At 62.6% G+C, this 110,190-nt stretch carries 115 protein-coding genes, 1 tRNA gene and 4 pseudogenes (2 of these 120 running past the window's edge); 60 read left to right on the forward strand and 60 right to left on the reverse strand.

Going from position 1 to position 110,190, the window contains the following annotated elements:
- The 7 genes from flgK to rfbA all read left to right on the forward strand — a co-directional run.
- Positions 1–1,191 carry the 3' portion of a flagellar hook-associated protein FlgK gene (gene flgK, locus JHX87_RS13240; RefSeq protein WP_271884191.1) on the forward strand. It extends 267 nt beyond the left edge of the window, so the window shows 1,191 of its 1,458 coding nt (coding positions 268–1,458); the start codon falls outside the window, past its left edge; the stop codon is at positions 1,189–1,191.
- Positions 1,192–2,208, forward strand: coding sequence for a flagellin (locus JHX87_RS13245; RefSeq protein WP_271884192.1), 1,017 nt, complete (start codon positions 1,192–1,194; stop codon positions 2,206–2,208).
- Positions 2,205–3,305, forward strand: a complete 1,101-nt coding sequence (locus JHX87_RS13250) for a flagellar basal body P-ring protein FlgI (RefSeq protein WP_377776074.1) — start codon at positions 2,205–2,207, stop codon at positions 3,303–3,305. Before JHX87_RS13245 ends, JHX87_RS13250 begins: the two co-directional genes overlap by 4 nt.
- A gap of 298 nt (positions 3,306–3,603) precedes the next feature.
- Positions 3,604–4,161 (forward strand): dTDP-4-dehydrorhamnose 3,5-epimerase, encoded by a 558-nt coding sequence (rfbC, locus tag JHX87_RS13255; RefSeq protein WP_271884193.1) that lies wholly within the window; start codon positions 3,604–3,606, stop codon positions 4,159–4,161.
- On the forward strand, positions 4,161–5,195 hold the full coding sequence (gene rfbB / locus JHX87_RS13260) for a dTDP-glucose 4,6-dehydratase (RefSeq protein WP_271884194.1): 1,035 nt from the start codon (positions 4,161–4,163) through the stop codon (positions 5,193–5,195). Before rfbC ends, rfbB begins: the two co-directional genes overlap by 1 nt.
- A complete protein-coding gene (rfbD, locus tag JHX87_RS13265) occupies positions 5,195–6,052 on the forward strand; it encodes a dTDP-4-dehydrorhamnose reductase (RefSeq protein ID WP_271884195.1) in 858 nt (285 codons plus the stop codon). Before rfbB ends, rfbD begins: the two co-directional genes overlap by 1 nt.
- Complete coding sequence (gene rfbA / locus JHX87_RS13270; protein ID WP_271884196.1) at positions 6,049–6,933, forward strand: glucose-1-phosphate thymidylyltransferase RfbA; 885 nt, start codon at positions 6,049–6,051, stop codon at positions 6,931–6,933. The genes rfbD and rfbA overlap by 4 nt, the downstream gene beginning before the upstream one ends.
- Here rfbA and JHX87_RS13275 read toward each other — a convergent pair.
- The 10 genes from JHX87_RS13275 to JHX87_RS13320 form a co-directional block, all read right to left on the reverse strand.
- Positions 6,930–7,898, reverse strand: a complete 969-nt coding sequence (locus tag JHX87_RS13275; RefSeq protein ID WP_271884197.1) for a glycosyltransferase — start codon at positions 7,896–7,898, stop codon at positions 6,930–6,932. The genes rfbA and JHX87_RS13275 overlap by 4 nt on opposite strands.
- 69 nt (positions 7,899–7,967) lie before the next feature.
- Positions 7,968–8,501 carry a hypothetical protein gene (locus JHX87_RS13280; RefSeq protein ID WP_271884198.1) on the reverse strand — a complete coding sequence of 178 codons (534 nt, stop codon included), beginning with the start codon at positions 8,499–8,501 and terminating at the stop codon, positions 7,968–7,970.
- Positions 8,502–8,509: 8 nt separating this feature from the next.
- Positions 8,510–9,238 carry a flagellar basal body L-ring protein FlgH gene (gene flgH, locus JHX87_RS13285; protein ID WP_271884301.1) on the reverse strand — a complete coding sequence of 243 codons (729 nt, stop codon included), beginning with the start codon at positions 9,236–9,238 and terminating at the stop codon, positions 8,510–8,512.
- Between the two features lie 25 nt (positions 9,239–9,263).
- Positions 9,264–9,680: a flagellar basal body P-ring formation chaperone FlgA gene (gene flgA, locus JHX87_RS13290; RefSeq protein WP_271884199.1), complete on the reverse strand. Its 417-nt coding sequence runs from the start codon at positions 9,678–9,680 to the stop codon at positions 9,264–9,266.
- On the reverse strand, positions 9,680–10,465 hold the full coding sequence (gene flgG, locus JHX87_RS13295; RefSeq protein ID WP_271884200.1) for a flagellar basal-body rod protein FlgG: 786 nt from the start codon (positions 10,463–10,465) through the stop codon (positions 9,680–9,682). The genes flgA and flgG overlap by 1 nt, the downstream gene beginning before the upstream one ends.
- Positions 10,466–10,476: 11 nt before the next feature.
- Positions 10,477–11,193, reverse strand: a complete 717-nt coding sequence (locus JHX87_RS13300) for a flagellar hook-basal body complex protein (RefSeq protein ID WP_271884201.1) — start codon at positions 11,191–11,193, stop codon at positions 10,477–10,479.
- A 3-nt stretch (positions 11,194–11,196) separates the two neighbouring features.
- The gene (locus JHX87_RS13305) at positions 11,197–11,463 is read right to left on the reverse strand and encodes a flagellar biosynthetic protein FliQ (RefSeq protein WP_271884202.1); all 267 of its coding nucleotides are present in this window, start codon (positions 11,461–11,463) and stop codon (positions 11,197–11,199) included.
- 9 nt (positions 11,464–11,472) lie between these two features.
- Positions 11,473–11,757, reverse strand: coding sequence for a flagellar hook-basal body complex protein FliE (gene fliE / locus JHX87_RS13310; RefSeq protein ID WP_271884203.1), 285 nt, complete (start codon positions 11,755–11,757; stop codon positions 11,473–11,475).
- A 10-nt stretch (positions 11,758–11,767) separates the two neighbouring features.
- Positions 11,768–12,160, reverse strand: a complete 393-nt coding sequence (gene flgC / locus JHX87_RS13315; RefSeq protein WP_271884204.1) for a flagellar basal body rod protein FlgC — start codon at positions 12,158–12,160, stop codon at positions 11,768–11,770.
- A 9-nt stretch (positions 12,161–12,169) separates the two neighbouring features.
- Positions 12,170–12,559 (reverse strand): FlgB family protein, encoded by a 390-nt coding sequence (locus tag JHX87_RS13320; protein ID WP_271884205.1) that lies wholly within the window; start codon positions 12,557–12,559, stop codon positions 12,170–12,172.
- Positions 12,560–12,655: 96 nt separating this feature from the next.
- On the opposite strand from JHX87_RS13320, the gene JHX87_RS13325 reads away from it, so the two are divergent.
- Both JHX87_RS13325 and JHX87_RS13330 read left to right on the forward strand, forming a co-directional pair.
- Positions 12,656–13,993 (forward strand): FliI/YscN family ATPase, encoded by a 1,338-nt coding sequence (locus JHX87_RS13325; RefSeq protein ID WP_271884206.1) that lies wholly within the window; start codon positions 12,656–12,658, stop codon positions 13,991–13,993.
- 328 nt (positions 13,994–14,321) lie between these two features.
- Complete coding sequence (locus JHX87_RS13330; protein WP_271884207.1) at positions 14,322–14,837, forward strand: Crp/Fnr family transcriptional regulator; 516 nt, start codon at positions 14,322–14,324, stop codon at positions 14,835–14,837.
- Between the two features lie 9 nt (positions 14,838–14,846).
- On the opposite strand, the gene JHX87_RS13335 is transcribed toward JHX87_RS13330, so the two are convergent.
- From JHX87_RS13335 to JHX87_RS13345, 3 genes are all read right to left on the reverse strand, one after another.
- Positions 14,847–15,650, reverse strand: a complete 804-nt coding sequence (locus JHX87_RS13335) for an extensin-like domain-containing protein (RefSeq protein WP_271884208.1) — start codon at positions 15,648–15,650, stop codon at positions 14,847–14,849.
- On the reverse strand, positions 15,647–16,948 hold the full coding sequence (locus JHX87_RS13340; RefSeq protein ID WP_271884209.1) for a L,D-transpeptidase family protein: 1,302 nt from the start codon (positions 16,946–16,948) through the stop codon (positions 15,647–15,649). Before JHX87_RS13340 ends, JHX87_RS13335 begins: the two co-directional genes overlap by 4 nt.
- A 205-nt stretch (positions 16,949–17,153) precedes the next feature.
- A complete protein-coding gene (locus tag JHX87_RS13345) occupies positions 17,154–17,840 on the reverse strand; it encodes a GntR family transcriptional regulator (RefSeq protein ID WP_271884210.1) in 687 nt (228 codons plus the stop codon).
- A 277-nt stretch (positions 17,841–18,117) separates the two neighbouring features.
- Between JHX87_RS13345 and JHX87_RS13350 the strand changes: the two genes are divergently transcribed.
- The 7 genes from JHX87_RS13350 to JHX87_RS13380 all read left to right on the forward strand — a co-directional run bounded on the left by JHX87_RS13350 (position 18,118) and on the right by JHX87_RS13380 (position 25,354).
- Positions 18,118–19,326 (forward strand): MFS transporter, encoded by a 1,209-nt coding sequence (locus JHX87_RS13350; protein ID WP_271884211.1) that lies wholly within the window; start codon positions 18,118–18,120, stop codon positions 19,324–19,326.
- On the forward strand, positions 19,323–21,050 hold the full coding sequence (locus tag JHX87_RS13355) for a glycosyl transferase family 90 (RefSeq protein ID WP_271884212.1): 1,728 nt from the start codon (positions 19,323–19,325) through the stop codon (positions 21,048–21,050). The genes JHX87_RS13350 and JHX87_RS13355 overlap by 4 nt, the downstream gene beginning before the upstream one ends.
- 22 nt (positions 21,051–21,072) lie before the next feature.
- Positions 21,073–21,552, forward strand: a complete 480-nt coding sequence (locus JHX87_RS13360) for an ureidoglycolate lyase (protein ID WP_271884213.1) — start codon at positions 21,073–21,075, stop codon at positions 21,550–21,552.
- Positions 21,549–22,172: a ribonuclease HII gene (locus JHX87_RS13365; RefSeq protein ID WP_271884214.1), complete on the forward strand. Its 624-nt coding sequence runs from the start codon at positions 21,549–21,551 to the stop codon at positions 22,170–22,172. Before JHX87_RS13360 ends, JHX87_RS13365 begins: the two co-directional genes overlap by 4 nt.
- Positions 22,173–22,274: 102 nt before the next feature.
- Positions 22,275–23,405 (forward strand): site-specific DNA-methyltransferase, encoded by a 1,131-nt coding sequence (locus JHX87_RS13370; protein ID WP_271884215.1) that lies wholly within the window; start codon positions 22,275–22,277, stop codon positions 23,403–23,405.
- Positions 23,406–23,531: 126 nt separating this feature from the next.
- Positions 23,532–24,572, forward strand: coding sequence for a GSCFA domain-containing protein (locus tag JHX87_RS13375; protein ID WP_271884216.1), 1,041 nt, complete (start codon positions 23,532–23,534; stop codon positions 24,570–24,572).
- Entirely contained in the window at positions 24,569–25,354 is a 786-nt protein-coding gene (locus JHX87_RS13380; protein WP_271884217.1) for a hypothetical protein, read from the forward strand. Before JHX87_RS13375 ends, JHX87_RS13380 begins: the two co-directional genes overlap by 4 nt.
- Here JHX87_RS13380 and JHX87_RS13385 read toward each other — a convergent pair.
- Both JHX87_RS13385 and mutY read right to left on the reverse strand, forming a co-directional pair.
- Positions 25,349–26,497 carry an alkane 1-monooxygenase gene (locus JHX87_RS13385; RefSeq protein ID WP_271884218.1) on the reverse strand — a complete coding sequence of 383 codons (1,149 nt, stop codon included), beginning with the start codon at positions 26,495–26,497 and terminating at the stop codon, positions 25,349–25,351. The two genes, JHX87_RS13380 and JHX87_RS13385, sit on opposite strands and share 6 nt — an antisense overlap.
- A gap of 9 nt (positions 26,498–26,506) precedes the next feature.
- On the reverse strand, positions 26,507–27,535 hold the full coding sequence (gene mutY / locus JHX87_RS13390) for an A/G-specific adenine glycosylase (protein WP_271884219.1): 1,029 nt from the start codon (positions 27,533–27,535) through the stop codon (positions 26,507–26,509).
- A gap of 85 nt (positions 27,536–27,620) precedes the next feature.
- Between mutY and JHX87_RS13395 the strand changes: the two genes are divergently transcribed.
- From JHX87_RS13395 to mscL, 4 genes are all read left to right on the forward strand, one after another.
- On the forward strand, positions 27,621–28,172 hold the full coding sequence (locus JHX87_RS13395) for a DUF721 domain-containing protein (protein ID WP_271884220.1): 552 nt from the start codon (positions 27,621–27,623) through the stop codon (positions 28,170–28,172).
- The gene (locus JHX87_RS13400; RefSeq protein WP_271884221.1) at positions 28,166–28,795 is read left to right on the forward strand and encodes a DsbA family protein; all 630 of its coding nucleotides are present in this window, start codon (positions 28,166–28,168) and stop codon (positions 28,793–28,795) included. The genes JHX87_RS13395 and JHX87_RS13400 overlap by 7 nt, the downstream gene beginning before the upstream one ends.
- Positions 28,792–29,901 (forward strand): CaiB/BaiF CoA transferase family protein, encoded by a 1,110-nt coding sequence (locus JHX87_RS13405; protein WP_271884222.1) that lies wholly within the window; start codon positions 28,792–28,794, stop codon positions 29,899–29,901. Before JHX87_RS13400 ends, JHX87_RS13405 begins: the two co-directional genes overlap by 4 nt.
- 167 nt (positions 29,902–30,068) lie before the next feature.
- Positions 30,069–30,503, forward strand: coding sequence for a large conductance mechanosensitive channel protein MscL (mscL, locus tag JHX87_RS13410; RefSeq protein ID WP_271884223.1), 435 nt, complete (start codon positions 30,069–30,071; stop codon positions 30,501–30,503).
- Between the two features lie 70 nt (positions 30,504–30,573).
- On the opposite strand, the gene ald is transcribed toward mscL, so the two are convergent.
- Entirely contained in the window at positions 30,574–31,692 is a 1,119-nt protein-coding gene (gene ald / locus JHX87_RS13415) for an alanine dehydrogenase (RefSeq protein WP_271884224.1), read from the reverse strand.
- A 144-nt stretch (positions 31,693–31,836) separates the two neighbouring features.
- On the opposite strand from ald, the gene JHX87_RS13420 reads away from it, so the two are divergent.
- Positions 31,837–32,298 carry an Lrp/AsnC family transcriptional regulator gene (locus JHX87_RS13420; protein WP_271884225.1) on the forward strand — a complete coding sequence of 154 codons (462 nt, stop codon included), beginning with the start codon at positions 31,837–31,839 and terminating at the stop codon, positions 32,296–32,298.
- A gap of 95 nt (positions 32,299–32,393) precedes the next feature.
- On the opposite strand, the gene rpsU is transcribed toward JHX87_RS13420, so the two are convergent.
- Positions 32,394–32,600: a 30S ribosomal protein S21 gene (gene rpsU / locus JHX87_RS13425; RefSeq protein WP_022705914.1), complete on the reverse strand. Its 207-nt coding sequence runs from the start codon at positions 32,598–32,600 to the stop codon at positions 32,394–32,396.
- A 94-nt stretch (positions 32,601–32,694) separates the two neighbouring features.
- Here rpsU and JHX87_RS13430 point away from each other — a divergent pair, with 94 nt between their 5' ends.
- Both JHX87_RS13430 and JHX87_RS13435 read left to right on the forward strand, forming a co-directional pair.
- Positions 32,695–33,354: a COQ9 family protein gene (locus tag JHX87_RS13430; RefSeq protein WP_271884226.1), complete on the forward strand. Its 660-nt coding sequence runs from the start codon at positions 32,695–32,697 to the stop codon at positions 33,352–33,354.
- A gap of 9 nt (positions 33,355–33,363) precedes the next feature.
- On the forward strand, positions 33,364–34,353 hold the full coding sequence (locus JHX87_RS13435; protein WP_271884227.1) for an NAD(P)H-quinone oxidoreductase: 990 nt from the start codon (positions 33,364–33,366) through the stop codon (positions 34,351–34,353).
- A 233-nt stretch (positions 34,354–34,586) separates the two neighbouring features.
- Here JHX87_RS13435 and JHX87_RS13440 read toward each other — a convergent pair whose 3' ends face one another.
- A complete protein-coding gene (locus JHX87_RS13440) occupies positions 34,587–35,222 on the reverse strand; it encodes a ribonuclease T2 family protein (RefSeq protein ID WP_271884228.1) in 636 nt (211 codons plus the stop codon).
- 185 nt (positions 35,223–35,407) lie between these two features.
- On the opposite strand from JHX87_RS13440, the gene JHX87_RS13445 reads away from it, so the two are divergent.
- Positions 35,408–36,166: a DUF1013 domain-containing protein gene (locus JHX87_RS13445; RefSeq protein ID WP_271884229.1), complete on the forward strand. Its 759-nt coding sequence runs from the start codon at positions 35,408–35,410 to the stop codon at positions 36,164–36,166.
- Positions 36,166–36,558, forward strand: coding sequence for a hypothetical protein (locus JHX87_RS13450; RefSeq protein WP_271884230.1), 393 nt, complete (start codon positions 36,166–36,168; stop codon positions 36,556–36,558). The genes JHX87_RS13445 and JHX87_RS13450 overlap by 1 nt, the downstream gene beginning before the upstream one ends.
- Positions 36,559–36,609: 51 nt before the next feature.
- On the opposite strand, the gene JHX87_RS13455 is transcribed toward JHX87_RS13450, so the two are convergent.
- From JHX87_RS13455 to JHX87_RS13465, 3 genes are all read right to left on the reverse strand, one after another.
- The gene (locus JHX87_RS13455) at positions 36,610–36,864 is read right to left on the reverse strand and encodes a GlsB/YeaQ/YmgE family stress response membrane protein (protein WP_271884231.1); all 255 of its coding nucleotides are present in this window, start codon (positions 36,862–36,864) and stop codon (positions 36,610–36,612) included.
- Positions 36,865–36,978: 114 nt separating this feature from the next.
- Positions 36,979–38,451, reverse strand: a complete 1,473-nt coding sequence (locus tag JHX87_RS13460; protein ID WP_271884232.1) for an NAD-dependent succinate-semialdehyde dehydrogenase — start codon at positions 38,449–38,451, stop codon at positions 36,979–36,981.
- 196 nt (positions 38,452–38,647) lie between these two features.
- The gene (locus JHX87_RS13465) at positions 38,648–39,637 is read right to left on the reverse strand and encodes a P1 family peptidase (protein ID WP_271884233.1); all 990 of its coding nucleotides are present in this window, start codon (positions 39,635–39,637) and stop codon (positions 38,648–38,650) included.
- Between the two features lie 97 nt (positions 39,638–39,734).
- Here JHX87_RS13465 and JHX87_RS13470 point away from each other — a divergent pair, with 97 nt between their 5' ends.
- Entirely contained in the window at positions 39,735–40,196 is a 462-nt protein-coding gene (locus tag JHX87_RS13470; protein ID WP_271884234.1) for a low molecular weight protein-tyrosine-phosphatase, read from the forward strand.
- 8 nt (positions 40,197–40,204) lie between these two features.
- On the opposite strand, the gene JHX87_RS13475 is transcribed toward JHX87_RS13470, so the two are convergent.
- Positions 40,205–40,651: an ion channel gene (locus tag JHX87_RS13475; RefSeq protein WP_271884235.1), complete on the reverse strand. Its 447-nt coding sequence runs from the start codon at positions 40,649–40,651 to the stop codon at positions 40,205–40,207.
- A gap of 115 nt (positions 40,652–40,766) precedes the next feature.
- On the opposite strand from JHX87_RS13475, the gene smpB reads away from it, so the two are divergent.
- From smpB to JHX87_RS13500, 5 genes and pseudogenes are all read left to right on the forward strand, one after another.
- The gene (gene smpB / locus JHX87_RS13480; protein ID WP_271884236.1) at positions 40,767–41,240 is read left to right on the forward strand and encodes an SsrA-binding protein SmpB; all 474 of its coding nucleotides are present in this window, start codon (positions 40,767–40,769) and stop codon (positions 41,238–41,240) included.
- 142 nt (positions 41,241–41,382) lie between these two features.
- The gene (gene sseA / locus JHX87_RS13485; RefSeq protein WP_271884237.1) at positions 41,383–42,237 is read left to right on the forward strand and encodes a 3-mercaptopyruvate sulfurtransferase; all 855 of its coding nucleotides are present in this window, start codon (positions 41,383–41,385) and stop codon (positions 42,235–42,237) included.
- Between the two features lie 3 nt (positions 42,238–42,240).
- Positions 42,241–43,422, forward strand: a complete 1,182-nt coding sequence (locus JHX87_RS13490; RefSeq protein ID WP_271884238.1) for an amino acid aminotransferase — start codon at positions 42,241–42,243, stop codon at positions 43,420–43,422.
- 452 nt (positions 43,423–43,874) lie between these two features.
- Positions 43,875–44,825 (forward strand): annotated as a pseudogene (locus JHX87_RS13495) (sulfatase-like hydrolase/transferase); the annotation flags it as partial.
- 204 nt (positions 44,826–45,029) lie between these two features.
- Positions 45,030–45,317, forward strand: a complete 288-nt coding sequence (locus JHX87_RS13500) for a hypothetical protein (RefSeq protein ID WP_272833937.1) — start codon at positions 45,030–45,032, stop codon at positions 45,315–45,317.
- A gap of 143 nt (positions 45,318–45,460) precedes the next feature.
- Here JHX87_RS13500 and JHX87_RS13505 read toward each other — a convergent pair whose 3' ends face one another.
- The 3 genes from JHX87_RS13505 to ubiA all read right to left on the reverse strand — a co-directional run bounded on the left by JHX87_RS13505 (position 45,461) and on the right by ubiA (position 49,063).
- Positions 45,461–45,790, reverse strand: a complete 330-nt coding sequence (locus JHX87_RS13505; protein ID WP_271884239.1) for a hypothetical protein — start codon at positions 45,788–45,790, stop codon at positions 45,461–45,463.
- A 10-nt stretch (positions 45,791–45,800) separates the two neighbouring features.
- On the reverse strand, positions 45,801–48,062 hold the full coding sequence (locus JHX87_RS13510) for an OmpA family protein (RefSeq protein ID WP_271884240.1): 2,262 nt from the start codon (positions 48,060–48,062) through the stop codon (positions 45,801–45,803).
- 62 nt (positions 48,063–48,124) lie between these two features.
- Positions 48,125–49,063, reverse strand: a complete 939-nt coding sequence (ubiA, locus tag JHX87_RS13515; RefSeq protein WP_271884241.1) for a 4-hydroxybenzoate octaprenyltransferase — start codon at positions 49,061–49,063, stop codon at positions 48,125–48,127.
- Between the two features lie 13 nt (positions 49,064–49,076).
- Here ubiA and JHX87_RS13520 point away from each other — a divergent pair, with 13 nt between their 5' ends.
- Together JHX87_RS13520 and JHX87_RS13525 are read left to right on the forward strand one after the other, a co-directional pair.
- Positions 49,077–49,796 (forward strand): 16S rRNA (uracil(1498)-N(3))-methyltransferase, encoded by a 720-nt coding sequence (locus tag JHX87_RS13520; RefSeq protein WP_271884242.1) that lies wholly within the window; start codon positions 49,077–49,079, stop codon positions 49,794–49,796.
- A gap of 272 nt (positions 49,797–50,068) precedes the next feature.
- Complete coding sequence (locus JHX87_RS13525; protein WP_271884243.1) at positions 50,069–50,263, forward strand: DUF1127 domain-containing protein; 195 nt, start codon at positions 50,069–50,071, stop codon at positions 50,261–50,263.
- Between the two features lie 54 nt (positions 50,264–50,317).
- Here JHX87_RS13525 and JHX87_RS13530 read toward each other — a convergent pair whose 3' ends face one another.
- The 6 genes from JHX87_RS13530 to fsa form a co-directional block, all read right to left on the reverse strand.
- Entirely contained in the window at positions 50,318–51,229 is a 912-nt protein-coding gene (locus JHX87_RS13530) for a DMT family transporter (RefSeq protein WP_271884244.1), read from the reverse strand.
- Positions 51,230–51,277: 48 nt separating this feature from the next.
- Complete coding sequence (locus JHX87_RS13535; RefSeq protein WP_271884245.1) at positions 51,278–52,156, reverse strand: 50S ribosomal protein L11 methyltransferase; 879 nt, start codon at positions 52,154–52,156, stop codon at positions 51,278–51,280.
- Entirely contained in the window at positions 52,156–52,731 is a 576-nt protein-coding gene (gene msrA, locus JHX87_RS13540) for a peptide-methionine (S)-S-oxide reductase MsrA (RefSeq protein ID WP_271884246.1), read from the reverse strand. The genes JHX87_RS13535 and msrA overlap by 1 nt, the downstream gene beginning before the upstream one ends.
- Before the next feature lie 78 nt (positions 52,732–52,809).
- The gene (locus tag JHX87_RS13545; RefSeq protein ID WP_271884303.1) at positions 52,810–53,709 is read right to left on the reverse strand and encodes a tyrosine recombinase XerC; all 900 of its coding nucleotides are present in this window, start codon (positions 53,707–53,709) and stop codon (positions 52,810–52,812) included.
- A 32-nt stretch (positions 53,710–53,741) separates the two neighbouring features.
- Positions 53,742–54,443, reverse strand: a complete 702-nt coding sequence (locus JHX87_RS13550) for a DUF484 family protein (RefSeq protein ID WP_271884247.1) — start codon at positions 54,441–54,443, stop codon at positions 53,742–53,744.
- A 3-nt stretch (positions 54,444–54,446) separates the two neighbouring features.
- Entirely contained in the window at positions 54,447–55,100 is a 654-nt protein-coding gene (fsa, locus tag JHX87_RS13555; RefSeq protein ID WP_271884248.1) for a fructose-6-phosphate aldolase, read from the reverse strand.
- A gap of 174 nt (positions 55,101–55,274) precedes the next feature.
- Here fsa and JHX87_RS13560 point away from each other — a divergent pair, with 174 nt between their 5' ends.
- Together JHX87_RS13560 and JHX87_RS13565 are read left to right on the forward strand one after the other, a co-directional pair.
- Positions 55,275–57,482, forward strand: a complete 2,208-nt coding sequence (locus JHX87_RS13560) for a primosomal protein N' (protein ID WP_271884249.1) — start codon at positions 55,275–55,277, stop codon at positions 57,480–57,482.
- Positions 57,483–57,537: 55 nt separating this feature from the next.
- The gene (locus tag JHX87_RS13565; protein ID WP_271884250.1) at positions 57,538–58,101 is read left to right on the forward strand and encodes a hypothetical protein; all 564 of its coding nucleotides are present in this window, start codon (positions 57,538–57,540) and stop codon (positions 58,099–58,101) included.
- 11 nt (positions 58,102–58,112) lie between these two features.
- On the opposite strand, the gene JHX87_RS13570 is transcribed toward JHX87_RS13565, so the two are convergent.
- The 3 genes from JHX87_RS13570 to JHX87_RS13580 form a co-directional block, all read right to left on the reverse strand.
- Positions 58,113–59,042 carry a lytic transglycosylase domain-containing protein gene (locus JHX87_RS13570; RefSeq protein WP_271884251.1) on the reverse strand — a complete coding sequence of 310 codons (930 nt, stop codon included), beginning with the start codon at positions 59,040–59,042 and terminating at the stop codon, positions 58,113–58,115.
- A 25-nt stretch (positions 59,043–59,067) separates the two neighbouring features.
- Positions 59,068–59,772, reverse strand: a complete 705-nt coding sequence (locus tag JHX87_RS13575; protein ID WP_271884252.1) for a hypothetical protein — start codon at positions 59,770–59,772, stop codon at positions 59,068–59,070.
- 125 nt (positions 59,773–59,897) lie between these two features.
- Positions 59,898–60,704, reverse strand: a complete 807-nt coding sequence (locus tag JHX87_RS13580; RefSeq protein ID WP_377776073.1) for a L,D-transpeptidase — start codon at positions 60,702–60,704, stop codon at positions 59,898–59,900.
- A gap of 377 nt (positions 60,705–61,081) precedes the next feature.
- Between JHX87_RS13580 and JHX87_RS13585 the strand changes: the two genes are divergently transcribed.
- Positions 61,082–62,722, forward strand: coding sequence for an MFS transporter (locus JHX87_RS13585; RefSeq protein WP_271884253.1), 1,641 nt, complete (start codon positions 61,082–61,084; stop codon positions 62,720–62,722).
- On the opposite strand, the gene JHX87_RS13590 is transcribed toward JHX87_RS13585, so the two are convergent.
- Genes JHX87_RS13590 through JHX87_RS13600 form a run of 3 tightly spaced genes read right to left on the reverse strand, consistent with a single transcriptional unit; the run spans position 62,719 to position 66,049 of the window.
- Entirely contained in the window at positions 62,719–64,299 is a 1,581-nt protein-coding gene (locus JHX87_RS13590) for an ABC transporter ATP-binding protein (RefSeq protein ID WP_271884254.1), read from the reverse strand. The two genes, JHX87_RS13585 and JHX87_RS13590, sit on opposite strands and share 4 nt — an antisense overlap.
- Positions 64,296–65,096, reverse strand: coding sequence for an ABC transporter permease (locus JHX87_RS13595; RefSeq protein ID WP_377776072.1), 801 nt, complete (start codon positions 65,094–65,096; stop codon positions 64,296–64,298). Before JHX87_RS13595 ends, JHX87_RS13590 begins: the two co-directional genes overlap by 4 nt.
- Positions 65,097–65,107: 11 nt before the next feature.
- Entirely contained in the window at positions 65,108–66,049 is a 942-nt protein-coding gene (locus tag JHX87_RS13600) for an ABC transporter permease (RefSeq protein WP_271884256.1), read from the reverse strand.
- Positions 66,050–66,140: 91 nt separating this feature from the next.
- On the opposite strand from JHX87_RS13600, the gene JHX87_RS13605 reads away from it, so the two are divergent.
- On the forward strand, positions 66,141–66,881 hold the full coding sequence (locus JHX87_RS13605) for an SDR family oxidoreductase (RefSeq protein ID WP_271884257.1): 741 nt from the start codon (positions 66,141–66,143) through the stop codon (positions 66,879–66,881).
- A 141-nt stretch (positions 66,882–67,022) separates the two neighbouring features.
- Positions 67,023–68,300, forward strand: coding sequence for a calcium-binding protein (locus tag JHX87_RS13610; protein ID WP_271884258.1), 1,278 nt, complete (start codon positions 67,023–67,025; stop codon positions 68,298–68,300).
- A gap of 16 nt (positions 68,301–68,316) precedes the next feature.
- On the opposite strand, the gene JHX87_RS13615 is transcribed toward JHX87_RS13610, so the two are convergent.
- Entirely contained in the window at positions 68,317–69,975 is a 1,659-nt protein-coding gene (locus JHX87_RS13615; protein ID WP_271884259.1) for an NAD+ synthase, read from the reverse strand.
- Positions 69,976–70,097: 122 nt separating this feature from the next.
- On the opposite strand from JHX87_RS13615, the gene JHX87_RS13620 reads away from it, so the two are divergent.
- Together JHX87_RS13620 and JHX87_RS13625 are read left to right on the forward strand one after the other, a co-directional pair.
- Positions 70,098–71,585, forward strand: a complete 1,488-nt coding sequence (locus JHX87_RS13620; RefSeq protein ID WP_271884260.1) for a 2-isopropylmalate synthase — start codon at positions 70,098–70,100, stop codon at positions 71,583–71,585.
- A 99-nt stretch (positions 71,586–71,684) separates the two neighbouring features.
- On the forward strand, positions 71,685–72,287 hold the full coding sequence (locus JHX87_RS13625) for a VPLPA-CTERM sorting domain-containing protein (protein ID WP_272833699.1): 603 nt from the start codon (positions 71,685–71,687) through the stop codon (positions 72,285–72,287).
- Between the two features lie 131 nt (positions 72,288–72,418).
- Here the strand turns inward: JHX87_RS13625 and JHX87_RS13630 are convergent, their stop codons facing one another.
- Positions 72,419–73,027, reverse strand: coding sequence for a LysE family translocator (locus JHX87_RS13630; protein WP_271884262.1), 609 nt, complete (start codon positions 73,025–73,027; stop codon positions 72,419–72,421).
- 124 nt (positions 73,028–73,151) lie between these two features.
- Here JHX87_RS13630 and JHX87_RS13635 point away from each other — a divergent pair, with 124 nt between their 5' ends.
- Positions 73,152–73,859, forward strand: a complete 708-nt coding sequence (locus JHX87_RS13635) for an ImuA family protein (RefSeq protein WP_271884263.1) — start codon at positions 73,152–73,154, stop codon at positions 73,857–73,859.
- A 169-nt stretch (positions 73,860–74,028) separates the two neighbouring features.
- Here the strand turns inward: JHX87_RS13635 and JHX87_RS13640 are convergent, their stop codons facing one another.
- Genes JHX87_RS13640 through exbB form a run of 3 tightly spaced genes read right to left on the reverse strand, consistent with a single transcriptional unit; the run spans position 74,029 to position 76,307 of the window.
- On the reverse strand, positions 74,029–74,856 hold the full coding sequence (locus JHX87_RS13640; protein WP_271884264.1) for an energy transducer TonB: 828 nt from the start codon (positions 74,854–74,856) through the stop codon (positions 74,029–74,031).
- Positions 74,853–75,335: a TonB system transport protein ExbD gene (gene exbD, locus JHX87_RS13645; RefSeq protein WP_271884265.1), complete on the reverse strand. Its 483-nt coding sequence runs from the start codon at positions 75,333–75,335 to the stop codon at positions 74,853–74,855. Before exbD ends, JHX87_RS13640 begins: the two co-directional genes overlap by 4 nt.
- Before the next feature lie 3 nt (positions 75,336–75,338).
- The gene (gene exbB, locus JHX87_RS13650) at positions 75,339–76,307 is read right to left on the reverse strand and encodes a tonB-system energizer ExbB (RefSeq protein ID WP_271884266.1); all 969 of its coding nucleotides are present in this window, start codon (positions 76,305–76,307) and stop codon (positions 75,339–75,341) included.
- Positions 76,308–76,505: 198 nt separating this feature from the next.
- On the opposite strand from exbB, the gene mobA reads away from it, so the two are divergent.
- From mobA to JHX87_RS13665, 3 genes are all read left to right on the forward strand, one after another.
- Positions 76,506–77,120: a molybdenum cofactor guanylyltransferase MobA gene (mobA, locus tag JHX87_RS13655; RefSeq protein ID WP_271884267.1), complete on the forward strand. Its 615-nt coding sequence runs from the start codon at positions 76,506–76,508 to the stop codon at positions 77,118–77,120.
- Positions 77,121–77,497: 377 nt separating this feature from the next.
- The gene (gene cobA / locus JHX87_RS13660) at positions 77,498–78,250 is read left to right on the forward strand and encodes a uroporphyrinogen-III C-methyltransferase (protein WP_271884268.1); all 753 of its coding nucleotides are present in this window, start codon (positions 77,498–77,500) and stop codon (positions 78,248–78,250) included.
- A 121-nt stretch (positions 78,251–78,371) separates the two neighbouring features.
- Positions 78,372–81,965: a calcium-binding protein gene (locus JHX87_RS13665; protein ID WP_271884269.1), complete on the forward strand. Its 3,594-nt coding sequence runs from the start codon at positions 78,372–78,374 to the stop codon at positions 81,963–81,965.
- Here JHX87_RS13665 and queG read toward each other — a convergent pair.
- The 3 genes from queG to mtgA all read right to left on the reverse strand — a co-directional run bounded on the left by queG (position 81,962) and on the right by mtgA (position 84,540).
- Complete coding sequence (gene queG, locus JHX87_RS13670) at positions 81,962–82,984, reverse strand: tRNA epoxyqueuosine(34) reductase QueG (protein ID WP_271884270.1); 1,023 nt, start codon at positions 82,982–82,984, stop codon at positions 81,962–81,964. The genes JHX87_RS13665 and queG overlap by 4 nt on opposite strands.
- A 64-nt stretch (positions 82,985–83,048) precedes the next feature.
- Positions 83,049–83,735, reverse strand: a complete 687-nt coding sequence (fzlA, locus tag JHX87_RS13675; protein WP_271884271.1) for an FtsZ-binding protein FzlA — start codon at positions 83,733–83,735, stop codon at positions 83,049–83,051.
- A gap of 61 nt (positions 83,736–83,796) precedes the next feature.
- Positions 83,797–84,540, reverse strand: a complete 744-nt coding sequence (gene mtgA / locus JHX87_RS13680; RefSeq protein WP_377776071.1) for a monofunctional biosynthetic peptidoglycan transglycosylase — start codon at positions 84,538–84,540, stop codon at positions 83,797–83,799.
- A 186-nt stretch (positions 84,541–84,726) separates the two neighbouring features.
- On the opposite strand from mtgA, the gene JHX87_RS13685 reads away from it, so the two are divergent.
- On the forward strand, positions 84,727–85,335 hold the full coding sequence (locus tag JHX87_RS13685) for a VPLPA-CTERM sorting domain-containing protein (protein ID WP_271884273.1): 609 nt from the start codon (positions 84,727–84,729) through the stop codon (positions 85,333–85,335).
- Between the two features lie 48 nt (positions 85,336–85,383).
- On the opposite strand, the gene JHX87_RS13690 is transcribed toward JHX87_RS13685, so the two are convergent.
- Positions 85,384–85,920: a DUF1269 domain-containing protein gene (locus tag JHX87_RS13690; RefSeq protein ID WP_271884274.1), complete on the reverse strand. Its 537-nt coding sequence runs from the start codon at positions 85,918–85,920 to the stop codon at positions 85,384–85,386.
- Between the two features lie 161 nt (positions 85,921–86,081).
- On the opposite strand from JHX87_RS13690, the gene JHX87_RS13695 reads away from it, so the two are divergent.
- From JHX87_RS13695 to JHX87_RS13705, 3 genes are all read left to right on the forward strand, one after another.
- Positions 86,082–86,387 carry a hypothetical protein gene (locus JHX87_RS13695; RefSeq protein ID WP_271884275.1) on the forward strand — a complete coding sequence of 102 codons (306 nt, stop codon included), beginning with the start codon at positions 86,082–86,084 and terminating at the stop codon, positions 86,385–86,387.
- Between the two features lie 84 nt (positions 86,388–86,471).
- Positions 86,472–86,918, forward strand: coding sequence for a DoxX family protein (locus tag JHX87_RS13700; protein WP_271884276.1), 447 nt, complete (start codon positions 86,472–86,474; stop codon positions 86,916–86,918).
- Between the two features lie 19 nt (positions 86,919–86,937).
- Positions 86,938–87,759, forward strand: coding sequence for a VPLPA-CTERM sorting domain-containing protein (locus tag JHX87_RS13705; RefSeq protein ID WP_271884277.1), 822 nt, complete (start codon positions 86,938–86,940; stop codon positions 87,757–87,759).
- A 70-nt stretch (positions 87,760–87,829) separates the two neighbouring features.
- On the opposite strand, the gene gltB is transcribed toward JHX87_RS13705, so the two are convergent.
- The 6 genes from gltB to JHX87_RS13735 all read right to left on the reverse strand — a co-directional run bounded on the left by gltB (position 87,830) and on the right by JHX87_RS13735 (position 96,841).
- Positions 87,830–92,377: a glutamate synthase large subunit gene (gene gltB, locus JHX87_RS13710; RefSeq protein ID WP_271884278.1), complete on the reverse strand. Its 4,548-nt coding sequence runs from the start codon at positions 92,375–92,377 to the stop codon at positions 87,830–87,832.
- A 10-nt stretch (positions 92,378–92,387) separates the two neighbouring features.
- Positions 92,388–92,654 (reverse strand): DUF1272 domain-containing protein, encoded by a 267-nt coding sequence (locus JHX87_RS13715; protein ID WP_334220881.1) that lies wholly within the window; start codon positions 92,652–92,654, stop codon positions 92,388–92,390.
- The gene (locus tag JHX87_RS13720; RefSeq protein ID WP_271884279.1) at positions 92,641–93,405 is read right to left on the reverse strand and encodes a hypothetical protein; all 765 of its coding nucleotides are present in this window, start codon (positions 93,403–93,405) and stop codon (positions 92,641–92,643) included. Before JHX87_RS13720 ends, JHX87_RS13715 begins: the two co-directional genes overlap by 14 nt.
- Positions 93,406–93,417: 12 nt before the next feature.
- On the reverse strand, positions 93,418–94,902 hold the full coding sequence (locus JHX87_RS13725) for an NAD(P)-dependent oxidoreductase (protein WP_271884280.1): 1,485 nt from the start codon (positions 94,900–94,902) through the stop codon (positions 93,418–93,420).
- Between the two features lie 151 nt (positions 94,903–95,053).
- Positions 95,054–95,857 carry an undecaprenyl-diphosphate phosphatase gene (locus JHX87_RS13730; RefSeq protein WP_271884281.1) on the reverse strand — a complete coding sequence of 268 codons (804 nt, stop codon included), beginning with the start codon at positions 95,855–95,857 and terminating at the stop codon, positions 95,054–95,056.
- On the reverse strand, positions 95,858–96,841 hold the full coding sequence (locus JHX87_RS13735; protein WP_271884282.1) for a complex I NDUFA9 subunit family protein: 984 nt from the start codon (positions 96,839–96,841) through the stop codon (positions 95,858–95,860). It abuts the gene before it with no gap.
- A 251-nt stretch (positions 96,842–97,092) separates the two neighbouring features.
- Here JHX87_RS13735 and JHX87_RS13740 point away from each other — a divergent pair.
- The 10 genes and pseudogenes from JHX87_RS13740 to JHX87_RS13785 all read left to right on the forward strand — a co-directional run bounded on the left by JHX87_RS13740 (position 97,093) and on the right by JHX87_RS13785 (position 103,512).
- Positions 97,093–97,177, forward strand: a tRNA-Leu gene (locus tag JHX87_RS13740).
- Positions 97,178–97,378: 201 nt separating this feature from the next.
- Entirely contained in the window at positions 97,379–97,993 is a 615-nt protein-coding gene (locus JHX87_RS13745) for a ribonuclease D (RefSeq protein WP_271884283.1), read from the forward strand.
- A 9-nt stretch (positions 97,994–98,002) separates the two neighbouring features.
- Positions 98,003–98,947 (forward strand): KpsF/GutQ family sugar-phosphate isomerase, encoded by a 945-nt coding sequence (locus JHX87_RS13750; protein WP_271884284.1) that lies wholly within the window; start codon positions 98,003–98,005, stop codon positions 98,945–98,947.
- A 3-nt stretch (positions 98,948–98,950) separates the two neighbouring features.
- Positions 98,951–99,529: a hypothetical protein gene (locus JHX87_RS13755; protein WP_271884285.1), complete on the forward strand. Its 579-nt coding sequence runs from the start codon at positions 98,951–98,953 to the stop codon at positions 99,527–99,529.
- A gap of 35 nt (positions 99,530–99,564) precedes the next feature.
- Positions 99,565–100,041 (forward strand): lipopolysaccharide transport periplasmic protein LptA, encoded by a 477-nt coding sequence (gene lptA / locus JHX87_RS13760; RefSeq protein WP_271884286.1) that lies wholly within the window; start codon positions 99,565–99,567, stop codon positions 100,039–100,041.
- Entirely contained in the window at positions 100,041–100,781 is a 741-nt protein-coding gene (lptB, locus tag JHX87_RS13765) for an LPS export ABC transporter ATP-binding protein (protein ID WP_271884287.1), read from the forward strand. Before lptA ends, lptB begins: the two co-directional genes overlap by 1 nt.
- 180 nt (positions 100,782–100,961) lie before the next feature.
- Positions 100,962–101,546 carry a ribosome hibernation-promoting factor, HPF/YfiA family gene (gene hpf, locus JHX87_RS13770; RefSeq protein WP_271884288.1) on the forward strand — a complete coding sequence of 195 codons (585 nt, stop codon included), beginning with the start codon at positions 100,962–100,964 and terminating at the stop codon, positions 101,544–101,546.
- Positions 101,547–101,620: 74 nt separating this feature from the next.
- Positions 101,621–102,085, forward strand: a complete 465-nt coding sequence (gene ptsN / locus JHX87_RS13775; protein WP_271884289.1) for a PTS IIA-like nitrogen regulatory protein PtsN — start codon at positions 101,621–101,623, stop codon at positions 102,083–102,085.
- A gap of 63 nt (positions 102,086–102,148) precedes the next feature.
- Positions 102,149–102,334 (forward strand): hypothetical protein, encoded by a 186-nt coding sequence (locus JHX87_RS13780; RefSeq protein ID WP_271884290.1) that lies wholly within the window; start codon positions 102,149–102,151, stop codon positions 102,332–102,334.
- A gap of 214 nt (positions 102,335–102,548) precedes the next feature.
- Positions 102,549–103,512, forward strand: a pseudogene (locus JHX87_RS13785) (IS630 family transposase).
- A gap of 7 nt (positions 103,513–103,519) precedes the next feature.
- Here the strand turns inward: JHX87_RS13785 and JHX87_RS13790 are convergent.
- Both JHX87_RS13790 and JHX87_RS18530 read right to left on the reverse strand, forming a co-directional pair.
- A pseudogene (locus JHX87_RS13790) lies at positions 103,520–103,687 on the reverse strand (acyl-CoA transferase); the annotation flags it as partial.
- 110 nt (positions 103,688–103,797) lie between these two features.
- Positions 103,798–104,133: an HNH endonuclease family protein gene (locus JHX87_RS18530; RefSeq protein ID WP_377776079.1), complete on the reverse strand. Its 336-nt coding sequence runs from the start codon at positions 104,131–104,133 to the stop codon at positions 103,798–103,800.
- Positions 104,134–104,169: 36 nt separating this feature from the next.
- On the opposite strand from JHX87_RS18530, the gene JHX87_RS13795 reads away from it, so the two are divergent.
- A protein-coding gene (locus tag JHX87_RS13795; RefSeq protein ID WP_140849566.1) for an IS3 family transposase occupies positions 104,170–105,359 on the forward strand; the annotation gives its coding sequence in 2 pieces (ribosomal slippage) (positions 104,170–104,422 and positions 104,422–105,359; 1,191 coding nt in all).
- A gap of 4 nt (positions 105,360–105,363) precedes the next feature.
- On the opposite strand, the gene JHX87_RS13800 is transcribed toward JHX87_RS13795, so the two are convergent.
- From JHX87_RS13800 to JHX87_RS13825, 6 genes and pseudogenes are all read right to left on the reverse strand, one after another.
- A complete protein-coding gene (locus JHX87_RS13800; protein WP_334220974.1) occupies positions 105,364–106,443 on the reverse strand; it encodes a GmrSD restriction endonuclease domain-containing protein in 1,080 nt (359 codons plus the stop codon).
- Positions 106,443–106,796: a DUF262 domain-containing protein gene (locus tag JHX87_RS13805; RefSeq protein WP_271886976.1), complete on the reverse strand. Its 354-nt coding sequence runs from the start codon at positions 106,794–106,796 to the stop codon at positions 106,443–106,445. Before JHX87_RS13805 ends, JHX87_RS13800 begins: the two co-directional genes overlap by 1 nt.
- Positions 106,797–106,942: 146 nt before the next feature.
- Positions 106,943–107,575 carry a DUF6441 family protein gene (locus JHX87_RS13810; protein ID WP_271886975.1) on the reverse strand — a complete coding sequence of 211 codons (633 nt, stop codon included), beginning with the start codon at positions 107,573–107,575 and terminating at the stop codon, positions 106,943–106,945.
- Entirely contained in the window at positions 107,572–107,886 is a 315-nt protein-coding gene (locus JHX87_RS13815) for a head-tail joining protein (RefSeq protein ID WP_271886974.1), read from the reverse strand. The genes JHX87_RS13810 and JHX87_RS13815 overlap by 4 nt, the downstream gene beginning before the upstream one ends.
- 6 nt (positions 107,887–107,892) lie before the next feature.
- Positions 107,893–108,273 (reverse strand): annotated as a pseudogene (locus tag JHX87_RS13820) (major capsid protein); the annotation flags it as partial.
- 54 nt (positions 108,274–108,327) lie between these two features.
- Positions 108,328–109,260 carry an IS5 family transposase gene (locus JHX87_RS13825; RefSeq protein WP_271886989.1) on the reverse strand — a complete coding sequence of 311 codons (933 nt, stop codon included), beginning with the start codon at positions 109,258–109,260 and terminating at the stop codon, positions 108,328–108,330.
- 141 nt (positions 109,261–109,401) lie between these two features.
- On the opposite strand from JHX87_RS13825, the gene JHX87_RS13830 reads away from it, so the two are divergent.
- Positions 109,402–110,190 carry the 5' portion of an IS256 family transposase gene (locus tag JHX87_RS13830; RefSeq protein WP_272833666.1) on the forward strand. The gene runs 426 nt beyond the window's last position, so only the first 789 of its 1,215 coding nucleotides appear in the window; the start codon lies at positions 109,402–109,404; the stop codon falls past the right edge of the window.

Raw genomic sequence — 110,190 nt, forward strand, 5'->3', positions numbered from 1 at the left:
AGCCGTATGGAAGAGGCGATCGGGATAGCGGGCGATCCTGGCAGCCTTGGCGCTGCGCTGACGGGCTTCGAGACGGCTTTGCAATCTGCTGCCAGCCGACCGGATGATGAGGTCCGCCTGGCGCAGGCAGTGGACGCCGCCGACCAGCTTGCCAGAGTTTTGAATTCTGCATCGACCGAGGTGCAGAAAAGCAGAAGTGCTGCTGATCAGGCGATTTCCCGCGATGTTGCAGCGCTGAATGTGGGGTTGGAGCGGGTTGCCTATCTCAACCGGCGAATCGCGGTGATCGAAGCCGAGGGGCGGGACAGCTCGTCCCTGGTTGATCAGCGGCAAAGACTGGTCGATGACATCGCAAAGATCGTCCCGGTTCAGGAAGTTGCACGGGAAGGCGGCAAGATCGCCTTGTTTACCAAAAGCGGTGCAGTTCTCTTGGATGGCAGCAGACCTGCCGAGATATCTTTCACTGCGGCACATGAAATCTCCGCGGATCGGACCGTCGGTTCTGGTGCGTTGTCACGGATTCAATTCGATGGAGCAGAGCTGACCGAAAGTCAGATGAGGCTTTTTTCCGGCGGCTCGTTGGAGGCGAATTTCACGATCCGAGATGAGCTGGCACCGAAGCTGCAAAATGATCTGGATGCACTCTCATTCGATCTGCATCAACGTTTGACTGACAGTACGGTCGACCCAACACTGACCGCGACCTCAACCGGGCTTTTCACGGATGCGGGCAACCGCGCCGATGCCACAAGCATCGTTGGCCTGGCGGGTCGTGTCAAGGTTAACGCGGCCGTGCGCCCCGGCGACGGCGGCCAGCTGTGGCGGATGCGCGCAGGTACTCACGCCGCTGCACCGGGCGTTACAGGTGACAATTCGCTTCTTCGGGCGATGACGGCCGCGCTGAACAAGCCATCCGGTGCACTTGCCGGAAGTGATTTCGAGGGGGTGGCAAGTCTCTCAGGGCGCTTTGCACTGGTTGAATCCCGCGTCTCGACCATCCGCGTCAACGCCGAGGCAGAGACCGCCATCCGCAACGGCCAGGCAGATACGATCTCATCCCGCTTCATGGGGGATGGCGTGGATAGCGATGCCGAGATGCAGAAACTGCTGCAATACGAACAGGCCTATGCGGCGAATGCGCGCGTTATTCAGGCCGTAAACGACATGATGGATCAGTTGCTGAGGATTTAAATGACAGTTCACTCTATCGGCGATCAGGCCCGTTCCTTCGCGCTGCAAGCAGCGTCCAATCGTATCAAGACAAACCTGTCGGTGCTGACATCCGAGCTGTCCAGCGGTGAAGTTCAGGATCTGGGTGCTCGGCTTCAGGGCAACACTCAGGGTATTGCGGACATCACCTCACGGCTGGCGATGTTGTCGCAATTGCAGCGAAACGCGACCGAAGCCGCTGCGCAAGCCCAGGGCATGACGGATGTGCTCGATTCGGTGCGCAGCCTGACCGGTACGATCAGCCTCAACCTTTTCATTGAGACCTCGACCACCCTTGAACCGGTGATCAAGGTGCGGGCTGCTGAGTCGGCTGGCGCTCTGGAAGCGGTCGTGAATCGGCTGAACGGCGCTGTCGCGCAGCGTCATTTGTTTGCGGGGGCGAACAGTGACACGGCTCCGCTGATCTCTGCAACGGATATTCTGGACCAGTTGGAGATCTTCACCGCGGGCCTCAGCAACGCAAGCGATATCAGTGCCGCCGTGGCCGCTTGGTTTGATGCGGCGCCGGGCGGCGGTGGGTTCCTCGATACGGCCTATGCGGGGTCCACCAATCAGATCCAGACTTTGCAGGTCGGCGAGAATGTCAGTGTTGCCCTGTCGACAACTGCTGCCACGCCAGCTATTCGTGAACAGTTGAAGGGCCTCGCTACCGCGGCCCTGGTCGATCGGGGACTGCTGGCAGGACAGCCGCAGGAGCAACGGGCATTATTGCACGGCGGTGGCAAGCTGTTGCTGGATGCGAGCTCTGCTCTCGCGCAGGAGATGGCGCAGATAGGTTACATCCAGCAGCGGATCGAGCTCGCGCAGACCGAGGGTAGCGCAGCAAGCGCAACGCTGGAAATCATGCGAAATGAGATTCGCGGCGCCGATCCCTACGCCACGTCGGTCGCCATCAGCGAAGCGGAAACCCATCTTGACGCGCTATATGCCGTCACCGCCCGGCTGTCGAAGCTGCGTCTTGTGGATTATCTGAGATGATCAGGTTTTGGACCCTCGTTTTCGCGATCCTGCTGCCGATTCAGGCCATGGCCGCCCCTGTTCGTTTGAAAGATCTTGCCGATTTCGATGGTGTGCGCGGCAATGATCTTGTGGGCTATGGTTTGGTCGTGGGTCTTGACGGAACGGGTGACAGTCTGCGCAACGCCCCGTTTACCGAGGAAATGCTGGCCGGATTGCTGGAACGTCTGGGTGTGAACGTCACGGATGACGCGCTACGTTCGAAAAATGTTGCAGCGGTCGTGGTGACGGCGACATTGCCGCCCTTCGCAAGATCGGGCAGTCGGATCGACGTCAGTGTGTCGACGATCGGTGACGCCAAAAGCCTTTTGGGCGGCACCTTGGTGATGACGCCGCTGAAGGCTGCGGATGGGAATATTTACGCTGTCGCCCAAGGGTCGATCATCGCAGGCGGTGTCGCGGTTGAGGGCGAGGCGGCCCGGGTCGTCCAAGGCGTGCCAACGGCCGGCGCCATCCCGGTCGGCGCGCGGGTAGAGCGCGAGGTCGAGTTCGACTTTGCTGCGGTGCAGAATATCAGGATCGCGCTGCGAAATGCCGACTTCACGACGGCAACACGGGTCGAAGATGCGATCAACCGGGATTTCAACCGCCGCCTGGCCGTGGCGCAGGACAGCGGCACGATTGTTGTCGAATTCCGCCAACTGGGCGACGTTAACCCTGCGCGCGTGCTAGGCCGTATCGAAAACCTTCTCATCGAACCAGAGGATCGCGCGAAGGTGGTGATCGACCATAAGGCGGGCACCATTGTGATGGGTGAACAGGTGCGGATTTCACGTGTCGCTGTATCGCAAGGATCGCTGACGCTGCGTGTCAGTGAGGCGCCGCTGGTTTCTCAGCCCAATCCGTTTTCGGCCGGCGAGACGGTCACCGTGCCTCGCACGATGGCGGAGGTCAGAGAAGAACCTGGCATAGGCTTTGCAGAAGTGTCGAGTGAAACCTCGTTAAGCGATCTTGTGGAAGGACTGAATGCGCTTGGCGTCAGGCCGCGGGACATGATTGATATCCTGAAATCCATCCACGCAGCGGGCGCGCTTCATGCTGATCTCATTATCGAATAGCCGAATCGGCGATCCCGGCCGCTCGTGCCGCGAGGCTGATCCTTAAGTTAAGAGGCAACCGCTGTACTGCCGATGCCGCAAGACGCTGCCGTTTGGCGATGTGAGATGGTTAATCCCCTGACCGCTGCTGCAGGGCCTGGCGGTAGAGCGGCGCGTTCTCAGCGATCTTCGCTGGACGCACGTTGAACGAATTGCGTCCTGTGGCGATGTGGCGGGCGGAGATAAGTGATATAGGGTGCGTGACATGATCGGGCGGATCACTTAGAAAACGCCCAGACAGGCTTATTTGGTGTCATGTATGAAGATAGAAGCGCTGAAGCTTCCAGGGGTTCTGTTGCTGACCCCGGCGCGCCACGGCGATGCGCGCGGCTTCTTTTCGGAAAGCTGGAACAGGAAAACCCTGCGCGAGACTGGTGTCGACCTGCCGGAATTCGTGCAAGACAACCACTCTCTCTCGCATAAGGCGGGCACCCTTCGCGGTTTGCATTACCAGGCACCGCCTTTCGCGCAGGGCAAGCTTGTTCGCTGTGGCAGGGGGGCTCTGTTTGACGTTGCCGTTGATGCGCGCCGAGGCAGTCCGACCTATGGGGAATGGGTCGGCGTCGAGCTGTCTTACGAGAATGGGCAGCAACTTTGGGTGCCGCCCGGGTTCCTGCACGGCTTCGTGACCAAAGAGCCGGATACCGAAATCATCTACAAATGCACCGCCCATTATGACCGCGTCAGCGACGGTGGCGTGCTGTGGAACAGCCTTGGCATTGACTGGGGTCTGGACGATCCTGTTCTGTCCGAGAAAGATGAAAAACTGCCCGAATTCGAAAATTGGGCCTCACCCTTTGAGTTCGGAGCGTTTTGATGAAAATTCTGGTGACAGGTGGTGCGGGCTTTATCGGCTCGGCAGTCGTCCGGCTTGCAATCCAGCGCGGGCATTACGTCGTCAATCTTGATGCTTTGACCTATTCGGCCAATCTGGCGAATATCGCCGAGGTTGCGGACAGCCCGAATTACAGTTTCGTGCAAGCGGACATCCGGGACCGCGATGCGCTGGATGCGATCTTTGACGAATATCAGCCCGACGCGGTGATGCATTTGGCAGCAGAAAGCCATGTGGATCGCTCGATCGACGGGCCAGCAGCCTTTATCGAAACCAATGTGATCGGCACTTTCAACCTTCTGGAGGCTGCGCGCGCCTATTGGCAGAAGAACGCAAAGCCCGATTTCCGCTTTCATCACATTTCGACGGATGAGGTTTTCGGCAGCCTCGGGGAAGATGGGCAGTTTACCGAAACCACGCCCTACGATCCGCGCAGCCCTTATTCCGCCAGCAAGGCGGGGTCAGACCATCTGGTCCGCGCCTGGCACGAAACCTATGGGTTGCCGGTCGTTCTGACCAACTGTTCCAACAATTACGGGCCGTATCATTTCCCGGAAAAGCTGGTGCCGGTTGTCATTCTGCGCGCTCTGGCCGGAGAATCCATCCCGGTCTATGGCGATGGCGGCAATATCCGCGACTGGCTCTACGTCGAAGATCACGCCGATGCCCTGCTGCTGGTGCTGGAAAAAGGCGAAAACGGGCGCAGCTACAATATCGGCGGCGAGAATGAGGCACGGAATATCGATCTCGTGCGGACGATTTGCACCCATATGGATGAGATGCATCCCGAAGGGGCGCCTCATGACCGTCTGATCACCTTCGTGACCGACCGGCCGGGCCATGACCGTCGCTATGCCATCGACCCAGAGCGGATCCGCGATGAATTGGGCTGGCGTCCATCCGTCACTGTCGAGGAAGGTCTTCGGCGCACCGTCGAATGGTATCTGAACAATCGCGACTGGTGGCAGCCGCTTCTGAGCCGCGATGGCGTCGGCAAACGCCTGGGACAGGGCTGATGTCGCGATTCCTGGTCTTCGGGCGCTCTGGTCAGGTCGCCCGCGAGTTGGCGACCCTGCTGCCCGATGCCGATTTTATGGGCCGAGAGCAGATCGATCTGGTGCAGACCGACCGGATCGCCGCCGCGATCGAAGAGCTGCGTCCCGCGGCGATCATCAACGCCGCCGCCTATACGGCCGTCGACAAGGCCGAAACCGAGCAGGATCAGGCCCGGCTGCTGAACAGTGACGCGCCTGCGCGGATGGCGCGTACGGCGGCCCGCCTTGACATCCCGTTTCTGCATATTTCGACAGATTACGTCTTTGACGGCTCGGGCGATCAGCCTTGGCAAGAGGGTGACGCGACCGGCCCCTTGGGTATCTATGGAAAAACCAAGCTGGCCGGAGAGCGCGAAATTGCGGCTCAGGATGGTCGGTGGGCGGTGATGCGAACCTCTTGGGTGTTTTCGCGTCACGGCAACAATTTCGTCAAGACGATGCTGCGATTGGGCCGCGAACGCGACGCGCTGAACATCGTCGCGGATCAGGTTGGCGGGCCCACCGCTGCCGCAGATATCGCCAGGACGCTGGTCCAGATGGCCAATGACATGGTGGCGGGCGGAGAGGTCCGGGGCCTCTACCACTATTCGGGCGCATCGGCGGTCAGCTGGGCGGATTTCGCGCGAGAGATCTTTGCGCAGGCGCAGATCGACTGCGAGGTGCGTGATATCGCGACGGCGGATTATCCAACGCCCGCACGCCGACCGGGAAATTCCCGGCTGGATTGTTCGCGGCTTCAGAAAGACCTGGGCGTCCGACAGCCTGATTGGCGCGAAGGACTGCGCAATGTGCTAGTGGAATGGGACAAGATAATATGACGCAACGCAAGGGCATCGTTCTGGCCGGTGGTTCGGGGACACGGCTTTATCCCATCACGATGGGCGTTTCAAAGCAGCTTCTGCCGCTGTATGACAAGCCGATGATCTATTATCCGATCAGCGTTCTGATGCTGGCCGGTATCCGCGAGATCGCGATCATCACCACGCCTGAGGATCAGCAGCAATTTCAGCGGCTTCTGGGCGATGGCGCGCAATGGGGCCTGTCATTCGAATATATCGTGCAGCCGTCGCCGGACGGTCTGGCGCAGGCCTATCTGCTGGCCGAGGATTTCCTCGCCGGTGCGCCCTCGGCCATGGTGCTGGGTGACAATATCTTCTTCGGTCACGGTCTGCCGCTTTTGCTGCAATCGGCGGATCAGCGCGATAAGGGCGGAACGGTGTTTGGCTATCACGTCTCGGATCCGGAACGCTATGGCGTCGTGGATTTCGATCAGGACGGGCGCGCGCGTTCGATCATCGAAAAACCACAGAACCCCCCGTCAAGCTTTGCGGTGACGGGGCTGTATTTTCTGGATGGCAGCGCACCGCGCCGCGCGGCCGAGGTGCAGCCTTCGGAGCGTGGAGAGCTGGAGATCACGACACTTCTGGAAAGCTATCTGGCCGATGGCAGCCTGACGGTAGAGAAGATGGGTCGTGGCTTCGCCTGGCTGGATACCGGGACGCATGCCAGCCTGCTGGATGCCGGCAATTTCGTGCGCACGCTGGCCAACCGTCAGGGTCTGCAGACCGGCTGTCCGGAGGAGATTGCCTTCGAGGCGGGCTGGATCTCGGTCGAAGAGATGCAGGCGCGGGCGAAGATGTTCGCGAAGAATGCCTATGGGAAATATCTTGCGGGCGTGCTGAAAGAGCATGGCCATTAAAGCCTGCCAAGGACCGCCGCACTCAGCAGCGCGGCGGTGCCCACGGTCGTCTGGCGATAGAGGCCCAGCCTCCTGAACGACATCGCTGTCGCCGGTCCGCTGCGATCCAGCGCATCCGAGAAGCGGTCGAAGATCTCGCGATTTTCGGCAGTGAGAAGCTGGGTGACAGGCCGAAATGCGGCCCGGTTTGCAAGCAACCAGCCCCCGTACTCCCCGGCAAAAAGCCTGCCCAGCCGACGCGCCATCGCAAGGGGTGTGTCGTTTCGGCCCATCTCTGCACGTGAATGCTGGCGATAAAGCAGCGCGGGTTCCGCATCATGCAGCATCGTCGCACCGCATCCCGAGGTCAGCTGATAGGCCCACCAATCATGCGATTCGATGTCAGCTGCTTGTGCGGCGGCGACAGCCTGCTTCAGAAGGTCCGCCGCCGCACCATTGAAAACAGAGGTATTACCGGCCATGCAGGCTTGGACCAATGCGTTCCGAAAGGCCAGGGGGCGGGTAAAATGGCGGGTCTCGGTGATTGGCGACAGGTTTTCATCCGCGACCACCGTCCGGGCGGCATAATGCGCTGGGCCTGATACGCGCGATAGCGCGGCAGCGGCCCTTGCCAGCTTGTGGGGCAGCCATTCGTCATCCTGATCGGCAAAGGCCAGCATCGCGCCCTGCGGTGCCTGCTCGATCAGATGCAGAAAATTCTGTGTCGCACCCCGGCCGGGTCCTCGGATCTGCCGCACCTGACCTTCAGGTCGGCTTGCAGCGAACTCCGAGATCAGCCTGACACTGTCATCCGTCGAAACGTCATCCGACACGATCAGGCGCCAATTGCCATAGGATTGCCGCGCGATGCTGTCCAACTGCGTCTCGATAAATCGCCCGCCATTATAGCTGGCCAGCAGGATCACGATTTCGCCCCGATCGGCGCCGGGCGAAATCTCAAGTTCAAATGCGGTGGTGATCGACAAGGCAGTGTCCTTCAGAAGGTCGACCCCTTCTGCCCTGCCTGCCTTTGCGATTCAATTGATCAGATGAGATCAGCCCTGCTGCCGCGCGATGTCTTCGATCAGCACAGCGGACACCGGCAGTTCGGTCGAACTGAGCACCGCTTCCAGCAGATCCTTGCGCAACGGGCCGAGCGTCGATTCCGCGGTGAAATTCCCGTCGAAGCCACCGCTATTGGCGCGAATGAGAAGCTGGCGCAGCAGGGCATCGCGCAGGCGATGCTCCTGCTCTTTCATCTTCTCAAGATAATCCTGCTCGGTTTCGATCGACAGGGTCAGGATCATCACCGCGCCCATGTCACCATTGCGCATCATCGGGACGAAGAACTGATTGGGAAAGCTGAACCAGGCGACCTCGCCGGATTTTTCCTCGCCTTCCTTGTGAGAGCCTTTCTTTTCGTGGCTGCCCTCGGAGGACGCTACCTCTGACTTCGAGGCCCCGTGTTCTGGGCTTGCCTCTGCGTTTGCCTCTTCCATCTTGTCGTCGGGCCGCAGGATGTCCCCCGCCGCAACCCCGCCAATCAGCGCCAGCAGGGGAAGGGCGAGGGTCAGGATTTTCTTGATCATGGGCGACCTCAATAGGGCAGGAGGATGTCGGCGATCTGCTGGCCATAGCGCGGCTGCTGTACATCCGTGATTTGACCGCGCCCACCATAGGAGATCCGTGCGCCGGCGATCCGGTCATAGGCAATCTCATTATTGCGGTCGATATCGCCAGGGCGGACAAAGCCGCTGACGGTCAATTCGCGCAGTTCGAAATTCACGCGGACCTCTTGTGTGCCCGAAATCTGCAAGGTGCCGTTGGGAAGCATGTCGATCACTGTCGCCGCGACCCTGAGCGTCAGCTTGTCACGACGAGAGATATTGCCGCTGCCCTTGTAGTTCGAGGATGACGAGGCGTCGGCCAGATCATCAAAGCTGGCGCCTTCGGGCAGTTTCGGCGACAGACGCTGCGGAATGCCGACCATATTCGGCATGCTGAGCTTGTCATTGGCCGAGCGCGACCGCCCCGAACTGTTGCTGATCTCTGCCTTGTCGTCGATCTGGATCACAACGGTCAGGATATCGCCCCGCGTCGAGGCGCGCCGGTCGCTGATCAGCGAGGATGTGGTGGCCCCGGCCCAAAGGGATGCGGCGGCCTCTGGGCGGCCGGAATCGACGGGAATTTCCAGCGGCGGGTTGGTCATGGCGACAAATTCCGCAGTTTGGCGGGGCGAGGTCAGCTTTGGCGGCTGGCCGATATTCTGGGCGCGCCCGCAAGCGGCAAGTGCCAGCGCAAGGCAGAGCAGATAGGTCGGTTTCATCATGGGTCTTCCTTGGCTTGATAGGTCAGTTCAGCGCCAGCAGGCTGCCATCTGCCTGGACGGTCACGCTGATGGTCGAGCGGGATTCGAGGTTCATCACGCGGATCACATCGCCCGCCGCACCATCCGAAAGCGTTCGCGCCTCGGCCACGATCCGCAGCGGGCCACGTTGGAACGTGACCTGGGCGATTTGATTGCGCGCGATCAGTTTGGGAGCCTGCAGAAGGCTGGCCTGAATGGGCCGACCTTCATAGATGGTGATGCGGGTTTGCAGGCCGATCGCCTCTGACGGATCCGAGAGGCCGCGGCGGTCGTTGGCCGTGAGCTGCAGATCGGCGGCGGTGACGACGGTTCCCGCAGGCAGGGTGCGCGCGGCGGCCAGGATCTCTGCGGTGGCCAGCGACGGCGACAGCAGGGCCAGTGTCAGGATAAGCCCGCGCATCAGCGGATCTGCGTGGTTGCGCCAAGCATCTGATCGGCGGCAGTGATGACTTTGGCATTCAGCTCATATCCGCGCTGGGCCTTGATCAGTTCAGTGATTTCCCGGACGGCGTCGACCGAACTTTCCTCAAGATAGCCCTGCCGCAGGGTTCCCAGGCCCTCTTGCCCGGGCGTGAAGACCTGCGGATTTCCCGAAGCCGGCGTCTCAAGGAACAGGTTCGAGCCGATCGCCTCCAGCCCCTTTTCGTTCGTGAAGCCCGCCAGCGTAAGCTGGCCAAGGTTTTCGGGTTCGACCTGATCGGTGAAATAGGCATAGACCTCGCCCGCGGCGTTGATCGCGATCGAACGGGCATCGTCCGGGATGGTAATGCCCGGCACCACCGCGTAACCGTCAGAGGTGACGATCTGCCCGTCAGGCGCCCGTTTCAGCCCCCCGTCGCGGGTATAGGCCGAGACGCCGGAAGGCATCGTGACCTCGAAATAGCCATAACCGTCGATGGCCAGATCCAGATCCGCGCCAGTCTGGGTCAAAGCGCCCTGTTGCAGGTTGACGCTGACGGCTGTCGGGCGGACGCCCAGGCCAAGCTGCACACCAGCCGGAATGACCGTGCCATCGGCCGAGGTCACGGTGCCGGGCCGCGTCGCCTGCTGATAATGCAGATCGGCAAATTCGGCGCGGCGGGTGTTATAGCCCGTGGTCGACATATTGGCGAGGTTGTTCGAGATGACCTCGACCCGGGTCTGCTGGGCGCTCATTCCGGTGGCGGCGATTTGAAGGGCTCTCATGCCGGATCCTTTCAGCGGGTCATATTGTTGATGGCGGCGCGGATGCGCTGATCTTCGCGGTCGAGGAAGGATTGACCCAGCTCATAGGCGCGCTGAACCTCGATCATCCGAGAGATCTCGAAAACCGTATCTACATTGGATTCCTCAAGAAAACCTTGACGGACCCGTGGATTTTCCAAAGGCTCCGGCGTTCCATCCAGCGAAAAACTGGTGCCGCCCTGGTGCAAAAGCTGAGCGCCCTCGGGCGGGGCAAAGACGCCGATGCGGCCGAAGGTGATGCCATTGGCCGAGAGGGTGCCATCCTGGCTGACGGCGACATTGCTGGCCCCGGCCGGGATGATGATCGGGGCCTGCCCTTCGTCCAGCAGGCGATAGCCATCGGCGGTCATCAGATCGCCCTCGGGGCCGGACACAAAGGCGCCGGCGCGGGTCAGCTGATTGCCCTCGGGCGTCTCGACCAGAAAGAAGCCTTCGCCTTCGATGGCAAGGTCGTAGCGGCCGTTCGTCTGGGTCAGGACGCCCTGATCCAGATCGACCAGCCGCCCGCGGGCATCGGCCATCGACAGCGTGCCCCCCTGACGATCAAGCGCCGAAAGATGCTCTGCAAAGATCACCCCTTCGCGCCGAAAGCCGGTCGTATTCGCGTTGGCGATGTTATTCGCGACGACGCGCATTTCCTTCATCAGACCCGATTGCCGGGTCAGCGTGGCATAGATGGCATTTTCCATAATTCAGCTTCCAGCGATCAGGGGGATGATCTGGCCAAGGTAAAAATCGGACAGCGCGGTGGTCATGAAGCTCATCGTGACCCAGAAGACCGCCAGCATCAGGCCGACCTTGGGCACGAATGTCAGCGTCATTTCCTGCACCGAGGTCAGCGCCTGAAACAGGCCGATCAGCACGCCCGCGACCAGCGCGACACCCAGCAGGGGGGCCGACATGCGGACAGAGACCAGCAGCGCCTGCCGCAGCATGTCATAGAGGACGGTGTCATTCATGCGCCGACCTCAGACCGGCATCCGCAGGATTTCCTGATAGGCCTCGACCACCTTGTCGCGGATGGCGACGACGGTCTCCATCGCCAGTTCGGCTTCGGCGATGGTCTGGACCAGTTGATGGGTTTCCACCTTGCCGGTCATGGCGCCGGTGGCGACGCTGTCGACCTGGGACATCTGCTGCGCGAAGCCCGAGGCGGCGTCCGAGACCTTGTCGACAACCCCTTCCGAGCTGCCCGGGGCAACGGCGTTACGGGCGGTGCTGTAGGCGTTGGCGGCGTTGATTGCGGTAAACATGGCGGTCCTTTCAGCGACGCAGAAGTTCAAGAAGCGACGACCCCATCTGGCGGGTCTGTTCGAACATTTTCAGATTGGCCTCATAGCTGCGGCCGGCCTCTCGGGAATCGGCGATCTCGATGACCAGATCGACATTCGAGCCCTGGTAATAGCCCTGCTCATCCGCCATCGGATGCGAGGGATCGAAGATCTGCGGCAGCTCTCCCTGATCCAGCCGGACGCGTGAGGCCGTCACCTCGCCCGTCGCGCGGCCAAAGCGGACGGCCTCTTCAAAGCTGACCAGCTTGCGCCGATAGCCGGGCGTATCGGAATTGGCGATGTTTTCGGCCGTATGTCGCAGCCGTTCGCTTTGTGCGCGCATGCCAGAGGCGGAAAGTTGCAGAGGAGAGATGCGATCTGTCATGGTGACTCCTTAGACGCGCCGACCGATGCTGGTGCGCATCAGGTTCATGGCCGAGCGATAGATGCCCAGCGACAGGTCGAAGGATCGCTTCAACTCGGCCGCTTTCAGCATCTCTTCCTCGATCGAGACGGAATTGCCGTTCGGGGAAATGCCGTCCTGCTGCGACAGCACGCGGGCGGCGCCGGGCGACCAGTCGGGGGCTTCGATATGGCGGGAATTCGTGGCGCGCATCGGCTGTAACGGCGCCGAGCGATAGCTTTCCTCGAAGGATTGCAGATCCTGCGCCTTGTATCCGGGCGTATCCGCATTGGCGATATTGCGTGCGACGACGGTTTGTCGCTGTGCGACATGCTGACCCATGGCGCGGGCCATTTGCATCATTTCAATGTTTTGAAACATGAGGTTCTCCTCATTGGCGATAACCGGGTTTTAACTTCAATTGGTTTAGAAAGCGTTTCATGGGCCGGGATTGATGCCCGACAGAAGCGAGGCGAAATGGATAAACTTGAATCAATTGCCCAGCGGATGCGCCATTTGCGCGTCGCGCGATATTTCGGGCGCGTGCATTCCATGCGCGCGGGTCTTATTCGCGTCGAAGGGCTGAATTTACACGCCTCTGTCGGGGATCGCGTAAATATCGCCCTGCAAAACGGTCAGGTCGCGGGTGAGATCGTCGGCCTTGCACCGCGCCATGCCGATATCCTGCCCGAAGGGAATGCCGACGGGCTGTCCATCGGGGCCGAGGTCGAATTGCTGTTCGCACCGACCATTGCCCCCTGCGACGCCTGGATCGGCCGGATCATCGATCCTTTGGGACAGCCGCTGGACGGGCATCCGTTGCCGATGGGCCTGCAGCCGCGCCCCTTCCGCCCCGAGGCGCCCTCGGCCGTGCGGCGCAAGCGGCTGGGGGACAGATTATCCACGGGGTTGGCGGTGTTCGACACGTTGTTGCCACTGGTTGCAGGGCAGAGGATCGGGCTTTTCGCGGGCTCGGGCGTGGGCAAATCGACGCTGCTGTCGAACCTCGCGCGCGGGGTGCAGGCCGATGTCGTGGTGATCGCGATGATCGGAGAGCGCGGTCGCGAACTGCGTGAGTTTGTTGAGAAAACGCTCGGCCCCGAGGGGATGAAGCGGGCAGTGATCGTCACCGCGACCTCGGACCGGTCGCCCTTGATCCGGCGGCGCTGCGCCTGGGCAGCGATGGCCGTGGCGGAATATTTTCGCGATCAGGGCAGGCACGTCCTGTTTCTGGCCGATTCGATCACCCGCTTTGCCGAAGCGCATCGCGAAATCGCCCTTGCCGCCGGCGAACCGCCCAGTTTTCGCGGTTTTCCGCCCTCGGTATCAAACCTGATCATGGCGCTGGCCGAACGATCAGGTCCGGGGCTGGAAGGTACTGGAGACATTACCGGAATTTTCAGCGTTCTGGTTGCGGGCTCGGATATGGAAGAGCCTGTCGCCGATATTCTGCGCGGGACGCTGGATGGGCATATCGTGCTGGATCGCAGCATTGCCGAGCGCGGCCGTTTCCCTGCGATCGATGTGGTCAGATCGGTGTCGCGATCGCTGCCGGATGCGGCCAGCCCGGATGAAAATGCCCTCATCAGCAAAGCCAGATCCGCCCTTGGGGCCTATGCCGAATCGGAAATGATGATTCGCGCGGGCCTGTATGCCCCGGGATCAGATCCAAGACTGGATGAGGCTGTCAGACTTTATCCACAACTGGATGAGTTTGTGACTGAAAAAAGTTGCGACATTGCAGAGAGTTTTCATTTCTTAACAAAAGCTCTACATTCCGTGCCGAGGCCGCGCAACGGAAAGCGCGCGTCTTAGAGGCTGTGCCTTTGGTTGCGTCAACTTAATCATTGTTAGGATGCCCCGCCCACCCATTGCCTCGCCATGCGCGATAGGCCACTGTCCAGCGTCCTTTCGGGAAGAGGATTAAATGGCGATAACTGAATACTTTATTCGCTCGCTACAACGACGTGACACATTGTCAGAAGCAGATATAAACCGGCTACGCTCTCTCAAAAGTGAAAAGCAGCGCTTTGGTCCCGGGGAAGTGATTGTTCCGATCGAACGGAACGTTACACGAAGCTGCATGATTCTGCGTGGTATGGCGGGGCGATCGCATCCCTTGGTGGGTCGTCCAGAGGAGCGGGTGATCACAGCACTGCATGTGCCGGGCGATTTTGTCGACCTGCATGGCTTTGTGCTGGCCGGGTTGGAACATGAGGTCGTGGCCCTTGGGCCCACGGAAGTCGAGTTCGTGGAGCATAGCGAACTGGTCGAGATTACCGAGAATTTTCCGCATCTGACGCGTCTGATGTGGATGGCGACGCTGATTGATGCTGCGGTGCACCGGCAATGGCTTGTCGCGGCGGCTTCGCTGCGGTCCAGTGCGCATCTGGCGCATCTGCTGTGCGAGATCTACACGCGGCTGAACGCCGTCGGGGCTGCGGCGAATATGCATTTCACGCTGCCTTTGCTGCAACGCGAACTGGCGGATATCCTTGGCTATTCGCCCATCCATATCAACCGCGCGGTGCGCGATCTGCGTGATCGCGGCCTGATCCGCTGGACTGGCAGCGATATCACCATTCTGGACTGGGACGGTTTGCGGCGCCTGGCGCGGTTCGATCCCACCTATCTGGACCTTGAGCGGCACAGCCGCTGAAGGTCGCAGCTACTCGCACAGCCGCCAGCCGCCCCGCCGGGCAGCCATGTCGAAATGCAGGTGGTTGTCATGGGCGGCGTTCGACCCCGGGCCCAGAACCGTGGTGAAGAACAGGCAGCCCGCATGGCGAACGGCCTTCTGAAACCCCTCGCTTGCCTGGCCGGTGTCCATCCGCGGCTCGACGGCAAGCGTTTCACCATTATCAAAGACAAAGCCCGTGATATCGATGGCATTGCCATAGGCATGTTCAGAGAGCTTCGCCGTATTTTGCTGTCCGCCGACCCGGGCGCGACAGTCATAGGTGGTGCCAAGCCGCAGGCCGGTCACGCGGGGCGCATCCGGCAGGGCGGCCGAGGCCGGGCGCAGGAAATCGCGCGCCCAGAGGCCAAGCGACCGGGCAGTATCGCAGCGCATGAGCGCGCCGCCCTCCAGCACCAGGTCGGGCAGGATCCGTTCCACGCGGACGGGCCGGGCTATGCCGCAATCGGGGTTTTCCGGCGCTGTCTGCGGCGGCGCTTCGGAATAGACGGTGCCCAGAAATGACAGCGCCAGCTTGCAGGCGGCATAGTCCTGATCGCTTTCGCGCAGCAGAAACCACAGGGGCGGGGGCGGAGGGCCGAAAACCTTGGTCACCGTGTTATCACGGGGGACAGCCGGGGCCATCGGCTTTTCAGGCGGGCGCGCGGTCTGTTCTTCGCTGGCGGGCCGGGTGGCCTCAGGGCGGGGCGCTTCGATCGGGCGTTCCTGCGCAAGGGTCGTTCCGGCCCAAAGGCCGACCATCGCGGCCATAAGCGGGGCCGCGACCTGCCTCACTGATTGTCGTCCGGCAGGGGAACGACGAAGCCTTCGGGCAGGATATCCGACAGGGCGCTGCTCAGCGGATCGTCCTGCGGTTGCTGCGCGTCGGCGGCATCCTCGGTCGTGTCTTCGCGCAATGGCTCTGCAGCCGGATTCTGCCCGCCATCCTGCTTGCCATAGCCCAGATCGGCATCCGGCGTCGTCGTGGCGGTTGGCGCCGACGTCGCGGCCTCGGTGGTGGCGGCGGCCGGGGTTTTGACCGAAGTTGACAGATCTTCGGTGGTGACGGGGGCCGTGGTGACGCCCGTCGCCTCGGCAATGGTCACGCCGGGGGGCAGAAACTCGACCATGGTGACGCCGCCGCGCACATTTCTGGCCAGTTCCTCGGCATCCCAGTTGGTCAGACGGACGCAGCCATTCGACTGGTTGCGAAAAAGCTGCGAGGGGGTCGGCGTGCCGTGGATGCCATAGGTCGGCTGCGACAGGTCGATCCAGACGGTGCCCACCGGGCCATTCGGCCCCGGCGGCACGATCAGCGGCTTGTCATTATCGCCCTGCTTGAAGTTCTTGGCCGGATTATAGGTGTAATTCGGGTTCATCGCGACCGTGACCACCTTGTGATTCCCTGATGGCGATGGCGTCGCGTCAGAGCCGATGGTGGCCGGATAATCCGCAATCATGCGCCCGCGAGAGTTATAGACGGCAACCCGCCGGGTGGCCTTGTCGATGATGATCCGCGTCACCTCGGACCGGATGGGTGAGGCCGGGCGCGTCACCGCAATGGTGCTGCCGGGCGCGATCGGCACACCGGGATTTAGGAAGGCGATGAACTTGTCGTCCATGTGAAAGCGCTCGCCCAGCTTCTCGGCAATGCTGGTATAGCCCATCGCCGACATTTGTGCCTTTTCGGCGTAATCCGTGGGGATCGCATCGACCAGATTCTGCGCATCCTCGGCGGTGATCGTGTAGTTCTGGGTGATCGGCTCGGATGCATAGGATTGCAGCAGGTTCCACACATGCGGATCCATCGCGCCATCCATGGGCAGGCCCGCGCGGCGTTCAAAGGCCATGATGGCGCTTTGGCTCATCCCGCCCCTGTAGCCGTCGATTACACCCGGTGAGGTGCCGGAACGGTCCAGCAGAACCTGAACCTTGGCGGTCAGCGCCGACCGGCCGGGCGGCAGATCGCCCCCGTCATAGGCGGCGGCGTCGATATCGGCTGCGGTAAAGGCCGCCTCGCTTTGGGCAATCGCCGGGCTGGCGGCCAGCATCAAAAGCAGGGCTGTCGAAAGGCGGGGCAGGCGAAGCGGCATCAAACTCTCCGGTGCGGGATGGCGATTGCATCCAACAGTGGTATCAGCTTGCCAGATAGCCCGGACTGCGTGTTTCAGTCAATTCTGCCAGAGATCAAATCAGGTTGAAAAACGACCATATCTAGTCGTCGTTGCACGGATGATGCGCATATCTGGCGCGGCTTCCATGCTGCGGCCGGGGCCTGTCAACGGCCCCGGTGCCGGATTACTCTTCGGATACAAGCCGGTGCTGCGGGCGATAGAACTGCCGTGCAAACGACACAGGCGTGGCGTCGACCCAATTGGTCCGCTCGACCCCCAGGACCGGGGTGCCTTCCTCGACGCCCAGATAGGTGGCGCAAAGGCCCGACGCGCCCTCGGCCAGAATGGCATAGCGGCTGTGGGTCAGGGGAACCTGACTGGCCAGCCATTCATGCGGCGGCAGGCTTTCCAGCATGCTGCGCTTGGGCACCGGCAGGGATTGCGGGTTCAGCCACAAGGATTCACAGCAATGCGGCTCTCCATCCGCCAGATAGCGGGCCTGGATCAGGATCAGCTTGTGGTCGGCATCCACCTGCAGTGCGCGCATGGCCTGTTCGCTGGGCGTGCGTTCTTCGAAAACCGTCAGCGTGTACCCATAGGTCGCGCCCAGTGCCTCGATCTCATCGCGGATCGCGGGCATTTCAAGGGTGGCTTTTCGGGCAGCCGTCGAGGCGACCCGCGTGCCCACTTTGCGGCGGCGTTCGATGATGCCGCTATCGGCCAGCTCACGCAACGCACGGTTGACCGTGGCGCGGGCGCAGCCCAGCTCTTGCGACAGCTGTTCTTCGGTCGGGATCAGTTCGCCCGGAGCCCATTCACGAGATCGAATGCGTTCAAGGACTTCTGCGCGCACGGATTGCCACGTGTTCATGCGCTTGTTGCCCCCGCTGATGCGGGACGGGCGAAGAGTTCTTGCAAGGTTGCCAGGAAGCTTGGTCATGTGAGGGACTATTTGTCTGGGATTTGTCCATACTGTGTGCAAGCAACGGCCAAAAAGAAACCTGTCCAAAAGGGCAGATCGGGCGGGTTGGATTGTAAAACTGGCGACAAATACAGGTCAAAGTTGCTGATCAGACGGCAATTTGGCCCATTTGCATTGCCTGTGGCGGCTGGTAATTGCAGGGAACGGGTCATCGCAGGGGAAAGACATGAGCGCTGCCGATTCCGCGACCAATACACCTCTGGCCAGTGACAGGCGGACAGTCTGGCTGGTTCTGTCGGCGATCAGCCTGTGTCACATGATCAATGATGTGATGCAGTCGATGCTGTCGGCAATCTATCCGCTGCTGCAGCAGGAATTCTCGCTCAGCTATGCGCAGATCGGCATCATGACCTTTGCCTTTCAGGTCACGGCCTCGCTGTTACAACCTCTGATTGGAATGTTGACGGACCGTCACCCGCAGCCGAAATCCCTGCCCTTCGGCATGGCGTCGACCTTTTGCGGGGTGCTTCTTTTGGCCTTTGCGCATGAATATTGGCTGCTGCTGGTCGGGGCGATGCTGATCGGCGTCGGATCGGCCGTCTTCCATCCCGAAAGTTCGCGCGTGGCGCGCCTGGCATCGGGCGGGCGCTTTGGCACCGCGCAGTCGCTTTTCCAGCTTGGCGGAAATTTCGGCCAGTCGCTGGGTCCGCTTCTGGCGGCCTTCATCGTGGTGCCGCTGGGCCGCCCGGCGGTCGCGCTGTTCGCGATTGCGGCCGCAGTCGGGGTGATCGTTCTGGGCCGGGTCGGCGCCTGGGCCGAGGGGCGCCGCCGTGCCAGCGCAGCCAGCATCGACAAGACCCTGAAACTGCCCAAAGGCGTGGTGCTGCGCGCGATTGCGGTGCTGGCGATCCTGGTCTTTACCAAGAATATCTACACTGCCTCGATGAACAGCTATTTCACCTTTTTCACCATCGAAAAGTTCGGCCTGTCGACGCAGGGCGCGCAGATCATGCTGTTCCTGTTCCTGCTGGGCATGGCCGGGGGCGTGATGCTGGGTGGCTTGTTCGGGGACCGGTTCGGGCCGCTGAAGGTGATCTGGTTCTCGATCCTTGGGGTGCTGCCTTTTACCCTGATGCTGCCACATGTCGGGCTGGTGGCGACCGGTGTTCTGGCCGTGGTGATCGGGCTGATCCTGGCCTCGGCCTTTCCGGCGATTGTCGTTTTCGCGCAAGAGCTTGTGCCGGGCCGCACCGGCACCATCGCGGGCCTGTTCTTCGGCTTTTCCTTCGGCATGGGCGGCATCGCTGCGGCGGCGCTTGGGGTGCTGGCCGATATGCAGGGGATCCAGCAGGTCTTTCTCTACTGCTCGTTCCTGCCGCTACTGGGCATCCTGACCATCCTGCTGCCCAGGTCCAAAGCCATGGGCGCTGCATGACGGAACCGCCCCTCTTTATCCATATCAGCCCGGATTGGTGCGGGCAGCAGGCGCTGGCCAATCTGTTTCGACAGAATGGTCATGCCGTCGCGCTGGAAGAGGGGGGGCGGCTGGCCGAGGATATCCTTTACGCGCAGGCAACAGACGGTCGGGCGCTAGCGCCCTGGTCGCGGGTCCGGCTGGTGACGGGCCTGTATCGGCACAGTCCATTTTGGCTGCCGCCGCTGGAGGCATGGCGCAGTTTCGACTGGCTGGCCGCGCGTTTCCCCGGGGCGCGTTTCATCCTGACCACGCGCGAGGTGGATGGCTGGCTGCTGGATCGCATGGTGCGCGATGCCCGTCAGGTCGCGCGCTGCCACGCCCATTATCTTGGGGTGGCAGAGGCTGAACTCCCCGAGATATGGGAGGCGCAGTGGAAAGATCACATCGCGGCGGTCGAGGCATTTTTCGGCAACGATCCCCGGCTGATCCGGGTGAATATCGATCAGGACAGCATCGCCGATCTGGCGGCCAGATTGTCCGATCTGCTGCCGATGGGCACGCTGCCCCCGGACCGGAACTGGCATCCCCCCTATGCAACGCCGCCTGAAAACACCCTTCTGACCAATCTGGAACCCCGCCTTACGGCGATTGCGGGGAATCGGACCTATATCGACGATGTCGCGGGCTTCTGCCTGCAGGGGCTGGATGCGGCCCGGGATGGCGATACGCCGATGTCGGCCTATTCCTGCATCTGGGACGGGGGTGACCGGATCACGCGGGGCAGCGGCACGCCGCGCGATATGGCCGTGCTGAGGCGGGCCGACCCGCCCCCTGTCGCCGTTTCCACTCAGGATCGCGATTTCAAGCATCAGCGCTGCGAAGCGGTGATCAATGACGTGCTGCGGACCGGTCACGCCCTGCCTTTGCGGGTGGATATGGAGGATTCGCGCTGGCTGGGGTCGGCCCAGGGCGATGTCGCACATCAGCCGGTGGTCTGCCACAATCGGCGGGTCGGGGCGCAGAATGTCGTCCTCTGGCCGCTGCCGGATCTGCACAGCATCGGCCTGCCCGGCTTTGATCCCTATGCCCCGCCCGACCAGATCCCCTTCGAGGAAAAGAGGGATCAGATCGTCTGGCGCGGCATGATCTCGGGCAGCGAAATGCGCGACAGCGTCAAGCCGGGTCCGGCCTCGCATGTCTTTCTGGACCAGCTGGCCAAGGCAGGGCGCGATCCCGCAGCCCGCGAAGAGGCGTGGAACGGGCTGAAACGCACATCGCGGCTGAATTTCATCCTGCGGCATTTCGATGACAAGGATTTCGACCTGGGGATCGTGATGGCCTGGCGCTATCGCGATTTCGCCACGGACCCGTTTCTGGCGCCGTATTGCAGGCCACGGGAGACGCTGGATTTCTTTCGCGGATTCTGCTATCAGCTTTATCTGTCGGGCTATGATCACGGCTCCAATTTCATTCCCATGATCGACAGCCAGTCCGTGCTGCTGAAAGAGGAAGACGGCTGGGAAGTCTTCTATTCTGGTCGCTTCAAACCGTGGAAACACTATATTCCGCTGGCGCGATATGGCGCTGATATCAAGGAAAAGCTCGCCTGGGCGCGAGGCAACCCGTTGAAATGCAATGAAATGTCGGCGGCGTCTCGGGCCGAGGTCGCGCGCCTGCGCGATCCCGCGACGCGCCGTGCGATTCTGGCCCGCATTCTCGACGGGCTTGCCGCCGCAGGCTAAACACAAAGCGCAGGAGGTGCCCATGACAACCATTCGGATCCAGCCCATCACCGCAGCCGCCTTTGCGCCCTTTGGCGAATTGCTGTGCGCGAAAGCCGCGCCGGACAAGCTGATCAATCAGGGGCGCTGCGAAAGGCACCACGCCCTTGCCACGGTGCAGCGCGGCGATGGTGAGGCGATCATTTCGCTGTTTCGGTCCGAAGCGGTCAGCCTGCCCTATGAATGCACGCTGCTGGAACGCCATCCCTTAGGCAGTCAGGCCTTCATGCCACTGGGCCCGGATCCCTGGCTGTCGGTGGTCGCGCCGGATGAGGACGGGATGCCCGGTCAGCCGCTGGCCTTTCTGGTGCCCGCCGGTATGGGGATCAACCTGCATGCAGGCATCTGGCACGGGGTGCTGACGCCGCTGGAGAATCCCGCCGATTTTCTGGTCGTCGACCGCGAGGGCGACGGTGTGAACCTGCAGGAAGTGCTGATCCCGGCGGTCACGATCACCGCATGAAATTAATGCCGGATGACAGTTTCGAACGCGCGGCCATGGCGCGCGGCGCGCGGCTGATTGCGGGCGTGGATGAGGTCGGGCGTGGCCCTCTGGCTGGCCCGGTCATGGCGGCGGCGGTGATTCTGGATCTGAGTCGCCTTCCGGAAGGTCTGAACGATTCCAAGAAGTTGACGGCCAAGCGCCGGGAAGCACTGGCAGACTGGGCGCAGGAACATTGCGATTGGGCGGTGGGCAGCTGCTCGGTCGAGGAAATCGACCAGCTGAATATCTATCACGCCGCGCATCTGGCGATGTGCCGCGCGGTGCAGGGGCTGCGGCAGGTGCCCGATCACGTTCTGATCGACGGCAACAAGATCCCGCGTGATCTGACCCTATCGGCCGAGGCGGTGGTCAAGGGCGATGCCCGCTCACTGTCGATTGCCGCCGCCTCGATCCTGGCCAAGGTGTTGCGCGATCGCATCATGGTGGATTTGGCGCAACACTATCCCGGCTATGGCTGGGAGGTGAACGCGGGTTATCCGACTCCGGCCCATAAAAAGGCGCTGCTGGAATTGGGCGTGACACCATATCATCGGCGGTCATTTAAGCCTGTCCACAATATCTTGTGTAAAGCCAGATAAGCAAGTCATTGATTCAAAAAAGAAATTGACGACGAATCGCCTCTGAATCATCTTTAGGGACATACAGACCGGCACAAGTCGGCAGTTCCAGAGGCAGTAGTAATGACGAAGATCAAAGACAAACGTGCGGATTCCGCGCGGCCCTTACCGCTGAACCAGATTCTGGCGGGCGATTGCATCGAGATGATGAATTCACTGCCCGAGGGCAGCGTGGATCTGATTTTTGCCGATCCGCCCTATAACCTGCAATTGCGCGGCGATCTGCACCGGCCCGACAATTCCAAGGTCGATGCGGTTGATGATCACTGGGACCAGTTTTCCGGCTTTGCCGCCTATGACAATTTCACCCGCGACTGGCTGGCCGCTGCCCGCCGCATTCTGAAGCCGAACGGCGCAATCTGGGTGATCGGCAGCTATCACAATATCTTCCGTGTCGGTGCCGAGCTGCAAAATCAGGGCTTCTGGATCATGAATGACGTGATCTGGCGCAAATCCAACCCGATGCCGAATTTCCGGGGCAAGCGCCTGACCAATGCGCATGAGACGATGATCTGGGCCTCGAAATCCGAAAATTCGAAATACACCTTCAACTACGAGGCGCTGAAATCCCTGAATGAGGGTGTCCAGATGCGCAGCGATTGGGTCATCCCGATCTGCAATGGCGGTGAGCGTCTGAAGGATGGCAAGGGCGACAAGGCCCATCCCACCCAGAAGCCCGAGGCGCTGCTGCATCGCGTGCTGATCGGCACGACCAATCCCGGCGATGTCGTGCTGGACCCGTTCTTTGGCACCGGCACCACCGGCGCCGTGGCCAAGATGCTGGGCCGCGACTTCATCGGGATCGAGCGAGAGGAAGCCTATCGCGAGGTTGCCGAAAAGCGCCTGTCCCGGATCCGCCGCCTTGACGCCGAGGCCATTGCGACCACCAAGGCCAAGCGGGCCGAACCGCGCGTGCCCTTTGGCCAGGTGATCGAGCGTGGCATGCTGCGTCCGGGCGAGCAGCTTTATTCCATTGGCAGCCGCCACAAGGCCAAGGTGCGCGCCGATGGCAGCCTGATCGGCAATGACGTCAAGGGCAGCATCCATCAGGTCGGTGCCGCGCTGGAGGGGGCTCCGTCCTGTAATGGCTGGACCTACTGGCATTTCAAGCGCGAGGGGAAGATGATCCCCATCGACCTGCTGCGTCAACAGATCCGCGCCGAGATGGCGGGCGAGGTGTCGCGTCCCAACTGATCCATTCCACAGTTTCGCCAAGTTCCGCCGCCTAGCCGCGTGGACGGAACCGCCTTGCCCCGCCTTTCGGTTTCGACCCTCAGGCGGGGTCTTTTCGTTTGAACCCGGAGGTGGCAGAAATCTGATATGACACATCCTTATGCCGATCTTCCGCCACAGGCCTTCTGGCGCAGCGGCGTGGCCGATGCCGACCCTGCGGCGCTGGACGGCATCTATCGGCCGGGTGTTGCGCTAGAGGCCGATGCCCGGATCGCCACGGCGGGCAGTTGCTTTGCCCAGCATATCAGCCGCGCCCTGCGCGCGGCGGGGGTGCAGGTTCTGGATGTCGAACCCGCCCCGAATGACGAAGCTCCGGATCTGGCGCACAGCTTCAACTACGGTGTCTATTCGGCCCGCTACGGCAATATCTACACCACACGGCAATTGCTGCAATTGCTGCGCGACAGTCAGTCTGGCCATATCGCCCCGGATGAGATCTGGCAGCGCGATGGCCGTTTCTTCGACGCGCAGCGCCCGGGGATCGAGCCTGTGGGCTTCATCTCGGATCACGAGGCGCGGCTGATGCGTCAACTGCATCTTGCGGCGGTGAAACGGCTTTTCGCCACGGCGACGCATCTGATCTTTACGCTTGGGCTGGTCGAATGCTGGTCGGATCTGCAGACGGGGCGGGTCTTTCCGATCGCTCCGGGGGTGATCGCGGGGCAGCATGATCCGGCGCGCTATCGGCTGCTGCGGCTTGGGTTCAGCGAGGTATTGCAGGATTTGCAGCAGATCCGGGACCATCTGCACCGCGATAACCCGTCGCTGCGCATGATCCTGACCGTATCGCCGGTGCCGTTGGTCGCGACGGCGACGGACCAGCATGTATTGCCCGCGACCAGCGGTGCAAAAGCGATCCTGCGCGCGGCTGCGGGCGAATTTGCGGATGGGCATCAGGATGTGGATTATTTCCCTGCCTATGAAATCATCACCAACCCCGCCGCGCGCGGCAGGTTTTACATGAAGAACTGCCGCGACGTGACCCCGCAGGGGGTGCAGGCGGTGACGGGCGTCTTTCTGCGCGCCCACGGCCTGACGCAGGTGACGGACGGGCAGGGCGATGCCCACGGCAGATCGGCCGAGGATCTGATCTGCGAGGAAATCATGCTTCAGGCGGATCGCCCATGACGCCCGGAAACGTGCTGATCATCGGCAATTCGCACACCGTCGCCCCGCGTGTTGCGCTGGAAGAGGATCCGGGCCGCTGGCCGGACGTGACCTTTGATGTCTTTGCGCTGCCGCCTGCCTCATTGGCGCGGCTGGCCATCGAGGATGAGGTGCTGGTCCCGACCTCGGCCCGCGCGCAAGAGCATATGTTGCGGCATAACCGCATCCCGGATCTGCCGCTTGGCGGATATGAGGCCTTTGTGGTGATGGGCGGGCTGGCCTTTTCATCCGTGGCGCAGTTGCAGGATCCCCTGCGCAGTTTCGACTTTCCTTCGGCGCAGGGCAGCACGCCCGATATGCTGGTCTCGACCGCCTATATGGATGCGATGGTCCGCCGCCGGATTGCCGGTTCGGCGGCGCTGAAACTGCTGCGGCTGCTGGCCGATCTGCAGCGCGGGCCGGTTCTGATGCTGGATGCGGTGATGCCATCGCTGGACTGCCGCGACGATCCCGAGGGCTTGCAGCATTATGTCGATATGGCCGCGCGGGGCGACGCGGCCAGCTTTCGCAAGCGTTATCTGCGCATTCTGACCGGGCAGGTGGCGAGATATGGTCAATTGCTGACACAGCCCGCCGATACGATTGTCGAGGATGCCTTTACCGCGCCCGAATGGATGCGCGGTTCCTTCATGCTGGGCGGGAAGCAGGGGCGCCAGCATGAGGCGCGCGAATATCGCCATGCCAATCCGGCCTATGGCGCGCGTCAGCTTGATGGGATCACCAAGGCTCTGGCGCGGCTATAGCGCATTGCGCGGCATCGGCGTGTCGCCACGGTTATAGGGCGCCCAATCCGTGATCTCGGGATAGAATTGCCGCCGCCATGCGCGCACGCGCGGGTTCATCCGCCTGCGCCACAGCGGCGGGATCATCGCGACAAAGGTCATCGCCGGATAGCCAAAGGGCAGTTGCGGCGCGTCGTCCCGGTCATAGGTCTGCAACAGCGGGAAACGGCGGTCGGGCTTGTAATGGTGATCGGAATGGCGCTGCAGGTTGATCAGCAGCCAGTTCGACGCCTTCTGGCTGGCATTCCAGCTGTGTCGGGGCTTGATATGCTCATAACGCCCCTCGCCCAGATATTTCCGCGTCAGCCCGTAATGTTCGACATAATTGGTCAGTTCCAGCTGCCAGACGGCGACGATGGCCTGAAACAGGAACAGGCCCAGCCCCAGCCAGCCGCCCAGAAGCAGCGCCAGCACCAGCGCCCCGATCTGCAGCGCGCCGTAAAGCCAGAACGGGTTGCGGGCGTCCCAGAACCTGCTCCCGCCCCGCGCCAGCCTGCCCTTTTCCGCCCGCCAGGCGCTGTGCGGCCCGTCCCGCAGCACGCGCCAGAAAAATCGGTGAAATCCCTCATTATAGCGGGCGGTCACCGCGTCGCGCGGCGTGCCGACCCAGGAATGATGGACCAGCAGATGTTCGGTCCGGAAATGCGAATAAAGCACGCTGGCCAGCAGCAGATCGCCCAGCAGCCTTTCATATCTGGTTTTCTGGTGCAGCAGCTCATGGGCATAGACAAGGCCGATGGTGCCCGACAGCACGCCGATGCCAAAGAACAGGCCCAGCTTGTTCCAGATCGTCATGTGATCGGATTGCGAGACATACCAGATCGACCCGAAGATCGCGATGAATTGCAGCGGGAACCAGATGATCGTGACGGCCCGGTGCCAGAACAGCTGATCGACCGGGGTTTGCGGATCGGGATTGGCCGCGCTTGTTCCCAAAGCGATGTCCAGAAAGGTGGTCAGATACCAGGCATAGGCCGGTATCAGCATCCACCACAGCCCGCCCCGCATGGCGGCCAGCGCGACCAACGGCAGCATCAGTACCGACATCCAGAACGGGGCAGCGGCGGGCAGGTTCGAATGCCGGGGAAGGGGGGAATCGCTCATGCGCGCAGGCTATGCCGAAATATCTGCGCGCGCCACATCCCAGACCTTTCGCATCAGTCCGGGCAGGGTATTTCGGTCAATCATGTGCAGACGAATAAGGCGGCCTCGATCCGGGGGATTTTCAAGAACACCGGACAGGACCTGCAACGAAAGGTTGAAATGAGTGAACACATGACGAACATTTCCGATCTCGGCCCATGTCGCGGGCCCCGGGGGCGGCATCTCGCGCCCATCCCAGCCGGATGAGGGGAAGGCCAGCGTTCCGCCCAGCAGCCCCTTGTCCGGGCGCTGCTCCAGCACCAGCGCATCGCCATGCCGGGCAATCCAGACGATGCCGCTGCGCTCTGGCTTGGCGGCCTTCGGTGCCTTGCGCGGAAGATTGGCGGCAATGCCTGCTGCGCGGGCGTCGCAATCATCGATCAGGGGGCAGATCCCGCAGGCCGGGCTGCGCGGCGTGCAGATCGTCGCGCCCAGATCCATCATCGCCTGCGCAAAATCGCCGGGCCGCATCTGCGGGGTCAGTGTTTCGGCCAGCGCGGTCAGATCCGGCTTGGCAACGGGCAAGGGCTTTTCCACGGCGAAAAGGCGTGAGACGACCCGTTCCACATTGCCATCCACCACGGTTTCCGGCTGGTCATAGGCAATCGCCGCAATCGCGGCCGAGGTATAGGGCCCGATCCCCGGCAGCGCGCGCAGCCCGTCGCGGGTTGTCGGAAACCCGCCCGCGCTGGCGACCTGACGCGCGCAGGCCAGCAGGTTGCGGGCGCGGGCGTAATAGCCAAGCCCCGCCCATTCGGCCATCACCTCGGCATCATCGGCGGCGGCAAGGTCCTGCACGCCGGGCCATCTGGCCGTGAATCGCAGAAAATAGTCGCGCACCGCAGCCACCGTGGTCTGCTGCAGCATCACCTCGGACAGCCAGACGCGATAGGGGTCGGCCCGCTGTCCACTGCCGGGCGGGATCCGCCATGGCAGGCTGCGGGCATGGCGATCGTACCAATCCAGCAATTTCGGCGCGATAACCTTGTTCTCACGCAATTATCAGGCTCCTTGATGTTGCCCGCGCTTTCATCTGCGCGGCTGGCTGATTAAGGATATGGGTGTGATAGCAAGGCAGGCAAAGATGGCACAGCCGCAAGACAGCACCAAAGCCCGGATCCGCCGCCGCAGGCGCGGATTTCAGGCGGCGTCGCTGCTGTTGGCGGATCGGGTGCAGAAGGCCGCCGAAGGACGCGGCTTTGCGGTGTCCCGCCTGCTGACACATTGGCCCGAAATCGCGGGCGAGGCGTTGGCCGGCACCACCCGGCCGGTCAAGGTCAGCCACGGTCGCGGCAGCTTTGGCGCCACGCTGACGCTGCTGACCACGGGGGCCACCGCGCCGATGGTCCAGATGCAGCTGCCCGCGCTGCGCGACAGGGTCAATGCCTGCTACGGCTATAACGCGATCCAGAAAATCGTGCTGACGCAGACGGCCGCCAGCGGCTTTGCCGAGGGGCAGGCGCAGTTCAGCCCGGCCCCGGCAAAGCCAGCCGCGCCCCCGCCAGAAGTGCAGGCCGAGGCCCGCCAGATCGCCGGTCAGTTCACCGATCCTACGTTGGCCGAGGCCATGGCCCGGCTGACGATGAATATCAAAACCCGTAACAGACGGACCAACCGAAAGGATTTTTCATGTTGATGCGTTCCGCAGTTGCCGCTTTGGCGCTTGCCTTCGCCATGCCCGCACTTGCCCAGGAAGCAGCCCCCGCCGAGGAGGCTCAGGTCGAAACCCTGGCCGACATCTCTCTGGGTGCCGAGGATGCGCCGCTGACGCTGGTGGAATATGCCAGCTTCACCTGCGGCCATTGCGCGAATTTCCATAATGACAACTGGGACAAGCTGAAAAGCGAATATGTCGATACCGGCAAGGTCAAGTTCATTCAGCGCGATGTCTATTTCGATCAACTGGGCCTGTGGGCCGGGATTCTGGCGCGTTGTGGGGGCGACGACAAATATTACGCCGTTTCGGGCCTTCTGTTCGAAGAGCAGCAGAAATGGCTGTCGGGCAGTTCGGGCGAAGAAGTCGCCGCGAATCTGCGCCGTATCGGTCTGAAAGCCGGCATGACCGAAGAGCAGATGACCGCATGCTGGGACGACAGCGCCAAGGCCGAACAGCTTGTCGCAACCTATCAGAAGAACGCCGGTGCCGATGGGATCGAGGCCACGCCGACCTTCATCATCGGTGGCGAAAAGGTCATGAACCAGCCTTGGGACGATCTGAAGAAGGTCATTGACGCCAAGCTGGCAGAAGCGACCGAATGACACCGCTGTCCGGGCTGAAAGTTGTTGAACTGGCCCGGATTCTGGCTGGCCCCTGGGCTGGCCAGATACTTGCCGATCTGGGGGCCGAGGTCATCAAGGTCGAGGCCCCCGAAGGCGACGATACCCGCCGTTGGGGGCCGCCCTTCATTGAGCGCGAGGGGGATACCAGCGCCGCCTATTTCCACGCGACCAATCGGGGCAAGCAATCCGTCACCGCCGATTTCCGTACGCCGGAAGGTCAGCAGAAGGTGCGCGATCTTGTGGCCGATGCGGATGTGGTGATCGAGAATTTCAAGGTCGGCGGGCTGGCGAAATACGGGCTGGACTATGACAGCCTGAAGGCGCTGAACCCGCGATTGATCTATTGCAGCGTGACGGGCTTTGGCCAGACCGGGCCCTATGCCCATCGCGCGGGCTATGACTATATCATTCAGGGCATGTCCGGGCTGATGAGCGTGACCGGCGATGCCGATGGTCAGCCGCAAAAGGTCGGGGTGGCGGTGACGGATATCTTCACCGGCGTCTATGCCGCGGTGGGCATCCTTGCCGCGCTGTATCAGCGGCAGGGCACCGGGCGCGGGCAGCAGGTCGATATGGCGCTGCTGGATGTCGCGACCTCGGTGATGGCCAATCAGGCGATGAACTATCTGGCGACGGGCAGCGCGCCAAGGCGGATGGGCAACGCCCATCCCAACCTTGTGCCCTATGCCGTTTTCGATTGCGCGGATGGCTGGCTGATCATCGCGGTGGGCAATGACGCGCAGTTCCGCAGGCTTTGCGCCTTGCTGGGCCTGCCCGCGCTGGGCACCGCGCCCGATTACGCCACCAATGCCGCCCGCGTCGCCAATCGCGACAGCCTGACCGCGCAGCTCTCGGTCGTCACCAAAAGCTGGGCGCGCGACGACCTTCTGGCCGCGCTGGAGGCCGAGGGCGTCCCCGCCGGGCCGATCAACGACATGAAGGATGTCTTCGCGGATCCGCAGATCATCGCACGCGGCATGCAGATAGACGCCGGGGGCATTCCCGGTGTCCGCCTGCCGATCCGCTTTTCCGATTCCGAGCTTTCATTGGCACGCTCATCACCGCGACTGGGGCAAGACGACTAGCGTTTACGCAGGGTAACCCGTTGCCACATTGTCGCAGGACGCGGCCATTGCCGGCTATTTTCCGCCAATTGCGGCCAGCGATTGCGCGATTGTTTGCGTTTTTTGCGAAAGCCCATATTGCTGCGCGCAGCTTGAAATCAGTAAAAGTAACATGGGACTCTTGACACATGATCAAGGAATTTCGCGAATTCATCGCCCGGGGCAATGTCATGGACATGGCCGTGGGTATCATCATCGGTGCAGCCTTCACGGCAATCGTCACCTCGCTGGTTGACGACCTGATCAACCCGATCATCGGTCTGATCACCGGCGGCATGGACTTCACCAACATGTATGTCGTGATGTCGGGCGACGTTCCGGCCGGTGCCAGCCTGCAGGCCGCCCGCGATTCCGGCGCGGCCGTCTTTGCCTATGGCTCGTTCCTGATGGCCGTGCTGAACTTCCTGATCGTGGCTTGGGTCGTGTTCCTGCTGGTCAAGGCGGTGAACCGCGCCAAGGAAGCCGCGATGGGCGCAGAAGAGAAGCCCGCCGAGGAACCCGCAGGCCCGACGCAGGAAGAACTGCTGGCGCAGATCCGCGATCTGCTGGCCGCCAAGGGCTGAGATCGGCCAACCCGATTGCAGAAAGGCGCGTCCCGCGGGGCGCGCCTTTTTCGTTGCGGTCGTCGCCGGATCAGCCTGCCAGAATATCCTCGGGCGTCACCGCCTCGATATTCAGCGCCTCGCCCACGGGCGGGCTGGTTAGCCGCCCCTGATGGGTCGAGAGCCCCGCCCGCAGATGCGCATCATCGGCAATGGCCTGCCGCCAGCCCTTGTTGGCCAGTGCCAGCACGAAAGGCAGGGTCGCATTCCCCAGGGCCTGCGTCGAGGTGCGTGCCACCGCGCCCGGCATATTCGCCACGCAGTAATGCACGATTCCGTCCACCTCATAGATCGGATCCTGATGCGTGGTCGCGCGCGACGTCTCGAAGCAGCCGCCCTGATCGATGGCCACATCCACCAGCACCGCGCCCGGCAGCATGGTCGATAGCTGCGCGCGCGTCACCAGCTTGGGCGCAGCCGCCCCGGGGATCAGCACCGCACCGATCACCATATCCGCCGTCAGCAGCAGCTCTGCCGTGGCCGCCGCGCTGGCATATTGCGTGGTTAGCCTGCCCATGAAGACATCATCCAGATAGGACAGTCGCGGGATCGAGCGATCCATCACCGTCACATTCGCGCCCATGCCAACCGCGACCCGCGCGGCGGCTGTGCCAACCACGCCGCCACCGATGACGATGACATTGGCAGGCCGCACCCCCGGCACACCCCCCATCAGCGTCCCGCGCCCGCCATTGGCCTTTTGCAGCGCCCATGACCCGACCTGCGGCGCAAGGCGGCCAGCGACCTCGGACATCGGGGCCAGCAGGGGTAAACCGCCACGGGCGTCGGTAACGGTTTCATAGGCGATGGCGGTCACGCCCGATTCCAGCAGGTCGCGGGTCTGATCCGGATCCGGCGCCAGATGCAGATAGGTGAACAGCAGCTGCCCTTCGTGCAGCATCTTGCGCTCGGCTGCCTGCGGCTCTTTCACCTTCACGATCATCTCTGCCGCGTCAAAGACCGCTTGCGCGTCGGGCGCGATCTCGGCCCCCGCTGCGGTGTAATCCTCATCGGTAAAACCGGCGCCCATGCCAGCATTGGTTTCGATCACCACCGAATGACCGTGGCGGATGATCTCTGTCACGGCGTCGGGGGTCAGACCGACGCGGAATTCCTGTGGTTTGACCTCTTTCGGGCAGCCAATGCGCATCGTTATCCTCCCATAGTCGCGACGCTTTTATGATTTCAGTGTCGCATTGCAGGGCTGCAATATCTTGCGAAGCTGGGTGCGGAATTTGCCTGTGCATCGAAGAAAGGGATGGAAATCGGAAATTTCATCGCAGAATATGCGCTTATGTCCGATCTTGACGCAATAGACCGCCGTATCCTTGCGCTTTTGCAAAAAGAGGGGCGAATCAGCAATGCCGAACTGGCCGACCGGGTGCATCTGTCACCCTCGGCCTGCCATCGCCGGGTGCAGCGGCTGGAGGATGCCGGGGTCATCACCGGCTATGTCGCGCTGCTGGACGCGCGCAAGCTGCATCGCCAAACCACCGTCTTTGTCGAGATCACGCTGTCCGGTCAGGCCGATGAGGTGCTGGACGCGTTCGAGCGCGGGGTCCGGGCCATTCCCGATGTGCTGGAATGTCACCTGATGGCGGGGACGGCGGATTACCTGCTGAAAATCGTCGTCGAGGATACGGATGATTTCGCCCGCATCCATCGCCAGCATCTGGCGCGGCTGCCCGGCGTGGCGCAGATGCATTCCTCCTTTGCCCTGCGCACGGTCCTGCGAACCACGGCCATCCCGGTCTGACGCATGTGCCGGGGAGGGCAAGGAAAAACGGCCCCCGCCAAAGGCAAGGGCCGTCTCAAAACTGCGTTTCGCGGCGTCGATCCGACGCGAGGTGCTTAAAGCGCGCCTTCGCGCTGTGCCTTTTTACGGGCCAGCTTGCGGGCACGACGGACGGCCTCTGCCTTTTCACGGGCTTTCTTGACCGACGGCTTCTCGAAATGCTGCCGAAGCTTCATCTCGCGGAAGACACCTTCGCGCTGAAGCTTTTTCTTCAGAGCACGAAGCGCCTGTTCGACGTTGTTATCGCGAACGTTGACCTGCATGTGGTTGTCACCACCTTCCTAAGTTAGAGTTGCAAAGATTGCAGGAAGCGCCCCAATAGCAAACGGGGGCGCGTTTGTCCAGATGAGGTCCGATATGACAGAAACCGAAAGAGACCGGCTGCTGGAAGCGGCGCTGATACATGTCCCCTTCGAGGGGATGAATGACGCCGCCCTGCGTGCAGGGGCGCAGGATATCGGTATGCCATCTGATCTGGTGCGGGTGCATTTCCCGCAGGGCGGTGCGTCGCTTGCCGCGGCCTATCACCGGCGCGCGGATCAGCAATTGCGGGCCAGCCTTGCCGAAAACCCGCCCGAGGGCCGGTTTCGTGATCGCGTGGCACAGGCCGTCTGGCGACGTCTGGAACTGGTCCAGCCCGATCTGGTGCGCGCGGGTGCGGCAACGCTGGCCCTTCCGCAAAACGCGGCGCTTGCGGGGCGTCTGGTCTGGGAAACGGCGGATGTGATCTGGAACGGGTTGGGCGACCGCTCGGATGACGTGAACTGGTATTCCAAGCGCGCGACGCTTTCGGCGGTGATCAGCGCGACGGTTCTGTTCTGGCTGGGCGACGACTCAGTGGATCGGCAGGATACGCGCGCCTTCATCGACCGCCGCATCGACGGCGTGATGCAATTCGAAAAGGTCAAGGCGCAGTTGCGAAAACTGCCCGGCGCGGAAACATTGACCGGGGCCGCCTTCGGCTGGATCCGCGCGCCGCGCGATCGCGGCCTGCCCGGCAAAAGCAGCAACTCTTAAGGAGCCATCATGATCCCCGATTCCATGAACGCCGTCGAAATTTCCGAGCCGGGCGATGCCGATGTCCTGAAACTGACCAGCCGCCCGGTGCCGGTGCCCAAGCATGACGAGATCCTGATCAAGGTCGCCTATGCCGGTGTGAACCGCCCTGATGTGCTGCAGAGGCTGGGCAGCTATGCCCCGCCGCCCGGCGCCTCTGACCTGCCGGGGCTGGAGGCCTCGGGTGAGATCGTCGGCATGGGCAAGGGCGTGACGCGCTGGAAAAAGGGCGAACAGGTCTGCGCCCTGTTGCCGGGCGGCGGCTATGCCGAATATGTCGTCTGCCATGCCGACCACGCGCTGCGCATCCCCTATGGCATGTCGCTGAAAGAGGCCGCCTGCCTGCCCGAGACGGCCTATACCGTCTGGTCGAACGTGATCAATCGCGGCAAGCTCAGCGGCGGACAGCGCTTCCTGGTGCATGGCGGCACCTCTGGCATCGGGATGATGGCGATCCAGCTTGCCAGGGCTTTCGGTGCAAGGGTCTTTGCCACCGCGGGCAGCGACGAAAAATGCGAGGCGATCCGCCAGCTTGGCGCCACTGCGATCAATTACAAGACCGAGGATTTCGTCAAGATCCTCGGCGCGGCGGGCGGTGCCGATCTGATTCTGGACATGGTCGGGGGAAGCTATATCCCGCGTAACATCAAGGCGCTGGATCTGGACGGTCGGCTGGTGATGATCGCCTTTCTTGAGGGGCCCAAGGTCGAGCTTAACTTTGCGCAAATCATGGTCAAGCGCCTGACCGTCACCGGATCCACCCTGCGTCCGCAATCCGACGCCGCCAAGGCCGAAATCGCCGAAGAATTGCGCAAGCAGATGTGGCCGATGCTGTCTTGCGGCACCATCAAAGTCACGCTCGACAGCGAATTCGATCTTAAGGGCGCTGCAGAAGCACATCGGCGTATGGAGAGCAGCACGCATATCGGAAAGATCGTGCTCAGAGTTGCCGACGATTAGGCATGCGGCGCGTTCAGGAGCCTCCGGCGGGGATATTTGGGCACAAAAGATGAATTGCACACATCTCTTCCGGCGCTCGTCCGGAAGAGATGTGGCATCTTCTGTGACGGTCAGCGGCGTCCCCGCCTGTACCGTGATTCCAATCTGCCGTGGAGAAGTTAAGAAAATGCAAAGGGTGGCATCTTTTGTGCCTAAATATCCTCTGGGGGTGCGGGGGGCGAAGCGCCCCCGCTTTATCGCACCTGCTCCATCAGCACGCGATCTCTGCTGCAATCGCGCCTAACATCTGGGGCGCAATCGCGCGGCTGCAGGTCGCGCGTCAGGCAGATACGGACCTCTTGCAGGGCGGTTCCCTGACAGGTCACGGTGATGCCGTCGCGGGTCAGATCTGGATTGGTCTCGATGAATGCGTCTTCAACGACCTTGGGGGGCAGGGTGATATCGCGATCCAGATCGTCGAAAGCCTCGGGGATCTCGACGATCTGCGCCGCCTCGCGCGTCAGTGAGTAGTAGCGCTGTGCCGATAGTCCCGTGCAGCGCCCGTGCTTTTTCCACTGATACCAAGCCAGTCCACCTGAGCCCATGATGTCCGCCATTGCCTGACTTTCCCGTCGCGAAGGGTCGCGTTCCACGGTGCGGCAATCCTGCGGCCAGCCGCGTTCGTATTGCGGCCACAGGCCATGCACGACGAAATCAATATCTCCTCCGCGCCGACATTGATCGGCATTTCGGTCATCCCCTGTTGCGCGGCACCAGCTTGGCGACCAGCTCAGCGAAAGGACGTAGTAATCGAACTCTCCGGCCCGGTCTTCGGCGGTCGACATGCCCGGCATCAGGGTCAGGATCAGGCTGATCAGCAGATATTTCATCGCGCCAGATTAGTCCGGGTGGGAATAACGTCCACCCCGAACTGCGCGAATCCTCTTTTCCCCGGGCGTGAATGGCGTTATATCAGCCCGGAATTCCCCCCGAAAACGTGGAATGGCAGCTGCCGAAAGCCGTTTTCCCCGGCCTGGCCAGACATGTTCAAGGCAGAGACGCGAAGGAGATTTAGATGAGCAAGCCGTTGATGGCCAAGGCCACCGCCGTCTGGCTGGTGGATAACACCACGCTCAGCTTCAAGCAGATCGGTGACTTTACCGGCATGCATGAGCTTGAGATCCAGGGTATTGCTGATGGTGATGTGGCCGTCGGCGTGAAGGGTTATGACCCGATTGCCTCGCATCAGCTTGATCCCGAAGAGATCAAGAAGGGCGAAGCCAGCCCGACCTATAAGCTGAAGCTGAAATACAACCCGGCTTCCGAAGGCGAGGAGAAGCGTCGCGGCCCGCGCTATACGCCCCTGTCCAAGCGGCAGGACCGGCCGGCGGCGATCCTGTGGCTGGTCAAGTTCCATCCCGAACTGGCCGATGCGCAGATTGCCAAGCTGGTCGGCACCACCAAGCCGACGATTCAGGCGATCCGCGAACGCACACACTGGAATATCCAGAACATCCAGCCCATCGATCCGGTGGCGCTTGGCCTGGCCAAGCAGACCGAACTGGATGCCGCCGTGCAGAAAGCCGCCAAGAAGCGCGGCGCGGATGGCGATGTGATGACCGATGATGAGCGTCGCAAACTGGTCAGCACCGAGACCTCGCTGTCGATGGGCGATGAGCCGCGTCTGCCCAGCTCGATCGCCGGGCTTGAGAATTTCAGCCTGTCCGACGATGACCAGTCCGAAGAGAAACGTCCCGAGCCCGATCTGGATGCTGACAGTTTCTTCAACCTGCCCGAATCCGATGACGATGATGAGGACGACGATAACCGCTGATGCGTGACCGGCCCGTAAAGGGTTCGCGTCGCGGGCCGGTCTGCATTGCGCATGTCTATCTGTGGCATGAGGCGCATTTGATGCTGAATGCGCTGCGTTCGGCGGGGCTTCCGGTCTGGCTTGAGGGCGCAGAGATTCACAGCATGCGACCCGCGGCGGGTCTTGCCCTGGGCGGGGTACGGCTGATGGTCGTGGCAGCGCGGGAAGAAGAGGCCCGCGCCTGTCTGGCCGATCTGCCGCTGCCGGTCATGACGGCATTGCCAAGACCTGCAACGATCATGTTTGCCGCCTTGATGATGCTTGTTCTGATGGGCGTTCTGTCGGCTGTGGCGGTGGCTCCGGCAATGAACGGTTTCTATCCGACGCGGCCATCGCGCGAAGCGCGTATATAAAAACACCCGCCATGCTGTTCGCGTGGCGGGTGTTTCTTCAGTGATCGTCTGTCAGCTTTTGCTGCGGATCAGGCGGCCCAGCCAGATCAGGATACAGGCGCCAATCACGGCGATAATGACCTGTCCGATGGCCCCGCCCATGGTCGTGCCGAAGATGGCCGATGCAAGCCAGTTACCGACCAAAGCGCCGATGATACCCAGAATGATATTCATCAGCAGGCCATGATCGCTTTTCATGATCTTTTCCGCGATCCAGCCGGCGATACCGCCCAGAATGATCGAAAGAATCCAGCCAAAACCTTCCATGTAAATCCCCTCTTTGAAACCCTTCACGGTTTCGTGGTTGTGTTGCCTTGGGGGATAAATGCGCAGCGCGGAGAATATGTTCCCGCACCGCGCGATTTTTTGGCCTGATAAAGATCAGATCGATAGGCAGATATATTTCATTTCCAGAAAGTCATCCATGCCGTGATGGCTGCCTTCGCGGCCCAGACCCGATTGCTTGATGCCGCCAAAGGGCGCCACCTCGGTCGAGATGATGCCGGTATTCACGCCGACGATGCCATATTCCAGCGCCTCCTGAACCCGGGTGATGCGGCCGATGTCGCGGGCGTAGAAATAGGATGCCAGTCCGAAAATCGTGTCATTCGCCTTGGCGATGACCTCTTCCTCGGTGTCAAAGCGGAACAGCGGGGCCAGCGGGCCGAAGGTTTCCTCGGTCGAGACCTTCATCTCGTCGGTCACGCCGGTCACGACGGTGGGTTCAAAGAACAGGCCGTCCTTGCGCTTGCCGCCGGTGACGACCGCGCCGCCGCCATCCAGCACATCCTTGATATGCTCTTCGACCTTCTCGACCGCGCTTTCATTGATCAGCGGGCCGGTGGTCACGCCCTCTTCCAGCCCGTCGCCGACGGTCAGCTTGTCCACAGCCTGACCCAGCTTGCGGGCAAATTCGTCATAGACGCCGGATTGCACATAAATCCGGTTCGCGCAGACGCAGGTCTGGCCGTTATTGCGGAATTTCGAGGCCATGGCCCCTTCCACCGCCGCATCCAGATCGGCATCGTCGAAAACGATGAAGGGCGCGTTGCCGCCCAGCTCCATCGAGCATTTCAGCACCTGATCGGCCGCCTGACGCAGCAGGATGCGGCCAACCTCGGTGCTGCCGGTAAAGGTCAGCTTGCGGACCAGCGGGTTTTCGCAGAATTCCTTGCCGACCTCGCTGCTGCGGGACGAGGTGACGACCGACAGGATCCCCTTGGGCAGGCCCGCGCGTTCGCCCAGAACCGCCATGGCCAGCGCGGAAAGCGGGGTTTCGGCGGCCGGACGGGCGACGAAGCCGCAGCCCACAGCCAATGCGGGCGCGGCCTTGCGGGCGATCATCGCGTTCGGGAAATTCCACGGCGTGATGCTGCCCACCACGCCGATGGGCTGGCGGATCACGCTCAGACGCTTGTCGGTCATGTGGGCGGGGATGGTTTCGCCATAGACGCGCTTCGCCTCTTCTCCGAACCACTCGATGAAGCTGGCGCCATAGGCGATCTCGCCCTTCGCCTCGGCAAAGGGTTTGCCCATTTCAGCGGTCAGGATGCGCGCCAGATCGTCCTGATTTTCCATCATCAGATCGAACCATTTGCGCATCACCTGCGCGCGTTCCTTGGCCGTGCGCGCGGCCCAGCCCTTCATCGCCTCGGCGGCGGCCTCGATAGCGGTCGCCACTTCGGCGCGGCTGAGATCGGCGACCTTGGCGATCACATCGCCGCGGGCCGGGTTGATGACGTCAAAGGTCGCGCCATCCTTGGCATCGGCCCATTCCCCCGCCAGAAAGGCGCGGGTCTCCAGCAGCGAGGGGTCGCGCAGAAGGGTTTTCAGATCGGTGGAATGCTTGGTCATATCTGCCTCTCGGATGCGTTTGAGCGAGAGATGAACACGCCGCAGGGTGCTTGTCAAAGCCCCGCCAATGCCGATCCGCGCCGTTTGTGCACTCTTTAATGAACCTTCCGGGGCGCAGAGTCGTTATCCCCTATCGCTAAGCTTTTCCCTCTTGGCGATTTCTCTGTGGGCGGTGCGTTTTCGTGCCGCCCTTTTTTTACGTCGTCAGATCCCGCCAGCAGGGTTGGAGATCGCCCGGATGCGGTGTCGCGGCATGGACCGCGCGGGCAACAGCGCGGGCCAGCGTGCAGGCGGCGGCATGGCCAAGGGCGAAGTTATCGGCCAGCGGATCGGCCAGCGCGCGCGCCCCGGAAGCGGCGGCAAAGACCAGATCGCCATCCAGCAGGGTGTGGCTTGGCACCAGCGACCGGGCCAGGCCGTCATGGGCGACGGTGGCCAGCCGCTGCAACGCCGCCTTGTCCAGGGCGGCATCCGTGGCGACGATCGCGATGGTCGTCGCCTCGCCCTGACGCTTGGTCGGCGGGGGTTCCTGCGCGGCGGGAAAACTTTCGGGCAGGCCGAGGCCGCCGAACTCACCCCCAAGCTCCCACGGCGCCGCCCAGAAATGGCGGCTGTCGCCGACCGTCGGGCTGCCAAGCGCATTCACCACGACCAGCGCGCCAACGGTGATCCCGCTTTCCAGTACCGCCGAGGCCGAGCCGAGCCCCCCTTTCAGCCAGCCGGTCATCGCGCCGAAGCCCGCGCCCGCGCTGCCGATGGCGAAATCTGCCGAGGCCGCGTGATAGGCGGCGCGGCCAAGGGCGGGATAGGGGTTTGCGGCCCAGTCTTTGCGTCCGCCGTTCAGCAGATCGAACACGATCGCGCCGGGCACCACAGGCACGCGGGCCTCACCGATGGCAAAACCACGGCCATCGGCCAGAAGCCCGGCCATCACCCCGTCGCAGGCCGCCAGACCAAAGGCGGACCCACCCGAAAGGCAAAGCGCGTTCACCTGCGCCACCAGCTTGTCCGGCGCCAGCAGGTCGGTTTCGCGCGTGCCGGGTGCGCCGCCCATCACGTGAACGGCGGCGGCAAAGGGCTGATCCGCGGTCAGCACGGTGACGCCAGATCGCAGGTCCGGGTCATGCGCATTGCCGACCTGAAAGCCGGTGACATCAGTGATCAGGTTGCGGGGTCCGGGTCTCATGGGCTTATCCGTTGCATTGCCAGCGGGGCGGAAACCACGCTAGCCTGCGGCCCATGCGCATTGCGATCAACCCCGTTTCTTTGGCCCAGGACGCCCGATGACCGCCATTCTTGTCGTCTGCATGGGCAATATCTGCCGCTCTCCGCTGGCCGAGGCTGCGCTGCGTGCAGAGGCATCGGCCCGCGGGCTGGATGTCACCATCGACTCGGCCGGGACCGGCGCTTGGCATATCGGGGATCCGCCCGACAGCCGCGCGCAGGCCGAGCCGTTGCGGCACGGCGTCGATATCTCGGACCAGCGCGCACGGCAGGTCAGTCCGGCGGATTTTGACCGTTTCGACCTGATCCTTGCTGCGGATCGGGACAATCTGGCGCATCTGCGGCGGATGCAGCCGAAAGACGGGCGGGCCCGGCTGTCCTTGCTTCTGGATCATGTGCCGGGGCGCGAAGGGCAGGGCATTCCCGATCCCTATTATGGCGGCCCCGACGGCTTTGCACGTGCCTGGCAGGATGCCCGGCAAGCGGCCAGCGCGGTGCTGGACCATCTGCCGCCGGGCTGACGCGGGCGTCAGTCGTCCTCTGCCTCCATATGCTCCAGTTGCTTGACGCGGATATAGCGCAGCGCCTCGACCATGAAGGCGGTCATCAGGCCGATATTCAGCATGCCATTCGCGGCCATCATGCCACCCAGAATGCGCCATTCCCGCGCCAGCAGCACGTCGCCATAGCCCAGCGTGGTATAGCTGACCAAGGCGAAATAGACCGATTCTTCCAGCGTCGTCAGCGCGCCAAGATAGCGCAGCATCAACGCCCAGACCCAGACATCGACCGTCGTGACCGCCAGCGCCCACAGGCTGACCGCGACGATGATCAGGATCAGCTTGGGCCGATGCGGCGGTCTGACCAGCCAGTCCGAGAGCCGGGCAAAGACGGCCGCGAAGCTCAGAACCGCAAGGCCTGACAGGAATACGGTAATCAGCATCATCACGCTGCCAAGGGCGATCTGAAACAGCATCGGGTTGCGCCTTTCCATTTTGCGGCAGGTTAGCGGGGTGCAGGCCGTGGATATAGGGGGCCTTGCCGCCGCCGCCCGCTTTACTTTGCGGATGTGCCACCCTATCTGATCCTGCATGGCAAAGGCTGATGAAAACAAGAATTACAAGGTAATCGCCGAAAACCGGCGGGCGCGTTTCGATTATTTCATCGAAAGCGATCTTGAGGTCGGCATCGTGCTGACCGGGTCCGAGGTGAAATCGCTTCGCACCGGACAGTCGAATATTGCCGAAAGCTATGCCTCGGTCGAGGACGGAGAGCTGTGGCTGGTCAACGGTCATATCGCCGCGCTGACCAATGCCGGGGTCTTCGGCCATGAGGAACGCCGCAAGCGCAAGCTGCTGGTCAGCAAGCGAGAGCTGTCGCGCCTGTGGCAGGCCATCGGGCGCGAAGGAATGACGCTGGTTCCGCTGGTGATGTATTTCAACCATCGCGGGCTGGTGAAGCTGAAGATCGGCGTCGCCAAGGGCAAGAAGGTGGCCGACAAGCGCGAAACCAGCGCCAAGCGCGACTGGAACCGGCAAAAACAGCGGCTTTTGAAGCAGGGATAGGCATGGCGGCGCGGCTTCAGGCGCGCCAAGATGCCTAAAATCCACGGAAAGACAGGCTTCTGCGCAAGGCGCCATTGCAGCGCGGCCAAGGCCCGGTTAAATCCTCTGCAAGCAAATCGCGGTGTTAACAGAGGGGATTCCCATGCAGGACGATCCGAAAACGCTGGTCTCGACCGACTGGCTTGCCGCGCATCTGAACGATCCTGACCTGCGGATTGTGGACGCAAGCTGGCATATGCCTGCCTCGGGGCGGGATGCGCGGGCCGAATACGAGGCCGCGCATGTCCCCAATGCCCGCTTCTTTGATGTCGAGGCGATTTCGGACAAGCGCAGCGCCCTGCCGCATATGGCCCCCCCGGTCGAGCTGTTCATCAGCCGCATGCGGGCCATGGGGATCGGCGATGGCCATCAGATCGTCATCTATGACAATTCCGACGTGCGCAGCGCGGCCCGCGTCTGGTGGACCTTTCGCCTGATGGGCAAGAAGGACGTGGCCGTTCTGGATGGCGGTTTCGCCAAATGGCAGGCCGAAGGGCGCCCGGTCGAGGATCTGCCCCCCGTCATGCGCGACCGCCATATCACCGTGCAGCGTCAGGCCGGGCTGGTCCGCGACGTGACGCAGGTGGCGGCGGCGTCGAAACTGGGCGATTACAGCATCATCGACGCCCGCGCGCCCGAGCGTTTTCGCGGCGAGGTCGATGAGCCGCGTCCGGGCCTGCGCGCCGGTCACATTCCGGGCGCGCAGAACCTGCCCTTTGGCCGCCTGTATAATGGCGATGGCACGATGAAGGATCCCGATGCCATCCGCGCCGAATTCGAAGCCGCAGGCATCGACCTGTCCCGGCCCGCCATCACCACCTGCGGCAGCGGCGTGACCGCCGCGATCCTGTCGCTGGCGCTTGAGCGGATCGGCCATCAAGACCATTCCCTGTATGACGGAAGCTGGACCGAATGGGGCAGCTTTTCCGATCTGCCAATCGCAACCGGAGACGCCTGAAACATGCTGTCCAATCTGAAGCCGCAAGCCCCCGACAAGATCCTGATGCTGATCGAGGAATTCAAGGGCGATACCCGTCAGGGAAAGATCGACCTGGGGGTCGGGGTCTACAAGGATCCGAATGGCGTGACGCCGGTCATGCGCGCGGTGAAAGAGGCCGAAAAGCGGATCTGGGAAAGCCAGACCAGTAAGGCCTATACGGTTCTGGCCGGCGAGGCGGATTACCGCAACGCGCTGGCGGCGATGGTTCTGGGCGATGTGCCCGCCGACCGGACAGCCTCGGTCGCGACGGTCGGTGGCACGGGCGCGATCCGTCAGGCGCTGGAACTGGCGCGCATGGCGAACCCGGATGTGACGGTCTATGTCTCGGACCCGACCTGGCCGAACCACCTGTCGATCATGAAATTCATGGGTCTGCCCTTTGTCGAATACCGCTATTTCGACAATGAGACGCGGGGCGTGGATTTCGAGGCGATGAAGGCCGATATCGCCAAGGCGGGCAAGGGCGACGTCGTTCTGTTGCATGGCTGCTGTCACAACCCGACCGGCGCCAACCTGACGCTGGACCAGTGGCAAGAGGTGGTCGCGATCCTTGAAAAATCCGGGGCCATCCCGCTGATCGACCTGGCCTATCAGGGCTTTGGCGACGGTCTGGACGCGGATGCGCAAGGAACCCGGCTGGTCGCCTCGCGCCTGCCAGAGGTTTTGATCGCCGCCTCTTGCAGCAAGAATTTCGGGATCTATCGCGAACGCACCGGCCTGCTGATCGCCCTGACCGAAAATGCCGAGGCGCGCGATCTGACGCAGGGGGCGATGGCCTTTCTGAACCGGCAGAATTTCTCATTCCCGCCCGATCACGGCGCACGGGTCGTCAGCACGATCCTGACCGATGACGGTCTGCGCGGCGATTGGATGGCCGAGCTTGAAGAGATCCGCAACACCCTGCTGGGATTGCGCGATCAGCTTGCATCCGAACTGCGCAGCCTGTCGGACAGCGACCGGTTCGATTTCATCGCCCGCCATCGCGGCATGTTCTCGCGTCTGGGCGCCACGCCCGAACAGGTGCAGACCCTGAAACAAGAGAGCGGGATCTATATGGTCGGCGACTCACGCCTGAACATTGCCGGTCTGAACCGGGATACGGTGCCGGTTCTGGCCCGTGCGATCGTCGAAGCGGGCATCTGATCCAAAAAAGATACCGACAATCGGGGCGGTGCCGAAGGGCACCGCCCTTTTTCATGCGTGGGCAACAGGGCGTGGCTTCGACCAATGAAAACAAACTGTTTTGTATGTTTACTTGATCCCCTTATGGCTGCCTTCAGGTCAAACCTGCCGCCGGACATGCCCCGGAGGCGCGCGACAGGACGTCACGCAAACCCATTATCGGGTTGTTTTGATGCAGATTGCTCGTAAAAAGTGTATCACATTCATATGATCACTTTACTTCATCGTGATCGACATTTGGGAGAAATGGCATGAGAAAATGGCGCTTCCTCATGTGCCTCTTGCCCGCGATCGGGCTTGCAGGAACATCAGTCGCTCAGGACCAGTCCGAGCAGACCAGCACCACCGACAGGCCGAATATCCTTGTCATCTGGGGTGATGACATTGGCTGGCAGAACGTTTCGGCCTACGGAATGGGAACCATGGGCTATACCACGCCCAATATCGACCGGATCGCGGAAGAAGGGATCCGCTTTACCGACCATTATGCGCAGCCCAGCTGCACGGCGGGTCGCGCGGCCTTTATCACCGGCCAGTATCCGATCCGTTCGGGCATGACGACGGTCGGCTAGCCGGGCTCGCCCCTTGGCCTGCAGGCCGGATCGCCGTCGCTGGCGGAAGAGCTGAAAGAGGTCGGTTATCGCACCGGGCATTTCGGCAAGAACCACCTTGGCGACCGCAACGAGCATTTGCCAACGGTCCACGGGTTCGACGAATTCTTCGGCAACCTCTATCACCTCAATACGCAGGAAGAGGCCGAACAGCGCGACTATCAGCGCTTCGGCGAAAAATTCTCGGGCTCGCTTGAGGAATATGAGGCACAGTTCGGTACGCGCGGGGTGATCCACTCCTTCGCGTCCGAGACCGACGACGAGACCGAGCAGCCGCGCTTTGGCCGCGTGGGCAAGCAGACGATCGAGGATACCGGCCCGCTGACGCAAGAGCGGATGAAGAATTTCGACGAAGGTGAGGTCATTCCGCTGGCCAAGGAATTCATGGCCGCAGCGCAGGATGCCGGAGAGCCTTTCTTTGTCTGGCTCAACACCAGCCGGATGCATCTTTACACGCGGCTGAACGACGAATGGCGCTATGCCGCCGAGGAATATACCTCAGAGGCCGATTATCACGGCTCGGGGATGTTGCAGCATGACCACGATATCGGGCTGGTGCTGGACTGGCTGGACGAACGCGGCCTCTCTGACAATACCATCGTCTGGTATTCCACCGATAACGGCCCCGAGCATACGTCATGGCCGCATGGTGCCACCACGCCGTTCCGCGGCGAGAAGATGACCACCTATGAGGGCGGCGTCCGCGTGATCTCGATGCTGCGCTGGCCGGGGGTGATCGAAGAGGGCAGGGTGCTGAACGGCATTCAGGGCCATCAGGACATGTTCACCTCATTGGCGGCTGCGGCGGGGATCGACGATATCAGCGCCGAAGTCATGGAAGAGAAAAAGCAATATATCGACGGCGTGAACAACCTGCCCTACTGGAAGGGTGAGCAGGACGGTTCGAACCGCGACAGCATCTTCTATTACTATGAAAGCAAGCTGACCGCCGTGCGGATGGGTCCGTGGAAGTTCCACTTCTCGACCAAGGAAGATTACTACGCCAATGTGGTTCCGCGCACCGTGCCGCTGGTCTTCAACATCCGTATGGATCCGTTCGAAAGCTATTCCAGTTCGGATGCCTATGGACATCTGATGCAGAAGGTTTCGTGGCTGATCCAGCCGATGGGCGTTCTGATGAACCAGCACCTTGCCACGCTGGCTGAATACCCGCCGGTTCAGGGCGGCACCTCGTTCGACATGTCGAATGTGGTTGGCGAATTCCTTGAGAAGGGCATGCAATAGGGTCACTTGATGGCGCGTTCCCCTGGGGCGCGCTGACAGACCCCCGGTCCTTGCCGGGATCGACTGCAAAAAAGGGCGGTGCCATATGGCGCCGCCCTTTCCCTTTCCGCAGGGCCATTGGCCCCCGCCTGCGTGGTCCGCGCCTACCGCCGCGCCAGCTTGCGTTCGATATAGCCGCGCAATTCCTCGACCTCGGCGCGGCTTTCGCGCAGCCCGTCCATGGCCGCCTCCAGTTCCGATTCCGCCCCGCGCAGCTTGCTGCGCAGCTCTCCCTCGCGCTCTTCCAGCCGGTCGATGGCTTCGTCGCGGGCCTCTTCGGCGTCGTGCAACTGCTGCGCCATATGGTCCAGTTCCGACATGTCCGACCGGGTCGAGCGGAACAGGCGGTGGACAAGCCAGCTTGCCAGCCAGCCCAGCAGGAAGGCGGCAAAGAGGATGATCGCGGTGACGGTGATGAATTCGGTGCGGTTCATATGTCGGGCTTCACTCGGTTGCGGCTTCTGTGGCGATCTCACCGGGGCGGGGTGAGGGGCGTGGCGTGTCGGCATCGGGCGTCAGAACCGGGACGACCATATTCTCTTCGCGGGCTTCCGGTGACTGGAATTCCTCGCTGGCCCCGACCATCGCCGGAGCGAAAGGCGTCGCGCCAGCAGTCGGGCGCGAGGGGCCGAAGAATTCAGTCTCGACCCGGTGCGCGGGATCCGAAGGCGGCAGCACCAGCGACCGGATCATGGTCGCGGCATCGGTCAGGTTGACCGGGCCATCCGTATCCTCGCCCAGAAAAGCGGGGCCAAGCGTGACGTCCACGGGATCGCCGGTGGGGGCGTCGAACTCGTCGTCATCGCTGTGATCGGCGTCATCGCCTGCGGGGGCGCTGGTTTGGCCCTGCAGCGTGATGGGCGGCGGCAGGGTTTCGGTCCGCACCGGGCGTTCCGACAGCAGCCGGAATTCGATGCGGCGGTTTTCCTCGCGCCCCGCCTCGGTCTCATTGCTGGCAATGGGCTGGCTTTCGCCGTACCCGCGCGACGTCATGTTGGCGGTGTTGATCCCGGCCTCTTGCATGGCGCGGACCAGCGCCTGCGCGCGGCCGCGCGACAGGTCGGCATTGAACCCTTCCGAGCCCTGCGAATCCGTATGCCCGCCCGCCTCGACCTGGTAATCGCGGCATTCGCCCATGACATCGGCCAGCCGCTCCAGCGTCGGCGCGGGATCGCCCGCGATCGAGGATTTGTTCGGTTCGAAACCGATTTCGGCCTCGGACATGATGATGTTCAACTGCCGCACGCATTCATTGCCATCGGGCAGGTTCAGCGCCGGATCCAGCAGCCGGTCATAGCGCACCGACAGATCGAAGGGCACGCCGGGGCCCAGGCGGTCGGCCAGCCGTGCGGCGGCGGCCTCGGTCGCTTCGGGATTGCCCGATGTGCCCGACAGCTTGATCAGATCGGCCGAGACCTGGACGCTGCCATGATCCAGCGTGTCCAGCGCCTCCAGCGCGGCCAGAACCCGCACCGTCCAGCCCGAGGGCACGGCATCGTCATCGCGCAGATCGCTGTCCACCTGCAGGAAGCGCGATTTGGCAAGGCTATCCACGGCCTCGTGCATCCGGGCATTGGTGATCGGGCCGCGCATGGACAGGCGCTGCGTTTCCTCCAGCACGGCGACGAATTCCACCGGGCCCTGATCCTGATCGCTGGACGATTCCTCTTGCTCGGTCCGCAGCGAGAAGACATCGGGCAGCGTCTGTTCCAGCTTTGCGGCAACGGTGGCATAGGTGTCGGGCGGCACGCTGGCGGGCACGGTCAGCGCGACATCGGCATCCGACAGCGTCACCACACCGCCGCCAAGCTCTTTCACGGCATTGATCGCCGCCACGGCGCCCCTGGCCCAGTCGGGCGAGGGCGAGCCAAGGCCCAGCGTGCAGCCCGGAATGCCATGCATTCCTGCATCCACCGCGGCCTCGATGATCCGGTCGCGGCCATCCTCGCTATCGGCGGAACAGGCATCGAAACGCGCGCCGTCCTCATCGATCAGGAAGCGCAGCGTGAAGGGCGAAATCACCGGGCGGGGTGCCGAAATCTCGGTCCGCAACTCGACGCCAGCGGGCACCGCCTGTTTCAGCGAGGTTTCCAGCCGCCCTTTTTCCTCGCGGCTGTCGGTGATGGCGGAAATGCTGACCTGCCCGGTCTCGATGGAAATCTTGGCGCGCGGGGCCAGTTGCGCGGCGCGCAGGCCGAATTGCACCGCCTTGGACCAGCCCTGCGGCGGCTTCTGGTCCGATGTCTCCAGAAGGTCGGTGATCTGCGGCGCGGCGGTTTCGTCGCGCAAGGTGCGGATCAGCGCCGCGCGGTCGCTGGACGAGGGGATCAGCCCGATCACCGAAATCCCGTCATCATTGCGCAAAAGCTCGATCTTCAGCGGCGGCGGTTCCAGCGCGGCGACGGCGGCGACGGTCATTTCATCCACGACGCGGCTGGAATCGATCACGGTCGAGGCCACGGTCATGGCGCGAAAGCGATCCACCTCTGTCGGGGCGGTGCCGGACAGGTGGACCTGTAAACCATCGGTTGTGACGGTCACCCAGTCCTTGCTTTCCAGCATCAGCGCCGCCTGCACATCCTCAAGCGATCGTTTCTCGATGAACTCCGCCGCCCGGTTTGCGCCCCACCAACACAGCCCGCCTGCGGCAGTCAGCACCAGGACGGTGGCAAGCGATGTGGTAAGCCTGCGGCGGGATGAGGCCATGTGACGGTGCCTTTCGCGGTTTCAAGCTGCTTTCGTCTACCCATCCCCTGACCGGGGCGCAATCATACCAACCCCGCAAGGATCAGGAAAAATGCCAGGATCAGCCCGGCATCGCGGTTCGAGCGGAACAGGCGAAGTCCGATAGGGCTTTGATAAGGCTTGAAGATGCTAAGCTGCCAGGCAAGGTGTGCGGCGAAGCCTGCCAGCCCGATATAGGCTATCAACAGATTGCGACCGGTCAGGGCAATCGCGATGGCCAGCAGCGCGACGGCCAGCAGGGCAAAAATCCGCAGCATCCGGGGGCTTTTGTCGCCGAACAGCCGCGCGGTGGATTTGACGCCGATCAGAACGTCATCCTCGATATCCTGATGGGCGTAGATCGTGTCGTAAAAGATCGTCCAGGCGATGCCGCCCAGCCAGGCCACCGCCGGGGCCAGATCCACCCGGCCCATATGCGCGGCATAGGCCAGCATCACGCCCCAGTTGAAGGCAAAGCCCAGAAACAGCTGCGGCCACCAGGTGAAGCGCTTGGCAAAGGGATAGATCGCCACCAGCGCCAGCGACAGCACCCCCATGCCAATCGCCGCCTTGCCCAGCGTCAGCAGGATCACGAATCCGACCATGCATTGCGCCGCCAGCCACAGATAGGCGCCACGCAGCGTCACCTGACCCGAGGGCAGGGGCCGCGACTTCGTGCGTGCGACCCGGGCGTCGATGTCGCGATCGGTGATGTCGTTCCAGGTGCAGCCCGCGCCGCGCATCACGAAAGCACCGATGGCGCAGGCGATGACGATCCACAGATCGAACCAGCGCGGCGCATCATACATCATCGCCAGCCCGACACCCCACCAGCAGGGCAGCAGCAGCAGCCATGTGCCAATGGGCCGGTCCGCGCGGCTCAGCCGCAGCCAGGGGCGCCATTGCGGCGGCGCGTGGCGGTCCACCCAATTTCCTGCCGGCGCGTCGATGACGGCATCTGGCCTTTCCGTCTGGCTTTGCATAGCGTCTGGCCTCATGGCTAAGATCAGATTGTTCATAGATCACCCTCTGGTCCCGGGACAAGCCGTTCCGCTGGACGGGCCGCAGGCGCATTACCTGTCGGGCGTCATGCGGCAGCGGGCCGGGGATCATCTGAGCGTGTTCAACGGGCGCGACGGCGAATGGCTGGCCGCGATCACCGAGGCGGGCAAGCGTGGCGGCACGCTGGAACTGCTGCGTCAGACCGGCGATCAGCGTGATCCGCCCGATCTGTGGATGATCTTTGCGCCGATCAAAAAGGCCCGCACCGATTTCATCGTCGAAAAGGCGGCCGAGATGGGGGCCGCGCGCATCCTGCCCGTGCAGACGGATTTCACCAATTCCGAACGGATCCGGCAGGACCGACTGCAAGCCCATGCCGTCGAGGCGGCCGAGCAATGCGGCGGCACCTATGTCCCGCCGGTGGCCGATCTGCTGCCCCTGTCGCGCGTGCTGCAGGACTGGGATCCCGCGCGCCGCATTCTCTGGGCCGATGAGGCGCTGGCCGGACCGGCCGAGACGCTGGCCGGGCTGCCCACAGGCCCCTGGGCCATCCTGATCGGCCCCGAGGGCGGCTTTTCCGAGCCCGAGCGGCAGCAACTCTCGTCGCTGGCCCATGTGACCCGCATCAGCCTTGGCCCGCGCATCCTGCGCGCGGACACTGCGGCGGTCGCGGCGCTGGCCTTGTGGCAGGCGGCACTGGGCGATTGGCGCTGAGTCGGTCCGTTCTGGCAGGAAACGCGAATCGATGCGGCACAGGACCCGGCGCGAAAGCGCAGGCAAATTGGCCTTATTGTGCTTTACCTGCACGTAAATGTGCTTTGGAGTCAAAAGCGTTGCCCAAAAGCCACAGAAAGCCCCTGCGAAGTTGCAGCCGGGGCATAACAGGCATGCCCTTTGCGTGGCTACTCAACCCCCGATGCCCCAACTATATCCCGCCCTGTGATGAAACTGCCCGCTGATTGGGCAAGACGAAAACAGGTGATGTCATGTCGACGATTGAAATGAACAACAGTGCAGCTGTTGGTGGCGTTGGCAATGTCTTCGCGAAACTGTTCTCGATGCTGGCCTCGTGGAACGATACCCGCGTGACCCGTCGTGAACTGAGCCGCCTGTCGGATCGCGAGCTGGACGATATCGGTCTGTGCCGCGGCGACATCGAGCGGATTGCGCGCGGCTTCTAAGCCATTGCCATCCCGGTTGGAACGACCCCCGAAGCGGAAGCGGCGGGGGTTTTTTCATGCCTGCGTCGCGGCCAGTGGTTTTCGCGCCGCTTCGGCCCTGATGTTCAGGTAATTGCCGCCCAGGATCAGCGCGCCGCCCAGCAGAACCCACAGGCTGATCGGTTCATTGTAAAGCAGCAGTCCGACAACCGCGATCACCGGCAGGCGCAGGAAATCGAAGGGCATGACCAGCGTGGCGGGCGCCAGTTTCAGTGCGCTGGTGATGCAGAAATGCGCGCCCAGCCCGGTCAGGCCCAACAGCATCACCCAGGGCAGCGCCTGCGCCGATGGCAGGGCGATCTGTCCGTCGATCCCCGCGCAGATCAGGCCCATCAATGTCTGCAGGACCGTCATCCACCACAGGATATTCGTCAGCGAGGTTACCGCCGTCAGTTGCTTGGTCGTGATATAGGTCAGCGCGAAGCCGATGGCGCACAGCGCGGCCGCGATCAGGCCCGGGGTCAGCGGCGCCGATCCGGGCTGCGCGACCAGCAGGATGCCGACAAAGCCGCAAAGGGCGGCAATGACCCGTGGCCGCGTCATCCGTTCCCCCAGCAACAGACGCGACAGAATCAGCAGCCACAGCGGCGCCGTGAATTCCAGCGCAAAGACCTGCGCCAAAGCGGCGTTGAACATGGCATAGAACCACAGGTTCTGCGCCCCGAAATGGACGGTGTTGCGCCACAGATGCAGACCGGGATGCCGGAAATTGACCGAGGCCCAGTCCCTGCGCCATGTGATCACCGCCGCCATGATCACGATACCGATGGCCGAGCGGTAGCCCAGCAGTTCAAAGGTATCCAGTTCAAAGGAAACCGCGCGCCCGGCAATCGCCATCAGCGTGAAGGCGGCGACCGCGCCGATCATCCAGGCGGCGGCTTTCAAGGGCTGAGTGCCCTGATCCGGCATGGTTGCTGCTGCTGTCATGGAACACCCTCCGCAGCCAGTGCTAGACCTGCCTGCAGGGGTTTGCAATCAGCCTTTGCGCGTGAGCGTCAGGGCCGACCATTCGCCCAGATCGTCGCGGCGATCCAGCGTGAAGCCCGCTTCCTCATAGGCGGCGATCACCTCTTCGGCCTGACCGGTCAGGATGCCCGACAGGATGATCTTGCCGCCCGCCGCGACGGATCTTTCCATATCCCCGGTCAGGTCGATCAGCGGTTGTTTCAGGATATTGGCCAGGACCAGATCGAAAGGCGCGGCCTGTTCCAGCATTGGATGATCGAAGCCCGCCGCCTCGATACAGATGACGCGCCCGTCAAGGCCGTTCGCCAGCACATTGGCAGCCGCCGTATCGACGGCCACCGGATCGATATCGCTGGCAATGACCGTGACCGGCCAGATGCGCGCGGCGCCCATGGCCAGAACGGCCGTGCCCGCGCCGATATCGGCAATGCGCTGCGCCTGAAAGCCGCCGGTGGCAAGGCGGTCCAGCGCCTCAAGACAGCCCTTGGTGGTATTGTGATGGCCGGTGCCGAAGGCCATGGCGGCCTCGATGCACAGCGCCTCGATCCCCTCGTCATCGGGGACCTGATCGGCGTCATGGCTGCCATAGACAAAGAACCGCCCGGCCCGCACCGGCGTCAACTCGCGCCGCACATGGGCCACCCAATCGACGTCGGGCAGTTCCGAAATGGCAAAGGGCTGCGCGCCATGGGCGGCGGCCATCAGGGCCAGTGCGACCTCGTCAGGGGCTTCGGTAAAGTAAAGCCCGACCTCCCACCGGTTCGACCCATCCTCGATTTCAAAGATGCCGCTGCCGACGGGTTCGGGCTCCAGCCCTTCGCAATCCTCGGCCAGGGCTTCGGCGGCGGCGCGGCCGGGCAGATGGGTCAGGGCGGTGAAGGTTGTCATCAGATCGGATCCGGATTGGGTAGTGAAGCCTCTACCCCGGTGCCTTTCAGCCCGCAATATCCGTCAGGGTTCCTGGCCAGATATTGTTGATGCGCCTCTGGTCCGGGCCAGAAGCGGGTCTTGCCGGTGATTTCGGTGGTGATTTCGCCGAAACCTTCGACTGCCAGACGGTTGTTATAGTCGATCTTCGATGCCTCGGCCGCGGCAAGCTGGCTGTCGTTCTGCGCGACGATCAGGCTGCGATACTGGTTGCCGACATCCTTGCCCTGACGGTCGCCCTGCGTGGGATCGTGGTTTTCCCAGAATAGCTGCAGCAGGTGGTCATAGCTGACAAGCGAACTGTCATAGACGATGCGCACGACCTCGGCATGACCGGTCTCGCCGGTCTTGACCTGCTCATAGGTCGGGTTTTCGGACTGGCCGCCAGCGAAGCCCACTTCGGTCAGCCAGACACCCTTCTGCTGCCAGAACAGCTTTTCGACGCCCCAATAGCAGCCCATCCCGAAGATCGCCTCGTCCAGCCCATGCGGGATTTCCGCATCCAGCGGGCGGTGAAAGATCGCATGCGTCGTCATGGTCGGCTCCTTCTGCTTCTGCCCCTCAACGCGATGAGACAGGCGTTGGTTCGTTTTGCCCCCTGGTCGCCGCTCCGTTCATCCCCGGGGATGGGCGGCGCGATAGACCGCCATCAGATGTGTGTCGTCGATGCCGGTGTAGACCTGCGTGGTGGACAGGCTGGCATGGCCCAGAAGCTCTTGAATGGTGCGCAGATCGCCCCCTGCGGATAACAGGTGGGTGGCGAAGGAATGGCGCAGCGCATGTGGCGTCGCGGTGGGCGGCAGGCCAAGCGCGGCCCGCGCACGCCGCAACGCGCCCGAGATCTGGTCGGTATTCAGCCGCCCGCCCCGCACGCCACGAAACAGCGGCGCATCCGGGGCCAGTCGCCAGGGGCATTGGCGCAGATACCCGGCGACCGCATCACGAGCCACAGGCAGCACCGGAACATGCCGTTCCTTGCCGCCCTTGCCGGTAATCGTCAGGCTGTCGCGAAAGGGCCAGTCGCGCCCGTCAAGCCCAAGCGCCTCGGAGATCCGCAGGCCGCAGCCCCACAGCAGCGTCATCACCGCCACATCCCGCGCGGCGACCCAGGGGGTCTGATGGCCGGTCGCGACCGTCTCTAACGCCTCTTGCGCCTGTTCCGGTGACAGCGGGCGGGGCAGGGTCCGGGCATATTTCGGGCTGCGGGCAGAGAGGGCCGCCGACAGGTCGTGCCCCTCGCGGTCTGACAGCCAGCGCAGAAAGCTGCGCACGGCCGATTGCCGCCGCGCCAGCGATCTGGCGCCCAGCCCGCGCGCCCTTTCGGACGCCGCAAAGGCGCGCATGTCGCCCTGACGCAAGCCGCCAAGGGATTTCGGTGTCGCCGCCGCGCCGTGATAGCCGCCGATGAAAGACAGGAAGGCCAGCAGATCGGCGCGATAGGCGTTGATGGTATGGGGGGAACGGTCGCGGGTGGCCTGTTCCAGATCCAGCCACCGGGCCAGCGCATCGGCCATCGCCGGTGCAAGGGCCAGTGGCGCCGGATCGGTCACAGCCGGCCCAGCAGGATCAGCCGGAAGGCCTGGCTGAAGAAGCGCAGCAGGTCGGTGCCGTGGGCGGGCATGAAGCGCGCTGCATCGGCGCTGCCCATCAGCAGCAGGGCCGCAGGTCTGCGCGCGCCCAGTTCCAGCGGCAGCAGCGCCTCGGAGGCGACAGACCTGCCATGGATGGGCCGGGTGATCGGGGATGAGGGACGCAGCACGATATCATCGCCACGCGGCGCCCGCCGCCCTGCGGTGACGATCCGTTCGATGGCGCCCTGTGGGGCGATCACCACATCCTCGGGCAGATTTGGCAGCACCGGATCGGCCTCGATCACCAGCCGCAGCGTTTCGATCCGCAGGATCGGGGCGATATCGGCCTGCAGGCTGTGAATCAGGTCCTCCAGATCCGAGGTTTCCAGCAGCCCGATCACGGCGCGATGGACGACCGCCGCGCCGGATTGGTTGTCAAATGCCGCCGCAATGACATTTTCATGCTGCATTTCCAGCCGGTCGAGGCGACCTTCCAGCGCCTCCATCGCGCGGCCACGAATGTCGATGACATTCTCGCCGACTTCGTCCTCGCGCGCGGCGACCAGCGCCCGCATCAGATCGCGATCGGCCAGAATGGCACCGGGATCGGCCAGCAGCTTTTCGCGGGTTTCCGGGTCAAGCGTTGCTTCGGTCGCCATTCCAGCCTCGTCGCTCATGGGTCAGCCGATCTTCTGGCCGGTCTTGGCCCAATCGGCGTTGAACTGGGCCAGGCCCTTGTCGGTCAGCGGGTGCGTGGCCATAGACTTGATGACCGAGGGCGGCGCGGTGATCACATCCGCGCCGATCTTGCCCGCGTCGATGATATGGTTGACCGAGCGGATCGAGGCCGCAAGGATCTGCGTCTCATATCCGTAATTGTCATAGATCTCGCGGATATCGGCGATCAGGTCCATGCCGTCCAGGTGGATATCGTCCAGACGGCCGACGAAGGGGCTGATGAAGGTCGCGCCGGCCTTGGCGGCCAGAATCGCCTGCGCCGGGCTGAAGCACAGGGTGACATTGACCATATGGCCGTCATTGGCAAAGGCGCGACATGCCTTCAGCCCGTCCCAGGTCAGCGGCACCTTGATGGCGATATTGGGCGCGATTTCGGCCAGTTTCTTGCCTTCGCGGATCATGTCATCGGCGTTTTCGGCGACAACCTCGGCGCTGACCGGACCGGCGACCATATCGCAGATCTCCTTGGTGACTTCGATGATATCGCGGCCCGATTTCAGGATCAGCGACGGATTGGTGGTGACGCCGTCCACCATGCCCAGATCGTTCAACTCGCGGATCGCGTCCACATCGGCGGTATCGACAAAGAATTTCATGCCCGGCTCCTCTGGTGCGGTTTCGTCATGGGTTTAGCCTAGAAAAAGGTCAGCGTGAAGGCGGCACGGTCGCATCGATGAGGGCGCAGGGCGGTATTCGCGCAGCAGCAGGTTTCAGGGCGCGGCATCATCGCGCTCTTGCAACGCGGCCCATCTGTGGCTTTATCGGCAGCGATGAGACCCGACAGCCTGCCCGAATTCTTCCCTGCCCGCGCCCGGATCGCCGTTCTGACCACGGAACCGGTGGGGGTGCTGGACTATCTGGCCCCGGATGAGGGCGTGCGGCAGGGGCAGCTGGTGCTGGTGCCTTTGGGACCGCGACGGGTGATCGGGCTGGTACGGGGCGCGGGGCAGGGCGATTTCGATCTGGCCAAGCTGCGGCCCGTCGCCAAGGTGCTGAAGGCCGAGCCCTTCCGCCCCGAATTTCTGGAGTTCCTGACGCGGGCGGCGGATTACACGCTGACGCCGTTGCCGCTGATGTTGCGCATGGCGACGCGGGCACCGGATCTGGACCGCCCGCCTGCCGCGCGGCGGATCATCGTGCCCGCTGGCGATCCACCAGCCCGAATGACCGAGGCGCGCCAGCGCGTGCTGGACGTGATTGCCAATCATGGCGGCGCCAGCTTTGCGCCTTCGGAACTGGCGCAGCTGGCCGGGGTGGGCACGCCGGTCGTCAAGGGGCTGGTCAGCGCGGGCACTTTGGCCGAGATTCAGGCTCCGCGCGATACGCCCTATCCCCGGCTGGATCCGTCCTTGCCGGGCAAGCCGCTGGATGCGGATCAGCAGGCGGCATCCGATGCGCTGCAAACGGCGATCCGGGGCGGCGGCTATGGCACCACATTGCTGCGCGGGGTCACCGGCTCTGGCAAGACCGAGGTCTATCTGGAAGCGGTGGCCGAATGCCTGCGGGCGGGTCGTCAGGCGCTGGTGCTGCTGCCCGAAATCGCGCTGTCGGCAGAGTTTCTGGACCGGGTCGAGGCGCGTTTTGGCGCGCGCCCCGGCGAATGGCACAGCGGCATCACACGGACCGAACGGCGCAGGCTGTGGCATATGGCCGGGCAGGGAGAGGTCGGGCTGGTGGTCGGCGCGCGCTCGGCCCTGTTCCTGCCGTTTCGCGATCTGGGTCTGATCGTCGTCGATGAAGAACATGACGGCAGCTACAAGCAGGAAGACGTGGTCTTCTACAGCGCCCGCGACATGGCGGTGCTGCGCGCCTCGATCCTGGGGGCGCAGGTGGTGCTGGCCTCGGCGACGCCCAGCCTTGAAAGCTGGGTCAATGCGGCCAGCGGCAAATACCGGCGGCTTGACCTGCGCTCGCGCTATGGCGCGGCCGAATTGCCTGACATGACGGCCATCGACCTGCGGGCCGAGGATTTGCCCTCGGGGCGCTGGATCTCGCCCACGCTGGCCTCGGCGGTCGCGGCGCGGATCGCCAGGGGGCAACAATCGCTGCTGTTCCTGAACCGGCGCGGCTTTGCGCCCGTCACGGTCTGCCGCGCCTGTGGCGAACAGATTGCCTGCCATCAATGCGACGCGCGCATGGTCGAGCATCGTTTCCAGAACCGGCTGGTTTGCCATCAATGCGGCGAGACGCGACCGATTCCCGACGCCTGCCCCTCTTGCCAGGTCGAGGGCAAGCTGGCCCCGATCGGTCCCGGCGTCGAACGCATCGCCGAAGAGGTTGCCGCGCGTTTCCCCGATGCCAAGGCGACGATCCTGTCCTCGGATCTGTTCCACTCGGCCCGGGCGCTGAAGGACACCATCGCCCAGATTGCGGATGGCGATACGGATATCATCATCGGCACCCAGATCGTGGCCAAGGGGCATAATTTCCCGCGCCTGTCGCTGGTTGGCGTGATCGACGCCGATCTGGGGCTGCAAGGGGCCGATCTGCGCGCGGCCGAGCGGTCGTTCCAATTGATGCGACAGGTCGCGGGGCGGGCCGGGCGCCATGCCGGGGAGGGGCCGGGCGTGGCGATGTTGCAGACCCATCAGCCGGATCATGCCGTGATCCGCGCCATCCTGTCGGGCGAGGATGAGGCCTTCTGGAATGCCGAGGCTGCGGCGCGTCAGGCCGTGGGCATGCCGCCCTTTGGGCGTCTGGCCGGGATCATCCTGTCGCATCCCGATCTGGCCACGGTCAGCGATTTCGCCCGGCATCTGGCCGCCCATGCCCAGCCCCTGCGCGATGCGGGGGCAGAGCTTTGGGGGCCCGCGCCCGCACCCATCGCGCGGATCCGGGGGCGCCACCGGATACGGCTGCTGATCCATGCGCCACGACAGGCCGCCATGCAAAGCGCCATCGCCGACTGGCTGGCCCCGCATAAGCCGCCTGCCAATCTGCGCCTGTCGGTGGATATCGATCCGCAAAGCTTTTTGTGATTGCCCGCGCCCGCCGCCGTTGCGACAGTGCCGCAAAACAAGCTGCGAGAGGGCCATGACGACAGTTTCCGACCGCCCCACACCCGGGCGACATCTGGTCATCGCCTCGGTTCTGATCGCGCTTGAGGTCTGGCCGATCGGCTTCAATCTTGGGGCCTATGGCACGGTCTTCTGGAACGATTTCTTCGAGATCTGGATCGTTTCGGTCGTGACGCTGCTCTCCGGGCTTTACCTGATTCTGATGAATGAAAAGACCGACAGGCCGCCGGTGCGGGGGATCGACCTTCTGGCGATGTTCCTGCCCTCGATCTGGTTCCTGTCAGAGGCCGCAGACCGGCTGTATCCGGGTCCGCTGCTGGATGGGGTGCAGGCGTTGTTTCAGGTGCTGACGGTGGTATTCGCCCTGCCTGTCGTCGCGGGAGTCATGCTGCGCGTGACCATGCCAGAGGTTCTGAAATTGCGCAGCGCCCGGCTTAATCTGGTGCTGATCGCCATTACGCTGGCGATCTGCGCGGCATCCTATCTGATCGGCGCGCGAAATGATCTGATCTTCACCTGCGAGGATTTTCGCATCTCGGGGGATGAACCGCCCGCGAACTGCTTTCCGGAACGGCAATAGCGCCGGGCGCCTCAGTTCCGCATGACGATGCAGCGCCCGCCCGCACGTTTCAGGCGAATGCAGAAGGCGCTGGCCTCGGCCCGGCTGTCATAGCCGATCTGGGCTGTGAACAGCGCGCGCGGCGCGCCCGATATCCGCTTGCGGACATAGCCGACGCGCTTGTCGCCCAACAGCGGACGCAAGGTGCGGTTCAGCCGCGCGACCTGCTTTGCGGCGCCCGACTGGCTGGGATGACTGGCCACGATCACGCCCCAGGGAAAGACCCGCTGCGGGGTGGTGAATTCGCGCAGCCTGCGATCGCCCGCCATCTTTTCGCAGGCGGGGCGAAAGGCCATGTCGGGCCGATCGGGCTGCAGCCCCAGCTTCAGCTCATCCGCGCCGGGCGGGTTGTCGCGCCAGCGACTGGCATCGAAACCGGTGATCGAGGTGACGTAATCCTCGGTCTCATAGGGCAGGCCGCCCTGCATCGCGACATAGCGCGCGGCGCGGTTTTCGCCGCCATTATAGGCGACGGCGGCCAGTCCGATATTGCCGAACATGTCGGCCAGATAGCGCAGATACCAGGCCGAGCGCGAAATGGCCTGGGCCGGGTTGAAGGGGTCGTCCAGATCGTAAAGCTCGGCCGTGCTGGGGATGAACTGGGCAATCCCAAGCGCCCCAGCCGGACTGACGGCGCTTGGTTCGAAGCGGCTTTCCTTCCACAGCAGCCGGGCCAGGAAATTCGGGTCCAGATCGCGCTGCGCCGCATTGCGTTCGATCAGCTTGCAGACATCTGCCGCGTAATGTTCCAGCCGGATGCAATCGCGCCCGTCATCGGTGCAGCGCAGATCCTTGCTTTGGGTCACGGGCGGATAGCCGACATGGGCATCGACAGCCGGGCGCGCGGTGGCGGCTCCGGCCGACACTATCAGCGCCAATGCGATCTTGAGGAAAGTTTTCACGTTCTTCGGTCCTGCGGGGCCTGGTTCAGCCCTTCTTTTTCTTGCGCTTGCTTTTCTTGCCGGGCGACAGGGCGGCCAGCTTTTCAGCCGCGATCCGGGTGGCCTTTTCGGCGCGCTTGACGGCTTTCTTCGCCTCTTTGCGGGCGGCCTTGGCCTCTTTCTCGGCGGCTTTGGCAGCTTTTCTGGCCTTTTCCGCAGCGGATTTCCGGGGGCGCTTCGCGGGTGCGGGTGCGTCGTCCGGTGCCGTCTTGGCGGGTTCCACGGCGGATTCCACAGTGGGTTTTTCGGCGGGTTCTGCAGCGGCAGGCGTCGGCGTCGCGACGGTGGCCGCAGCGGCGGTCTTGGCCGCGCCTTTGGGCGTCACACGGCGCGATGCGGTGCGTGCATCCTTGCGCTTTTTCGCAGCCGCGCGATCGGCGCGCTTGCGCACCGGTGGCTGGCGAGAGGCCGGTTTGGCCGCCGCCTGCGCGTCGGTCTTGGCGGGTTTCAGGCCACGTTTGCGGCGATCCGCCTGTGCCCGGCGCAGGGCGGCCTGAAACAGATCCGCAAGGGTGATCTCTCCGTTTTCGCCATGTGGGCCGGCCGATTTCAGCGCCTCTTCCAGCCGGGCGATCAGATCGTAAAGGGCATCCTGATCCAGCGCGGCAATCGCAGGACTGCGGCTGTTGGCGACCAGCGCCAGCTGATCCGGGCTCAGCATCGCCTGTTCAAGTTTGGCATAGCTCGGCATGTCGGCTCCTTATCTGCCTGATGCGACAAGTCGCGCGGACTTTGCGGAAGAATGGCCGCATTTGCAATTAAGAAAGGCCCCGATCGCCGGATCGGAGCCTTTTGACGTCGGATATCAGGCCGGTTTCAGCGAACGGCGCTTTCAACGGGCGAGACCGAAACCGTGGTCGTGGTGGTCACCACATCGCCAGCGGTGGGCTGGGTCTGGGCCACGATGGGCGCGTCCGTCGGCACGACATAGCCTTCGGGCGTTTCGACCATGCGGCCTTCCAGCGCCAGGCTTTCCTGCGGGCTGCGGACCTTCACCCGGGTGCCCAGATCGGTCTTGTCGAACAGGTCGATCACGTCCTGCTGGAACATGCGGATGCAGCCGGCCGAGGTCGCCTTGCCGATAGAGGACGGGTCCATCGTGCCGTGGATGCGATAATAGGTGTCGCGGCCATTGCGATACAGATACAGCGCGCGCGAGCCCAGCGGGTTATCGGCGCCACCGGCAACCCCGCCCGCGAATTGGGCGTAAAGTTCGGGGCTGGTGCGGATCATGTTCTGCGTCGGGGTCCAGTTCGGCCAGCGGCGCTTGACCGAGATCACGCCCGACCCCTCGAAGCCGGTGCCTGCGCGGCCCACGGCCACGCCAAAGCGCATGGCCTCGCCGTTTTCCATCACGTCATACAGCACGCGGGCATAGGGATCGACGACGATGGTGCCCGGCGCATCGGGGCCGTTATAGGCGACGCGCTGGCGGCGGTTCCGGTCGGTCAGATAGGCGGCGCGCACGGCCGGGATATCGATCGCATTCCCGTCGGGGCCCGCATCGACCCGGGCCTGATAGACGGCGGGAACGGTCGGGGCGGGGGCCGTGGTGGTCTGGGTTGGTCCGCATGCAGCCAGCCCCAAGGCCAGCGCCGAGAACAAGGAAGCGAGGCGCATCATCAGTTTTTTCCTTTGTCGTGACAAGGACGCGCCATCGGACGCGTCACAGGCAGCACTTGTGTCGTTATCCCCTTCGACGGCAGAGCCAAAGGCGATTCGTCAGGGGTTTATCAGCCGTTTACAGGCCCGTTCCGTCAAGTCTAGCCACTGTTTGCAGGACAGGCAAATTACGGCCTGTGGCATCAAGGTTCCAGTTTCGTCAGGTTTCGCTGAACTCGGAACAACTTCGCCTGGCTTTTGGTTTCACGCCGCGCGGGGCATTTGTGCGGGCGCCGCGCGACGGCTGCTGCCCCGGCCATGCGCTTCCTTCTCAGGTGCAGTTGTCTGTCCCGGCGGGCGCGACTAATCTGCCCCCATCATGCGCAGCAGGCAGTGAAGTGACAGATACCGACGCGCCCAAATCCTCGGCCCTGGCGCCGTTTCGCTATCGCGATTTCCGGCTGCTCTGGAGCGCGACGCTGATTTCCAATTTCGGAGGTCTGGTGCAGGCGGTCGGGGCAGCCTGGATGATGACGCAGCTGACCGACAGCGATACGCTGATCGCGCTGGTTCAGGCCTCGAACACGCTGCCGATCATGCTGCTGGCTCTGGGTTCGGGCGCGCTGGCCGATATCTTTGACCGCAAGGCGATCCTGCTGTTTGCGCAGATCTTCATGGCGGTCATTTCGGCGATTCTGGCGGTCTTTGCCTTTCAGGGCTGGCTGACACCCTGGCTGCTGCTGAGCTTTACCTTTCTGATCGGCGCGGGGCAGGCGCTGTATAACCCGCCCTGGCAGGCCAGCATGGGCGATCTGGTGCCGCGCGCCGATCTGCCTGCGGCGGTGACGCTGAATTCGGTCGGCTTCAACCTGATGCGCAGCGTCGGTCCCGCCGTGGGCGGCTTTATCGTCGCGGCCTTTGGCGCGGCGGCGGCTTTTGCAGTCAATGCGATCAGCTATCTTCCGCTTCTGGGGGCGCTGGCGCGCTGGCATCCCCCGGTCACGCCGCGCACCGCCCCGCCCGAGGCCTTCCTGCCCGCCGTGGCGGCCGGGCTGCGCTATGTCGCGCTGTCGCCGAACCTGCTGCGGGTGCTGCTGCGGGGCGCGCTGTTCGGCTTTGCCGCCGTTTCGGTCCTGGCGCTGCTGCCGCTGGTGGTTCAGAAACATCCCGAGGCGGGATCGCTGCTTTATGGCGCCCTGCTGGGCTGCTACGGGGTCGGGGCGATCATTGGCGCGGTGCTGAACCCGCGCATCCGCACCCGCTTTTCGAATGAGAGCATCGTGCGCATGGCCTTTCTGGGCTTTGCGCTGGCGGCGCTGATCCTGGGGCAGACCGACAAGATCTGGCTGCAGGCGCTGGCGATGCTGCCTGCAGGCGCGGCCTGGGTGCTGGCGCTGTCGCTGTTCAATGTGACGGTGCAGCTCTCGACGCCCCGATGGGTCGTGGCGCGGGCGCTGGCGCTGTATCAGACCGCGACCTTTGGCGGCATGGCGACCGGATCGTGGATCTGGGGCATGGTGTCGGGATCCTACGGGGTGGGCACGGCGCTGACGGCGGCGGCGGCGGTGCTGGCCTTTGGCGCCCTGATCGGGCTGTGGTTCAAGGCGCCGGAATTCGCCACCGCCAATCTGGACCCGGTGAACCGGTTCCGCGAACCCGCGCTGCGGCTGGATCTGCGCGGGCGTTCGGGGCCGATCATGGTGATGGTGGACTACCAGATCGCGCAAGAGGACGTGCCCGAATTCCTGCGTCTGATGCGCCAGCGTCGTGGCATCCGGCGCCGCGACGGGGCGCGGAACTGGGCCTTGCTGCGCGATCTGGAACATCCCGATCAATGGTCGGAAAGCTATCACATCGCCACATGGGACGAATATATCCGCCACAATATGCGCCGCACCACCAGCGATGCCGAGGTGACCGTGCGCCTGCGCGAATTGCACCGGGGCGAGGGCGGTCCCCGCGTCCATCGCATGATCGAGCGGCATAATGTCGATCAAAGCGACGACCTGCCATTGGTCGGCAAGATCGAGGTGCCTTAACCGGCCTGCGCGGGCGTTTCGATCCAATCTGCAGGAATGCGCGGCGTCGCGGCGATCAGCTGCCTTGTATAGGGATCGCGCGGCTGCTGCATGACCTCTTCGGTCGGGCCATCCTCGACGATGCGGCCCGATTGCATCACCAGAACACGTTCGCTGATGCCGCGCACCACGGACATGTCGTGGCTGATGAACAGATAGGCCATGCCGTGGCTTTGGCGCAGCTGTGCCAGCAGGTCCAGAACCTGCGCGCGGACACGGACATCCAGCGCGCTGACGGCCTCATCCAGCACGATCAGTTGCGGGCGGGTGATCAGGGCGCGGGCAATGGCGATGCGCTGCCGCTGGCCGCCGGAAAATTCGTGGATATATTTGCGCGCATCGGCGGGCTGCAGGCCGACCTCTTCCAGCGCCGCCGCCACCCGTCTGCGCCAGTCCGAGGGGCGACCGGTCAGATGGAACGGTTCGGCCACCAGACGGTCCACCTTCCAGCGCGGATTGAAGCTGCCGAAAGGATCCTGAAACACCACCTGCATCCGTGCCCGCCGGTCGCGCGGCATCGACCTGCCAGCGGTCACCGGCTGCCCGTCCAGCGTGATCTGACCGTGCTGGATCGGATCAAGCCCCAGCAGGGCCCGGGTCAGGGTGGATTTTCCGCTGCCGGATTCGCCCACCAGACCAAGGCTTTCGCCGCGATGAATGGTCAGGCTGACATCATCCACCGCGCGCAGGACGCCCTTGCCATGCGGCAGGCCGTATTCGCGGGTCACACCGCTGGCCTGCATCAGCGGTTCGGGATTATCGCTGCGGATCAGCGCGGGCGCATGGCGCGAGGCGGCGAAAAGCTGACGGGTATAGGGATGGGTCTGCGCGCGAAACAGGGCCTCGGTCGCGCCGCGTTCGACGATCCGCCCCGATTTCATCACCGCCACCTGATCGGCCTGACCGGCGACGACCGCCAGATCATGGGTGATCAGCAGCATGGCCATCCCCTCTTCCCGTACCAGCCCGCGCAGCAGATCAAGGATCTGCGCCTGCGTTGTCACATCCAGCGCCGTCGTCGGCTCATCCGCGATCAGCAGATCGGGGCGCAGGGCGATGGCCAGCGCGATGGCGACGCGCTGGCGCTGCCCGCCTGAAAGCTGATGCGGATAAAGATCCAAAGGGAAGCGCGGTGCGGGCAGGCCGACGCGGTCCAGCCGGTCGCGGGCCTGCGACAGCGCCTCCCGCCGGGTCGCGGCGCCGTGGATCAGCAATGTCTCGGCCACCTGATCGCCAATGGTCATCAGCGGGTTCAGCGCCGTCATCGGTTCCTGAAAGATCATCGCGATCCGCTTGCCGCGCAGGGCGCAGATCTGTTGTTCCGGCAGCTGCAGGATGTTCTGGTCGTCCAGCAGGATTTGCCCGTCGGCGCGGGCGCGATGTGGCAGCAGACCCATGATCGCCAGTGCCGTCATGGATTTCCCGCTGCCCGATTCCCCGACCAGACCGGTGATCTGTCCGGGCGGCAGATCCAGATCGACCCGATCCAGAATCGGCTGATCCCCGATCCGCACCGACAGGTCGCGCAGCCGGATCATCGCATCACCTTCAGCCGCGGATCCAGCATATCGCGCAGCCCGTCGCCCAGCAGGTTCAGCCCCAGAACCGTCAGCACGATGCACAGGCCAGGAATGATGGCGACATGCGGGGCGATGGTGATCATGGTCTGCGCCTCGGCCAGCATCCGTCCCCAGCTTGGGACGGGCGGCTGCGCGCCCAGCCCGACATAGGACAGACCGGCTTCGGCCAGAATGCCAAGGCTGAACTGGATGGTGCCCTGTACGATCAGCAGATTGGCGATATTGGGCAGGATGTGCTGCAGGCTGATCAAGGGCGCGTGCTTGCCCGCAACCTCGGCCGCGCGGATGTAATCCAGCGTCCAGATCGGAAGCGCGGCGGCGCGCGTGACCCGCGCGAAAACCGGAATGTTGAAGATGCCGATGGCGATGATCGCATTCAGTGCGGATGGCCCGAAGACCGCCGCGAACAGGATCGCACTGACCAGCGAGGGGAAGGCGAAGATCAGGTCATTGCCGCGCATCACGACCTCATCCAGCCAGCGCCCGCGATAGGTGGCCGCGATCAGGCCCAGCGGCACCCCGACCCCCATCCCGATCCCCACTGCGACCAGCGCCACCGCGATCGAGGTGCGCGCCCCCACCATGACCATGGACAGGATATCCCTGCCGAAATGATCGGTGCCGAACCAATGCGCGGCCGAAGGGGCCTGCAGCTTGTCGGCAATGGCCATCTGCGTCACCTCATAGGGTGTCCAGACAAAGGACAGCGCCGCCGCCAGCAGCGCCAGCCCCGCCAGCGCAGCCCCCAGGATCATGCCCGTGCGCCTCATGTCCGGCGCAGCCTTGGGTCGACGGCGGCATAGGCCAGATCGACCAGAAAGGTCACGGCGATGACGGCGGCGACCAGCACCAGCACCGCCGATTGCACCACGATCAGGTCGCGCTGCGTGATCGCCTGAAAGATCAGGCGTCCCAGACCGGGCAGGTAGAAGACATTTTCGATGATGATCGCCCCCGCCAGAAGGAAGGAAAACTGCATCCCCAGGATCGTCAGCGCGGGGATCAGCGCATTGCGCAGGGCATGGCGATACAGGCTTTGCCGTGCGCTCAGCCCCTTGGCGCGGGCGGTGCGGATATAATCCTGCCCCTGCGTCTCGATCAGCGCGGATCGCAGAACGCGCGCCAGAATTGCCGCCTGCGGCAGGGCCAGCGCGATGGCGGGCAGCAGCAGCGCCTGCAACGCGGCCAGCGGCTGACCCCAGCCGGGAAAACCGCCCGCGGGCAGCCAGCGCAGCCTGACGGCGAAGACCAGCACCAGCAGCATTGCGAACCAGAAATTCGGCAGCGCGATGCCCAGTTGCGTGCCCGCCATGACCGCGACATCGCCTGCATGGCCACGCCTGCTGGCGGCATAAAGCCCCACCGGAAAGGCAATCGCCGCCGCCAGCAGCAGCGCCATGACCGCCAGCGGCAGAGAGACCTGAATACGGTCCATGATCATCGCCGCAACCGGCGTCTTATAGGTGAAGCTGGTCCCGAAATCGCCCTGCAGGATCGCGCCGACCCAATGGGCGTAGCGCAGCGGCAGCGGCTGATCCAATCCCATCTGCTGACGCAGGGCGGCCAGCGTCTCGGGCTGGGCGCCGGTGCCCAGCATGAAGCTGGCCGGATCGCCGGGAACCATCTCGACCACCGAAAAGATCAGTGCAGAGGCCACGATCAGGCTAAGCCCCAAAGACAGAAGGCGACGGAACAGATAGCGCAACATGGGATCGACGCTATTCCGACCCGCGATCCGCGTAAAGCCGCTTGCATGACGGGCTGGCTCTGCCAGATTACGGCACAAAGAGGAGGATGGGATGAGGCTTCAGGACAAGATCGCAATCGTCACCGGCGCGGGTTCGGGATTCGGTGCCGGGATCGCCCGCAAATTCGCCGCCGAAGGGGCGCAGGTGGTGGTGGCCGATATCAACGCCGATGCCGCGCAGCAGGTGGCGCAAGAGATCGGCGGCATGGCGATGACCTGCAATGTCGCCGATGGCGACAGCGTGGCCGAACTGGCGCAGGGCGTAACAGACGCCTTTGGCCGCATCGACATTCTGGTCAACAATGCGGGCGTCACCCATCTGCCCGCCTTCATGGAAGAGGTCAGCGAGGCGGATTTCGACCGCGTCATGGCGGTGAACTGCAAATCCGTATACCTGCTGGCGCGCCAGATCGTGCCGCTGATGAAGCAGGCCGGGTCGGGCAGCATCGTCAATATCGCCTCGACCGCAGGGGTGTCGCCCCGGCCCCGGCTGAACTGGTACAATGCGTCCAAGGGCTGGCTGATCACGGCAACGAAGGCCATGGCGGTCGAATTGGCACCGTTCGGCATTCGCGTGAACGCGCTGAACCCGGTGGCCGGCGATACGCCGCTGCTGAAAAGCTTCATGGGCGAGGATACGCCCGAAATCCGGGCCAGGTTTCTGTCCACCATTCCGATAGGCCGCTTTTCCACGCCCGAGGATATGGGCAATGCCGCCTGCTTCCTTGCCTCGGACGAGGCCTCGATGATTACGGGCGTCGCGATGGAGGTGGACGGAGGCCGCTGCATCTGACGCCGTAATTTCTCAGCCGGGAATTTTTTCCCATATTTTCGGGCGGAGTAGGGTAAATTTCCTGCGATCTGCACCGGCCCGTTCGGGAAAATGCCGTTTCGTGATAAGATATGACCCTGTTTTTCCAAGCGGGGTTTTACCATGGCAACGGTTAAGGGAAAGAAATCAATCACTCTGAACGGGACGGATCCCATCCGTCTGAACGGCAGGACAGAGTTTGAATGGCAGGATGACGGCTGGGCCGACGGCTTTTTCTTCTGGTCGCCGCAACGCGGATCCGTGCTGAATGTGACACTGGCGGCCAGCTGGGACGCGGGCTTCCTTCGCATCGCGGGAAATCTGGGCGCGCGGATCCGGGATAATGCGAATGGCGACCGTCAGCTTGACGGCATCTTCTGTTCCAACAGGGCCAATGACATCATCAATCTGCGGCGGACGGATGTCGATGTCATCCGCACCAATGGCGGCAATGACCGCGTCAATATCGGCGATGTCCGGTTCGAACTGCTCAGCACCGGAGATGGTCGTGACATCGTGAACCTGAATACGACAAGCTGGGTCGGCGCCGTCTTTCTTGGCAATGGCAATGACCGGATCACGGTCCGCGACCGCGATGCCGGGGTCAACATGATTTCCGGCGGAGAGGGCAATGACCGGATCACCGTCCGCGCCGAGGCCGAAGCGATCATGGCCAATCGCGGCAATGATGTGGTCGAAAACGGTGCCAACTGGATCGGCAGCATCAGTACCGGTCGTGGCCGCGATACGGTCATCCTGAACAAGGGCGATGTGGACTATATCTCACTTGGTCGCGACGCGGATACCGTGATCGCGCGGGTTCGCGGTGAGGACGCCGCCAGGGTGTTTATCGATGGCGGTGAGAATACCTCGGGCGGCAAGAACAGCGATATCGACAAGATCAGCTTTGCGAATTTCAGAAAAGCGCTGGATATCGATCTGGATAGCGGTCGCGTCAATTCTGATCAGGGGCGTTTCGAGTTGAAAAACTTCGAGACGGTCATTGGCGGCCGCGCGGGCGACAGGATCGCCGGTAATTGGGACGATAACCGGCTGGAAGGTCGCGCGGGTCACGATTCCATCTATTCAGGCGAAGGCGCCGATACCGTGGTTGGCGGGGGCGGTGCGGATCGCTTTGTCTTCCGCGACGTCGATGACAGGATGGACCGGATCGTGGATTTCCGGCGGGCGCAGAATGACAAGATCGACCTGCGAGAGATCAACGACGATTTCGACTTCATTGGTCGGCAGGGCTTTTCCGGCGACGGGCCAGAGGTCCGCTTTACCACGGGTGGCGGACAGACCCGCATTCAGGGCGATCTGGACGGCGATGGCGATGCCGATTTCACCATCGCCCTGAATCAGGCGCTGAACCTGCAGCAGAACGACTTTCTGCTATAGCCGTTCCGCTGGCGCGTCACAGGCTGTCGCGCCAGCGATTGACCAGCGGATAGCGGCGGTCCAGCCAGAAAGCCTTGGTCGAGATGCGCGGGCCGGGGGCGGCCTGATAGCGCTTCCATTCGCTGATATAGAGCAGCTTCTCGACCTGCTTGACCGTTTCCTCGGCAAAGCCCTGTGCGACCAGATCGGCAAGCGACAGGTCTTTCTCGACCAGACCTTCCAGAATGGCGTCCAGCACATCATAGGACGGCAGCGAATCGCTGTCTTTCTGATCGGGGCGCAGCTCGGCCGACGGGGGCTTGCTGATGATCTGCGGCGGGATCACCTCGCCCGGGCGGCCCAGCATCCAGTCACGATGATTGCGGTTGCGCCAGCGGCAGGTTTCGAACACGCGGGTCTTGTACAGATCCTTGATCGGGTTATAGCCGCCGGCCATGTCGCCATAGATCGTGGCATAGCCCACGGCGACCTCTGATTTATTGCCGGTGGTCAGCAACATTTCCCCGAATTTGTTCGAGATCGCCATCAGCATCACGCCGCGCAGGCGGGACTGGATGTTTTCCTCGGTCGTGTCGGGCTTGGTGCCCTCCATCAGATGGGCCAGCGCGCCTTCCACCGCGTCGCGGGCGCCATCGATCCTGACCGTATCCAGCCGCGCGCCCAGACGTTTCGCGCAATCGGCGGCATCGTCCAGACTGGCCTGAGAGGTATATTCCGATGGCAGCATCACGCAGCGCACGTTTTCCGGCCCCATGGCATCGGCGGCAATGGTCGCCACAAGCGCGGAATCGATGCCGCCGGACATCCCCAGAACCACCTTGGAAAAGCCGGATTTGCGCAGATATTCGCGCAGGCCCAGCATCATGGCGTGATAATCCTGTTCCCATTCATCGGGCTGCGGCGCCATCATGCCCGGCTGGGCCAGCCAGCCTTCATCGCTGCGGATGAAATCGACGGTCGCAATCGCCTCTTCGAAGGGCGGCAGTTGCAGGACCTTCTTGCCGCCGGGGTTCAGCACGAAACTGGCGCCGTCATAGATCTGATCGTCCTGCCCGCCGACCATGTTGACATAGACCAGCGGCAGGCCGGTTTCGACCACGCGGCCGACCATATGGCCCATGCGCAGGTCCAGCTTGCTGCGGTGATAGGGGCTGCCATTGGGAACGACCAGGATCTCGGCCCCTGTTTCGGCCAGCGTCTCGGCCACATCGGGATACCAGCTATCCTCGCAGATGGGCGAGCCGATGCGTACACCCGCGACCGGATAGGGGCCGCTGATCGCGCCGCTGTCAAACAGGCGCAATTCATCGAACAGCTGCTTGTAGGGCAGGTGATGTTTCAGCACCCGCGCCACCAGCTTGCCCTCATTGAAGACGAAATAGGCGTTGTACAGCTTGTCGCCGTCGCGCCACGGCGCGCCGATGCCAACAGCGGGACCGTCCTTGCAGGATTGACCAAAGGCCATGACCTGCGCCAGCGCATCGCGGGTAAAGGCGGGCTTCAGCACCAGATCCTGCGTCTGATAGCCGGTGATGAACATTTCGGGCAAAGCCAGCATATCGGCCCCGGCCTCCTTGGCGGCCTCCCATGCCTTGCGGGCCTTGGCGGCATTGCCGGGCAGATCGCCGACGGTGGCATTCAATTGCCCGATGGTCAGGCGGAAACGGTCGCTCATGATGTGGCCTCTGTTTCTCTGGCCCTCTGGTGATAGGCGAAGGTGGGGCAAAGGAAAAGTCGGGCTTTGCGCATTCGCCCCGGCTGCGCTAGACCAAGGGCAAAACGCAAGGGGCGAAGGCGATGACGGCGGCAACTTGGGCAGGAAAAGCGGCGCTGGCGCTGATTTTGGCGGCGGGTGCGGCAGATGCACAGGTCGAGATCAAGAAATACGACGATGGCGGGGTCTATGAGGGCACGTTCCGCAACGGGCTGAAACATGGGCGCGGCAGCTATACCTTGCCCAATGGCTTTCGCTATGACGGCGACTGGATGGACAACCAGATCCTGGGGCAGGGCACGGCCTCTTATCCCAACGGATCGGTCTATGAGGGTCAGTTCGCGGACGGCAAGCCCAACGGTACGGGCAAGATCACCTATGCCGATGGCGGAACTTATGAGGGGGACTGGGTCGGCGGCGAAATCACCGGGCAGGGCGTCGCGCGTTACGCCAATGGCAGCGTCTATACCGGCGCTTTCGTCAAGGGATTGCACCATGGCAAGGGCACGCTGACCCAGACCAACGGCTATAAATACGAAGGCGACTGGAACGCCGGGGTCAAGGAAGGTCAGGGCCGGATCACCTATCCCGACACGGCGGTATACGAGGGCGGCATGCTGGCCGGTCAGCGCGCGGGCAAGGGCAAGCTGACCATGGCGGATGGCATGACCTATGACGGGATCTGGTCGGCGGGTCAGATGTCGGGAACCGGTGTTCTGGTGCAGGCCTCGGGCGACCGCTACGAGGGCGAGATGCGCAATGGCCGTCGCGAAGGCAAGGGCGTCGCCACCTATCAGAACGGCGATGTCTATGACGGCCAGTTCGTCGCAGACCGCCGACATGGGCAGGGCACCTTCACCGGCACCGATGGCTATGTCTATACCGGATCCTGGGTCGAGGGCCGGATGGAAGGGCGCGGGCAGATCACCTATCCCGATGGCTCGGTCTATCTGGGACAGATGAAGGCGGACCGCCCCAATGGCACCGGCAAGATCACCTATACCGATGGGTCGACCTATGAGGGCAATTGGTCCGACGGTGTGATCGAGGGCGAGGGCAAGGCCGTCTACGGCAATGGCGTCACCTATGAGGGCGGCTTCCGCAATGCCCGCAGCGACGGGCAGGGCCGCATTACTTATCCTGACGGCTATGTCTATACCGGCGCCTGGCGCGAGGGGCAGCGCCATGGCGAGGGTCAGGCCACCTATGCCGATGGCAGCGTCTATACCGGGGGTTTCGTCAATGGGCTGCGCGAAGGCACAGGCAAGCTGACCACGCCGGGTGGTTTCATCTATGAGGGCGGCTGGAAAGCGGGCGAAATCGACGGCACCGGCATCGCGACCTATGACAGCGGCGATGTCTATGAGGGCGAGTTCGTCGCGGGCAAGCGCCAGGGTCAGGGCGTCATGCGCTATGCCACCGGAGAAGTCGCCTCGGGTGAGTGGGAAGAAAACCTGCTGGTTGACGGCGGCGAGGGCGCGCCGCAAGAAGGGCAGGGCGACGAAGCCTCACAAGATGCCCTCCAGAATGTCATACCGGGCCTGCCGGAAGAAAGTGAACCCGCGCGGTAAAGCCTTCGATCTGTTTCAGGTTCGTATAGCGCAAGACACTGCTCTCAATTAAAAAAACTGCCGCGCCAAGTGACTTTCTGCGAGACATGCAAGCAGAAAGTGGCCAAAGTATATGAACAACATTTTTATATATCGAGGATTTCTATGGGCATCAGATTGGTAATAGCCGCTGTAATGTTGGCGGTCGGCATAGGTCAGGCCGACGCGGCCACGGTTGAGTCACGGTCAGGATGGTTTACGCTCACTAGCTTGGAGGTTTTCTGCGGTTCTTATTGTAGTAACTACCCCGACAGTAGAACCAAATACTATGCTGGCTTGCGCGAGGGTCAGACTGCTTTGGGCCAGGTGACAATCTCCACCAGCGATGATGGCGAAATGGTTTATCTCTCGATGCGTTATGGGCCGACGCTGTCAACTTATCTATTTTCAGAGGGTCTCACCAGACAAGAAAATGGAACTTACAGCTATGACAGCGTTTACGATGTTCCCTGCTGTTATAGGTTTCGTATTGGATGGAACGGAAGGTCGGGGTGGTTTCGCTTCGAAGACGATGACCCCCCAATAGACAAATACGTCACTATCAATTTTGAAATCGCAGCTGTTCCCTTACCCGCATCTGCCGCACTTTTGCCGATTGGCATGGGCGCTTTGGCGATGGTTCGTAAACGCAAGCGGGCCAAGGTCACCAAGATTGTTCTATGACATCACGTCTGCCAGCCGTCCGGTGGACAGTCATGTGTAGAGTAACAAATAACGTATGGCTCGTTCACTCTGTGAACTATGATTGTAAAGCTACGACATCAGGCAGCAGATAATAAGGGCGATGCCACGCGTTAGCGCGTGGCCGCCATCAACGCGCTGCCGCCCAGCAGGAATGACCCGCCCGCATAGGCCAGACCCTTGCGGGCGCGGACGGTTTTTAACTGCTCGCTGATTTTCGAGGCCAGCAGCGCATAGATGCCCAGCACCACCATCACCACCACGCTTGACGTTGCCATCAGGATCAGCAGTTGCGGCACCTGTGCGGCGGCGGGGTCCATGAACTGTGCCAGGAACGCCATGTAGAACATGATCGCCTTGGGGTTCAGCACGCCGGTGACGAACCCCACGCGGAAGCCGCCTTTGGGCTGCGCATGCAGCTTGATCTCGGCCAGGGATCGCGCCTCGCGGATCTGGGTGAAGCCCAGATAGGCCATATAGGCGACACCCAGCCATTTCAGCACCATAAAGGCCATGCTGGATGAGGCGAGGATCAGGCCCAGACCCAGATAGGAGGCCGTCATGATCACCGCACCCCCGGCCACATCGCCCATAATGCAGGCCATTGCCGCGCGCTTGCCGCGTGACAGCGCCTGCGAAATTACCATCAGCACACTGGGGCCGGGAATGACCGACAGAATCGTATAGGCCAATGCGTAGGCAATCCAGTTTTCGACAGGCATTTCGGGCATCCTCATGCGGCGGTTTTTCGGTAATGGGGCTATCTGCGCCGGATTGGGGTCACTTGGCAACAGTTGTGATGCGGTGCAGCTTTTGCGATGGCAGATGTTCCTGTATTGTTCCTAAATGCAGATTCGTTCCCTCGCCCTGCCATCGGCAGAGTTCCGCGACGCCATCCAACTTGCCCCCGCACGCATGCATGAAGCCGGGGGAACGGGCCGCCATGCCTTTGCCATCTGGCAGGCGATTCGCCATCCGGGGTCGGTCTTCTGGGTGCAGCCCGCCCATGATCACAGCCTGCCCTTTCCGCGCGGCTTGCCCACAGAGCTCTGCAATCGCCTCTACATGCTGCGCCCGCAGTCAGAGGTCGATCTGCTCTGGACCGTGGAACAGGCGCTGCGGGCAGGTCCGGTCGGGCTGGTCATTGCCGCGCCCGAAAAGCCGCTATCGCTGACCGCGGGCCGCAGGCTGCAACTGGCCGCCGAGGAAGGGCAGACCGTCGCCCTGATGCTGATCGCCGAGAATGCGGGCTCGAACGCGACGGAAACCCGCTGGCATTGTCGGCCCTTGCCCTCGGGCGGCGAGGCGGCATGGCATGAATGGCATCTGGTCAAGAACAAGCGGGGCCGCAGCGCCTGCTGGCGTCTGGCCTGGGACGGCATCTCTGATCAGGTGACCGAGCTTGCGGATCTGCCGATGCCTCAGCCAGAGCGCGGGCGCCGCCAATCCGATAGTGGGGCGCATGTCGTGGATGCCGATCCTGTGGCAGCGGTGCTTGCCCTGTTGCAGAATGACCTGTCCAGCAAGGCCGAATGCCGGTGTGAGGATCTGTAGCAGGGTCCGACGCCCTGTCAGAAGGCAATGGGGTTTCCGGTTCGAACTGACGGCGTTCGGGCTGTGGGCGGGCCGTGCTCATCACGCCCGGCACCAGGTCCTGACGGCCCCGGGCCACGATCCGAAGGCGTATCGAGCCATTTGATACCGGGCCTGTGATGGCAGGCTATCAATTGATCAGGATCGGCAGCGTGAATGTTTGATTCGCACGCGGAAAGCCACGCGGCGCGGCCGGGCATCGGGCGCGACCTGCGGCGCGGGAAATCGCCTGATCCGTGCGCGCATTCCCGGTCGAACCGCCAAGACGGACCCCCTGAACGCGACCGCTTCTGGCAATAGTGATCGAGACACTGATTGTGAGACCTTCGCCGCTGCGCGCTTTTACACGTTTAACCTGTCTGGCAATACATGGCCCCACAAGGTCTCGCCAGGTGACTGTGATGCGCTGGACCTGCTGAGCGCTTGGGCCGGGTATGCCCTGCGGGGCGCTGCGGCTTGGCGCGGATCGCTGTGAGGATTGCTGGGTCTGTCGGCGCGGCTCTGCCTCGCTGCGGCGTTCCTGACGCGGCTCGGGATCCGGGCGGGTCTGTTTTTTGCGCCGTTCGGGGCGGCGATCCGGCGCAACGGATGAGGTGAGGGCCAGCGCCGAAGGTGTATCGACCTGCGGGATCAGCGAGGAAAAATCCTCGATCGGCTCCAGCTGTTTCGGTTCGGGAACCTCGATCGGATCGTCGACGGGCTCAGCCTCGGCTTCGGGTTCCGCTTCGGGCGCAGGTTCAGGTTCAGCCTGCGGCTGCTCTGCTGGAACCGGCTCTGGCGATGCGAAGGATTCGGGCGGCGCCATCTGGATATAGATGGCCTTGGGCAGCCCGGCCGGCGGGTTGGCGGCGGCCCAGCGTTCCGCCCAGATGCCCACACCGTAATGCAGCGCCAGAATGACCACGATGGCGCCCGCCCAAAGGGCCCATTCCCCGAAGATGTCGCCCCATTTCCTCATTCTGCGGGGGCTTCATTCGTGGGCGCGGCGGCCCCGGCCGTTTCGGTTGCCGGGGCAGCCGCGCCGGTTTCCAGCCCCACCAGCGCGATGCTGAGATAGCCATTGTCGCGCATGGAATTCATCACCGTCATCAGATCGCCATAGGCGACCTGCTTGTCGGCGCGCAGGAAGATCCGCTGGCCCTTGTCATCATTGGTCGCCTGCCGCAGCGCGGTGCCAAGCGAATCCAGCGGCAGCGTTTCATTGCCGATGGACAAGGTCAGGTCGGGTTTGACAGTGACAAAGACCGGCTGTTCAGGACGCTCGCTGGGGGTCGCGTTCGAGACGGGCAGATCGACATTGATATCCACCGTGGCCAGAGGCGCCGCGACCATGAAGATGATCAGCAGCACCAGCATCACATCGATGAAGGGGGTGACGTTGATCTCGTGATTCTCGACCAGATCATCGCCGTGATTTTCGCGGATGCCTCCGGCCATGGGTCATGCCCTCCGGGTTTCAGCGGGTGCCGCCGCTACGCCGCGAAAGTCCAGATCGCGGCTGACCATGCGGCGGATGCCCGCGGCGGCATTGGACAGGCGCAGGCGATAGCCGGTGATCGCGCGGGCAAAGACGTTGTAGATGACCACGGCCGGGATCGCGGCGACAAGGCCAAGGGCGGTGGCCAGCAGCGCCTCGGCAATGCCCGGTGCGACGACGGCCAGATTGGTGGTCTGCGATTCCGAAATGCCGATAAAGGCGTTCATGATCCCCCAGACGGTGCCGAACAGCCCGACAAAGGGCGCGGTCGAACCGATGGTCGCCAGAACGCCGGTGCCGCGCGACATGCGGCGCCCGGCAAGCGCCTCGATCCGGTCCAGATGCGAATCGACCCGCTCTTTCAGCCCGTCATCGCCCGCCTGATCCACCGCCACCAGTGAGCGGTCATATTCCTGCGATGCGGCCTGGATCATCCGCGACACGGCATCGCTGCGTGTGCCGCTGGATTGCAGGGCCTCGGTCAGGTTGGTCGATTGCGCAACGCGTTTGGTGCCTGCCTGCACGCGCATGCTGGCCTGCCACAGTTCCAGCATCTTGGCGACCAGCACCGTCCAGGTCACGACCGAGGCAAAGATCAGACCGACCATCACCGATTTCACCACCCAATCGGCGGCGCGATACATGCCCATGGGCGACAGGTCATGCGGCAGGTTCGGGTCGCGCTCTTCGGTCCGGGCCAAGGCCGGTGCGGGGGCGGCAGTGATCGCGGGTGCCGCGTCAGGGGCCGGGGCCGTTTCGGCCACAGGCGCCGTTCCCGTTTCCGTTGTCGGGCCCGTGGCCTCTGCCGCCTCGGTCGCGGTCGGGGCTTCTGCGGGCGCGGGCTCTTGCTGCGCGGCGACGGGGGATGCCAGCAGACAGGCAAGCGTGACGGCGATACCAGCACCACGGCGCGACAGTGGCATATGAGTCATGATGTTCCTTGTCTCTTTCGGCATATGGGTCTTTCGCTGGGCCAAAGGCATGGGCGGAATTGCCGCCCGATTCACCTTCGTTAACGCGACTTTTTCGGCGGTATCAAACGTCAGGGTAAAATTGTCAACTATTCGGCTGCGACTTGATCCGCGCATTCTGCGCTTGCCCAGCGAGCCCGGCTGTCGGAAAGTCGGGCGATGATCGCCCATCCCGCCATCATTCTTGCCGGAGGTCGCGCCACCCGCATGGGCGGCGGCGATAAACCGCTGCAACAGTTGGGCGGCGCTCCGATGCTGCAGCAGATCGTCGCGCGGCTTCGGCCGCAATGCGGCGATCTGGCGATCAATGCGAATGGCGATCCGAAGCGTTTCGCCGCCTTCGGCCTGCCGGTTGTGGCAGATCCCCTGCCCGATTATCCCGGTCCGCTGGCGGGTATTCTGGCGGGAATGGACTGGGCCGCCGCCCGGAACGCGGATTTCGTGGTGACGGTCGCCGGGGATACGCCCTTCTTTCCCCACGACCTGTCACAGAAATTCGCGGCCATGCAGGAGGGCCCTCATCCCGTCATCGCCGCCAGCCAGCATGCCGAAGGCGATCTGATCTGGCATCCTGTCTTTGGCCTTTGGCCGACCGGCCTGGCGGCGGCTCTGCGGTCATATCTGCGGGCCGGGCACCGGCGTCTGCGCGGATTTGCGCAGCAGCAGGGGGCCAGAATTGCTGTCTGGGACGGGCGCGATTTCGATCCCTTCTTCAACGTGAACGCCCCCGAAGACCTGATCCGGGCGCGACAACATCTTGAAAAACCTGCCTGAGAACGACCCCGTGTTGCGCCTGAAAGTATTGCCCGACAAAACCAGTCAACTATTTGTTTTCAAATATTTTTCTTGACTTCCCGCTGTGGCCGTCCTATCTGCTGACCCAAGATAGCAAGCCAGCGCCCAAGCCAGCCAGCAATCCCGAATTCCCGCCAGACCGAACCCCTATCCAGCCAGCACCCCATGCGGTCGCCAGCAAGACAGGTGTGTTTCGGCTCAGGCTGCTGCGGATCATCTTCCGCACCGCCAAACAGCCCCCATTTCTCAAAAAAACCACTGCTGCAACCGGCCTGAACGCGCGGCGCACCCGGCAGGCAGGATTGTATGTCTTGCGGCGGTGCTGTAGCTGAGACCCGATCCAAAGGGATTTTTCCGTGTCCGACGCTGAACCCGCGAATGGTTTTGTCTCACTTGTCTCGGCGGGGCCGGGCGATCCGGAATTGCTGACGCTGAAGGCTGTCAGCCGGCTGGCGCAGGCCGATGTGATCCTGTTCGACGATCTGGCCTCTGGCCCGGTGCTGGACCATGCCAATCCCGACGCCGAACTGATTGCCGTGGGCAAACGCGCAGGGCGCCCCTCGGCGCGGCAGGAACATGTGAATATGCAGCTGGTCAGCCAGGCCCGCGCCGGGCGGCGGGTGGTGCGGCTGAAATCCGGCGATTCCGGCATTTTCGGGCGGCTGGAGGAAGAACTGATCGCCCTGACCGAGGCTGGCATCCCCTTCGAGATCATTCCCGGCGTCACCTCGGCCAGCGCGGCGGCGGCGGCGGCAGGAATCCCGCTGACCCGCAGGTTGACGGCCCGGCGTGTGCAATTCGTGACCGGCGCCGATGTGACCGGCCACCTGCCTGAGGATATCAACTGGGCGGCCCTTGCCGATCCGCATGTCACCACGGTCGTTTTCATGGGGCAGCGCAGTTTTCCCAAGCTGGCCGAGGGGTTGCGCGCCCATGGCCTGCCCGGCGATACGCCCGCGCTGTTCGCCGAGGCGGTGGGCCATCCGCATCAGCGTTTGCTGCGCACCACGATCGACGAACTGGCCCGGATGATGCGTGACATCACCGTCGTGCAGCCGGGGCTGATCCTGTACGGACCACTGGTCCTGAAGGGCTACGGAAATACCTGAAAATAAAATAAAACTTGTCTCAAACCCTGCCTAGAAAGCGGGCGTTCGGAGGTGGGATTTAAGTGCCGCTTAAAGGCGGATCCCCTAGCCTGACTGCCCGGGATTCTGACGCAGTAGGGTTATGCTTTCCTATCGGCATGTGGTGACATTCGGCACCACACAACGCAGTTGGCTGTCAAAGGTCACCGATCTGGAGATTGCCCAGATCGGGGGACAATGGTTGCTTTTTGCGGTCAGCGGATTTGGCGGTGGGGTGTCCAGCTATCGCATCCCCGACCCGACAGCGCCGCTTGTCCGCGTGCATGGCAAGTCCTTCCCGTCGAACCTGACCTATCAGGGCGATCCCGATCTGACCGTGCTGACCACGGCGAACGGGTCTTATCTTCATCTGGGGCAACTGGGCGGGGCCGAGGCTTTGGGCATGGCCCTGTCGCCCGCAGGGACGATACAGACCCTGTCGCGGCTGTTTTCCGACAGCGCGGTCGGGACGAATATCTCTGCCATGGGGCAGGTCGGGGGCGGCGATTTCATCTACTCCGCGCATAAGGCGATCCTGCAGCTGGATGTGCAGAAGCTGCGCCCCGATGGCAGCCTGTCGCCCGATATCTCTTCCGCCAAGCTGAATGGCAGCGACGCGATGGAGGGGGCCTCGCTGGATCAGATCATCGATGTGGTGGTCGAGGGGCAGCGGATTCTGGTGGCGATTTCCGGGCTGGGCAACTTCGTTTCGACCCATCTTCTGTCAGAGAGCGGGCAACTGACCGGCGGCGCGATGCATGTCGCGGGGCAGGGAACGGGCTATTACGTCCCCTCGCAGGTCGAGGCGGTGCAGTTCGGCGACAAGACCTTCATCGTGGTGGCGGGCGCGACCTCATCATCGCTATCGGTGTTCCGGCTGGATAAAAATGGCGCGCTGACCACCACCGATCATATCGTGGATGAGTTGACGACGCGGTTCCAATCCGTCTCGGCCATCGCGACGGCGGTGGTGGATGGGCGCGCCTTTGTCTTCGTGGGCGGCGCGGATGATGGCATCAGCGTCTTCACCCTGCTGCCAGACGGGCGGCTGGTCTTTATCTATACCATCGCGGATACCGACGCGCTGACCCTGTCCAATGTCGGAGAGATGCGGGCAAGCGCCATTGACGGGCGCATCGCGCTTTATGTCACCAGCAACAGCGAAGTCGGGATCAGCCAGCTTCTGTTCGATCCCGGAAAGATCGGGACCACGGCGCTGGCCGGGTCGGGCGTCGTGACCGGCACCTCGGGCAATGACATGCTGGTCGCCTCTGCCGGGACAAGCGCGATCCGGGGCGGTGCCGGGGATGATGTTCTGGTCAGCGGCGATCGCAGCATCACGCTGACAGGGGGCGATGGCGCGGACAGCTTTGTCCTGACCCGCCCGGACGGGCGCATCCAGATCACCGATTTCGAGCTTGGCACAGACCGGCTGGACCTGTCCATGCTGGGGATGATTCGCAGCACCTGGCAACTGACCTTCCTGTCGCGATCCGACGGCATCCGCATCCTGTTCGGCGAGACGATCCTGGATATCGTCAGCCGCGATGGCAGGCGCCTGCGCCCCACGGATTTCAGCAATGAGATCTTCGCGATCGCCCATTACTGGCTGCCTGAACTGGATCCGATCAGGAACCGCCCCGAGGATCAGGCCACGACCCGGGGGCAATGGTTCTTTGGCACCGAAGCAGGCGACCGGATGGTCGGCGCGGGCGGTTCGGACGTGCTTTATGGCCGGGCCGGGCATGACACGATCTCGGGCGGGGACGGCCATGACACCATCATGGGTGAGGATGGCAATGACCAGCTGCGCGGTCAGAATGGCGACGATTATCTGCGCGGCCATGACGGCAGCGACTGGCTTTTCGGCGATGCGGGGAATGACGCGCTGCGCGGCGATCGGGGCAATGACACGCTTTATGGCGGCCATGATCAGGACGAATTATGGGGCGGAGAGGGGAATGACCGTCTCTATGGCGATCAGGGCAACGACACGCTGGACGGGGAAGCCGGGCATGACACGCTGGATGGCGGCGATGGCGACGATCTTCTCAGCGACAGTTCCGGTCAGAACGTCCTTCTGGGCCAGCGGGGTCGCGATACGCTGATCGGCGGATCCGGCACCGACAGCCTGCGCGGCGGCGATGATGACGACCTGCTGCGCGGGGGTCGCGGCAATGACACGCTGCGGGGCGACACTGGCAATGACCGCCTGTTCGGAGAGGATGGCGACGATCTGCTGCTGGACGACAGCGGCAATAACCTCATGGATGGCGGCGGCGGCAATGACGTGCTGACCGCTGGCAGCGGCGCCGACACGCTGGAGGGCGGGCCGGGCAATGACACGTTGCAAGGCGGCGGCGGCAATGACCGCCTGTCAGCAGGACCCGGCAAGGACCGCCTTTACGGCCAGGACGGCAATGACCTGCTGATCGCCGGTGATGACGGCTCGGTCCTCTATGGCGGCAATCACGATGATACATTGGTGGGCGGCGCCTTCGCCGATTATCTGCGCGGCGAATACGGGAATGACCACATCCGCGGCGGCGGCGGCAATGACAGGATCTACGGCGATGATGGCAATGATACCCTGTTGGGAGAGGCTGGAAATGACCTGCTTGAGGACAAATCCGGCCATAATTACCTAGAGGGCGGCGATGGTCAGGACAGCCTGATCGCGGGCGGAGGGCGCGATACGCTTTACGGTGGTGCGGGCGATGACAGCCTGTCGGGCGGCGATGGAGATGACAGGCTCTACGGTGGCGGCGGCCGCGACATCCTGCGCGGCGGCGGCGACAATGACTACCTGTCGGCAGGCGATGGCAACAGCCGCCTTTACGGTGACCACGGCAATGACAGCCTGTTCGGCGACAGAGGCAATGACCGGCTCTATGGCGGGGCGGGCGGCGACTACCTCGATGGCAAAGATGGCAATGACAGCCTGTTCGGCGGTGGCCATGGCGACACCCTGAAAGGTGGCGGCGGAAATGACCTGCTGAATGACCGCATCGGACATAACCGGTTCGAGGGCGGCGCCGGTCGCGACCGGATATTCGCGGGCGGCGGCAGGGATACACTTTTTGGCGGCCACGGCGACGATGTGCTGAATGCCGGCGGTGGGAATGACAGGCTGTTCGGTCAGGCGGGCAACGATCGCCTTGCCGGAGGCGGCGGACGCGACGTTCTGGTAGGCGGAGGCGGTCGCGATACCCTTCTGGGCGGCGGCGGGAATGACAACCTGATCGGTGGCGGCGGTCCGGACCGGCTTGCAGGCGGTGGCGGGCGTGACTGGCTGAAGGGGGGCGGCGGGCGCGATACCCTGCTCGGCGGCGGCGGCCCGGACAGGCTGTTCGGCAACGGCGGCCCCGACAGGCTGATCGGAGGTCCGGGACCGGACAAGCTGTTCGGTGGTCGGGGGCCGGACAACTTCGTCTATCTGCGCCCCCTTGACAGCAAACCCGGAAAATTCGCGGATTTCATCAAGGATTTCCGCCCCAATCAGGATCATCTGGAGCTTCGGCGCCTGAATCTCGACTATATCGGACAGGATGATTTCGACGGCGGCCGCCAATTGCGCTGGTCGCATGAGCGCGGCGATACGCATGTCCAGATCGATCTGAACGGCGACGGGCGCGCCGATATGCTGATCCGACTGGATGGCATCCTGCGCCTCGATGCGGATGATTTCCTGCTTTAGCCCCGCAACCGCGCGACCGCCCATTCTGCGGCATCGGCGACGGCAGCATCCGGATCGCCACGCAGCGCCGCAGCAGCCGGGATCAGCCCGGCATCCCCCGAATTCCCGATGGCATAAAGCACATTGCGGACAAAACGATCCCGCCCGATCCGCTTGATCGGACTGCCCGAGAACCGCGCCCGGAATGCCGCATCATCCAGCGCCGCCAACTCCGCCAGGGGCGGCGCATCGACAATACCCCGATAGCGCATCTCGGTCCCGGCCTGGGCGAATTTGTTCCAGGGGCAGACGGCCAGACAATCATCGCAGCCATAGATGCGGTTCCCCATCAGCGCCCGCAACTCCGGATCGACCGGCCCCTTATGCTCGATCGTCAGATAGGAAATGCAGCGCCGCGCATCCAGTTGGAAGGGCGCCGGAAAAGCCCCCGTCGGACAGGCGTTCAGACAGGCGCGGCAGGATCCGCAATGTTCGACCTCCGGCACATCCACCGGCAATTCCACCGTCGTGAAGATCGAGCCCAGAAAGAACCAACTGCCCAGATCGCGCGACAGCAGGTTCGTATGCTTGCCCTGCCACCCCAGACCCGCCGCCTGCGCCAAAGGCTTCTCCATCACCGGCGCCGTATCGACGAAAACCTTGATCGCCTCACCCCTGGCACGCTCCAGCAGCCAGCGCCCCAACCGTTTCAGTCGCTTCTTGACCAGATCGTGGTAATCCTTGCCATGCGCATAGACGCTGATCGCCGCCCGATCCCTTCGCGCCAGAACATCCAGCGGATCATGATCGGGCGTATAAAGCTCTGCCAACATGATCACCGACCGCGCCTCGGGCCACAGCGCAGCCGGATCACCCCGCCAATGCACCCGCTCATTCATCCATCCCATCTGCCCATGCCGCCCGGCTGCCAGATATTCCTGCAACCGCCCGGCCATTTCCGGCACCGCATCCGGGCGCGTGATCCGCATCCGCGAAAAACCCACCGCCTCGGCCTCCGCGGCCAGCGCCGCTTTCAGCATCTTTTGTGCAGAAATATCCTGGGGGGAATCGTCGTCAGACGATGGGGGGCAAGGCCCCCCTGCCTTATCCGAAGTCCAGCTCGGCATAATGCGGGGCCGGGTGAATGCCGGGCACCTGATCGGCCAGCACCGACCGGAAGGCCGGCCGGGACTTGATCGTCGCATACCAGTCGCGCAGCATCTCGGACCGGTCCCAATCCACGTCCGAGATGTAATCCAGGCAGGAAAAATGCGCCGCTGCGGTGAAATCGGCCAGGGTCAGCGTATTGCCCGCCAGCCAGCGCCGCGTCTCCAGAAGCGAGGTCAGGTAATCGATATGCTCCTTGATGGCGCGCAGCCCGTCCTTGACGACGCGGCTGTCGGGATAGCCCGACCTCTGAACCTTCTTCCACACCCGCTCGACCATGATCGGCTGCGTGACTTCGCTGTTGAACTTGTCATCGAACCAGGCGCATAGCCTGCGCACCTCGTGCCGCTCCAACGGCGCCTGCGGCATCAGCGGGGGCGTGGGCACGGCCTCGTCCAGATATTCCACAATGGCCTGGCTCTCGGCCAGCATATTGCCGCGATAGCGCAGGACGGGCAGTTTCCCGGCCGGGTTCCGCCGCTTCAGATCCGGCGGATTCTCCCAATATTTCTCATCGACCAGCTCGACCTCGATCTTCTTCTCGGCCAGCACCAGCCGCACCTTGCGGGAAAAGGGCGACAGGGCCGTGTGATAAAGCCGCGTGGTCTGCGTATTCGTATTCATTGACTGCTTCGAGACCCCTTATTGCGCAACGGCATCTTGATACGGATCTGGCGTCGCTGTTTCAACTGTCACCGCCGGTCTGAAAGCACTCAGCGCGCCCATCCCGCGCAATCGTGGCGGCCCCGTCGGCAATCGCCCGCGACCGGCGTGAGGCCTGATGCGGGCTGCGCGATTTCGGCGCGGGCAGAACCGCAGCCAGCCGCGCGGCCTGCACCCGCGTCAGGCGATCCGGGGTGGTGCCGTAATATTCCCGCGCGGCGGCGGTGATCCCGAAAACCCCGGGACCGAACTCGGCCACGTTCAGATAGACCTCAAGGATCCGGCGCTTTGACCAGAATGCCTCGATCATCGGCGTGAACACGGTTTCCAGCGCCTTGCGCGGCCAGCTTCGGGTTTGCCACAGATAGACATTCTTCGCCGTCTGCTGCGTGATGGTCGAGGCCCCGCCACTGCCGCCCGATCGGATCACATTGCGGATTTCCGTCATATCGAAGCCCCAATGCAGACAGAAATTCGCATCCTCCGCCGCCACTGCAGAGCGCAGCATGACCGGTGCGATATCCTCGATATCCGCCCAGTCGCGCGGCGCGATCTGGTGGTCACGCGATTCCTTGACGATGGTCCAGGTCGTGGGCGGGTTGATCAGCGCATAGAACAGCACCAATGCGGCCATCAGCAGCAGGCAGCGCAGCGCGAACCAGCGCAGCCAGATCAACACCCGCCGCAACGGCCGCCACCGCCGCGAAACGCGCGCCCCTCCCTTCGCGGTGGGCGCGTCGTCAATCGCAGGGGGCCGGAACAACATGCGCAGGATCATGGCACCGGCTTTGTCACGCCGGGCATATCCGCGTCAAGAAAGGCCTGTCAGACAGGCTGCCAAAGGCGGCGGATGAAAGGGGATTGTTCGTCATCAGGTCGTAATCGTTTAGGAGAAGTGAACAGCCCGTGATAGCCTGAAACTGTTTTGTACAATTTTATATAGGGTGCTGCCATGAATTTTCGTCAGCTCAGGAATTTCCTTCTTATCCTTGTCATTATCGCCGCGCCGGGCTTGGCCAGAGCCGCAACCGTCACCGAGACTTTCACCTTCAACGCCACACTGACGTCAGGCGACCTTCTCTGCGGAGATTCTGTTGGCTCCGAGACGTCATGCCCTGCCCAGTTCGGGCAACGCGGCCCGGCTCTGCTGACCTATGGGATGAGTATTGGAGAGACCTATGCAGGGATGTTCTCACTGACATTCAACGATACGGGACTGGAAAATGCCCGTTGCGAGATCAACGGAAAGAACTGCTATTACAGCGATGATTTTCTTCCCTCCACCCCGGTGGGATCAAGCCCTGGCAACATCGATTTCACCTTGAATTCGCAGATATCATCGGCATTTGACCTCAGCGGCAGCCCCGGTTCCTACGGCTATGGCACTGATTACATGTGGGATGATCAGGGCCTGTTTTACTATTCGATGGTAGATTTTGAGCTGACCGAAGTGGTCTACACGAATTCGGCGCTTGCGCCGGTTCCGCTTCCTGCCAGCCTGCCCTTGCTGGGAGGCGCGTTGTTCGGGTTCGGCGCGTGGCGCCGCATGCGCAAGGGGTGATTGCGGGGGAAAGCCGGGTGACGGGGCCCGGCTTTCCTTTGGTCGCGCTCAGGTGGTTTCGGCGGCTGCCTCTGGCGCAGCGGCAGGGGGAGCCGCCTGTCCCGAAAATGCCGCGCGCAGTTTTTCTTCGGCATCATTGCTGAGCGAGGTTTGCAGAACGCGCCCCTTCTCGTGGAAGCTCTTCAACCGCTCCAGCACCTTGTCGGCGGTCATTTTCCGGATCAGCACGAACACGGCCGAGCCGCCGGGTTGAAGCGACTGTGACGCGTCCCGCATGAAGTCGTCATTGATGCCGACATCCGACAGCTTTCCGGCCAATGCGCCCGAGGCCGCGCCAACCCCGGCCCCCAGAAGCGGATTCAGGAATAACAGCCCGACAAGGCTGCCCCACAGCCCGCCGCTGACCGCGCCTGCGGCAGTCAGGTTGACGGCCTGATGCAGTTTGATGTCCTGTTCCGACGAGCGTGTGACGACGACGGCATCTTCCAGTTCGATCAGGTATTCCTGCTGCATCCTGACCAGCTCTGTACGCAGATCAAAGCCCGTGGGCTCGTCGTCGAAAGCAATAGCAATCAGTTCTGACATGGTAGTCCCCTTTCAAAAAGAAGCCCCTGAATGCTAGGACAGTCACGAAACTTCACAAGCATATGATGACGCAACGGCAGGTTTTGGCCGAGAGGCGCGGCATCTTGCCATGCTGCGTGCCGCAGGGCATAGAAAATCAACAAGATTGGTGCTGAAATTTCATGAAATCTGCTGTCACGCTGATGCTGATTCTGGCCTTTACCGGCATGACCATCCTTGTCGCGGGCGGCGGTCTTTCCGGAAAAAGCTGTTCATCGCAATTTCGGGTGGCGCAGATGTGTTATGCCGCGACCCTACCTGCCGCATCGGTGCAGGAGGTGAAGAAAGCGCCCGCATGTTGTGATCTGATCCTGTCCCGAGAGATCTTTCCGACAGCACCGCACGCAGAAAGCCGCGCCCTTGCGATGTCTTATCCGCGCCGTAACGGCGTGACGGTCGCCGTGCCGCTGCGGCCACCCGCCGCCTGATCCGGCTTCCCATTCCGACATTCAACCGCTTGCGGTTGCCACATATCACGGCGGCCGATGATGGTCGCTTTTCTGGAGACGAATATGAGCTATCAAACAGACGATACCCGCCTGATCATCCCGGGCCTTGGCGGGCTTTACGCGGCCCTGTCGCCGCTGGCCATCACCTATATGCGCGTCATCGCGGGCGGAGCCTTCATGGTGCATGGCTGGCCCAAGATCAACAATCCGATGGCTGCGGTCGGCATGGTGGAAGGTCTGGGCTTCTACCCGGGCGCATTCTGGGCGCCGATGCTGGCAGGGACTGAGTTTTTCGGTGGCCTGCTGCTGTTGCTGGGTCTGCTGACGCGTCCCGCGGCGGTTGCCACCTCGATCGTGCTTTGCGTGACGACCTATTTCCACTGGGTCGCCAATGCCGAAGGCTATGCCGGTGCCGAAAAATCCCTGCTGTGGCTGGGGCTGACCGTGTTCTTTGCCGTGCATGGCGGCGGGCGCTTGTCGTTGGATCGTCTGATCGGGCGTCAGTTCTGATCCTGCCCCAAATCCTGACATGGAAAACGCGGCCCATTCCGGGCCGCGTTTGCTTTTGAAATTGCACGCTATCTTGATCGGTGAGTGTTCCGTGCAAGAATGGAACGGTCACGAATCGCGAGTTTCGGGACATTTCTATTTTCATTGGGAGGATTTTACGATGCGAAGCTTAAGAGGCCTTCTGGCCGTCCTGCTTTTTCTGACGGCACCAGCCCTTGCGAAGGCGGCGACAATCACTGAAACTTACACATTCAACCTGACCTACAAGTCGGGCGGGCTGACATGTGAAGGCTACTACTCGACACCTGATGTTTATCCGGACCTCGGTGAAACTACCAATCTTGGTTATTTTGCGGTCTGTCCAGGGTATCCCAGGCCTGCACCATTTGTGAACAGCTTCGATGAGATTGCCTCTGGCCAGATCGATATCACATCCGTTGATGGCCTGTTTATCGGCGCGACCTGCTCTATCAATGGTTGGAACTGTAACTACATTGACTGGAGTGGCATTGTTCACGGAAACAGTACGTATCCGCTTGGGCCGAACCCAGGGGGTATTGATCTGGGTGCCGCGTCAGATTTGACTTCGTTTTTCTACATTTATGGTGGGAGCGGAACTTACAATTATCACACAAATTATGATGACTTTAGCTACACCGTTCCAGATGGTGACAATTATTATTTTTATAATATGACCTTTTACGACGTCCTATTCGATTTGTCGGACATCACCTATTCCAGCGGCCAGCCGGCGCCAGTCCCGCTTCCCGCAGGCCTGCCTTTGCTGGGTGGAGGCCTGATTTCACTTGTGATGCTGCGCCGCCGACGCATCGTAGCCTGAGAATCGAGAAACCGGGGGTGATGCCCCCGGTTTCTTTACGCTATGCGATCCGATATCGGACCGGTCGGATCTACTCCGCCGGAACCGCGGCGCTGCTGTCGACATCCATGATCGGATGTTTCAGCAAGGGCAGCATCTCTTTCGGGCAGACCTGCAGGAAGTTGTCCTTCTCGGTCTCCCAGTCCTGCAGGATCTCTTCGGCACGGCGAGAGCCCGTTTCCTTCAGATGACGCTCGACCAGCGATTTCAGCTGTTCTTCCCAATGCGGCTGCGTTACCGGAACGGTGACAAGGCTTTCGGGATTGATGTAATCGCGCGCCAGCCCTTCCGGGTCATAGAGATAGGCCATGCCGCCCGTCATGCCCGCTCCGAAGTTTGCGCCGATGCGGCCAAGGATCACCGCGACACCACCGGTCATATATTCGCAGCCATTGCTGCCGCAGCCTTCGATCACGACCTTGGCGCCGCTGTTGCGGACCGCGAAACGCTCTCCTGCGCGGCCGGCGGCGAAGAGATAGCCATCGGTCGCACCATATAGCACGGTATTGCCGATGATGGTGTTATCGACGGCGACCAGCGGGCTGGCCATAGGCGGGCGCACCACGATGGTGCCGCCGGACAGGCCCTTGCCGACATAGTCATTGGCATCGCCGCTGACCTCCAGCTTCAGGCCCGGCGCGGCGAAGGCGCCCAGCGATTGCCCCGCGCTGCCGGTCAGGCGGATCGTCAGGTGATCGGGCTGCAGCTTGTTCCGCATGCCGAATTTCTGAACGATCATGCTTGAGGTACGCGTCCCGACCGTCCGCTGCGTATTGCGCACGGCATAGGAGAGCTGCATCTTCTCGCCCTCTTCAAAGAAGCGGGCCGCATCCTTGACGATTTCGGCGTCCAGCGTGTCCAGCACGGCATTGCGTGGCTTGCTGCGGTCATAGACGATCTTGTCCCAGCCATCGACGGTGATCAGCAGCGGGTTCAGGTCCAGATCGTCCAGATTGGCAGCGCCCCGGCTGACCTGGGTCAGCAGATCGGCGCGGCCGATAACCTCGTCCAGGCTACGGGCGCCGATGCTGGCCAGGATCTCGCGCACTTCCTGGGCGTAGAAGGTGATCAGGTTCACCACCTTGTCGGCGCTGCCGGTGAACATCGCGCGCAGCTTTTCATCCTGCGTGCAGACGCCCACGGGGCAGGTGTTCGACTGGCACTGACGCACCATGATGCAGCCCATGGCGATCAGCGCGGCGGTGCCGATGCCGTATTCCTCGGCCCCCATCATCGCGGCCATGACGATATCGCGGCCGGTGCGCAACCCGCCATCGGTGCGCAGGGTCACCCGGTCGCGCAGCCGGTTCATGGCCAGCACCTGATGCGCCTCGGTCAGGCCCATTTCCCAGGGCAGACCCGCGAATTTGATGCTGGTCGCCGGGCTTGCGCCGGTGCCACCGTTATGGCCCGAGATCAGGATCACATCCGCCTTGGCCTTGGCCACGCCCGCAGCAATCGTACCGACGCCCGAGGAAGCCACCAGCTTCACGGTGATCTTGGCGCGCGGATTGATCTGTTTCAGGTCATAGATCAGCTGCGCCAGATCCTCGATCGAATAGATGTCGTGATGCGGCGGCGGGCTGATCAGCGTCACGCCGGGGGTCGAATGGCGCAGCCGCGCGATCAGCGCCGTCACCTTCATGCCGGGCAACTGCCCGCCCTCGCCGGGCTTGGCACCCTGGGCGACCTTGATCTCTAGCTCTTCACAGGCGTTCAGATATTCGGCGGTGACGCCGAAGCGGCCCGACGCGACCTGCTTGACCTTGGCGCAAGGGTTGTCGCCATTGGGCAGGGGCTGGGAATGCGCCGGATCCTCGCCGCCTTCGCCGCTGTCGGATTTCGCGCCGATGCGGTTCATGGCGATGTTCAGCGTCATATGCGCCTCGGGCGACAGGGCGCCAAGGCTCATGCCGGGGGTCACGAAACGCTTGCGGATGCTGGTGATGCTTTCGACTTCCTCGATCGGGACCGGCTTGCCCAGCGGCTTCATGTCCAGCAGATCGCGGATATGGATCGGCGGATTGGCCCGCATCGTCTTGCTGTATTGCTTCCACAGATCATAGGACGCCTTGTCGCAGGCCAGCTGCAGCATCTTCATGGTGCTGGCTTCCCAGGCGTGCTTTTCGCCACTGCGACGCAGCTTGTAGAAGCCGCCCACCGGCAGCAATTCGATATTGTCGCCGGCATGGGCCTTGCGGTGCAGATCCTCGACCTTGGCCTGCAGACCGTGCAGGCCGATGCCGCTGATGCGCGAATGCATGCCGGGGAAATATTCGTTGACCATGGCGCGCGAAAGGCCCACGGCCTCGAAATTCAGCCCGCCCCGATAAGAGGACAGGACCGAGATCCCCATCTTGGCCATGATCTTCAGCAGACCGGCATCGATGGCATCGCGATAGCGGCGCATATTGTCGATCAGGCTGCCCGACAGCAGGCCGCGCTCGATCCGGTCATTGATCGAATCCTGCGCCAGATAGGGGTTCACCGTGGTCGCGCCGCAGCCGATCAGCACGGCAAAATAATGCGGGTCGATGCATTCCGCGCTGCGGATGTTCAGCGAACAGAAGGTGCGCAGGCCCTTGCGCGTCAGCCAGCTATGGACCGCGCTGGTGGCAAGGATCATCGGCATCGCGACGCGGTCGGGGCCTTGCCCCTCATCGGTCAGCACCAGATGGCCCGCGCCGGAACGCACGGCATCCTCGGCCTCGGCCCGGATGCGGGCCAGACCTTCGGCCAGCGCCTCGGTCCCGCCGCCGACGGGGAAGGTGCAGTCGATGCGGGTGACCGCCTCGCCGAACATCTTGACCATTTCCGCAAATTCGCCGGTCGCGACGAAGGGGCTTTCAAGGATCAGGATCTCGGTCTGGGCGCTGCTTTCATCCAGCACGTTCTTGAGGTTGCCGAAACGCGTCTTCAGCGACATCACCCGCGTTTCGCGCAGGCTGTCGATGGGCGGGTTGGTGACCTGGCTGAAGTTCTGGCGGAAGAAATGGCTCATCGGGCGATACTGGTTCGACAGCACCGCGGGCGGCGTGTCATCCCCCATCGAGGCGATGGATTCCTTGCCATCCTCGGCCATGGGCGACAGGATATGCTCCAGATCCTCCAGCGTGTAGCCGGCCGAGGTCTGGCGACGGCGCAGATCCTCGCCCGCAAAGCGCGGCTGTTCGGGCAGATCGCGCATCATCGCGTTCAGATCGACGACCTTTTCGATCCATTCGCCAAAGGGCTGGCTGGCGGCCAAACGGTCCTTGATCTCGGCATCGTGGTACAGCTTGGCGTCCCACATATCGACGGCGATCATCTGGCCCGGGCCAAGCGCGCCCTTTTCGCGCACGTCATGTTCATTGACCGGCACCATCCCGACCTCGGATCCCGCGATCAGCAGGTTATCCCCGGTCACGACATAGCGCATGGGACGCAGCCCGTTGCGATCCAGACCGCCGCAGACCCAACGACCATCGGTCATGGCCAGCGCGGCGGGACCGTCCCAAGGCTCCATCACGGCATTGCAATAGGCATACATGTCGGCCCAGGCCTTGGGCATGTCGGTGGTGGCCTTGGACCAGCTTTCGGGCACCAGCATGGTCTTGGTCATCGGCGCCGAGCGGCCCGAGCGGACCATCACCTCGAACACCGCATCCAGCGCCGCCGAATCCGAAGACCCTCCGGGCACGATCGGCTTGATATCCTCGGCCATTTCGCCAAAGGCGCTGCTGGCCATGCGGATCTCGTGGCTTTTCAGCCAGTTCACATTGCCTTTCAGCGTGTTGATTTCACCGTTATGGGCCAGCATGCGGAAAGGCTGGGCCAGCCACCATTGCGGGAAGGTATTGGTGGAATAACGCTGGTGATACAGCGCGAAGGTGGATTCGAACCGCTCATCCTTCAGGTCGGGATAGAATTCGGCCACCTGTTCGGCCAGCATCATGCCCTTATAGATGATGCTGCGGCAGGACAGCGAACAGAAGTAAAGCTGCGTGATCTGCGCGGCCAGCGCGGCTTTTTCGATGCGGCGGCGGATGATGTACAATTCACGCTCGAACTGGACGTGATCGATGTCCTTTTCGCAGCGGATCAGGATCTGTTCGATCTCGGGGCGGGTGGCATTGGCCTTTTCGCCCAGAACGGCGGTGTTCACCGGCACGTGGCGCCAGCCATAGATGTAGTGACCCATCCGCAGAACCTCGGATTCCACGATGGTGCGGCAGGTTTCCTGCTGGGCGAAATTGGTGCGGGGTAGAAACACCTGACCGACGGCGATCAGCTTGTCCTTGTCGGGTTCGTGCCCGGTGCGGCGGACCTGATCATAGAAGAAGGGCACCGGGATCTGCACATGGATGCCCGCGCCATCGCCGGTCTTGCCATCGGCATCGACAGCACCGCGATGCCAGATCGCCTTCAGCGCATCGATCCCGTTCTGTACGACCTTGCGGCTGGGCTTGCCGCCGATATCGACCACAAAGCCGACCCCGCAAGAGGAATGTTCGTCGTCCTGCCGATACAGGCTGTGCTCGGCCATGAAATTGCGGCGGGCTTCCTCGGCAGAGACCCAGTTTTCGTCAAACACGCTCATCGCGGTCTCCTTATCGGCTGGAGGCAAGGCGTAGCTTGCCTTGGCAATCGGGGGCAAAGACCCGGCGAGCAGAGGCCGGGGCAGTGATCAGTTTTTCTGCTGCGCGCTTCGGGCGGGCCGTCAATTCGCCCCCGCAATTCGGGCAACGTCCATCTGGCAGCGCCTCTGCGCAAGCAGGGCAAAAAGTGCATTCAAAGGAACAGATGCGTGCATCCGCGTCAGGCGGCAGATCAATGTCGCAGCATTCGCAGCCGGGTCGCATCTCAAGCATCGCCATGACCTTTCAACTGCGTCATCATCTGGTCGCAGTCGAATTGCGGAGTTGTTTCGCCATAGCCGTCCTCATCGGGAAAGCTGAACAGGACCGGGCTGTCATTCGATTCGCTCTGACGGCCGGTCCAGTCGGAGCCGGATTCGGTGCCGCCCAGAAAGCGGCCCAACTCGCGGCTGATATATTGCTGGCCGCTGCGCTTGATCAGCACATCGCCGGCGGAATTATAGGTGGTCAGTTCAAAGCGAGTCTCTTCCAGTTCAACCCCGTCGATCACTACCTTCTTGCCGGTCAGCTTGTCCTGACCGACGCGGTGCAGCCGTTCGCCCGTGTTCGATTCGGTCCAGAAGTCGAAATCGTCGCGTCCGGTTTCCAGCAGGGTGCTGAAGCTGGCATGGTCGCGGGCCTGTTCGATCAGGCGGTCCTGAATGCGGGTGCGGTAGCTGAAGCTTTCAAGCCAGCGGGTTTCGGCATCGATCAGCGATTCATAGCTCAGCCCGTCCTGGTCAAAGATCGCGGTGCGCTGATCGCCCGGATTATCCTTGTCGCAGCGATAGAACTGGCTGACGGTGCAGCCGCGATTCTGCACGGTCACGGTCAGGGTGCAGCCCTGCGGCGGGTCGAAATTGCCGGCCTGCCCGATCTGCGGGATCAGTATCGCGGCGGCGCTCACCGCGGCGCCCAGCCACAGCGCGGCGGCCCTGTCCGCCTGCCGCGACCGGGCCACAGCCCTTGCGCCTGTCTTTGCGTGTTGCATGGCCGGTTTCCCTTATTCGGCCGCGACGCGGGCGTCGCTGTTGAGGAAATTGGCAATGGATTCGGCGGCCTCGCGCCCATCGCGGATTGCCCAGACCACAAGGCTGGCCCCGCGCACGATATCGCCCACCGCGTAAACCCCGGGGATCGAGGTCTGATGCGTCTGGAAATCGGCCTTGACCGTGCCCCAGCGGGTCACTTCCAGCCCGTCCACGCCCCAGAGTTTCGGCAGATCCTCGGGCTCGAACCCAAGCGCCTTGATGACCAGTTCGGCCGGTTCGTCGTAATCCGCGCCCTCGATCAGTTCCGGCGACTGGCGGCCCGACACGTCGGGCGCGCCCAGGCGCATTTTCTGGATGCGGACGCTGGCGATCTGCGGCAGGCCCGCGACGTCAGCCTCTTCCGCCTCGGCAGCGATGCCGGTGACATGGCCGGTAAAGGCGCCGGGCGCTGAAAGCCAGACGAATTCGACGCCCTCTTCCTCGGCATTCTGAACCTCGCGCTGCGAACCGGGCATATTCGCGCGGTCGCGGCGATAGAGGCATTTCACCGATTGCGCGCCCTGACGAATGGCGGTGCGGACGCAATCCATGGCGGTATCGCCGCCGCCGATCACGACGACGCGCTTGCCATTGGCGTTCAACTCTCCATCCTCGTAATCGGGCACCTCATCGCCGAAATCGACCTTGTTGCTGGCGGTCAGGTAGTCGATGGCGCGCACGACGCCGCCTGCATTTGCGTTGTCGATGTCCAGATCGCGGGTCTTGTAGACACCGGTGGCGATCAGCACCGCATCATGCTTGCCGCGAATGGCATCAAAGCTGATATCCTCGCCGACATTGCAGTTCAGCACGAAATCGACGCCGCTATCCTCCAGCAGCTTGTTGCGGCGCATGACCACGTCCTTCTCCAGCTTGAAGCCGGGGATGCCATAGGTCATCAGCCCGCCCGCGCGGTCATATCGGTCATAGATCGTGACCTGAAAGCCTTCGCGCCGCAGCATGTCGGCCGCAGCCAGACCGCCCGGACCCGCGCCGATGATGCCGATGCTTTCGGAACGCTCTTGTTCCGGGCGGGCGGCCAGAACCCAGCCTTCCTCCCATGCGGTATCGGTGATGTATTTCTCGATGGCGCCGATGGTGACGGTGCCATGGCCCGACTGTTCGATCACGCAATTGCCTTCACACAGGCGATCCTGCGGGCAGATGCGACCGCAGATTTCCGGGAAGGTGTTGGTGGCCTGGCTGAGGTGATAGGCCTCTTGAAGCCGTCCTTCGGCGGTCAGGCGCAGCCAGTCGGGGATATTGTTGTGCAGGGGACAATGCGACTGGCAATAGGGCACGCCGCATTGGCTGCATCGCGCGGCCTGTTCGGCGGCCTTGGCCGCTGCGAATTCCCTGTAAATCTCGTGGAAGTCCTCGCTGCGTTCCGCCGCCTCGCGTTTCTGCGGCATTTCGCGCGGGATAGAGACGAATTTCAGCATCTTCTGCGTGGCCATTGCTGCGCAACCTTCCATTTCGGGACCTTCCGCAGCCTGCATAAGCTACGGCGCCCGGGATGAAAAGTCAGCAAGACTGACCTATATGCGGTATTCTGGCCGGCTCGGCAGAAAATTTCCGCCAGAAGGCCGAAAAATAGGTCAACCTTGTTTACATACCTGCTAGAAGAGCCAGCATAGCAAGGCCGCCGACGATGATTCGCCACCAGGCGAAAAGCGCATATCCGTGGCTGGAGACATAGCCCAGCAGCCAGCGTACCACGACAAGCGCGCTGAGGAAGGCCATGACAAAGCCGATGACGATATTGCCAAGCGCGGCAGAGTTCAGAACGTCCCAGTTCTTCATCAGGTCATAGGCAAAGGCGCCCAGCATGGTCGGCATCGCCAGAAAGAAGGAAAATTCCGCCGCCGAGCGCTTGCTGGCCCCCAGCAACAGCCCGCCCACGATCGTCGCGCCCGAACGCGATACGCCGGGGATCATCGCGATGCACTGGATCAGGCCGATTTTTAGCGCCATGGACAGCGGGAAATCCTCGACCTCGGTATAGCGCGGGTTCTTGGCCCAGCGATCCACAAAGAGCAGCACGATCCCGCCCAGGATCAGGTTGACCGCAATGAGCATCGGCGTTTCGAACAGGACCGTCTTGATAAAGCCGTGCGCCATGACGCCGATCACCACGGCGGGGGCAAAGGCGATCAGTACCGCGGCGATGAAATGCCGCGATTTCGGATCATGCGGGGCCGAGGTGAAGATCTGGTAAAGCCGCCGGGAATAGATCCCCAGCACGGCCAGCACCGCGCCCAGCTGAATCACGACCTCGAAGGCGCGCCCGGGCGAGTTGAAGCCCAGGAAATGCCCTGCCAGCAGCACATGGCCGGTTGAGGAAACAGGAATGAACTCGGTCAGCCCCTCGACGATACCGAGGAGCGCGGCAACGATTGTATTATGTTCCATTTACAGCGGACGCAGGTTCTTGGCCGAGCGTTTGATGGCCTCATACTGGCCAGAGGGGCGATAGGGCCACAGATATTGTTCCAGCACGGCCTCGGCGGCCAGCGGCTGGATCCCCAGATCGGCAAAGCTCTTGGCGCCCTCGCTGACCAGATTGTCCTGCGACAACAGCACCAACTGGTCACGCGGCAGCGGGTTCTTGACGATGCCGAAGGTCACGAACTGAACGATGCCAAGGATGGTCGAGCCCAGACGCGCCGCCCAGAAGGGCATCGAGATCACCAGGCGACGGCGATCGGTTTCCTGCAGCGTCTGCGCGGCGATCTCTCGCATGGTCATGATATCGGGGCCGCCAAGCTCGTAGATGCCGGGGGCAACCTTGCCTGCGGCGCCCATGGCCGCGGCCTTGGCGACGTCATTGACGAATACCGGCTGCAGCCTCGTCCTGGCGCCGATGATCGGCATGACCGGACTGGCCGCAGCCATGCCTGCAAAGCGATTGTAGAACTGATCGCCCGGACCGAACATCACCGAGGGGCGCAGGATGATCGCGTCAGGGCGCTGTTCCAGCACCGCCTCTTCGCCGCGCGCCTTGGCCGAGATATAGGGGCTGTCGGAATCCGCATCGACCGCAAGGCCCGAGATATGCACGACCTGCGCCACACCCAGTTCCGCAGAGATGCGCGCGACATGTCCGGCGCCCTCGACAAAGATATTCTCGAAATTGCTTTTGCCTTCGGGGTGCAGGATATTGACGCAGTTCACCACCGCATCCGCATCCGTCATCGCCGCGCGGACCGAGGCCTCGTCACGCAGGTTGCACAGCACCGGCACGACCTGACCGACAGCGCCATAGGTGCGGGTGAACAATGCCTCATCGGGGCGGCGAACGGCGACGCGGACGCGCCAGCCTTCCTGGGCCATGATGCGGGCGACCTGACGGCCAAGGAAGCCAGATCCGCCAAAGATCGTGACAAGTTTCGACATGGACCCTAAGCCTCCTTCGCGCCGCGTTTCGGTTGCGATCATTACCCAAGCGCGCGGGGCGCGGCAAGACGTGCAAGCATTTGGGCGCGAAAAGCCGTGCCTTTCGCCCGCGCTTTCGGGCCTGTCTGCTGGCGCTTGCAACCACCCGCCCCGGCAGAAAATCGGGCCGCCCGCAAACTTCCTGAAACTTTTTTATCGAACCCCATTGACGGCCCCCGCGACTGCCTTTAGAGACCCCGCTCACACCACCTGCCCAGGTGGCGGAATTGGTAGACGCGCACGGTTCAGGTCCGTGTGCCGCAAGGCGTGGAGGTTCGAGTCCTCTCCTGGGCACCATAAAACAAAACCCCCGAAGAACTGTGCTTCTTCGGGGGTTTTGCTTATGCGGCAACGAGCCTTGCTGACAGCGCCGTCGCCGGAAATCCCCGCTGCCGTGACGTCGGGGGAAACCCCTCCCGCCTCTTGCAGGTTTTTTTCTGGAAAATCCCCCGCATTTTCGTGATAGAGGCGCACGGCACAGCAGATGGACAAGGCGCGATGAGCATACATCTTTATCAGAACGATCTTCCCGAGGATCTGGATCTCGGCACGCTGGTGGCGATCGATACGGAAACCATGGGGCTGGATCCGCGCCGCGACCGGCTGTGTCTGGTGCAGATGTCGGCAGGCGATGGCGATGCGCATCTGGTCCAGATCGAACGCGGCCAGACCGAGGCGCCCAATCTGACAAAGATGCTGACCGATCCGAAGGTCACGAAGCTGTTCCATTTCGGACGCTTCGATATCGCGGCGCTGGAGAATACCTTTGGCGTCGTCACCTCGCCCGTCTGGTGCACCAAGATCGCCTCCAAGCTGGTGCGGACCTATACCGACCGGCACGGGCTGAAATACCTGCTGAATGAGCTGGTCGGCGTCGATGTCAGCAAGCAGCAGCAGACCAGCGACTGGGGCGCGGCGGACCTCAGCGATGCGCAGCTGGAATATGCCGCATCGGACGTGTTGCACCTGCACAAGCTGAAAGAGGCGCTGGAAACGCGCCTGCGTCGTGAAAACCGTATGGGGCTGGCTCAGGCCTGTTTCGATTTCCTGCCGGCCCGCGCCCATCTGGATCTGCTGGGCTGGGGGGATGAAAACGACATCTTCCATCACTAGGTTGGCGGCATGAACGGATATCTTGATACCGCCCGCCGTGTGATCCGGACCGAGGCAGAGGCGCTGGAGATGCTGGCGCAGGGGCTTGGCCCCGAATTTCGTCAGGCGATTGACGTGATCCTGCAGGCGCAGGGGCGGATCGTCGTGTCGGGCATGGGGAAATCCGGGCATATCGCGCGCAAGATCGCGGCGACATTCGCCTCGACCGGGACGCCCGCGCAATTCGTGCACCCGGCCGAGGCCAGTCATGGCGATCTGGGCATGGTCACGCAGGCCGATGCCGTTCTGATGTTGTCCAATAGCGGCGAAACGCCGGAACTGGCCGATCTGATCGCCCATACCCGTCGCTTCAACATCCCGCTGATCGGTGTGGCGGCGCGCCCCGAATCGACCCTGCTGCGGCAGGCCGATGTGGCGCTGGTCCTGCCCGCCGCGCCCGAGGCCTGCGGCACCGGGATCGTGCCGACCTCTTCCACCACGATGACGCTGGCACTGGGCGATGCGCTGGCCATTGCGCTGATGGAGCATCGCGAATTCACCCCCGAACATTTCCGCACCTTTCACCCGGGCGGCAAGCTGGGGGCGCGGCTGGCCAAGGTGGGCGATCTGATGCATGCCGATATGCCGCTGGTGCGCCGCGATACGCCAATGACCGACGCCTTGCTGGTCATCAGCCAGAAAGGCTATGGCGTGACCGGCGTGACGGATGAGGACGGGCGGCTGGTCGGGATCATCACGGATGGCGACTTGCGCCGTCATATGCAGGGGCTGCTGGATCACCGCGCGGATGAGGTGATGACCGCCAATCCCCGCACCATCGAGCCAGAGGCGCTGGCAGAGGCCGCGCTGGCCGAGATGCAGTCGCGCAAGATCACCTGCCTCTTCTCGGTCGAGGGCGATCAGCCGCGCGGCATTCTGCATATCCATGACTGCCTGCGCGCCGGCGTGGCCTGATCCATGAACCGCACGCGCATCGTCCGTTGGCTGAGGGTGCTGCTGCCGCTGCTGGCGCTGGCGCTGCTGTCGACGCTGTTTCTGTTTTCGCGCGAATCGGAACGGGAATCTCAGATCCCCTATGCCAGTGTGGATGCCGAAGCCATGGCCCGCGACCCGCGTATCGTCGCGCCGCAATATTCGGGCGTGACCGACGATGGCGCGCAGATCCGGCTTGAGGCCAGTCAGGTCGAACTGGGCGCGGGTGAATCCGGGCAGAACCTGCGGCTGGATTGGCAGCGGCCCGACGGGTTGCAGGCCGATCTGGTCGCGCCGGATGCCGGGGTCACGGGCGATCTGATTCAGCTGCGGGGCGGCGTCCGGATGACGACCTCCTCGGGCTGGCGGGTCGATGCCGATCAGATCGACGCCGCCACCGACCGTTCGCTTATCGCCGCGGAGAACGGGGTTCAGGCCAGCGCGCCCTTTGGCGAGATCACCGCCCGGCAGATGCAGTTGAAACCCGACGGGCAAAGCGCCGAGCCAGATGGCGGCGCAATCTTGAACTTTTCTGGCGGCGTTCGTCTGATATACCGTCCTTGACTTTAATCAGTTTTACCCAACGGAAGGACCATCGGATGATGCGCCCCCTGCTGACCGTCCTGTTTCTTGCGGCTGCTCCGGCCTTGGCGCAGAATATCACCTTTGGCGGGGTGAAGGCGGATACCTCTCAGCCGGTCGAGGTCGCGGCAGATAACCTGTCTGTCAATCAATCCGATGGCAGCGCCACATTCACCGGCAATGTGGTGATCGGTCAGGGAGAGATGCGGCTGGCCGCCGATACCGTCACCGTCGAATATTCCGAGGGCGGGCAGAATCGCATCCGGTCGCTGCATGCTCGCGGGAATGTGACATTGGTTTCCGGCCCCGACGCCGCAGAAGCTGCCGAGGCGGTTTATGACGTGGAAACCGGCAATGTCACCATGACCGGCCAGGTTGTGCTGACGCAGGGCCAGAACGTGCTGACGGGCAATAACATGACGGTCAATCTGGAAACCGGCACGGCGCAGGTCCAGGGGCGCGTGCGCTCGATCCTGCAATCGGGGGCGAATTGATGGCACGGGCAGCGTCAGGCGGGCTGGTCGTCAGCCAGTTGCGCAAGGCCTATAAGAACAGGCCGGTGATCCGCGACGTCTCGATGCAACTGTCGCGCGGAGAGGTCGTCGCCCTGCTGGGGCCGAACGGATCGGGCAAGACGACCTGCTTCTATTGCATTGCCGGGCTGGTCCAGCCCGATTCCGGGCAGGTGCTGATCGACGGTCAGGACGCCACCCGCCTGCCCATGTTCCGCCGCGCGCGCATGGGAATCGGCTATCTTCCGCAGGAAATGTCGATCTTTCGCGGTCTGACGGTCGAGCAGAACATCATGTCGGTGCTGGAGGTCGTCGAAAAGGATCAGCACCACCGCCGCGACCGGTTAGAGGAATTGCTGGGCGAATTTTCGATCGGCCATCTGCGCAACGCCCCCGCGCTGGCGCTGTCAGGCGGTGAACGCCGCCGGGTCGAGATTGCGCGATGTCTTGCCTCTGGCCCCAGTTTCCTGCTGCTGGATGAGCCCTTCGCCGGCGTCGATCCCATTGCCGTGGGCGAGATCCGCGAACTGGTTCAGGATCTGAAGACGCGGGGGATCGGGGTGCTGATCACCGATCATAACGTGCGGGAAACATTGGGGATCGTGGATCGCGCCTATATCCTGCATGACGGCCATGTGCTGATGTCCGGATCGACCCAGGAAATCATCGCCGACCAGCGCGTGCGCGAGGTCTATCTGGGCGACAGCTTTCAGATGGTCTGACGCGAAAGCCGGTTTCAATTTCGTGCAAGACGATATGCGCCCCGTTGACAGATTGCTTCGACTGTCACCAAATTGGACCAAGGGCGTGTTCATCCGCGCCCCGTCATTCCCGTTTCCGCCGCAGGCCGGCCTTTGAACGGGTCGGCGCATGTGGGAACGGGCAACCGGAGAGGAAATTCGATGCGCTACACGATCAGCGGAAAACAAATTGACGTCGGCGAAGCTCTGACCGCGCATGTCAAGGACGAGTTGGGCGAAACGTTGGGGAAATATTCTCAGCGTCCGACCGATGCGGCGGTTACCTTTTCAAAGGACGCGCATGAGTATTTGTGTGACGCCGTTGTGCACCTGTCCACCGGTCTGACGGTTCAGGCACGCGCCCACGCGACCGAGATTTACGCTGCTTTCGACGCGTGCAGGGAAAAGATGGACAAGCAATTGCGCCGCTACAAGCGGCGGTTGAAGGACCATCAGAAGGACAGGTCGGAGCCTGTTGAATTCGGGGCGGCTGACATGTATGTGCTTGCCGCTGAAGATGATGAATGGGAGGCCAAGGACGGCAGTCTGGAGCCGATCATCATCGCCGAAATGGAGGCGCGCGTGCCGACGCTGTCGGTCGGCGATGCCGTTATGCAGATGGAGCTGGCTGGAACGCCGCTGCTGGTGTTCCGCAATGAAAAACATGGCGGCGTGAATGTTGTCCATCGTCGTGATGATGGCAATGTCGGCTGGATCGACCCGCGCGGCACCGGAACGGTGCAATAAGCCGTGTGTAACGCCTGAAAACTGAGACGCCCCCGTCCTTGTGCGGGGGCGAACAGCTTGGGAAAGACACAATAATGCATCTAAGCGAAATCCTAAAGCCGGGCGCCGTGCGTTCTTTGGCGCAGGTGACCTCGAAAAAGCGACTGTTTCAGGAATTGTCCGAGCTGGCCCAGTCCGAATACGGGCTGAATGCCTCTGAGGTTCTGGATGCGCTGCAAGAGCGGGAAAGCCTGGGGCCGACCGGGGTTGGCCAGGGGGTGGCGCTGCCGCATGCCCGGCTGCACGGGCTGGATCAGGTCGTGGGCCTGTTCATCCGGCTGGAAAAGCCGCTGGATTTCGACGCTGTGGACCGCCAGCCGGTCGACCTGATCTTTGCCCTTCTGGCGCCCGAAAGCAGCGGCGTCGATCATCTCAAGGCGCTGGCGCTGGTGTCGCGGACGCTGCGGGATGCTGATTTAAGAAGCAAACTGCGCGCAAATGACGATCCGACGGCCCTTCACGCCGTCTTGTCCGCCGCTCAGGGCATCAAAGCCGCCTGAGTATTTTGCTTTGGTCCGATTCGGCCCTATATTGTCTCCGTAGGACCTAGGGGAGGGCCTGATATGAAGAAACACGACCTAGAGCAAGTTCACGCGGGCAATGCGCGCTTGCGTGAATTTACCCGGCAAGAGCGCGAATCCGGCGTCCATCCTTATATCGCCGCGCTGCGCTCTCGTCCCAAGGACAGGCCTGCAGACGGGCGCAAACTGTCCGAATACACCCGGATCGAGCGCGGCTACGAAACCTGACCGTATCCTTGCCACGGGTGGGCGCGGCAGATCGCCGCGCCACAGATCATGCTTTTGAAAACAGGTAAGCGCGGCCGCCGTTGGGCAGGCCGCGCTTTGCTGTCAGAGCCGGGAGGTATTTAGAGCTTGTCAGTTTTTGACGGAATCGAAAGGGGATTCCCCATTGGGTTCTCATATGATTCAGAATCCCTACTGGAGAGGGAGGCCAGCATGGATGACGAGAGCCTTTTCGAATGACCTCAGAGAGCGTGCGGTGACTGCGATGCAGTCTGGCGAAAGTTGCCGCAGTGTTGCCGCGCGGTTCGGGGTTGCGCCCTCAAGTGTGGTGAAGTGGACAGACCGGGCGCGACGGACCGGTTCGGTCAGTCCGGCGAAGATGGGCGGGTATCGTCGCCCTCTTCTTGAACCGCACCGGGACTGGCTCCTTGAGCAGGTGCTCCGCTGTCCCCATGTGACCCTCGCCGGTCTGCAGGGCCTTCTGGCAGACCGCGGCGTGTCGGTCAGCCATGACACCGTGTGGCGGTTTCTGCGCAACTGCGGGTTCAGTTTCAACAAAAGACGCTGGTCGCGGATGAGCGCGAACGCCCGGATGTAAAGCGCCGCCGCGAGACGAGAAATATCCGCCGGTGGCAGCGGCATCAGGGCAGGATTGATCCCGCCCGGCTGGTCTTCATCGACGAGACCTGGGTCAAGACCAACATGGCCCCGCTCCGGGGCTGGGGGCCGAAGGGTGAGCGGCTGCCGGGTGCAGCTCCTTTCGGTCACTGGACTACCTCAACCTTCATCGCGGCCTTGCGCCACGACAGGATCGACGCACCATGGGTGCTTGACGGCCCCGTGAACGGCGACATCTTCCGCACCTGTGTCGAGCGCGGGCTGGTCCCGACGCTCAATGCTGGCGACATCGTCGTGATGGACAACCTCGGCAGCCACAAAGCCAGGCTGTCCGCCAGGCCATTCGCGCTGCCCGAGCACATCTATTGTTTCTGCCGCCCTACAGCCCGGATCTGAACCCTATCGAGCAGGCCTTCTCCAAGCTCAAACACTGGATGCGAGACGCTGGTGCAAGAACACGCGACACACTCTGGAGGACCGTCGGTACCATCATGGGCCGTTTCACACCCGAAGAATGCGAAAACGACTTCCAAAACGCCGGGTATGCTTCCGCTAAAGGCTGAAACGCTCTAGCGGCGACAGCGTGACTTCCGGCTCGCCCGGTTCGCCATCGCGCAGGATCAGCAGACCCTCTGGCGGCACGCGTTCGGGCAGGACGTCGCCGCGTAGGGTGGTCGCTGGTAGCGCCGATAGCCGAGTGCGCAGGGCAGTAACGACAGTTTCGCGCAAGGTTGTCATGTATGGGGCTCCACTGTTGCGCATCAAACCGCAACATTGGCCCGAGCCAATTGATGCGGCTTCAAGTATCTAGGCTTCCGCAAGGACCATACTGAATACTTTTGACGATCTCAAAGTGTCGATTCGTGCAACCTCCAACTATCTTTCATTATCTTCAGGAGATTTTTCTGGCGCTTCTTCACGACCATCGGCGTCCACTCATCTTCGCCTAGCACCTGCGTTGTCAGACCATAGGACGATACATTTTCTCGGCCCGCAAAATAGGCATTACATTTCTTCTTGAAAGGATAGTTCTGAGCAAGCGAGTTTCGGCGCTTGTTCAGTGGCAGGAGGTTGCCGATCTTATGCACCCATAGGGCACGTATATCTTCATCCGGCCATAGTTCGGCCCATTCACTATTTTCATTAACGGTCTGCGGTGACCTGCCCCGGGATTTTTCCTCCAGATGCGATTAGAGTCCGGCCCAACTTGAGGACGGACAATGAAGCGAACGAGATTCACGGACGAACAGATCATCGGCATCCTGGCAGAGCATGAGGCAGGCGCGAAGTGCGCTGACCTGTGCCGGAAGCACGGCATGTCGGAAGGCACCTTCTACAACTGGAAGGCCAAGTTTGGCGGCATGACGGTGTCGGAGGCGAAGCGGCTGAAGGGGCTCGAGGATGAGAACGCCAAGCTGAAGAAGCTGCTGGCCGAGCAGATGCTGGATCTGGCGGCGATGAAGGACCTGGTTGCAAAAAAGTGGTAGGGCCCGCCGTGAAGCGTGAAGCCGTTGCGTATCTTCGGGCCGAGCATGGCCTCTCGGAACGGCGGGCCTGTCACATCGTCGGCGCGGATCGAACGATGATCCGCTATCGATCCCGACGCGCGCCGGATACGGCGTTACGCGGTCGGTTGCGGGACTTGGCCAACGAGCGCCGGCGGTTCGGTTACCGGCGCTTGTTCGTATTGCTGCGCCGCGAGGGCGAGCCCTCGGGGATCAATCGGATCTATCGGCTCTACCGCGAAGAAGGGCTGACGGTGCGCAAGCGGAAGGCGCGGCGCAAGGCGGTCGGAACACGGGCCCCTATCCTGGTCGAGGCGCGGCCCAATGCACGCTGGTCGCTGGATTTCGTCCATGACCAGTTCGATTGCGGGCGAAGATTCCGGGTGCTGAACATCGTCGATGACGTGACCCGGGAATGTTTGGCGGCGATCCCGGACACCTCAATCTCGGGGCGGCGCGTGGCGCGAGAACTGGCCGCCCTGATCGAACGCCGCGGAAAGCCCGGGATGATCGTCTCTGACAACGGCACCGAACTGACCAGTAACGCGATCTTAACCTTTGCCGCCGATCGCGACATTGAGTGGCATTACATCGCCCCGGGCAAGCCGATGCAGAACGGATTTGTGGAAAGTTTCAACGGGCGGATGCGGGACGAGCTGCTCAACGAGACCATGTTCCGCAACCTGGCCCATGCCCGTATCGTGATCGCCGCCTGGGCTGCCGACTACAACACCGAACGCCCGCACTCGGCCTTGGACTACCAGACCCCGGCTGACTACGCGCGGACCCTGACCGCCGCAATCGCCCGCCCCGCTGCGCGAGATGAAAGCTCCGCGCGTCGGGCGATTGCTCAACCTGCGCCAATTGGCGTAAACACTAACCGGGCTCCGGTCGCGGCTGGATGAAAGTTCAGGGGCAGGTCAGCGGCAGTACATGCTCGATCGTCAGAATCTTCGGGTCGTAGATAGCGCCCCTGTCGACTAAGAAAGAGTCGAGGCGTAGCATGATGTAGCTGCGCCTGCGTGGCATGAGTTGGTAAACGTTTCCGTCAAGCACATCCACGAACTCATTGATTTCATCTTGATCAAGTTCCAGGTAGGTTATGTTGGCGGCACATTCGCCGTCCTCAATTTCCTTGAGGACCTCCGCGAAGGCTTCGATCCTGTCATTCACATTAACTCTACACGCAAGCATATAGGCTGACAGACGTTCTAAGCGCTGGAAGAAGGCGAGTATTTCTGCAGGATCGTCCTTCCAACGCGACATAAAGGCTATGGCAGGTGGAACCCAATCCGAGAAATCAAGTCTGTTAAGCCAAGTCAGGAGCTCGTTGACCTCTGTCGAACGTTCTTCAGCCACGTATGATCCTGTACGGATCATGTTGAATGCGCTAGCATAAGGTTTGAGTATATCTTTGACGAACTTTCTTGGATCGGGGTTTTTACCCAATACGTGTTGACGAAATTCTTCTAGTAAGGATTTTCGCGCCTTCTCTTTGGCATAGATCATACGAATATGTGAGAACAAATCGTTGAAGCCATCCCGGCCGAGATCGACTTCCATTTTTTCCCATTCATCGCTTATCTTGTTTTTATCAGCGGCTGGAACGGTCCCGATAATATCGGCCTTTATAATATCGGTTGGCTGAAGCTCCATACCACGACTGTTCATAACTGAAAAGACCCGGAGCGCAGATTCCCTATTTGGTGTTGACACAGCCACGAGATAGCAGCGACCAAGAATGAACTGAATGAATTTTACGAGCGCATCTTCGTCATCGGTAAACGCATCCTCTACCGCGGTTCGAAAATAGGCTGTGTTCGCTTGGATATTCCTTTGAGCGTCATTATCGAGTCCAGAGCCATCCAAGCGGCCAAGATCATCTAGGCGCCACTCTTGAACATATTTGCGAAAGAACTCATTATCACGTTCGCGAAGTGTGAGGCGCGGTTTCGCCTCTAGCCCTTCCCATTTGTTGCCGGGCTCGATTACATATGTTTTGAGGTTCTTTTTTGCTCGATGTCCTCCTCGGTTTCGCCCGCCAGGAAGTCGACTAGAACAGCGAGCAAAATTGTCAGTGTCGTCAGGCGTTGTTGACCATCGATCACCTCCGCCTTCGGCGCATCGTCATTTTTGATCAAAACAACGCTGCCGAGAAAGTATCCCTCATCTGGAGCAGCTTGAGAAAAGTCCTTTAGATCTTGAAAAAGGTTCTGTGCTTGGTCGATCTCCCAAGCATACGGGCGTTGATATCGTGGTATTATAAACTCGAAATCTGAACTAAATATCTTAGCAAGCGGATATTCTGAGCCAGATATTTTTTCGTCAATGCTATTCCCCAATACTAATTCAAACTTCGAAAAGGCCAGTAAAGGCCTCGCCTAGCGCGCTGATCAAACCAGCTGCTGCCTACACTTGGCGATAATGGATGTCGAAGCGAAGTTTCGCAATGCTGCAACTAACACCGTTCTTAACAGTAGCAGTCGAGTCAGGCTGAACGCCCCTCCACCCATTTCGCCGCGATCCGTCCCGGCACCGCATCCGCCGCCCGTTCCGCATCCCTTGCCAGATCCAGCCGCCTGGGCAGCCTGATCTGGGGCACCAGCAGGAAGATCGGCACGGTGGCCCGCCTGCGCCCGGTCTTCGATCTGGACGCCACCGCGCTGCCCTTGGTGTTCAGCCGACCCTCGGCGACCAGCAGGCTCGGCCCGCGCCTGCGATAGACGAAGCGGAGCCGCAGCCCTGTCCGTCTTTCCCATTCGCCGGGGGTGATCCGCCCGCCGCGCAGGGATTTTCCGGCGGCTTCCGTTGGGATCGCCAGCCAGAAGCCGTCGCGGGACCGGATCAGCGGCCCGGAATTATGGGCGCCGATGATCACCCGGGCCTTGGACCAGACCAGCGCGGTGGCGTTCAGGCTGTCGCCCGCCTTGGGATAGGTGGTGTTGCGGATTGAGTTTGCCAGCCTGCGCCCGAGCCCCGCCCCGGTGATCTGCCCGCGCCATGCAGTCTTGAGGCCCGCGCCTGCCTCGCGCATCGCGCCGGTCACGGCCTTTTCGCCCGCCGTGATCTCGGCCTGCATCATGGCGACGAGGTCGGGATCGATATCCAGCTTCAGCCTCATGCCGGGACCAGTTCCACCGTCCAGATCAGCCGGTCGCGGTCGCGGATCGGTTCGCCCTGGACGGCAAAGCTCTCTGTGCCGATGACGATCAGATCGCCCGGCCGGGGATCGGGGAGATCGCTGACCCGGATATCGGCGCTGAGGGTCTCGGACAGGATCCGCGCCGATCCGTACTCGGTGATCCGGTCCGGCGTGCGGCGGATAAGGCGGATCGGCCGTTCCTCCGATGTGCCTCCGGCGATCCAGACAGCAGATACCGACATGTCGGGATGGCCAAAGATGCGGTCCATGGCGGCGCTGAAGGCATTCATGGCCGGTCAGTTCGAACTGTGCAGCCGGATCGCCAGACGCGGGCGCTTGTTCACCGGCGGGATCGAAGCCTCGGTCATTAGATCGATCCAGCGGCCCTTGGGATCGAGATGCTGACGGGCATAGAGTGGCAACCCGATGGTATTGGCGGTTTCCAGCAGGTTGGCCGGACCGCCATAGGTGGTGAAGGTGTCCATGGTGCCGGTCGGGAACGCGATGCCCTCGTTCGCGGGAACCAGCCGCTCGCTGGCTTTCGAGGACAGCGTCACCGCGCCCGCATATTCCTCGAAGAGGATGCCCGCGAAGGGGAAGTTGCGCCGGACATCCTGCCGGAGCGGCTGGGCGCCGGTCGCGGCATAGAACTTATACGCTTCCTCTGTCTTCGGATGGGCATTGTTGCAGAAGTCGGCTTCAGGACATGATTGCCCTTTCCCCAGCTGAGTTCAGGCCACGCGTTCGATCTCGGCGGTGCCGAGGGCGTTGAAGCGGTTGATGAGAGCGATGCGGATGTGGATTTCGGCTGTCTGGCGGTCGGGGTCCCTCGAGGCGATCCGCTCGCCGAAGGATTTCAGGTTCCTCATCCGGGCCTCGACCCGGCTGCGGACATGATAGCCGGACCACCTTTTCCAGATCGTCCGGCCGAGGCGCCGGGTTGCCCTCAGGATGTCGTTGCGGGCCAAGGCGGCGGGGCAATCTTCCTTCCAGAGGCGGCCGTTTCTGCGGATGGGAATGATCCCTGTGCCACCGCGCGCGAGGATCGCCGAATGGCAACGACGAGTGTCGAAGGCGCCATCACCGGTAACGGTGCCGATTTCCTCGTCTTCCGGGATCTGGTCCAGAAGATCAGGGAGCACGGGGCTGTCGCCCTCGCGGCTAGAGGTGAATTCCACCGCCCTGATGTCGCCGGTCGCCGTGTCCATCGCCAGATGGACCTTGCGGTACTGGCGGCGGCGGTGGGTGCCATGCTTCCTCGCCAGCCACTCTCCGTCGCCCAGGAACTTGATCCCGGTGCTGTCCACCAGCAGGTTCAGAGGGCCCGGAGCCCGGCGCGACGAAAGCTGGACCGCGATTGTCTTCTGGCGGCGGCTGAGCGTGGAGAAGTCCAGGACCGGCCAGTCCAGACCAGCCACCTTGAGGATGCTGGCGACCATTCCGGTCGTTTGCCGAAGCGGCAGGCCGAAGAGCACCTTGATCATCAGGCAGAACTGGATGGCGGCGTCGGAGAAGACCGGCGGACGTCCGGGCTTGCCTGCCTTCGGCGCAAGCCAGTCCATGTCCCGGTCTAGCCAGACGAGCAGCGATCCGCGCCGCTTCAGCGCGTCGTTATAGGATTTCCAGTTGGTCGTACGGTACCGGGCAGGTTCGGGCTTGCTCATGGCAGGCTCTTAACCCACCGGATTCACGCCGTGAATCCCGGAAGCTGATGAGTTCTGCAACAACGCCGACTGGAGGAGGAGAGTGTCCGGTCTTCTGTGGATGGCTGATTGGGTCCATGCTTCCTGAGAGGAGCAAGGACCATGACGATTTCGAACGAACTGCTGGACGAGCTGCTGAAAGGCTGCAAGCGGCCTGAGGATCTGCTGGGCGACGCCGGGCTGATGAAGGAACTGAAGATCCGGCTGATGGAGCGGATGCTCGGGGCCGAGTTGACGGCACATCTGGGCTATGAGGCTGGTGCGGAGCCGCCGGCTGAGCAGACCAACCGCCGGAACGGGATCGCGACGAAGAGGGTGAAGGGCTCGGACGGCGAGGTGCCGCTTTCGGTGCCGCGAGACCGGGAGGGCAGCTTCGAGCCCGAGCTGGTGAAGAAGGGCCAGACCCGGATCGATGGGGTGGATGACAAGATCATCGGGCTTTACGCTGCTGGGCTGTCGGTTCGGGACATCCAGGCCCACCTGGAAGATCTTTACGGCCTGCGGGTTTCGCCCGACCTGATCAGCCGCGTCACGGATGCCGTGCTGGACGAGGTCCGCGAGTGGCAGCACCGGGCGCTGGACCGGATGTATCCGATCGTCATTTTCGATGCCCTGCGCGTGAAGATCCGCGATGCTGACAGCCGGATGGTCAAAAACAAGGCCGTTTACATCGCCTTGGGCGTCACCCGGGAAGGGGATCGCGAGGTTCTGGGGCTCTGGATCGCCGACAACGAGGGCGCGAAGTTCTGGCTGTCGGTGATGAATGAGCTGCGCAACCGGGGCGTTCAGGACATCCTGATCGCGGTCGTGGACGGGCTGAAGGGCTTCCCCGAGGCCATCACTGCGGCCTTCCCCGAGACCACGGTCCAGACCTGCATCGTTCACCTGATC

This window comes from Paracoccus fistulariae, assembly GCF_028553785.1.
In the GTDB taxonomy this organism is placed as follows: Bacteria; Pseudomonadota; Alphaproteobacteria; order Rhodobacterales; family Rhodobacteraceae; genus Paracoccus; species Paracoccus fistulariae.

Excerpts from the sequence above, each read along its gene's own strand:
- JHX87_RS13400 (WP_271884221.1), top strand. The coding sequence starts at position 28,166 with ATGTTGATGCGTTCCGCAGTTGCCGCTTTGGCGCTTGCCTTCGCCATG.
- JHX87_RS13475 (WP_271884235.1), bottom strand. The coding sequence starts at position 40,651 with ATGCTGTTTCAGATCGCCCTTGGCAGCGTGATGATGCTGATTACCGTA.
- ptsN (WP_271884289.1), top strand. The coding sequence starts at position 101,621 with ATGCATCTAAGCGAAATCCTAAAGCCGGGCGCCGTGCGTTCTTTGGCG.
- JHX87_RS13490 (WP_271884238.1), top strand. The coding sequence starts at position 42,241 with ATGCTGTCCAATCTGAAGCCGCAAGCCCCCGACAAGATCCTGATGCTG.
- exbB (WP_271884266.1), bottom strand. The coding sequence starts at position 76,307 with ATGACTCATATGCCACTGTCGCGCCGTGGTGCTGGTATCGCCGTCACG.
- fsa (WP_271884248.1), bottom strand. The coding sequence starts at position 55,100 with ATGAAATTCTTTGTCGATACCGCCGATGTGGACGCGATCCGCGAGTTG.
- rfbC (WP_271884193.1), top strand. The coding sequence starts at position 3,604 with ATGAAGATAGAAGCGCTGAAGCTTCCAGGGGTTCTGTTGCTGACCCCG.
- JHX87_RS13695 (WP_271884275.1), top strand. The coding sequence starts at position 86,082 with ATGAAATCTGCTGTCACGCTGATGCTGATTCTGGCCTTTACCGGCATG.
- JHX87_RS13405 (WP_271884222.1), top strand. The coding sequence starts at position 28,792 with ATGACACCGCTGTCCGGGCTGAAAGTTGTTGAACTGGCCCGGATTCTG.
- hpf (WP_271884288.1), top strand. The coding sequence starts at position 100,962 with ATGCGCTACACGATCAGCGGAAAACAAATTGACGTCGGCGAAGCTCTG.
- JHX87_RS13455 (WP_271884231.1), bottom strand. The coding sequence starts at position 36,864 with ATGGAAGGTTTTGGCTGGATTCTTTCGATCATTCTGGGCGGTATCGCC.
- JHX87_RS13705 (WP_271884277.1), top strand. The coding sequence starts at position 86,938 with ATGGAAAACGCGGCCCATTCCGGGCCGCGTTTGCTTTTGAAATTGCAC.
- JHX87_RS13305 (WP_271884202.1), bottom strand. The coding sequence starts at position 11,463 with ATGAATGACACCGTCCTCTATGACATGCTGCGGCAGGCGCTGCTGGTC.
- JHX87_RS13345 (WP_271884210.1), bottom strand. The coding sequence starts at position 17,840 with ATGAACACGTGGCAATCCGTGCGCGCAGAAGTCCTTGAACGCATTCGA.
- JHX87_RS13735 (WP_271884282.1), bottom strand. The coding sequence starts at position 96,841 with ATGTCGAAACTTGTCACGATCTTTGGCGGATCTGGCTTCCTTGGCCGT.
- gltB (WP_271884278.1), bottom strand. The coding sequence starts at position 92,377 with ATGAGCGTGTTTGACGAAAACTGGGTCTCTGCCGAGGAAGCCCGCCGC.
- JHX87_RS13595 (WP_377776072.1), bottom strand. The coding sequence starts at position 65,096 with ATGATCCTGGGGGCTGCGCTGGCGGGGCTGGCGCTGCTGGCGGCGGCG.
- JHX87_RS13320 (WP_271884205.1), bottom strand. The coding sequence starts at position 12,559 with ATGTTTCAAAACATTGAAATGATGCAAATGGCCCGCGCCATGGGTCAG.
- JHX87_RS13510 (WP_271884240.1), bottom strand. The coding sequence starts at position 48,062 with ATGGCCTCATCCCGCCGCAGGCTTACCACATCGCTTGCCACCGTCCTG.
- JHX87_RS13370 (WP_271884215.1), top strand. The coding sequence starts at position 22,275 with ATGACGAAGATCAAAGACAAACGTGCGGATTCCGCGCGGCCCTTACCG.
- JHX87_RS13545 (WP_271884303.1), bottom strand. The coding sequence starts at position 53,709 with ATGGCCGATGCGCTGGCCCGGTGGCTGGATCTGGAACAGGCCACCCGC.
- JHX87_RS13505 (WP_271884239.1), bottom strand. The coding sequence starts at position 45,790 with ATGAACCGCACCGAATTCATCACCGTCACCGCGATCATCCTCTTTGCC.
- JHX87_RS13640 (WP_271884264.1), bottom strand. The coding sequence starts at position 74,856 with ATGAGGAAATGGGGCGACATCTTCGGGGAATGGGCCCTTTGGGCGGGC.
- JHX87_RS13520 (WP_271884242.1), top strand. The coding sequence starts at position 49,077 with ATGGCTAAGATCAGATTGTTCATAGATCACCCTCTGGTCCCGGGACAA.
- JHX87_RS13380 (WP_271884217.1), top strand. The coding sequence starts at position 24,569 with ATGACGCCCGGAAACGTGCTGATCATCGGCAATTCGCACACCGTCGCC.
- rfbA (WP_271884196.1), top strand. The coding sequence starts at position 6,049 with ATGACGCAACGCAAGGGCATCGTTCTGGCCGGTGGTTCGGGGACACGG.
- mtgA (WP_377776071.1), bottom strand. The coding sequence starts at position 84,540 with ATGTTGTTCCGGCCCCCTGCGATTGACGACGCGCCCACCGCGAAGGGA.
- lptB (WP_271884287.1), top strand. The coding sequence starts at position 100,041 with ATGGCACGGGCAGCGTCAGGCGGGCTGGTCGTCAGCCAGTTGCGCAAG.
- JHX87_RS13635 (WP_271884263.1), top strand. The coding sequence starts at position 73,152 with ATGCAGATTCGTTCCCTCGCCCTGCCATCGGCAGAGTTCCGCGACGCC.
- fliE (WP_271884203.1), bottom strand. The coding sequence starts at position 11,757 with ATGTTTACCGCAATCAACGCCGCCAACGCCTACAGCACCGCCCGTAAC.
- JHX87_RS13470 (WP_271884234.1), top strand. The coding sequence starts at position 39,735 with ATGACCGCCATTCTTGTCGTCTGCATGGGCAATATCTGCCGCTCTCCG.
- JHX87_RS13565 (WP_271884250.1), top strand. The coding sequence starts at position 57,538 with ATGACGACAGTTTCCGACCGCCCCACACCCGGGCGACATCTGGTCATC.
- JHX87_RS13610 (WP_271884258.1), top strand. The coding sequence starts at position 67,023 with ATGGCAACGGTTAAGGGAAAGAAATCAATCACTCTGAACGGGACGGAT.
- JHX87_RS13365 (WP_271884214.1), top strand. The coding sequence starts at position 21,549 with ATGAAATTAATGCCGGATGACAGTTTCGAACGCGCGGCCATGGCGCGC.
- JHX87_RS13535 (WP_271884245.1), bottom strand. The coding sequence starts at position 52,156 with ATGACAACCTTCACCGCCCTGACCCATCTGCCCGGCCGCGCCGCCGCC.
- fzlA (WP_271884271.1), bottom strand. The coding sequence starts at position 83,735 with ATGAATACGAATACGCAGACCACGCGGCTTTATCACACGGCCCTGTCG.
- JHX87_RS13430 (WP_271884226.1), top strand. The coding sequence starts at position 32,695 with ATGACAGAAACCGAAAGAGACCGGCTGCTGGAAGCGGCGCTGATACAT.
- JHX87_RS13325 (WP_271884206.1), top strand. The coding sequence starts at position 12,656 with ATGGATAAACTTGAATCAATTGCCCAGCGGATGCGCCATTTGCGCGTC.
- JHX87_RS13780 (WP_271884290.1), top strand. The coding sequence starts at position 102,149 with ATGAAGAAACACGACCTAGAGCAAGTTCACGCGGGCAATGCGCGCTTG.
- JHX87_RS13715 (WP_334220881.1), bottom strand. The coding sequence starts at position 92,654 with ATGGCGATGCTTGAGATGCGACCCGGCTGCGAATGCTGCGACATTGAT.
- flgC (WP_271884204.1), bottom strand. The coding sequence starts at position 12,160 with ATGACAGATCGCATCTCTCCTCTGCAACTTTCCGCCTCTGGCATGCGC.
- JHX87_RS13750 (WP_271884284.1), top strand. The coding sequence starts at position 98,003 with ATGAACGGATATCTTGATACCGCCCGCCGTGTGATCCGGACCGAGGCA.
- JHX87_RS13825 (WP_271886989.1), bottom strand. The coding sequence starts at position 109,260 with ATGAGCAAGCCCGAACCTGCCCGGTACCGTACGACCAACTGGAAATCC.
- JHX87_RS13605 (WP_271884257.1), top strand. The coding sequence starts at position 66,141 with ATGAGGCTTCAGGACAAGATCGCAATCGTCACCGGCGCGGGTTCGGGA.
- mobA (WP_271884267.1), top strand. The coding sequence starts at position 76,506 with ATGATCGCCCATCCCGCCATCATTCTTGCCGGAGGTCGCGCCACCCGC.
- JHX87_RS13280 (WP_271884198.1), bottom strand. The coding sequence starts at position 8,501 with ATGATCAAGAAAATCCTGACCCTCGCCCTTCCCCTGCTGGCGCTGATT.
- JHX87_RS13420 (WP_271884225.1), top strand. The coding sequence starts at position 31,837 with ATGTCCGATCTTGACGCAATAGACCGCCGTATCCTTGCGCTTTTGCAA.
- JHX87_RS13720 (WP_271884279.1), bottom strand. The coding sequence starts at position 93,405 with ATGCAACACGCAAAGACAGGCGCAAGGGCTGTGGCCCGGTCGCGGCAG.
- JHX87_RS13590 (WP_271884254.1), bottom strand. The coding sequence starts at position 64,299 with ATGATCCGGCTGCGCGACCTGTCGGTGCGGATCGGGGATCAGCCGATT.
- JHX87_RS13340 (WP_271884209.1), bottom strand. The coding sequence starts at position 16,948 with ATGCCGCTTCGCCTGCCCCGCCTTTCGACAGCCCTGCTTTTGATGCTG.
- queG (WP_271884270.1), bottom strand. The coding sequence starts at position 82,984 with ATGCTGAAAGCGGCGCTGGCCGCGGAGGCCGAGGCGGTGGGTTTTTCG.
- JHX87_RS13350 (WP_271884211.1), top strand. The coding sequence starts at position 18,118 with ATGAGCGCTGCCGATTCCGCGACCAATACACCTCTGGCCAGTGACAGG.
- ald (WP_271884224.1), bottom strand. The coding sequence starts at position 31,692 with ATGCGCATTGGCTGCCCGAAAGAGGTCAAACCACAGGAATTCCGCGTC.
- JHX87_RS13445 (WP_271884229.1), top strand. The coding sequence starts at position 35,408 with ATGAGCAAGCCGTTGATGGCCAAGGCCACCGCCGTCTGGCTGGTGGAT.
- JHX87_RS13440 (WP_271884228.1), bottom strand. The coding sequence starts at position 35,222 with ATGAAATATCTGCTGATCAGCCTGATCCTGACCCTGATGCCGGGCATG.
- flgG (WP_271884200.1), bottom strand. The coding sequence starts at position 10,465 with ATGAGAGCCCTTCAAATCGCCGCCACCGGAATGAGCGCCCAGCAGACC.
- smpB (WP_271884236.1), top strand. The coding sequence starts at position 40,767 with ATGGCAAAGGCTGATGAAAACAAGAATTACAAGGTAATCGCCGAAAAC.
- JHX87_RS13450 (WP_271884230.1), top strand. The coding sequence starts at position 36,166 with ATGCGTGACCGGCCCGTAAAGGGTTCGCGTCGCGGGCCGGTCTGCATT.
- JHX87_RS13580 (WP_377776073.1), bottom strand. The coding sequence starts at position 60,704 with ATGATGCGCCTCGCTTCCTTGTTCTCGGCGCTGGCCTTGGGGCTGGCT.
- ubiA (WP_271884241.1), bottom strand. The coding sequence starts at position 49,063 with ATGCAAAGCCAGACGGAAAGGCCAGATGCCGTCATCGACGCGCCGGCA.
- JHX87_RS13615 (WP_271884259.1), bottom strand. The coding sequence starts at position 69,975 with ATGAGCGACCGTTTCCGCCTGACCATCGGGCAATTGAATGCCACCGTC.
- JHX87_RS13395 (WP_271884220.1), top strand. The coding sequence starts at position 27,621 with ATGGCACAGCCGCAAGACAGCACCAAAGCCCGGATCCGCCGCCGCAGG.
- JHX87_RS13810 (WP_271886975.1), bottom strand. The coding sequence starts at position 107,575 with ATGAGGCTGAAGCTGGATATCGATCCCGACCTCGTCGCCATGATGCAG.
- JHX87_RS13435 (WP_271884227.1), top strand. The coding sequence starts at position 33,364 with ATGATCCCCGATTCCATGAACGCCGTCGAAATTTCCGAGCCGGGCGAT.
- rfbD (WP_271884195.1), top strand. The coding sequence starts at position 5,195 with ATGTCGCGATTCCTGGTCTTCGGGCGCTCTGGTCAGGTCGCCCGCGAG.
- JHX87_RS13665 (WP_271884269.1), top strand. The coding sequence starts at position 78,372 with ATGCTTTCCTATCGGCATGTGGTGACATTCGGCACCACACAACGCAGT.
- JHX87_RS13355 (WP_271884212.1), top strand. The coding sequence starts at position 19,323 with ATGACGGAACCGCCCCTCTTTATCCATATCAGCCCGGATTGGTGCGGG.
- msrA (WP_271884246.1), bottom strand. The coding sequence starts at position 52,731 with ATGACGACGCATGCGATCTTTCACCGCCCGCTGGATGCGGAAATCCCG.
- JHX87_RS13630 (WP_271884262.1), bottom strand. The coding sequence starts at position 73,027 with ATGCCTGTCGAAAACTGGATTGCCTACGCATTGGCCTATACGATTCTG.
- JHX87_RS13620 (WP_271884260.1), top strand. The coding sequence starts at position 70,098 with ATGACGGCGGCAACTTGGGCAGGAAAAGCGGCGCTGGCGCTGATTTTG.
- JHX87_RS13530 (WP_271884244.1), bottom strand. The coding sequence starts at position 51,229 with ATGACAGCAGCAGCAACCATGCCGGATCAGGGCACTCAGCCCTTGAAA.
- JHX87_RS13500 (WP_272833937.1), top strand. The coding sequence starts at position 45,030 with ATGGGTCCGTGGAAGTTCCACTTCTCGACCAAGGAAGATTACTACGCC.
- JHX87_RS13375 (WP_271884216.1), top strand. The coding sequence starts at position 23,532 with ATGACACATCCTTATGCCGATCTTCCGCCACAGGCCTTCTGGCGCAGC.
- JHX87_RS13300 (WP_271884201.1), bottom strand. The coding sequence starts at position 11,193 with ATGGAAAATGCCATCTATGCCACGCTGACCCGGCAATCGGGTCTGATG.
- JHX87_RS13700 (WP_271884276.1), top strand. The coding sequence starts at position 86,472 with ATGAGCTATCAAACAGACGATACCCGCCTGATCATCCCGGGCCTTGGC.
- JHX87_RS13385 (WP_271884218.1), bottom strand. The coding sequence starts at position 26,497 with ATGAGCGATTCCCCCCTTCCCCGGCATTCGAACCTGCCCGCCGCTGCC.
- JHX87_RS13360 (WP_271884213.1), top strand. The coding sequence starts at position 21,073 with ATGACAACCATTCGGATCCAGCCCATCACCGCAGCCGCCTTTGCGCCC.
- JHX87_RS13525 (WP_271884243.1), top strand. The coding sequence starts at position 50,069 with ATGTCGACGATTGAAATGAACAACAGTGCAGCTGTTGGTGGCGTTGGC.
- lptA (WP_271884286.1), top strand. The coding sequence starts at position 99,565 with ATGATGCGCCCCCTGCTGACCGTCCTGTTTCTTGCGGCTGCTCCGGCC.
- JHX87_RS13250 (WP_377776074.1), top strand. The coding sequence starts at position 2,205 with ATGATCAGGTTTTGGACCCTCGTTTTCGCGATCCTGCTGCCGATTCAG.
- JHX87_RS13730 (WP_271884281.1), bottom strand. The coding sequence starts at position 95,857 with ATGGAACATAATACAATCGTTGCCGCGCTCCTCGGTATCGTCGAGGGG.
- JHX87_RS13550 (WP_271884247.1), bottom strand. The coding sequence starts at position 54,443 with ATGAGCGACGAGGCTGGAATGGCGACCGAAGCAACGCTTGACCCGGAA.
- JHX87_RS13755 (WP_271884285.1), top strand. The coding sequence starts at position 98,951 with ATGAACCGCACGCGCATCGTCCGTTGGCTGAGGGTGCTGCTGCCGCTG.
- JHX87_RS13245 (WP_271884192.1), top strand. The coding sequence starts at position 1,192 with ATGACAGTTCACTCTATCGGCGATCAGGCCCGTTCCTTCGCGCTGCAA.
- JHX87_RS13600 (WP_271884256.1), bottom strand. The coding sequence starts at position 66,049 with ATGTTGCGCTATCTGTTCCGTCGCCTTCTGTCTTTGGGGCTTAGCCTG.
- JHX87_RS13575 (WP_271884252.1), bottom strand. The coding sequence starts at position 59,772 with ATGCCGAGCTATGCCAAACTTGAACAGGCGATGCTGAGCCCGGATCAG.
- JHX87_RS13725 (WP_271884280.1), bottom strand. The coding sequence starts at position 94,902 with ATGGCCACGCAGAAGATGCTGAAATTCGTCTCTATCCCGCGCGAAATG.
- JHX87_RS13560 (WP_271884249.1), top strand. The coding sequence starts at position 55,275 with ATGAGACCCGACAGCCTGCCCGAATTCTTCCCTGCCCGCGCCCGGATC.
- mscL (WP_271884223.1), top strand. The coding sequence starts at position 30,069 with ATGATCAAGGAATTTCGCGAATTCATCGCCCGGGGCAATGTCATGGAC.
- flgA (WP_271884199.1), bottom strand. The coding sequence starts at position 9,680 with ATGCGCGGGCTTATCCTGACACTGGCCCTGCTGTCGCCGTCGCTGGCC.
- exbD (WP_271884265.1), bottom strand. The coding sequence starts at position 75,335 with ATGGCCGGAGGCATCCGCGAAAATCACGGCGATGATCTGGTCGAGAAT.
- sseA (WP_271884237.1), top strand. The coding sequence starts at position 41,383 with ATGCAGGACGATCCGAAAACGCTGGTCTCGACCGACTGGCTTGCCGCG.
- JHX87_RS13465 (WP_271884233.1), bottom strand. The coding sequence starts at position 39,637 with ATGAGACCCGGACCCCGCAACCTGATCACTGATGTCACCGGCTTTCAG.
- JHX87_RS13460 (WP_271884232.1), bottom strand. The coding sequence starts at position 38,451 with ATGACCAAGCATTCCACCGATCTGAAAACCCTTCTGCGCGACCCCTCG.
- rfbB (WP_271884194.1), top strand. The coding sequence starts at position 4,161 with ATGAAAATTCTGGTGACAGGTGGTGCGGGCTTTATCGGCTCGGCAGTC.
- JHX87_RS13745 (WP_271884283.1), top strand. The coding sequence starts at position 97,379 with ATGAGCATACATCTTTATCAGAACGATCTTCCCGAGGATCTGGATCTC.
- flgH (WP_271884301.1), bottom strand. The coding sequence starts at position 9,238 with ATGAAACCGACCTATCTGCTCTGCCTTGCGCTGGCACTTGCCGCTTGC.
- JHX87_RS13815 (WP_271886974.1), bottom strand. The coding sequence starts at position 107,886 with ATGAATGCCTTCAGCGCCGCCATGGACCGCATCTTTGGCCATCCCGAC.
- JHX87_RS13690 (WP_271884274.1), bottom strand. The coding sequence starts at position 85,920 with ATGTCAGAACTGATTGCTATTGCTTTCGACGACGAGCCCACGGGCTTT.
- rpsU (WP_022705914.1), bottom strand. The coding sequence starts at position 32,600 with ATGCAGGTCAACGTTCGCGATAACAACGTCGAACAGGCGCTTCGTGCT.
- JHX87_RS13685 (WP_271884273.1), top strand. The coding sequence starts at position 84,727 with ATGAATTTTCGTCAGCTCAGGAATTTCCTTCTTATCCTTGTCATTATC.